This is a genomic window from Geobacter sp. SVR, assembly GCF_016865365.1.
GTDB lineage: Bacteria > Desulfobacterota > Desulfuromonadia > Geobacterales > Pseudopelobacteraceae > Pelotalea.
In genome coordinates, this window is the sequence record NZ_AP024469.1 from 1 (window position 1) to 115343 (window position 115343).

Below are 115343 nucleotides of genomic sequence, written 5' to 3' on the forward strand. Positions count from 1 at the left end.
TCTCCGGTCCCTGGGCCGGAAACTTCTTGTTCCATTGACTATTTTCCGACTCAAAACAATGTGGATAACCATATTGACCACTTTTAATTGATGTGATTTTATGCTCGAAGCATGGCAAAAGGCGTCTGAAAATCTGGAAAAGGTCCTGTCTGAACGCGATTACACCACGTGGATCAAACCGATCTGTTACAGCCATTGCGATGCCGATACCGTCTATCTTACCGTTCCTACCTCCTTTTTCAAGGAATGGCTGGAGGAACACTACCGTCAGGTTCTGACCGGTGCCCTATCGGTTACTGCCGGTAAAAATTATGCCATCGAGCTGCTGATCGGTGAAACGGCAACCGAAACCCTGCAGCCGGAAGATCTTATCATCAAGGCTCACCAGGAACCGGAACAGGTTCGAGCTGCCTCGCCCGAATCAACCTTCACCCCACTTAATTCCAAATATACGTTCGATCTGTTCGTGAGCGGCACCGGCAACCAGTTTGCCCATGCCGCAGCCATGGCGGTGGCACACAATCCGGCTGATACCTATAATCCGCTGTTCATCTATGGCGGCGTGGGGCTGGGAAAAAGCCATCTGCTGAATGCCATCGGCCACACCATTCGCAACAATTCTCCGGAACTTAACGTCTGCTACTGCTCCGCTGAAAAGTTCATGTACGAGATGGTCAATGCGCTGCGACAGAAACGGATGGAGCAGTTCAGGTCGCGGTTCAGAAACCTTGACGTGCTGCTGGTCGACGATATCCAGTTCATCTCCGGCAAGGTAGGGACCCAGGAGGAGTTTTTCCACACCTTCAATGCCCTGTACGACCTGCATAAGCAGATAGTGATCACTTCCGACAAGTTTCCGAGGGAGATATCGGACCTGGAGGAACGTCTTCGCTCCCGGTTCGAATGGGGTCTTATCGCGGACATCCAGCCCCCGGATCTGGAAACCAAGATCGCAATTTTGAAGAAAAAATCGGAAGTAACCGGCATCAAGCTCCCGGAGGATGTGATTTATTTCCTGGCTTCCAGCGATACCCGCAATATCAGGGAACTGGAGGGCATGCTGATCAGGTTGGGTGCCTACAGCAGCCTGCAAAGCATTCCCATTACTCTGGATATGGCCAAGGAGAGCCTGAAGGATATTCTCGGCGACCGCCGGAAAGAAGTCACGGTAGAACTGATTCAGAAGGTGGTGGCAGAACAGTTGGGCCTCAAGGTGGGAGACATGAAATCCAACAAGAGGCTCAAAAACCTTGTAGAGGCGCGTCAGATCGCCATCTGGTTATGCCGGGACATGACCAAGGCTTCCTATCCCGATATCGGTGCAAAATTCGGAGGCAAAGATCATTCGACCGTCATATATGCCGCCAAAAAGATCGACCAGGCCCTGAAGGAAGATTCACGGCTGTTTAAAACCATTAATGATATAAAGCAGCAGTTGCTCAAATAGAGGAGTTATAAACACGCTGTAGACTGCGTAACAACCGGCTTTCCGGCATGTATCGGTTCGTCTTGATGAGAAAGCCTGTGAATAGAGTTGTGAATAACTGTGCATAATACAGGTGGTGTGGATAACCGTCATTCCACGGATCATTCCATCAACATGCCTGTCAAAGAAAATCGTTTTTGCTTTCGATAATTTGGAACGTTATCACCAAATACACAGCCCCTACAACAACAACCAAGATTTTTAAATTCAATATATGAAATAATAGGTGAGGAGGAAAATATGGAATTCAGAATCGACAAGGAAGTATTCCTCAAGTCATTGCAGAAGATTCAGGGCATCGTTGAAAAACGCACCTCTATGCCTATCCTTTCCAATGCACTGCTGGAAGCGACGGAATCCACCCTGCTCGTTACGGCGACCGACCTGGAAGTAGGAATGAAGAGCAGTTACCCGGCAGACATCGTGTCGCCCGGCAAAATCACCGTCGGTGCCAAAAAACTTTACGAAATCGTCAAGGAACTCCCCAACCAGCTCATTACCTTCGCCACAAAGGACAACGACTGGGTGGAGATTAAATGCGGCAAAGTCCATTTCAACATCGTGGGACTGTCACCGGAAGAATTTCCGTATTTTCCGGCTGTAAAGGAAGAAAACCTTTTCGAGATCGAGAACACTCTCCTGAAGGATATGATTGAAAAGACCTCCTACGCCATCTGCAACGACGATACAAAATACAATCTGAACGGCCTGTTCACCAAGGTGGAACCGGCAGCAGACGGCTCCCAGACCCTGAAGATGGTGGCAACCGACGGACATCGCCTCTCCATAGCCAACGGCGCGCTGAAGGGAACAGCCGGCCCGGAACTCCTCAAAGGGGTAATCCTTCCGAAAAAAGGCATTTACGAACTCAAGAAAATCACCGAAGAAGACAGCGGCAATCTGCTGTTCGGCTTCATGGAAAACAGCGCCGTCATCAAGCGGGGCGATTCCTACATGGTGATGCGCCTGGTGGACGGTGAATTTCCCGATTACAACCGTGTCATACCGACTGCCAACGACCGGGTGGTCACGGTCAACAAAGAGGCTTTCACTCATTCCATCCGCAGGATGGCCATTCTCTCCAGTGAAAAGTTCAAAGGCATCATGCTGGAGATTTCGGCATCCAGCATCAAGATCTCGTCCAGCAATCCGGAACTGGGTGATGCCATGGAAGAGATAGATGTGGTCTATGGCGGAGAACCGCTGGCAGTGCGGTTCAATGCTCGTTATCTGCTGGATGTTCTGGCAGTGGCCGAAACAGAGGCCATAGAAATGAAATTCCGGGACGAGTTGTCACCTTCCATCATCGTACCGGAAAAATCCGACAGCTTCCTGGCAGTGATCATGCCCATGAGGCTATAGCCGGGAAACATGCGCCTCAAACGTCTTGCCATTTCCGATTTTCGCAACATAGCGACGGCACGCATACAACCGGGTGAATCTTTCAACCTGTTGTACGGCCTTAACGGTCAGGGCAAGACCAATCTGTTGGAGGCGATCTACCTGCTGAGCAGCTCCCGCTCCTTTCGAAATGCCCGCCTGCCCGAGTTCATCCGGCATGATCAGAGCATCGCACATATCCAGGGAGATATAGAATCGGGAGGCAGCCGGAGCACGATCAGGCTGAGGCTGGAATCTGCCGGACGGCGGGTGGAGATAGACGGCAAGGGGGTCCAGCGGGCATCGGACCTGCACGGACGACTGAATGCAGTGGTATTTTCCCCGGACGATACCGGCATGGTCAGACTTGGTCCCGATCACCGCCGGCGCTACCTCGACCGGGCAGTTTACATGGGTGATATCGGGTATCTGCATTGCTGGCACGGGTACCACAGGATTCTCAAGCAGCGTAACCATCTGCTGAAAAGCGCCGACAGAAGCGGGCTGGAAACCTGGACCGAAAAACTGGCCGAAGCGGGAGCCGAAGTGATAGAGAGGCGCCTGCGCTTTACGGCACAACTCGACCGGATGCTGCAGTGTCACTATGCCACTATTTCCGGTTCTGCCGAGACAGCCGGCATCAGTTACCAGCCGGAAGGGGTCCAGGCCACCGGGCGGGAAGCCATTCGTAACGAACTGCTGGAGCTGTTCGAACGGCATGCACGCAGCGATGAGCGCTATGCCACCACAACAGCGGGACCGCACCGGGACGACCTGAAACTATCCTTGAACGGCCGGCCGCTCAAGGCATTCGGATCACAGGGGCAACAGAAGAGTTTCGTGCTGGCCCTGAAGATGGCGGAGATGGATAACCTGCAGAGCATTTTCGGTGAACCGCCGCTGCTGCTGTTGGATGACATGAGCTCTGAGCTTGATTCCGAGAGAAATCGCAACCTGATGGAATTCCTGACTTCCCGGGAGATTCAAGTGTTTATTACCACCACCGAACGATCACCTGCACTGATCGGCACTAAAGCACGCTGCGCCGTCTTCCGCATGGAAGGGGGCAATCTGACGCATGAAGGAAACGAACCGCATGAGTGAACAGGCAAATATGACACACACCGCTTCGGAAGAATATGGCGCCGACAGCATCAAGGTTCTGGAAGGGCTGGCAGCGGTACGCAAACGCCCGGCCATGTACATCGGCTCCACCTCCAGCGCCGGGCTTCATCACCTGGTGTATGAGATCGTGGACAACGCGATCGACGAGGCCCTGGCCGGTTACTGTGACAATGTCGACGTGACCATCAACACCGACGGGTCGGTGACGGTCGTGGACAACGGCCGCGGCATTCCTACGGATATGATGGCCAGCGAGGGAAAATCGGCCGCCGAGGTTGTCCTGACCGTGCTGCACGCCGGCGGCAAGTTCGACAACGAATCCTACAAGGTTTCCGGCGGTCTGCACGGGGTGGGGGTCTCGGTGGTCAACGCCCTTTCCAAATGGCTTGAACTGGAGATCCGCCGCGACGGCAAGGTCTGGCGTCAATCCTATCGCCGCGGTGACCCCCTGGCGCCGCTGGAAGTGACCGGCGAGACCAAGAAGCGCGGCACCAAGATCACCTTCATGCCGGACGAGGAGATCTTCGAAACCACGGAATACTCCTTTGACATCCTGTCCCAGCGGCTGCGCGAACTGGCCTTCCTCAATGCCGGCGTGCGCATCCGGATCACCGACGAACGAGTGGAAAACAAATCTCACGAGTTCTACTACGAGGGGGGCATCAACTCCTTCGTCGAATACTTGAACCGCAACAAGACCGCCCTGCATCCCAAGCCGATCTATATCAAGGGTGAAAAAGGGGGAGTGGAGACGGAAGTCTCCATGCAGTACAACGATTCCTACGACGAGAAGGTGTTCACCTTTGCCAACAATATCAACACCCATGAGGGGGGTACCCACCTGGCAGGGTTCAAGGCGGCCCTGACCCGCACCATGAACAGCTATGCGGCGGCCAACAACCTGCTCAAAAACGCCAAGGTATCCATCTCGGGCGATGACCTGCGCGAGGGGATGACCTGCGTCATCTCGGTCAAGATCCCCCAGCCGCAGTTCGAGGGGCAGACCAAGACCAAGCTCGGCAACTCCGAGGTCAAGGGCTATGTCGAAACACTGATGAACGAAAAGCTGGCCCAGTTCCTGGAAGAGAATCCCCAGGTTGCCAAGCGGATCCTGGAGAAATCGATTGAGGCGGCCCGGGCTCGTGAAGCGGCCCGTAAGGCCCGCGACCTGACCCGCCGCAAGGGAGCCCTGGATATGGGGGGGCTGCCGGGCAAACTGGCCGACTGCCAGGAGAAGGACCCGGCTTTGTGCGAACTGTACCTGGTGGAGGGCGATTCGGCCGGCGGCTCGGCCAAGCAGGGGCGCGACCGCAAGTTCCAGGCGATCCTGCCGCTCAAGGGTAAGATCCTTAATGTCGAAAAGGCGCGCTTCGACAAGATGATCTCCTCGCAGGAGATCCGCACCCTGATCACCGCTCTTGGAACCGGCATTGGCAAGGATGATTTCGATATTGCCAAGCTGCGCTACCACCGCATCATCGTCATGACCGACGCCGACGTGGACGGCTCCCATATCCTGACGCTGCTGTTGACCTTCTTCTACCGCAACATGCACGAGCTGATCCAGCGCGGGCATCTCTACATCGCCCAGCCGCCGTTGTACAAGGTCAAGCGCGGCAAAAAGGAGATGTACCTGAGGAATGAGCACGCCCTGCAGAACTTCCTGCTGGAAGAGGGGGCCGAGGAACTGACCCTGAAACTGGAGAAGGGAGAGCGGGTCTACATCGGCAAGCAGATCATCCCGGTCATCAAGCAGTTCATCGAGAACCGGGCGATCTTCGACAAGGTGGTCAAAAAAGGGATCGCCGCGGACCTGCTCTCGATCATGGTGCGGGCCAACGTGCCGGCCGGGGTGGAGGAACTCTCCGGGCTGACAGCCTACCTGGAGGCGATGAAGGTGCTCTCCCCCGGCTCCGATTATCAGATCGAGGAGGAGCGCATCGCCTTCCGCATCGGCAACATCCGCGCCATCATCGATCAGCAGGCCCTGGCCGTACTGTCGACCCACGAGTACGAGCTCCTGGTGGAGAACCACCGCCGCGTGGTGGAGACCATGGCCGACGGCCGTGCCTTCCTTTCGCTGCAGGATGGCGGTAAGCTGCTTCTGGAAACGGCCAATCACGAGGAGCTTTTGGCGTTCTTCCTGGAGCAGGCCAAAAAGGGCTTGGCCATCCAGCGCTACAAAGGTCTCGGCGAGATGAACCCCGAGCAGCTCTGGGAAACCACCATGAATCCGGAAAACCGCGTGCTCCTGCAGGTCAAGATCGAAGATGCGGTCGAATCGGACGAGATTTTTACGATCCTGATGGGGGACCAGGTCGAGCCGCGCCGCGATTTCATCGAGCAGAACGCCTTGAACGTGGTCAATCTGGATATTTAAAGTCAACACCATTGTTAATTTACATTTATTCTTTTCACCGGATATAACGAGGAAGCGATGCTCAACAACACATCCAACAGCAAGGTAGCCGTCAATATCGAAGACGAGATGAAACGTTCTTACATGGATTACGCCATGTCGGTCATCATCGGCCGTGCCCTACCCGACGTGCGCGACGGTCTCAAGCCGGTGCACCGGCGCTGCCTGTATGCCATGTATGACATGGGCAACGACTACAACAAGCCCTACAAGAAGTCGGCCCGTGTTGTCGGTGATGTCATCGGTAAGTATCACCCCCACGGCGACACTGCTGCCTACGACACCATCGTCCGCATGGCGCAGGACTTTTCGCTGCGCTACATGCTGGTGGACGGCCAGGGCAACTTCGGCTCGGTGGACGGCGACTCGCCGGCTGCCATGCGTTATACCGAGATCCGTCTGCGTCAGCTTTCCCACGAGCTCCTGACCGACCTGGACAAAGAAACCGTCAACATGGTCCCCAACTACAACGACGAGTTGTTGGAACCGACCGTGCTCCCTTCCAAGTTCCCCAACCTGTTGGTCAACGGCTCAACCGGCATCGCCGTCGGCATGGCCACCAACATCCCGCCGCACAACCTGGCGGAGGTTATCAACGGGATCATAGCGACCATTCACAATCCGGAACTTTCCTTCGAGGAGTTGCTGGCGCTGGTGCCGGGGCCTGATTTCCCGACCGGTGCCACAATCTACGGCCGCCAGGGGATTCGCGATGCCTATGCCACCGGCCGCGGCATCATCCAGATCCGCGCCAAGGCGCATATCGAGGCGGCCAAGAAGTCCGAGCGCCAGTCGATCGTCATTACCGAGCTCCCCTACCAGGTCAACAAGGCCCGCCTGATCGAGAAAATCGCCGAGCTGGTCAAGGAGAAGAAGGTCGAGGGGATCACCGAAATCCGCGACGAGTCCGACCGCGAGGGTATGCGGGTCGTTATCGAGGTCAAGCGTGACGAGAATGCCGAGGTGCTGCTCAACCAGCTTTACAAGCAGACCCAGCTGCAGACCTCCTTCGGTATCATCATGCTGGCCATCGTGCATAACCGTCCGCGCGTCTTGACCTTGCGGGAGATGATGGACTGCTTCGTCGACCACCGTCGCGAGGTGGTTACCCGCCGCACCAATTTTGAATTGAAAAAGGCTTTGGCCAGAGCCCATATCCTGGAAGGTCTCAAGATCGCCCTGGACTGGCTGGATGCGGTCATTGAGCTGATCCGCGCCTCCAAGACCCCGCCTGAAGCCAAGCAGGGACTCATGGAGGGGATCTTTGCCGATCCCGCCTACCTGGCAAAACTGAACCTGCCCCGTCCCGCCGGATACGAAGAGGAGGTCAGGCTCTCCGAGATCCAGGCCCAGGCCATCCTGGAGATGCGCCTGCAGCGCCTGACCGGTCTGGAGCGGGACAAGATTCTGGCTGAATACGACGAGATCCTCAAGTTGATTGCCCGTCTGCGCGAGATTCTCTCTTCGGATACCGAAATCCTCAAGATCATCGTCGGCGAGTTGACCGACATCCGGGACAAGTTCGGCGACAAGCGCCGCTCCGAGATCGTCGACAAGAGCGCCGACATCTCCCTGGAGGATACCATCGAGGATGAGGAGATGGTGGTGACCATCTCCCACACCGGGTACATCAAGCGCAGCGCCGTCGATCTCTACCGCTCCCAGCGCCGGGGGGGCAAGGGCAAGACCGGCATGAAGACCAAGGAAGAGGATTTTGTCGAGCAGCTCTTCATCGCCTCCACCAAGGATTATCTGCTCTGTTTCACCGATGCCGGGCGCATGTACTGGCTCAAGGTCTACGAGATACCGGAGGGGAGCCGCACCACCAAGGGCAAGGCAGTGGTCAACCTGGTCAATGTCGGCATGGAGGAGAAGATCACCACGATTCTGCCGGTCAAGGAATTCGCCGAGAACGCCTACCTGTTCATGGCCACCAAAAACGGGGTCGTCAAGAAGACGCCGTTGGTGGAATATTCCAACGTGCGCAGTGGTGGCATCATTGCGGTGAAGCTCGATGATGGCGACAAGCTGATTTCCGTGGCCCTGACCGATGGCACCAAGGATGTGTTCCTGGCCACCCGGAACGGCAAGGCCATCCGCTTCAACGAGGAAGATGCCCGCCCCATGGGCCGTGTCACCCGCGGGGTGCGCGGCATGACCCTCAGCGATGATGACAAGGTCATCGGCATGGAGATCGTCGACAACGCCGCCGTGGGCTCGACCATCTTTACCGTCTGCGAGAACGGCTACGGCAAGCGCACCGACCTGGATGAGTACCGCGACCAATCGCGCGGCGGCAAGGGCATCATCACCATCAAGACCACCGACCGCAACGGCAGCGTGGTCAATGTCATGCAGGTGGCCGACGACAACGACCTGATGGTGATCACCGACCAGGGCAAGATCCTGCGAGTGCCGGTATCTGGTTTCTCCGTAATCGGCCGCAATACCCAAGGGGTACGCCTGATCACGACCGAGGAGAAGGAAAAGGTGGTGGCAGTGGCGCGGCTGGCCGAGAAGGAAGAGGATGAAGAGGAGGAAATTTCAGGTTAAGGTTAAGGTTGAGAAAAAACTTAACCTTAACCTCAAGCTGTCTTTCAGATGACCAGACCCTTCAAGATCGATAAAAGTCTCCGGGAACGGCGCCGTATCATACGGCTGCTGGACTTCCTCAAACGGGACGACCTGACCACGGAGCAGATGGAGCGCATCGGCAAACGCCTGCAGAAGTCGGGGCGACGCGCGCTGCGGCCGCTGGTACGCAAGTTGTGGCAGGAGAAGAGCGGCACAGCCATCTACCGCTATACCTGCATGCTCGATTTCTTCGACGACGCCGGTTGGCTCGACCAGCTCGTGCAGATCACCCTCAAGCGCACCGACCTGGAGGAGGCGGGGCGGCTGGCCCTGCTGGACGCCCTGCAGGACTACGGCATCGATGTCACCGCACCCCCCTTTGCCGCCATGACCGGTTACGGCGCCCCCACCATAGAGGGTTTCGTGCAGGATTGCCTGCATGACGGCGAGCGGGGACTGGTGCGTTTCATGGACCTGTTCCTGGATGCCGCCGATGAAATCCGTGAGCGGATGATCCGCTGCCTGTCCGAGGCGGGCACACCCGACGCGGTGGCGCTCCTGGAGATCCTGATCTCCTTCGAGCGGCCCGAGGTGGTCCGCGAAGCGATCGTTACGCTGGGAAGGATCAAAAGCGGCTTCTCCCTCGGCGTTCTCAACAAGGCCGAACGCCGGCACGAAGGGGAGATGGCCGAACTGATCCGGCGCACCATTCGCCGGCTTTCGTTCCTGGGCATCAGGGAGCCCCGGGAACTGCCCCAGTCATACCCGGTGCCGCTTCCCTTCCATCAAGTGCAGATCGGCCCGATCGATGTCTACGGCTCCCGGTCGGTGCTGTTTTCCTGGCAGTTGGAGGACGGCAGCTTTGCCGCACTGCTGCTTCTGGCCGGAGAGTCGGAGGGGCTGATCAATGCCTTGAGCTATCGCATGCAGAACGAGCGGGAGTACCAGACGGTACTGCGAGAGGTGACGGCCGGAGAGTCGCTGTCGGAGGTCGATTCCGGTTACGCTCTGGCAGTGTTGCGGGATGCGCTGCACCACAGCCGCGAGCAGGGCTACTACCTGCCCCCCGACTTCTATGTCGACATGCGCCTGTTCAGCCCCGATGCCCTGCGGCCCGAAGCCTACGTACCCCGTTTCAGCATGGCCCACCTGGAAGGGATAGCGGAACGGATCCCGCGCTACGTTGCCCGCAGCAACGAGCTTCTCGATTGCGCCGGTCTGGAGGGATGGCTCCTGTCCGAGCCGGCGGTCTACGACGCGGCCGAGCGGCTGGATGAGCTGGGAAAGAATACGCCAGACGGCGTGCTCTCCGAGGCTGAGCTGGAATCCGAACTGGCCGACTTCTGCGCCACGTTGATCAAGCCTCGCCGGGCGGAGATCATCAAGCGCCTGCTGCTGACGGCAGATTACATGCAGCAGACCGGCAGCGAAGAAACACAGGTGCAGCACGTCCTGGCCACGGCCCTGAGCCTGGTGGGGGGCTTTCTGCCCGAGGTGCGCCATCCCTTTATCCGGCGGTTGATCCTGGACAGCATCGAGGCGGCGCGGCAGGCAATCAGCGACGGCTATGATCTGAGACAGGAGGAAGGCTATGACGATGAGGACTAGCCGGGAACGGGTTGCCGTGATCGGCGGCGGCAGCTGGGGTACGGCCCTGGCCCATGTACTGGCGGGGAACGGGCATGACACGGTACTGTGGGTCTACGAACAGGATCTGGCGGCCGAGATGAGTTCCACCCGTGTCAACTCGCTCTACCTGCCCGGCTTCACGCTTGATCCCGCCCTGGCCGTCACCGGTAGTCTGCCGGAGGCGCTGGCGGACCGCACGATGATCATCCTGGTGACGCCGGTACAGGTCATGCGCAGCGTGTTGTCACAGGCCGCAGCGCTGGTCGGTCCCGGAACCATACTGGTGAATGCCTCCAAAGGCATCGAGCTGGGCACCCTGAACACCGTCTCCCAGATCTGCAGCGAGCTGTTGGGTGAGGCCGCGCTGGAAGGCTATGTTGCTCTTTCGGGTCCCACATTCGCCCGTGAAGTGGCAGCCGGACTACCGTCGCTGATCGTGGCCGCCTCCCGCAGCGAGCAGTGCGCCCGCCGGGTGCAGGCGGCATTCAGCAATCCCGTCTTCCGGGCCTACACCAACAGCGACGTGATCGGCGTCGAACTGGGAGGGGCAGTCAAAAACGTGATCGCCATTGCCGCCGGCATCTGCGATGGTCTCGGATTCGGCCACAACGCCCGGGCAGCCCTGATTACCCGCGGATTGTCGGAGATGAACCGGCTGGGACTGGCCATGGGAGCCCAACACGCCACCTTTGCCGGACTGGCAGGCATGGGGGACCTGGTGCTGACCTGCACCGGCGACCTCTCCCGCAACCGCACGGTGGGATACAAGCTGGGACAGGGCATGCGGCTGGCCGATATCCTGGCTGAAATGCGCATGGTGGCCGAGGGAATCAAAACGTCGGAATCGGTCTATCAATTGGCCTGCCGGTTGGGGGTAGAGATGCCGATTGTGGAGAAGGTCTTCCAGATCCTCCACGAGGACAAGCCTGCCAAACAGGCGGTCAGCGAGCTGATGGCGCGGGATCTGAAGGCGGAGATGTAATGGGGGAACGATGCGCATAGGACACGGATACGACGTCCACCGGCTTGTGGAGGAGAGGAAGCTGATCATCGGCGGGGTGGAGATCCCCTGGGAGAAGGGGTTGTTGGGGCATTCCGATGCCGATGTCCTCCTGCACGCCATCAGCGATGCCATACTGGGGGCCATCGGTGAAGGGGACATCGGCAAGCATTTTCCCGATACCGATCCGGCCTTCAAGGGGGCCGACAGCCTGAAGCTGCTGGAGCATGTCGGTCGATTGGCCGCCGAGCGCGGCTATCGTCTCGGCAACCTAGATGCCACCATCATTGCCCAGCGACCCAAGATGGCCCCGCACATTCCGCAGATGCGGGCCAATATCGCCCGGGTGCTCGGTGCAGAGGCCGGGCAGGTCAACGTCAAGGCCACCACCGAGGAGGGGCTCGGCTTTTCAGGCCGCGGCGAAGGAATCTCATCCCACGCGGTAGTGATCATGATGCCTGTGTAGCGCGTCAGCTGTGCAGTACGGAAAAACAAAAAGACCAGCGATGGATTCATTCCGCGCTGGTCTTTTTGGTTCGTAAAGCGCTGCTGCCTCGGCCGAATCACAGCCCCTTTTTGTTCAGTTCTTCCACCAGGCGTTTTTGCTCGGCGTTCAGGTTCTCCGGTATGCGCACGGTAACCTTCACGAACAGATCCCCCTTGGTGTTCGAACCGACCGGTTTGACGCCGAAACCCTTCAGACGGATCTTGGTCCCCGGCTGGATGCCGGCCGGCACCTTGATGCGCTTGTCCCCTTCCAGAGTAGGCACATCCAGGGATGTGCCCAGACAGGCGGCACTGAAAGGAATGGGGCGTTCCACGAAGAGATCGCCGCCATCCCGGGTAAAGACCGGGTCGGGCAGCACCCGGATGATCAGGTACAGGTCGCCGGCCGGACCGCCACCCTCACCCTGACCCCCCTTGCCGGCAATGCGGATCTTGCTGCCGTTGTCCACCCCTGCCGGGATCTTGACCTTGATCTCCTCGCGGCTGCCGTTGCGTCGGAAGGCGACGACTTTCTCCGCGCCGCTCACCGCGTCACGGAAGCTGACATCGGTCTCCATTTCCAGGTCGCCCCCCTTCTGAGGGCCTGCACGGAAGCCTCCCCGGCCCCCCCGACCGAAGGCGCCGCCGAACAGGCGTGAGAAGATGTCTTCTCCTCCCCCCATGCCCATGTCCCTGAAGGTGCCGCCGAAGTCGAAATTGCGGAAGATGTCTTCCTGGCTGTACTGCTTGTGGAAACCGCTGGAACCGAAGGTGTCGTACTGTTCCTTCTTCTGCGTGTCCGAAAGCACGGCATAGGCCTCGTTGATCTCCTTGAACTTATCCTCGGCCGCCTTATCCCCCGGATTGCGGTCAGGGTGATATTTGACGGCCAACTTACGGAATGCCTTCTTTATCTCATCGGGGGTCGCCTTTTTATCCACCCCGAGAGTCTTGTAATAATCGGTCTGAGCCATGCCGGCAGTGTCCTTTCCTTCTGAAATCTAAACAAAATGTAAGCCCTGTTGCGGCCGGTGTCAACGGAGTATCGACCCATTCATGCCCTGAAACGCAGGGGTGTTGACTTTGCCATAGAAAGATCGTATTGAAATAAAAGCAATTTTGGTATTCGTCACCTGCCGGCGGATGGTTGCTCGGACGCCATCTGACGGCTGCCGCATTCTGAATCCCCGCCCGGCATAAACCACGGACAAAGGCTTTTCAGGCCCGCAGACAGGGATGCCATGGATTCGGTCCCACCAGAAACGGAGTTCCCCTCGTGGAAATAGCAGTCTTTGCAGCAGGTCTGGCAGCAGGTCTCGCAGTTGCCGGTGTATTTCTGAAAAAGCGCCTGAGCGATGCCGTGAGGCTGGCCCGTGGCGAAGGGCAGGTCGAGCTTGCCTTGCTGAATGAGCGTCTCCATGGTGCCACCGAAGAGGCGGACCGCCTGCGCACCTCCCTGTCCGATTCGGAACAGCAACGGGAGCTTCTGCGGCAGTCGCTGGAGAGGTCGCGCAGCGAGTGCGCCCAGCTGTCGGAACGTGCGGGGCGTTTAACTGTCCTGGAAAACGAGCTGAAAAGCGTTGCCGCACATGCAGAGGCACAGAGCCAGCAGGTTTCCTCCTTGCGCCAGCACCTGAGCGCTGCCCAGTCGACCCTGACAAGCAGGCTCGAAGAGATTGCCCGCCTTACCGATGAAGCCAGGGAACTCACGCTCCGGCGCGACTCCCTGCTCGTGGATCTGCAGACCCTGAATGCACGCTTTACGGAAGTATCCACCACCCTGGATGCGGAGCGCCGGCAGAACGAAGAAAAGCTGGTGTTGCTCAACGATGCCCGCGAGCAGCTTTCCAACCAGTTCAAGGCGCTGGCCAGCGAGATCCTGGAGGAGAAGGCCAAGCGTTTTACCGAGCAGAACCAGTCCAACATCGGACAGCTGCTGGAACCGCTCAAGGTCAAGCTGTCCGAGTTCCAGGGCAAGGTGGAGGAGGTCTACGTGCAGGAGGGCAAAGAGCGCAGTGCCCTGGCGGCCCAGGTCAAGCACCTGATGGACCTCAATCGGCAGCTCTCCGACGACGCCAACAACCTCACCCGTGCCCTGAAGGGCTCCAGCAAGACCCAGGGCAACTGGGGCGAAATGATCCTGGAGAAGATCCTGGAGTCATCCGGGTTGCGCAAGGGGCACGAATACGACGTGCAGGAGAGCCACACCCGCGAGGATGGCAGCCGTCTCCAGCCCGATGTGGTCATCCATCTGCCCGAGGGGCGGCACATCATTGCTGATGCAAAGGTATCGCTGATCGCCTACGAAGAGTACGTCAACGCGGACGACGACAATGGCCGGAATGCAGCCTGCAAGCGGCACATCGATTCGGTGCGGGGGCATATCAAAGGGCTGTCGGAGAAGAATTATCACGGCATCCACGGGGTGAAGTCCCTCGACTTCGTGCTGATGTTCATCCCGGTGGAACCGGCCTTCATGCTGGCCATCTCCCAGGACACCGAGCTGTGGCAGGATGCCTGGAAACGGAACGTGCTGCTGGTCAGCCCCAGCACGCTGCTGTTCGTGGTGCGCACCGTGGCCCATCTGTGGCGCCAGGAGCAGCAGAACCGCAACGCACAGGAAATCGCCCGGCGGGGAGCGGAACTGTATGATAAACTGGTGGGATTCGTGGATGATCTGAAGGGGGTCGGCTCCCGGCTGAAACAGGCCCAGGGAGAATATGACAAGGCCTATGGCAAATTCGTAGAAGGGCGCGGCAACGTCATTCGCCAGGCCGAGATGTTGAAGGCCCTGGGAGTGAAGCCGAACAAGGCCATGCCGGCCGACATGCTGGAAGCTGCCATGGAGGAGCCGGCACTGCTGCCGGGCATGCCCGCTCCAGCTGATGCCCTTTCCGGCATGCAGCACGCGGATACGGATCGTTTACAGCCTCAATAACTCCTGGTTTCGGGAAAGGATGCGGAGATGAAAAAAGTGATCGTGATCGGCGGCGGCATCTCGGGTCTCTCCACTGCCTGGCTGCTGCGGGACAAGGCCCGCAGGGCCGGCATCGAGCTGGACCTGACGTTGCTGGAAAAAGAGGCCACGCCGGGGGGCAAGATCCGCAGCATCCGGGAGGAGGGCTATTTGTGCGAGTGGGGCCCCAACGGTTTTCTGGACAGCAAGCCCCAGACCCTGGATCTGTGCGGCGCGATCGGCGTCGGCGGCAGCCTCCATCGCAGCAACGACAATGCCCGCAAACGCTTCATTTACACGGGGGGTGAACTGCACCGCCTGCCGGAAAATGGCCCTTCCTTTCTGAAGAGCGGGCTGATCTCCTGGCCGGGCAAGCTACGCCTGGCCTTGGAGCCGACCCCGTTCATCGCCAGAGCCCCCGGGGGGGACGAAAGCCTGGCCGCCTTCGGTCGCCGCCGCCTGGGTCAGGAGGCGTTGGACAAACTGATCGCGCCCATGGTATCCGGCATCTTTGCCGGCGACCCGGAAACCATGTCGCTCAACTCCTGTTTCCCCCGCATCGCCGAGCTGGAGCGTGAGTACGGCGGGTTGATCCGCGCCATGGTCATGCTGGCCAGGAAGAAGAAAAAAGAGGTGGCCGAGGGGAAGGTGGTTTCCAGCGCCGCCGGACCGGGGGGCGTTTTGACCTCCTTCCGCGAGGGGATCCAATTCCTGACCGACGCCCTGAACGCCTCGCTGGGGGATATCGTCCAAACGGGAATTCAGGTGACGGCGGTGGAGCAGGGGCAATCGGCTCCGTACCGTTTGCAATGCAGCGACGGCCGCGAGTACGAGGCCGATGTCGTCATCGTTGCCTCGCCCGCGTTTGCTGCGGCTGAGATGCTGTCCGGCTGCGACGATACGCTGGCGACCATTCTGCGCCAGATCCCCTATGCCAGTATGACGGTGGTCTGCTTCGGCTACGAGCGTGACCGCATCGGCCATCCCCTGGACGGCTTCGGCTACCTGATCCCCAAAAAGGAGGGGTGCAGCATTCTCGGCACCCTGTGGGACTCCAGCATGTTCGAGAACCGGGCGCCGCAGGGGAAGGTGCTCCTGCGCAGCATGATGGGTGGGGCCTGTTTTCCGCAGTACGTCACACTGAGCGACGACGAGGTGCGGACAAGGGTGATGAAGGACCTGAAGGATGTGATGGGGATTACGGCAGATCCCTCCTTTGTGCGCATCTTCCGGCACGAGCAGGCTATCCCCCAGTATACCGTTGGGCACGGCCAGCGCCTGGCAGGGCTGGAGGAACGGCTGAAAGGCCATGCGGGCCTGATTCTGACCGGCAACTCCTACCGCGGCATCGGGCTGAACGACTGTGTGGCCGCTGCCCAGCGCGCTTCGGACGAGGTACTTACACTCCTCGGACAATAATGAGTTATGCAGAAAAACAGGCGTTGAAACTTAAACTACCTTAGTCGGGTAGGGAAAAGCATGGAAACATCGACGGTGAGCTGAACGCGGAGAAGCATACGAAAATTTTCGACTCGGTCAGATCCGGAAAAGCTCCAGGCGATGCAGGAAGCGGTGCGGGTGGCTTCAATTTATTCTTTTCGGAGGATATGTGCAGACCTGCATAGCATTGTTCAGGGGGATCAACGTCGGAGGGAACAATACCCTTTCCATGAAGGACTTGGTTGCACTTCTCGAATCGCTTGGGCTCGATCGAGTCAGAACCTGCCTCCAGAGCGGCAACGCCGTATTTCGGACCGCAGAGGACGACAGGAGGCATCTTGCCTCTGCCATTAGGTCGGCGATCGGAAAACAGTACAGTTTCGAGCCCGCGGTCCTGCTGCTGACCGTGGCGGAGATGGAGCAGGCGGTTGCGGCGATCCCCTTCCTCGACGCCGTGAACGAGCCGGCCACGCTGCACCTGGGGTTCCTGGACGCCGTACCGGAACACCCTGACAGGGAGGGGCTGGAGAAGCTGAGGAACGGGAGCGAACGGTATGAGCTGAAAGGGAATGTCTTCTATTTGCATGCCCCTGACGGCACCGGCAGATCCAAACTGGCAGCAGGCGCCGAGAGGTTGCTCGGCGTACCCATGACCGGTCGAAACTGGCGGACCGTGGGCAAGATCCTGGTCCTGGCGAAAAAGGAGCCGTGAGACGGGAAATCATGACGGTACCGGCGGCGGAAACCGGGACGCGGAAGCCTGGAACTGCATTATTCGGCTGGCAGAGATGGCACTGCTTGGCAGCACGGAGAATTATGCTGCGTAGTGACACCATGAAATGGGCATTCAATCGATGAACACCTTCAAATTCATTACTTCCCGGGGCAGCCGTACGGCGGCCATGCCGTTCATCATGCTGACGGTGCTGATCGACATGGTATCCATCGGCCTGATCATCCCGGTATTGCCGACGCTGGTGGGAGGGTTTGCCGGCTCGCAGGCGGATCAGGCGTTCTGGTACGGGGTGGTGGTGTTTTCGTTCGGGATCGCCAACTTCTTCGGTTCGCCGATCCTCGGGGCGCTGTCCGATGCCCATGGCCGCCGCCCGCTGCTTCTGCTCGGCTTCTGCGGACTCGGCCTCAACTTTATCGCCACCGGACTTGCCACGGCCCTGTGGATGCTGGTCGTGGTGCGATTGATCGGAGGCGCGCTGCAGGCCAACCTGGCCGTGGCCAATGCCTACGTGGCGGACATCACCCCTCCCGAAGAGCGGGCCAGGCGTTTCGGCATGCTGGGCGCCATGTTCGGCGTCGGTTTCATCATCGGCCCGGTCCTGGGGGGCGTGCTGGGGTCGATTGCCATACAGCTCCCCTTCTTCGTGGCCGGCGGCTGTGCCATGCTCAACTGGCTCTACGGTTATTTCGTGCTGCCCGAGTCGCTGCCCGCCGAACGCAGGCGCCCGTTCCACTGGAGCAGGGCCAATCCGCTCACGTCGCTGCGCGAGTTGGGCAGGCTGCACGGTGTCGGCCGCCTGGCGGCCGTGGTCGCCCTGAGCGGGCTTGCCCAGTACGTGCTGTTCACCAGTTGGGTGCTGTACACCACCTTCAAGTTCGGCTGGGGGCCACGGGAGAACGGCTGGTCACTGGCCGTGGTCGGCCTCATGTCGCTGATCGTGCAGGGTTTCCTGCTCGGCCGCATGCTGAAACACGTCACTCCCCGGCGCCTGGTGGTTGCCGGGCTGGTGTCGTCGGCCCTGGCCCACCTGGCGTGGGGTGCCGCCACCCAGGGGTGGATGATGTACGCGGTGATCGTGCTGAACGTGCTCGGCTACACGGTTACTGCGTCGCTGCAAAGCATCATTTCGAGCGCTGCCGATCCCCACAGCCAGGGACAGACCCTGGGGGCGGTGAACTCCCTGAACAGCCTGATGGCAGTGCTGGCCCCCCTGTGCGGCGCACCGCTCCTCTCGGCGGTATCGCATCTGCCGCGCGGCGATTGGCGCATCGGCGCGCCGTTCTATTTCTGCGCCATTCTGCAGACCGCATCCCTGATCCTGGCATGCGTTCACTTCCGCCGCCACCGTAGCGACCCTGCACCATCGGCATGAGGATGGACTCCCTGTCGCTCAGGGGTGTGATGACCGGGAAGCCCTGACCGCGATCTGTCGCTGTCGCTCGGGCAAGTCACCGAATGCTCTTCATGAAGAAAATCGCCGTGATGATCACGTTGAAGATGGTGATTCCCATCCGCAGGCGGGCGGGATTGATGCGGCGGGCACAGTGGGCGCCGCTGTACCCGCCGATGACTGCTCCCGCCATCATGGCGGCCGCCTGGGGCCACCAGACCAGACCGGTGGCGGCAAAGCAGAGCACGGCAGCGGCATTCGTCACCCCCACCAGCAGCGTCTTTGCTCCGTTCATGGCCCTGATGTCCGTGATGCCGAACAGGTTCCAGACAGCCATCATCATGATACCGACCGCGCCGCCGAAGTAGCCGCCGTAGACCCCCAGCACCGCCTGGGCGGCCAGAAGCGGAACCGGGCGCATGCCGGCCTTCCACCCCATGAGCGTCCCCAGCCGTGGACCGGCGGCGAATGCCGCAGTACCCACCAGCAGCAGCCAGGGGATAGCCCGGTCGAAGATGGCCGTGGGGGTGATGCGGAGCAGCAGCGCCCCGCACAGCCCTCCGACGAGGCTCACCGCCAGCATCGGTTTCAGCGGCGCTCCGCTGAAGCGCGCGCACTCGCTGCGGTATGCCCAGGCTCCGGCTATGCTACCGGGAAACAGGGCGACCGTGCTGGATGCATTCGCCGAAACCGAAGGGATACCGGTGAATATCAGCACCGGCAGTGTGATGAACGATCCTCCGCCAGCCACGGAATTCATGAATCCGGCTGCTAATCCCGATAGAAATATGAGCACGTGAGAGTTCATGGCGCTACTATCTCTCCTGTTGCCGATCCGGTCAATGTGGGATACGCTGAGCTCGGCTTCGTAAAAAACGAAGCCTACCGATGCGACACCAGGGGGCTCCCATGCGTTTCGACCTGACTGACCTGCGGCTATTCCTTCATGTGGTGGAGGCCGGCAGCATCACCGCCGGCGCCGACCGGGCTCACTTGGCCCTGGCTTCGGCCAGCGCCCGCATCCGCGGCATGGAAGATGAGCTGGGAGCGCCGCTGTTCGAGCGGGTGCGCCACGGCATCGAGCCCACCCCCCTTGGTGAAGCCCTGGTCCACCACGCCCGGACGATCCTGGGCCACGTGGCCGACATGCGGGGTGCCCTTGGCCAATGTGCGCGAGGTTTGCAGGTGAAGGTACGGCTTTTGTGCAATACGGCGGCCTTGACGGAATTCCTGCCGGATCTGCTCGGGCCGTTCCTGGCCCGGCATCCCCATGTCGACGTGGAGCTCCAGGAATCCTCCAGTGCCGAGATCGTCCGCCGGGTGGCGGCAGGTACGGCGGACATCGGGGTGGCAGCAGATTCCGTCGATAATGGCTGTCTCGAAACCAGGCCGTTCCGCATCGATCAACTGGTGACTGTCGTCCCCGACCGCCATCCTCTAGCCGGCGGGGAATCCGTCGGTTTCAGCGATCTGCTCCGCTATCCGTTTGTGGGGCTCACCAAGGGAAGTGCCCTGCAGGACCACCTGGACAGTCATGCGGAGCGTCTGGGCACCCGTATCGGCTACAGGGTCCGGGTGCATGACTTTACGGCGGTCTGCCGTCTGGTGGAGGAGGAGGCCGGTATTGCCATAGTCCCGGAGACCTCTGCACTGCGCTGCGGCCGCAGCATGGCGATACGCCATATTCCCCTTGCCGATGTCTGGGCACGGCGGCAGTTGACGCTCTGCGCACGGGATTTTGCGGCGCTTCCGCTCCATACCCGACACCTGCTCGACGCCTTGTCGGACTGAGGGGCAAAGGTTACGCAAGCCTGTTGCGGCACATACGGTACGTTGACAGGCGAGTGTGTGGTGGTCTATTGTTCGGGGCGTTGCGTCGTAATTCGGGCAACCGATCAGAAATCGACTGCCGGAGCAAAGACGGTCGGGGTAAGGATGCATCTGTGACAGTCATGGCAAACCACCCGGGAGGGGGCTATGAGTACAACATTCACCGGTTTTTCACCCCACTCACTGGCGTTCTTCGAGGAACTGGCCGCCAATAACGCCAAGCCGTGGTTCGAGGCCCATCGGGATGAGTACGAGGAATTCCTGCTGGAGCCGCTCAAGGCCCTGGTCAACGACCTGGCCGGGCCAATGCTGGCCATCGACCCCGGACTGATCACCATCCCGGCGGTGGACCGGACCATCTCCCGCATCTACCGCGACACCCGCTTTTCCCGCAACAAATCACCCTACAAAACCTGCCTCTGGATAACCTTCAAGCGTCCCAGTCCGGACTGGAAAACAGCACCCTGCTTTTTCTTCGAGATCAGGGCCGAGGGCTATCGCTACGGCATGGGGTTCTACAGTGCCACGCGGGAAACCATGGACACTCTGCGGCATTTCATCGAAACCGAGCCGGACCGATTCCGGGAGGAGGTGGGGTGGCTGGGCGGACAGGAATTATTCACGGTTGCGGGGGAGTGCTACAAGCGCCCCCTGAACGCCACTCTGCCCGACGATCTGCAGGAGTGGCACCGTCGCAAGAACCTGTTTCTGGTCTGCAACCGCCAGCCTGATGGCCGGCTCTTTACGCGGGGGATTGTGGAGGACCTGCAGACGGGATTCGAGCGGCTGGCGCCACTGTACCACCTGCTGTGGCGGCTGCGGGGATAAACTTGAGGACAGAGGGGACCGGCGACCACCGCTTCACTCCCCTCATCGCGATATCATGTTTGAGGTAAAACCGGGGAACCAAGCCCCAATCGGTCGAACTCCCGCAGGGCATCCCTGCCGATCCAGCGGGCAGAGGGGCTGTCCATTCCGGCCAATTCCCGCGCCGTTGCCAGTGCAGCCTGTATATCCTTGCGTTTGCCGATCTCCCGCAAGGCCCAGTTGATCCCCTTTTTGACGAAATTCCTTCCATCGGCGGCCTCGTGCCGGATCAGCGCGAGAAAGGGGTGGAACCGCTCCGCAGGGGCTTTCTTCTCTTGCACCGCCAGACGGGCCATTAGCACGAACCCGGCCCGCTTGACGAACTCCCCGCTCCTGCCACTCCATTGTTCGGCCTTGTCCCAGGCAAAGGGGGTGCGGCCGAACAGATTGCCGCAGCACTGGTCGCACACGTCCCATGAATCCAGATCCTCCACCCACTCCTCCATCTGCTCCACGGTTACCTGTCTCGGATCATCCACCAGCGAAGCCAGGATACGGGCTTCGTGAATGCCGCTGCGCCACAGCTCACGGGCGAGACGGTGGTCGCGGCGATGGGTCTTGGCAATCCCGCGCAGCACGGGGATGTTGATCCCCAGAGTGGCGTGGGTGGCGATGCCGTAGCGGGCCATGCCGGTCACGTTGGCCGGGTTTGCCAGGCTGTGGAGACGGGTGATGATTTCAGTGCTGGTCATGGCTGCGTTCAAATTCTGCAAGGCATACCGTCAAAGTGCGGCTGTGGGATGGTGGCGGGCAACACCGCCGGCCAAATGGAAAGGGGACGTTATGGCTGTGTCGAACCGGCCTGCGTCCGTGCGAACTGCTCCCGGTAGGCGGCAATGATGGCGCCTACCATGTCGCCGAAGCGCTCCTTGAGCTCCTGGCAGCGAGTCGTGTTGTGCATCTCGACCCCCTTGCGTTCGCTGCGGATCAGCCCGGCCTCACGCAGGATCCTGAAATGCTGAGAGAGGGTCGATTTCGGCAGGGTGCGGTTATCGAGCTGGAGAAAGTTCGAGCAGGTCTTCGGGCATTCGGAACGGGCTATTTCCACATAAATCTGGACCCGTACCGGATCGGAGAGGGCATGCAGCAGGCCCTCGACCGTAACGTCGTTAATTGATGGATGATACAGCGGTTTCATAGTTTTTTTGTAACACACATCTTGACAGACTGTCCAATAGATCATATATTCCGAACTAAAGAACTTATGGATTGCGGGAGATTTACAGGCAGCTGTTTCTCCCCACTGCTGCCGGGAAGGAGGTGCTTGCCATGTTGCGGAAACGCTATCAGCTGCGGGCCATCGCCCATTGCAAGGAAGGCTGCTTACTCTGGTCCCGGGCATGACCGTAAACTGCCCAGCCAGCACAACTGATTCTGCGGCTGCCGTAGTGCACCTGGCAATGCCGGTCCGCTGCGGCAGTTCTGTACTATCCCCCCGCCTGCCCCGATACTTGATTCTTCGTTGAGATGCATTATAGAGAATTACGAGCCGATAGTTATCCGGCAGATCATCATAGACTCACACTTTGAAGAGGTCGCACGAAAAGGAGAACGTCATGGAATATCGCTTTTTGGGAGGTTCGGGCCTGAAGGTGTCCGCCCTCAGCCTGGGTACGGGAACGTTCGGCGGCAGCAACGAGTTTTTCAAGGCATGGGGAGGCAGCGATGTAAAAGAAGCGACCCGCATGGTGGATATGGCCCATGAAGCGGGGATCAATCTTTTGGATACGGCCGACATCTATTCGGACGGCCTGTCCGAGGAGATTGTCGGCGAAACCGTGCGCGGCCGCCGGGGCAAATTCCTGATCTCCACCAAGGCCACCTTCCGGCTGGGAAGCGGGCCCAATGACGTGGGATCATCGCGCTATCACCTGCTGGCATCCTGCGAAGCCAGCCTCAGACGCCTGAAAACCGACTACATCGATATCTACCACCTGCATGGCTTCGATGCCCAGACACCGCTGGAAGAGACCCTGAGCACCCTCGATACCCTGGTCACATCCGGCAAGGTCCGCTATATCGCCTGCTCCAACTTCTCCGGCTGGCACCTGATGAAGTCGCTCGCCCTGGCGGAACGCTACGGCTGGACGCGCTACGTGGCCCACCAGGTCTACTACTCGCTGGTGGGCCGGGAATATGAGTGGGAGTTGATGCCCCTGGGGCTCGATCAGAAGGTCGGCGCCCTGGTCTGGAGCCCCCTGGGATGGGGCCGTTTGACCGGCAAGATCCGCAGAGGCCAGCCGCTGCCCGAGCAAAGCCGTTTGCCCGTGACCAGTGCCCTGGGTCCCCCCGTGGTCGACGAGTATCTGTACACGGTAGTCGATGCCCTGGACGAGGTGGCGGCGGAGACGGGCAGGACCATTCCCCAGGTTGCCCTGAACTGGCTCCTGCAGAGGCCGACCGTTTCCAGCATCATCATCGGCGCCCGAAACGAGGAACAACTGCGCCAGAATCTGGGTGCCACGGGGTGGAACCTGACGGCGGAGCAGGTGGCGCGCCTGGACGAGGCCAGCCGCACAACCCTGACATATCCCTACTGGCATCAGCGGCAGTTCGAGAGGAACCCATTTCCGGTCAGCCAAGCCTGACCGAAAGAACAGGCACGTAGTGCTGCAATGAACAAGGAGATCATGATGGCCCTGGTAACCATTGACCACGCCGCCTGCCGCCGCGACGGCATGTGCGCCGCCGTATGCCCTATGGGGTTGTTCGACACGGATGGCGCAGGTTTTCCCGTTTTCCGTACCGGTGCGGACCAGCACTGCATCGCTTGTGGCCATTGCATCGCAGTCTGCCCCGCGAGCGCGGCCCGGCACAAGGCCCTGCCACTGGAGGATGCACCGCTCATGGGCGAGTTCCCCGTGATTTCCGTGCCGGCCCTGCACCATCTGGTGAGGGGGCGCCGCTCGGTCCGTGAATTCCGGGACGAGCCGGTGCCCGAGGAATTGGTCCGCGAAGTTGTCGAGACGGCCCGCTGGGCGCCGTCAGCCGTGAACCGTCAGCCGGTGCACTGGCTGGTGATCCGGACCCCCTCCGAGGTCAGGCGTCTGGCCGGTCTGGCGGTTGACTACCTGCGTCAGATCAGCAGGCAGGAACCGCGCTATGCGCCGCTCGTCGACCGATGGGAACAGGGCAAGGACCCCATCCTGCGCAACGCCCCTCACCTGGTGGTGGTCCACGCCCCGGACGAGTGGAGCTGGAGTACGGTGGATGCCACCATCGCCTTGACCCAGTTCGAACTGGCGGCCGTTGCTGGCGGCATCGGCACCTGCTGGGCCGGTCTTCTGATGCGGGCCGCCAACGGTCATGTCCCGCTGCGGGAGGCCCTCGGTATCCCCGCGGATCACAGTGTGTACGGCGCTCTGATGTTCGGCCTGCCCCGCTACCGTTACCACCGCATTCCCCCGCGCCAGGCGGCACGGGTCACCTGGAGATAGGTGGACGCTTAGGCAGAGCGATTAACCCGGCCAGATGGCGGTTGCGTTTCTCTACGCACCCTCCCTGGCCGGTAGCTCTGGAAATAACGTGAAAAGCTCAAGAAAGGCCCGTGCCGCTTGGGACAGATACCGGTCCTTGCGATATACCAGGAACAGCTCCCGTTCCAATCCTTCGCCCGCCAGCGGGATTTCCCTCAACATGCCGCCGGAGAACTCCGCCCCCAGTACATGCCGTGACACTATCGAAATGCCCAGATCTGCCGCCACTCCCTGTTTTACCCCCTCGGTCGTGCCCAGCTCCATGATGTGCTTCAACACAATTCCCGCGTTTTCAAAATGTTTCGACACGAGTCGCCAGGTACCGGAGCCCTGTTTCGACAGCAGAAACGTCTGACCGGCGAGCTCCGTCAACCGTACCGGTGATTTGCGCTGTGCCCAGGGATGTCGCGGCGACACGACCAGCACCATGGGATCCTTCATAAAGGACCGGATCTCCAGTCTGGGGTCAGAAGTATAATGGCCGACGAAACCCATCTCGAGGGTGTTGTCCAGCACCCTTTCCGCTATATGGCGACTGAAGGCGGTTTCAACGGTTATCTCGACGGCAGGTGCTTTCTTTCTAAATGTAGTCAGCATACCCGGGATGATGTAGGCCGCAATGGTGACGCTGGCCCCGATGTCCAGTTTTCCGCCTGTGAGACCTTTCAAGTCATCGATGCGCGACCGGGATTGCTCCAATTGAGCGAAGATCGAGGTCGTTGCCGTGTGCAGGATATCTCCTGCCTGGGTAAGCATGACTCTCCTGCCCAACCGGTCGAACAGCCGCACCCCGTAATGCTCCTCCAGTGTGGCAATGTGCTTGCTGATGCCCGGCTGGGTCAGGTGCAGTTCCTCGGCGGCACGGGTAAAGTTCAGCCGCTCGGCCACGGTGTGAAATATCTTCAAGAGGTTCAGGTTCATGGAATTTACCATAACATATAGTTATTGATTTTATAATAACTATTCATTTGAGTCATTGATGGGAGTCAGATTATGATGCCGTCAGGTCGCGGTATCGTCCAGGGAGCCGCGCGAAAGGGGGGCACATGAAGCTTTATCCGGTCTATTTTGCTCTGGCGGCGTTCACGGTGTTCAGCCCCGGTCCCGGCGTCCTCATGACGCTCACGAACTCGTTGTGCTACGGTCTTAAGGGGGCATTCGGTGGGATTTTGGGGATATCCTGCGGGGCATTGGCGGTTGCCGGCATCTCCGCCACGGGCCTTGGTGTCGTGCTGGCCGGCTCCGACCTGGCCTTCACGATAACGAAATACATCGGGGCAGCCTATCTGGTCTATCTCGGCATCAGGCTCTGGCGGTCTCCTGCGTTCATATTCAGGGAGCAGGCAGTGCACGAGGCCGGTTTCAGACGGAATTTTATCAAAGGGATGCTGCTGCAGTTTACCAACCCAAAGGCGATCTTCTTTTTCCTCTCGGTACTTCCCCAGTTTATCGACCGCGACATGAACTTTACCCTCCAATTCACGCTCATGGCCGCGACATACGGTGTGCTGATCATCGTCATCCACAGCCTGTACGCCCTGGGTGCTCAGCAAACGCGGGTGTGGCTCACTTCGGAGGCTGGTGGGCGCGCCATCAACAGGCTGGGGGGCGCATTGTTCCTGTGTTTCGGCCTGCTCCTTGCCGTGGCCGGCAGATAGTGGCGCTGAACCAATGCTGAGACGGATGTACCGCTTGGCAGCTACAGCAGACCCCGCTCCACAAAGCTGACATATTCCCCGTCGCCGACGATGATGTGATCCAGGACGCGGATGCCCATGATCTCACCCGCCTCCTTCAGGCGCCTGGTTATGGCGATATCCTCCTGGCTGGGTGCCGGATCTCCGGTGGGGTGGTTGTGCACCAGGATCACGGCGGCGGCCGACTCCCTGACCGCCGGGTGGAAAACCTCGCGGGGATGGACGATGCTCTGGTTGAGGGAGCCTTCCGAGATCTGCACGCGCCGGATGATGCGGTTCTTTCCGTCCAGGAGCAGCGCCAGGAAGTATTCTTTGCGGCTGTCCCTGAACTCGTGATGGAAATACTCGAAGACCTGCCGGGGTGAGGTAAAGCGGTCGAGGTGTTCCAGTTTTCGGGCCTGGAAACGCGCCGCCAAAGCGAAGGCCGCCTTGACACCGGCTGCTTTGGCGACCCCCATGCCCTTGATGGCGCACAATTCCGAAAGATTGGCGCTGCCGAGCTGCCGCAGATTGTTGTCGAAGTGCAGGATCAGCTGCCGTCCCAGGTCGATGGCGCTCTGCCTGCTGGAGGGGTCGCCGCTCCGGACGATCAGGGCCAGCAATTCGGCATCGCTCAAGCTGGCTGCGCCGTTAATACGCATTTTCTCCCGTGGCCGTTCGTCCTGCGGCCATTTTTTGATCCCGCCGGTCATACACCCTCCGGTTGACACCCCACAACATTTCTTCGGGATTCATCCCTCGTTTATGTGAAGGCATGGGTGAATTCTAATGACAGCAGAATACTGCAAGCAGCCGGCAAAGGCAATAGATACAGGTTTGTTACAAGTCTGTGACATTTCAATGGGCAGCACCCAAAAAATATGTTAGTAATGACAGGTTTAATTGGTGCTCAAACAACGAAGGTTACGGAACGCATGGAGGCGGCAATGTTCGGATTGATTCCCAAAGAAGAGAAGTTTTTTCTGCTGTTCAAGGAGATGACTACCAATATCATCGAAGGTGCGAAGCTGCTCAAGGATATGCTGGACGATTTCGAAAACCCGGCCGAGAGCCAGCGCAAGATCAAGGATGTCGAGCACAAGGGGGATTCGATCACTCACGAAATCATCCAGAAGCTCAACAAGACCTTTATCACCCCGCTCGATCGCGAAGATATCTATGCCCTGGCAGCGAAGCTGGACGACATCATCGATCTGATCGACGCTTCGGCGGCGCGGATCATCATGTACAACATCGAAAGCATTCCCGCATATGCCAAATCGCTCGGTTTCATCATTCTGCAGTCCTGCCAGGCGGTCGACAAGGCTGTTGCCATGCTGGGAAAAAAGACCAACGACGAGATTTTCGCAACCTGCGTCGAGATCAATGCCCTGGAAAACGAGGCCGACCGGGTTTCCCGCGAAGCGATCAGCCGGCTGTTCGACGATGAGAAGGATCCGATCCAGCTGATCAAGTGGAAGGAGATTTACGAGACCCTGGAGCGCGCCACCGACAAGTGCGAGGATGCTGCCAATATTCTCGAAAGCGTGGTGGTGAAGAATGCTTGATCCGGCATTTGTGCTGCTGTGTCTGGTGATCGCGGCTGCGCTGCTCTTCGATTACATCAACGGCTTCCACGACACCGCCAACGCCATTGCAACCTGTGTCTCGACCCGCGCCCTTTCGGTCAAGGCTGCCATCATTATGGCGGCATCGCTCAATTTCATCGGTGCCATGGCCTTCACCAAGGTGGCCAAGACGATCGGCACCGGCATCGTCAACGCCAGCCAGCTGACCCAGATGGTAGTTCTAGCGGGCGTGATCGGTGCCATCATCTGGAACATCATCACCTGGTACTACGGTCTGCCCTCCTCGTCTTCCCACGCCATCATCGGCGGCCTGATGGGCGCGGTCATCGCCCATGTCGGCACCTCCGCACTGCTCTGGGGAGGAATAAAAAAGATAGTGCTGGCACTGATCCTTTCACCCATTTTGGGCACTGTGGCCGGATACTTTTTTGTCGTGATGTTCACGTGGCTTCTGCAGAAACGGTCGCCGACAGGCATCAACCGCGGTTTCCGCAAGATGCAGATTTTTTCGGCCGGCTTCATGGCGTTTTCCCATGGCACTGCCGATGCACAGAAGTCGATGGGCGTGATCACGATGGCCCTGTTGAGTTACGGCATGATCCCCGCTTTCGAGGTCCCGCTCTGGGTCAAACTCACCTGCGCGCTTGCCATGGCATTGGGCACCGCCGCAGGGGGATGGCGGATCATCAAGACCGTGGGGCGTGATTTTGTCAAGCTTCAGCCCATGACCGGCTTTTCCGTGGACTCAGCCTCAACGACCGTCATCCTCGGGGCGGCCATGCTCGGTCTGCCGACCAGCACCACCCATGTTGTCACCTCGTCGATCCTCGGGGTAGGGCTTTCCAAGAGTCTCACAGCGGTCAACTGGAAGGTGGCCCAGCGGATCGTGGTGGCCTGGGTCCTGACGATACCGGCGGCAGCACTGGTGGCTTACCTGACCTACCAGGTGCTGAGCCCGCTGCTGGGCAAGTAGAAAAACAGGTTGAGATTGAGGGTAAGGTTGAAGGCTCGAGGCTATTGATCACCTGCCGTCTGCCCCAACAAAGAAACGCCTTCACAGGATGACCTGGAAGGCGTTTCTTTTATCGTAGATCTCAACCTTAACCTCAGCCTGTCTCTTTACTCCAGCTCTTCGCCCACCTCTTCCATCTCGCGCGTCATCTCGGCCATGGCCGCATCCTTCCGTCTGAACGTAACCACCAGCCAATAGCAGATGAAATAGGCCGCCAATGCTGCGACGAAGCCGATGATCGAGCTGCCCAGCAGGATCGATTTGGCATACGGCTGAATATGGTGCCAGCTCAGTTCCCGCAAGACCAGGTCCCTGGCGGGTTTTCCGCGCAGAAAACGGCCCAGGTTGTAGCTCGCCACCAGGGCCGGGACCACCGTGAGAGGAGTATTTATCCAGGCACCGGTGATGCAGGTCAGTTTGTTGAGGCGGAAGATAAAGGCAACGGCAATGGCCAAAGGAGTATGCAGGCCGAAGAAGGGGGTGAAGCTGATGAAGACCCCGGCGGCAAAGCCGGCGGCGATGTGCCCCGGATGGCTGTCCAGCGACAGGATCGCCCTGAATCGCCGTCTGATGTCGCTTTTATTGATCATAAGGTCTTTTGAGTCTACGGTGTCGGCCGGCAATTTGTCAATGGATTAGGCTTCACCCCTGCCTCCCCTTCTGCTAGTATGAATGCCTATGGATTATATCGCCGATTTGCACATTCATTCCCCCTATTCCCGCGCCACCAGCCGGGAGAGCACCCTGACCGGGCTGGCCTCCTGGGCACGGATCAAAGGTATCAACGTTATCGGCACCGGGGATTTCACCCATCCCGGCTGGTTCAGAAACCTCTCGGAGGAGCTGACGCCGGCTGAACCGGGCCTGTTTCGCCTGAAAAACGAGGCTGCTGCGACCTCCCCCTTGGATGGCTGCATGGGGGACAGCACCCCGGTCCGCTTTCTGCTGTCGGCCGAGATCAGCAGTATCTACAAACGCCACGGCATAGTCAGAAAGGTTCACAACCTGCTGTACGTGCCCGATTTCGAATCAGCAGGCCGTATCAATTCCCGCCTTGCCCGGATCGGCAACATCGTCTCCGATGGCCGTCCAATCCTGGGACTGGACAGCCGTGACCTGCTGGAGATCCTGCTGGAGGAGGCGCCGGAGGGCTTTCTGGTGCCGGCCCATATCTGGACCCCCTGGTTCTCCCTGTTCGGCTCCCGTTCCGGATTCGATTCAATCGAGGAGTGCTTCGGCGACCTGAGCGACCGGATCTTTGCACTGGAAACGGGCCTTTCCTCCGATCCGGCCATGAACCGGCTGATTTCGGGTCTGGACCGTTTCGCATTGATCTCCAATTCCGATTGTCACTCGCCATCCAACCTGGGGCGCGAGGTCAATCTGTTTTCCACCGGCCTGGACTTTTTCTCCCTGCGGGATGCGATCCGCGGCAACCGTCGTGATACCTTCCGCGGCACGGTCGAATTTTTCCCCGAAGAGGGCAAGTACCACTTCGATGGACACCGTGCCTGCGGGGTCTGTCTGGACCCAGACGAAACGCGCCGGCTGGAGCTCTGTTGCCCGGTCTGCCGCAAGCCGGTTACCGTGGGGGTGCATCACCGGGTAATGGAGCTGGCCGACCGCGAGCAGCCGCTTTTCGGCGATGCTGCGCCGCAGGTCTTCAGTTTGATTCCCCTGCCGGAAGTCCTTGCGGATATCACCGGCATGGGGCCCGCATCCAAGCGGGTCATGCGCTGCTATGCCGAAGCGATCAGGCGTTTCGGTTCGGAATTTGCCGTTCTGATGCACGCCCCTCTGGAGGAGATTGCCAGCCACTCGGCAGTGCTGGCCGAGGCAGTGGGGCGCATGCGAAGCGGCCGGGTCATTCGGCGACCGGGCTTTGACGGCAAGTACGGCGAGATACGGGTATTTGCCGATGGGGAGCTGGATCGGTTGGGCCTGTCCGGCAGCGTGTTCGGCGAAAAGCATGCGAATCTGCGATTGAAAAGGACTTGAAGGCCCACATATGTTGTGGTATTTTTTCTATTTTAAAGTTGCCAGACAAAGGAGATGCCGTGAAAGCCACAACCACTGCAAAATGTTTTGCCGTCGCCCTGAGCGCAGTCGCCCTGTTCGGTTGTCAGGGGGGCTCGACAGGCTCCAGCTCGGAAGCAAAGAAGGAAGGCAAGGTGCTGGCCGAGGTCAATGGCGCCACCATAACGACCGGGGACTTCTCTCGTGAGCTGAAGAACCTGCCCGAGTACCTGAAGGCCATGGCCGACACCCCCCAGGGCAGAAAAGAGATGCTGGACACGATGGTGATCCGCGAACTCATCCTGCAGCAGGCCACCAAGGACGGCGTCGACAAGAGCCCCGAGATCGAAGAAAAGCTGCAGGACCTGAAAAAACGGCTGATCGTGGAGGCATTCCTCAAGAAGAAAGTGGAAAGCGAGTCCCAGATTTCGGATGCCGATCTGAAGAAGTTCTATGACCAGAATCTCGACAAATTCAAGACCGGCGAGCAGGTCAGGGCCAGCCACATCCTGGTGAAGACCGAGAAGGAAGCCAAGGACATTCTGGCTCAGATCAAGGCTGGCGGAAACTTCGAAGAGCTGGCCAAGAAAAACTCGGTCGACTCCTCTTCCGCCAAAGGGGGCGATCTGGGCTGGTTCGGCAAAGGCACCATGGTGCCGGCTTTCGAGAAGACTGTCCTGGGATTGAAAGAGGGGCAGGTATCCGACGTCGTCAAAACCGATTTTGGTTATCACATCATCAAGCTGACCGGCAAGCGCCCGGCCGGTACCCGTCCTTTCGAAGAGGTCAAGGACCAGATCAAGGCCGCCATTCTGCCTTCCAAACAGCAGGAGATCTTCCAGAAGATCAAGGAAGATCTTAAAAAGAACGCCAAGATCACGGTCAAGGAAGATGTCTTGAATGCTCCGGAAGGAAAGAAGGAAGAAGGCAAGGCTGGTGACAAGGGGCAGGCCCCGCCCGCCGCACCCGAGAAGAAGTAGCGCCTTCCGGTCGGCATGACGACTGTCTGAGCAACCGGAAAGGTGGGCCATACGTCTGCCTTTCCGGTTTTTTCGTTGTCTTACATGTGTATCCCAAACAGGAAAGAATCGCCTATGAAACGATCACTTTTCAGTCTGCTGGTTGTTTGCTGCTGCCTGCCGCTTGTCGGCGGCTGCGCGACCCAAGATGAAAGCCTGAGTACGGAGCAATACTTGGCCCGCATGGATAAGGCCATTGCGAGTATGTCGTCCGGAAAATCGGCGGCTGCTGCCAAAACGGAGAAAAAACCATCTGCAACGCCGGCGCAGGTTGAGCAGACTCCGGTGGCCGCGGCCTCGAGCACTGCCCCCGCCAGTGTCACGGCGGCGGTGGAGAAACCTGCAGCAGCGCCGGCCAAGGCCGATCAGACTCCTTTAGTTGCGGCCCCGACTGTTGCCCCCGCCAAGGTTGCGGTAGCGGCGGAAAAACCGGTCTCAGCGTCAACCGAGGCTGTACCCGTACAGGTTCCGGCGACTCCTGCCGCCGCTCCCGCCAAGGCCGAGCAGGCTCTGGCAACGGTTGTGCCCCCTTCCGCACCGAAGAAGGAGCAGGCCGCACCTGCGGCGCCTGCTCAGGGCACGCTGGTCAACGCCATTGTCGCCGTGGTAAATGACGAGATCATCACCCGCAACGAAGTAATGCGCGAAGCCCAGCCGGCCATTCGCGAGGCAGAGAAGAAGTCTGCCCTGGATGATGCCGGCCGCAGCACGATTCGCCACAATGCGCTGAATGCGCTGATTGAAAAAAAATTGGTCGAGCAGAAGATCAAAGAACTGAATATCAAGGTCACCGATGAAGACATCCGCTTGTCGATCGATGATGTAAAAAAGCAGAACGGTCTGACCCAGGAAGCGCTGGTGACGGCCCTGGCCGGCCAGGGGCTCTCCTTTGAGCAGTATCGCAGCCAACTGCAGGAGCAGATCGAGAAACTGAAGCTGGTCAGCATGGAAGTGCGTTCAAAGATCCATGTCAGCGAAACGGAGATGCGCGAGTACTACGAGGCCAATCATGCCAAGTACAGCGAGGAGGAGACCTTCCGGGCGCGCCATATCTTTTTCCGTACCAGTGAAAAACTGCCGGCCGAGGATATCAAGAGCACCATGGCCACAGCCCTGATGGTACTGGCGGAAGCAAAGAGCGGCAAAGACTTTGCCGAGCTTGCCAAAACCTATTCCCAGGACCCTGCCGCCAAAAAGGATGGCGGCGACCTGGGGCGGTTCAAGAAGGGGGATATGCAGCCTGAACTGGAGCAGGCCATCATGGCTCTGAAGCCGGGGGGGGTGAGCGAACTGGTTCATACCTCTGCCGGGCTGCACATCATCAAGCTGGAGGAGCGTGACAACGGCAAACTGAAGCCGTTCGAGAGCGTGCGGGCCGACATTGAAGAGACGCTCTACCGCAACAAGTCGGAGGAGCGCTTCAGCCAGTGGGCCAAGGACCTTCGTGCCAAGGCCAGCGTGGAGATCAAGAACCTGGCAGGGGTGATGTAGTCCTCATCGGAAGTTCTCACCTGCAGAAGCTGAAGAACGGCCCAAAAAAAGAAAGCGGTTCATCCATTGTGACACGGATGAACCGCTTTCGTGTTTGAGCGCGGAGCCGGCGTTATTCCCGTCGTCGCAGGTAGCCCAGAAATTCCTCGCAGGTAAGTTCCTTTTTCCTGACCAGGTGCGCGATCTCCCTGCTGATAGCAGCCTTCTCCCCCTCCTTCATGTCCTCTTTGAGCAGCATGAACATCGGTGTGTTTTTGCTGTAGGGGTAATGCCGGAACTTTTCGAGCAGCTCAAAGGCCGACATGTCCGGGAGCATCAGGCTGCAAAAGGAAAAATACTTGGGGCTAATGGAGGTAAGAGCAAGGGCCTCTTTGCCGGTATAGGCACTGACCACGTCGAAACCGGCCGCAGCCACTGCCTTGGCCACCTGTTCCTCGCCGTTGGAGGAAACCAGCAGCACCTGCAGGTCCCAGGTCTCGGCCTCTTCGGTCAAACCGTAGATCGACAGGCGCTCCAGCAGGTAGCGGTTATCTACGGGAAGGGTGAAAAAACCGCCTACGGGAAAGACCCCGCCGACCGTACCGGTTTCGCTCAGGAAGACCGGCAGTATCGGAATATTGCGGATGGCGGGATCGCTTTTGATCTGCAGCAGCAGCCCCCAGCCGTCTTCCGAGAAGGGAGATATGTCCAGCACGATACCGAGGGGGCGGCCGGTCGAGAGCCGATCGATCTGTTCCAGCCGGCAACGATATCCACCTGCTTCCAGATAGGAGCAGATCTGCGTCTCCCGTCCGGTGCCGGCTTTCAGACCCAGAACCCACAATTCCCGAGCGTTGGTCTCCAGTGCCATAGGTCTGCTCCTGTCCGTTGGTTTTAGTACTCAGCTCATACCAGATTTACCGTCTAAAAACCATCACAAATAGAACCGTGATTCATCGTGTAACGCAGAGGCAGCCTGAAATGCGGCACACTTCATCTTGATTATGCGTACCGCTCCAGTATCCGCTCGATGATGCCGGTGGTGGATTTGCCGTCCACGAAGGTGACCAGTTCGACGTGGCCTCCGCAGGCTTCGACCACCTCCCGTCCCACTACCCCTTCCGGCGTATAGTCGCCCCCTTTGACAAGGATCTGCGGCTGGAGGGCGGTGATCAGCTCCAGCGGAGTGTCCTCGTCGAACAATACGACATAGTCGATGCAGTCCAGCGCCGCCAGGATGTGGGCGCGTTCCTCTTCACCGATCAAGGGGCGCTTCTCCCCCTTCAGGCGTCGCACTGACGCGTCACTGTTGAGCCCCAGCACCAGCAGGTCTCCCAGGCTGCGCGCCTTCTGCAGGTATTTGACATGTCCGGCATGCAGCAGATCGAAGCAGCCGTTGGTGAAAACGACCTTTTTCCCGCGTGCCCTTTCGGCCGCTATCAGGGCGGCCAGTACGTCGCGATTCTTGATCTTCGAATCGCTGTCGCTGTGGGTCAGCGCCACCGCGTTGATGATCTCGGCCGGAGTGACTGTTGATGTTCCCAGTTTACCAACTGCTATGCCGCCGGCAATATTGGCCAGGACGGCAGCCTCAGAAAGTTGCAGGCCTGCCGCCATGCCGATGGCCAGCGAGGCGAGCACCGTATCCCCCGCACCGGAGACGTCAAAGACTTCGCGGGCCACCGTGGGGATATGCACCGGGTCGGCCGTGCGCGAGAACAGCGACATGCCCTCCTCGCTGCGGGTGATCAGGAGGTGTTCCAGGCCGGCGTTGGTCATGATGGTATCAGCAGCCCGGGCAAGCGAGTCCAGGTCGTTGATGGCGACTCCCGAGGCGGTTTCGGCCTCCTTGCGGTTGGGGGTCAGGATGGTGACGCCGCAATAACGGCGGTAGTCGTTGCCCTTGGGATCGACCAGCACCGGTATGCCGGCCGGGCGTGCAGCCGCAACAACCGCTTCGATCACCTGCGGGGTCAGCACCCCCTTGAGGTAGTCCGAGAGCAGGATCACCCCGAATCCGCCGGCATTGGCCGCAATCCAGTCGCACACCTGCCGCTCGATTGCACAGGAGAGCGGTTCGCGCGATTCCCGGTCGATCCTGACGATCTGCTGATGGGCGGCCACCACACGCGTCTTGCGGCTGGTGCGCCGGGCGGGGTCGCGGAAAATGGCGCCGGTGGCGAATCCCTGCCGCGTGAATGCTTCAAGCAGCGCACCGCCGTTGTCGTCCTCCCCCACTACCGAGCAGACCGTTACCCCGGCTCCCAGGCAGACCAGATTGTTGACGACATTCCCGGCCCCTCCGAGGCGCAGTTCCTCCCGCAGTATGTCCACCACCTGCACCGGAGCCTCGGGGGAGATGCGTTCCGCCCTGCCCCACAGGTACTCGTCCAGCATCAGGTCTCCGATAACCAGGCAGCGGATCTCCCCCACCCGGTTGAAAAGCGACTCGATTGTCTTTCTGTCCATTGAATTACCCCAGTCGGCCGAGGTTGCTATTGAGGCGAACACTTCCTGACCTCATCATCTACCTCAACCGATCCAAAATTGCCGCTGCCAGAAGCGGGATCATGATTTCGTGGTGGCCGGTAATCGTCAGACCGCGACTGTCTCCGGCGGTCGGGCGTTTGACGACGTTCTGCAAGGGACGGTAATGCTGGGTCATATCGAAGTTGGCGGTGGTAAAATGATCGACATGGTGTCCCATGTTCTGGGCGATCGAGAGGGCCTTGAGAAAGACCTCCGGCATGATGACGGCACTGCCGATGTTGAGGAACACGCCGCCATTGCCGAGGGTGGCCACCACGGCGGTGAACAGCCTGAAGTCGGTGAAAGTCGCTTCGCCCAGTACGGCGCCGTCACAGTCGGGGTGCTGATGGATGATATCCGTGCCCACAGCTGCATGCACCGTGGCCGGTATGCCCTTTTCGTGGCAGCAGGCCAACAGGCTGAATTCCCGGTGGGGATTGTCGTTGTCGACGATGAAGCGTCCCAGTGCCCGACCATACCCGAGACCCTCGGGCAAGCCGGCCTTAAGAGCCCGGTTGATGTCGCGCCCGGTCTCCTCGGCCATGCCGAACGTTCCGCAATGCAGTACCGCACCGACATCCTCGCTGGTTTCCCCGATCAGCGATATCTCGTAATCATGGATGGAGGCCGAACCGTTCATGGCAACGGCGGTGATGACATCCGCCTCGATCAGCCGTTTCAGAACCGGCTGCAGGCCGCATTTTACCACATGCCCGCCGATGGCGATCACCACCGGCCTGCCCTTTTCGCGGGCGGAAACCACCGTCTCGACGACTGCTTTGAAGCTTTCGCCTCCCAACTGATGCGGCAGGGCCGCTACCAGGGAGGCAACGCTCATCCCGGCCGTGATGTCCCCGGCAAAATCACGTGCAATGGATACCTTGTTCCTGCGTTCGGCAATGGGATAGGTTTTGACCCCGGAAAGATCGATGGGCTGGATTTTCATGTAATGAATACCTTTCGTAAAAACCCGGCAATCTGGTTCGAATTACTGCGCGAACAGCGCCTTCTCAACCAGATCGCAGACGATGTGGATGACGGTGATGTGTCCCTCTTGAATGCGGGGCGTATCCTGGGCGGGAATGATCAGTGCCAGGTCGCACAGTTCCCTGATGCTGCCGCCGTCCTTGCCCAACAACCCCACGGTGCGGCAGCCGCGGCTGCGGGCCAGCTCCAGCGCCCGGGAGACATTGGGAGAGTTGCCGCTGGTGGAGAGGCCGATCACCACGTCGCCGGCCGCGGCCAATGCCTCGATCTGGCGGCTGAATACGCTGTCAAACCCGTAGTCGTTGCCGAGGGCGGTCAGGATGGAGGTGTCGGTGGAAAGCGCCACAGCCGGAAGCGCCCTGCGCTCCATTTTGAAGCGCCCCACTATCTCGGCGGCAAAGTGCTGCGAGTCTGCCGCAGAGCCCCCATTGCCCATCACCAGCAGTTTATTCCCGTTCATAAAGGCCCGCGTCAGCAGTTCGGCCAGTTCTGAAATCTGCGGCGACAGATCGCGCTCAATCAGCGCAAATACCGCCTGGTGGGCCTGCAATTGTTCTCTTACCTGCTGTAGCATGCCTTCCTCCTTAGAAGCCGTTTCTGCCGTCGCCGGCATCAGCCTGGTCCGATATTTCCCCGCCGCATCGAGCCATTCCGGCCACGGCTGCAGCCATTTCGTCAAATGTTATCGCAGGGGCTGAATCCGGAAAAGAGTCCCGGTCCATTGCCCGCACCGCTATGATCCCCTGGTCCAGGTCCAGCAATTCGGCCATCCGCTTGTGCAGCGCGCGCTGCGGTGAGAACAGCGGCAGGGGCTGCAGCTCGACGGCGGTGTGCAGGTGACTCCAGCCCTTGCGCCGGAATTCCGCATATTGACGGCGATGCAGGAAAAGCGTGAAGCGATGACCCTGGCGGGCTCCCTCCAGAATGGTCTCGATCATTCCGGCCAGGCTGTCGGCACCTGGCGCCTGTCCGAAATAGATCGCATAGTGGCAGGCAGTGCCCCAGCGCTGTCGGTAGCAGTCACTGCTGCTGCGGGTCCGTTCCAGCAGGCGTTCTCTTGAACCGTAGACGGTTTCCACCGCGTAGTCAAGGGTGGTGCCGGAGTAGAGGGAGGTGCGGTATCCCTTGCTCCAGGCGCGGCGGACATAATCCCGCAGGCACCATTCGCCGCCGTCCAATTGCTCGTCGAATCCCCCCAGCAGCCGGTGCATGTCTCCCTTGAGCACCAGGGCAGAAAAGGAGATGCCGAAGGTCTCGATTACCGAAGAGCCGCGACGAACCGGTGGGCTCTGGGGGGCGCCCGTGCCCCTGAAACGGGGAGAGGCGATTCCCCCCTGGGCTGCTTCCAGGAGTCCGGTCAGCCAGCCGGCATGCACTCGTACCTGCGGACGCAGGATCACGGCATAGTCGCTGTCCGATCGGGATAACCCCAGATTGATGGCCGGTACGAGTCCGAGATTGCGTTGCGAAGTGATGAACAGGGCCCGCTCGCCGAGCGGCTCTGAAAACTCCTCCAGCATCAGCTCAGTCTCGCGGCTGCTGGCGTTGTCAACGACGATCAGGCGTGCTCCGGGGGAGTGGGTCAGAACGGAGGAAAGACAGGCCCTCGTCTCGAACGGGTGATTCCAGACCGTGACGATTATATCGATGGTGGGAGAAGGCATAGAATTAAAGAAAGATATGCAATGGGGATTGGATGCTTCTTGTCCTGCGGGGCAGAGCATGCGCCCGGCCCCGCAGGGTGAAATTGATGGTATGCAGCCCGACTTGAAAAGAGCGGCACTAGGAGGTGATGGAGACGCGGCGCAGCAGGTCGAGCTCGTCCAGCACCTTTCCGGAACCCAGGACGACGCAGTCCAGCGGATTCTCGGCAATCAATACCGGCACCTTGGTTACCTCGCGCAGCAGCATGTCCAGATTGCGCAGCAGGGCGCCACCGCCGGCCAGGAAAATGCCCTTGTCGACGATGTCGGCCGCCAGTTCGGGAGGGGTTTTCTCAAGGCAGATACGCACCGTGTCGACGATGGAATTGACCGCTTCTTTCAGGGCTTCGCGGATTTCGTCCGAATTTACCTCGATCGTCTTGGGAATGCCCGATACCAGGTCGCGCCCCTTGACCTGCTTGGTCAGGACCTCGGGACCGGGATAGGCCTCGCCGATATCGATCTTGATCGACTCGGCCATGCGCTCACCGATCTGCAGGTTGTATTTTTTGCGGATGTACTGGACGATCGCTTCGTCCATCTTGTCCCCCCCCATGCGGGTGGACTGGGCATAGACTATACCGGCCAGGGAGATGACCGCCACTTCGGTGGTGCCGCCCCCGATATCGACGATCATGTTGCCCGAAGCTTCGATGATCGGCAGGCCCGCTCCGATGGCTGCAGCCATCGGCTCCTCGATCAGATACACTTCACGGGCGCCGGCCGATTCCGCAGATTCCTTGACGGCGCGTTTCTCCACCTGGGTGATGCCGGACGGAACGCAGATTACGATGCGGGGGCGCACCAGGGTCTTGCGGTTGTGCACCTTGTGGATGAAATAGCGCAGCATCTCCTCGGTGATGTCGAAGTCGGCAATGACGCCGTCCTTCATGGGGCGGATGGCGGTAATCGATCCCGGTGTACGGCCCAGCATCAGTTTGGCCTCCATGCCGACCTTGAGCACCATCTGGCGGCCGTTGGGCATCTTCTGGACGGCCACGACCGACGGTTCGCGCACCACGATCCCCTTGCCCCTCAGGTAGACCAGGGTATTGGCGGTTCCCAGGTCGATGGCCAGATCGTTGGAAAAAAAGCCGAACAGGTAATCGAATATCTTGAGCATTTTTCTGCGGTCCTTTCGAGTAAAGCTGGTGAAAATGAAAAGGAAAGGTTACCAGAGTGAATCTGCAATTGCAAGGAGGAAAGGAGCCCATTTCATCTGCGAAAGTCGCAGAAAGAACAGCGCGTGGATGGGCGCCGCTCAGCACGGTTGTGCAGGGTGCTTCCAATCGAGCAGGAAGTCCGCTGTGCTACAGCTCGATAACGAATTCTGCCCCATCCCCGACGTTGCGGGCGGTAAGGGCTCCCCCCATATGTTTCTCGATGATCACTCTGGACATGTACAGACCGATACCGGTGCCCCTGCCCGGCGTCTTGGTCGTGAAATATTGGTCAAAGATCCTCGGCAGCACCTCTGACGGTATGCCGCCGGCATTATCCCGTATGATGACCACTGCCCTGCCCTGCAGGGAGCGGATCGAAACCGTGATCAGCGGCTGCCTGACGTTCCGCTCCAGGATGATGTCCCTGGCATTGTTCAGAATGTTCAGCATCACCTGGGCAAATTCGTTGGGGTAGCCCTCGGCGGTCACCTCCCCTTCCGCCTCCAGCTTCCACTCGATATTGCTGTTCTTCAGCACGGCCGCCACGAAATCCAGCGATTTCCGGACCAGGCTGTTGACCGGCATCCGGACACTGTTCTTGTCATGACGGAAGAAATTACTGAAATCGTCGATGGTGCGGGACATGAAGAGAATGGTATCCATTGCCTCGCGAACCATGGTGCGGATCGTATCGGCAGACAGTTCGCCGGCCTGTGCCATCAGATGCATGTTCTGTACCAGCAAGCCCAGGTTGTTGAGTGGCTGGCGCCACTGATGGGCGATGCTGTTTATCATTTCACCCATGATGGCCAGGCGCCCCTGCTGAATCAGCAGCTCGTCCTTCCGGCGCAGTTCCTCTTCCACCTGATACACGCGCTGTTCCAGGGAGAGGTTGATTTCTTCCAGGTGCTGCTTCGAGGGGGATTTGTCACGTTCGTCCTTTTCCGGTACGGATCTGCTCTCTGCCAGTCTGCAGGATAGCAGTCTCAGTAGAAGCATTCCCAGCACCCAGAGCGCACAATGGATCGCGCCTTCCTGCAGCACCTGTGCGTAGATGACCTGCTTCAGGACGGAAAAGGACATGAGTATCTGGTGCAGGTGATAGTGCCAGCAGAACGAAGCGGTGATCGAAACCGTCCAGATGGCGGCCAAGGTCCAGATGATGGCCGGCATGTGGCGATCGTGGCTGTTCTGCAATGTCAGGAGGTGTGGCATGCCATGCTCCGTTCGAGTCTGCTTCGGGCGGGAAAGTACCATATTTTTTTGTAACTTAAAATTACATCATTCTAATTTTTTCCTTGAGCAGGTCTGAGGTCGCCTGAAACAGGTGGCATCCTTGACATTTCGCGTCTGTCTCTGTAATTTAATTCAGTTTTGCAGCCATGCCGGCCGAGGAGAAGTTCGATGGAATACAAAGACACACTCAATCTGCCCCAGACTGATTTCCCGATGAAGGCCAACCTGCCCCAGCGGGAGCCGCAGATGCTCGCGCAGTGGGAGGAGGGCGGCCTTTATGCAAAAATGGAGGCGGCAGGACAGAGCAGGCCGCTGTATGTGCTGCACGACGGCCCCCCCTATGCCAACGGCCATATCCATATCGGCCATGCCCTGAACAAGACCCTCAAGGATTTCGTACTCAAGGTCAAACGTATGGAAGGCTTCCACGCCCCCTACGTGCCGGGCTGGGACTGCCACGGACTGCCGATCGAGCTGCAGGTGGAGAAGAATCTCGGCTCCAAGAAACACCAGGTCAGCAAGCTGGAGATGCGCAAGCTGTGCCGGGAGTATGCCGCCAAGTTTGTGGATATCCAGCGCGAGGAATTCAAGCGCCTGGGTGTGCTGGGGGACTGGGAGCAGCCTTACCTGACGATGAATTACGAGTACGAGGGGCTGACGGCCGCAGAACTGGCCAAATTCGCTCACAATGGCGGGCTGTACCGCGGCCGCAAACCGGTGCACTGGTGTTCCTCCTGCGTGACCGCCCTGGCCGAGGCCGAAGTGGAGTACGCCGACCATACCTCCCCCTCCATTTATGTACGTTTCCGGATCCAGGACGATCTCTCGGCAGCGATTCCCGCACTGGCCGGCAAAGAGGTGTATGTCGTCATCTGGACCACCACCCCCTGGACCATCCCGGCCAACCTGGCCGTGGCACTGCACCCGGAATATGAGTACGTGGCCCTGGAAACCGAAAAGGGTGTCCTGATCGTGGCCGAGGGGCTGAAAGACGCTTTCCTGGCGGCCACCGGGCTCACCGGCCGGGTGATCGCCGCCTTTTCCGCCACACTGCTGGAGCGCAAGCGCGCCAAACACCCCTTCTACGACCGCGATTCGATCATCCTGCTGGGCGAGCATGTCACCCTGGAGGCCGGCACCGGCTGCGTGCATACCGCCCCCGGTCATGGACAGGAGGACTACGAACTGGCCCTAAAAGAGGGGTTGGAGATCTACAATCCGGTCGACAACCACGGCAAGTACCTGCCGACGGTGGAGTTCTTCGGCGGCCAGTCCGTTTTTGCTGCCAACCAGAACGTGATCGACAAGCTGACCGAAGTGGGTGCCCTGTTGCATACCGCTGCCATCAGTCACTCCTATCCCCATTGCTGGCGCTGCAAAAAACCGATCATCTTCCGTGCCACGGAGCAGTGGTTCATCAGCATGCAGCAGAATGATCTGCGCCAAAAAGCCCTGCAGGAGATCGACCGGGTGCAGTGGATTCCCAAATGGGGGCGCGACAGGATCTACGGCATGATCGAAAACCGCCCCGACTGGTGTGTCTCACGCCAGCGCTCCTGGGGGGTACCGATCACCGCCTTCTCCTGCACCACCTGCGGGGAATACATCGCCGACGGCGCCCTGATGGACCATGTTGCGGCCATCTTCAAGGAGCACAGCTCCGACGTCTGGTTCGACTGGTCCGCGGAGCGGCTTCTGCCGGCCGGCACGGTCTGTCCGAAGTGCGGTGCCGCCACCTTTGAAAAGGAAAACGACATCCTGGATGTCTGGTTCGACTCGGGGGTTTCGCACGCTGCCGTACTGGAGCCGAACCCCAAGCTCGCCTCGCCGGCTGACCTGTACCTGGAGGGCAGCGACCAGCACCGCGGCTGGTTCCACTCGTCGCTGCTGGAGTCGGTTGGCTCGCGGGGTCGTGCCCCCTACCGGGGCGTATTGACCCACGGTTTCGCGCTGGATGGCCAGGGGCGCAAGATGAGCAAGTCCACCGGCAATGTGGTGGCTCCCGAGGATGTCATCAAGAAGTTCGGGGCCGATATCCTGCGCCTGTGGTGCGCGGCCCAGGACTACCGCGATGATATCCGCATCTCTGAGGTAATCCTGACCCGCGTTTCCGAGGCCTACCGCCGGATCCGCAACACCTGCCGCTACATCCTCGGCAACATCCATGATTTCGATCCCTCCACGCACATGGTCGCCTTTGAGGATATGCCGGAAATCGACCGCTGGGCCCTGCACCAGTTGGAACTGCTCAAGGAACGGGTACTGGGGGCCTACAAACGCTTCGAGTTCCATGTGATCTACCAGGATGTCAACGGCTTCTGCACCGTGGAAATGAGCGCCTTTTACCTGGATATCCTCAAGGACCGCATGTACACCGCACGGGCCGATTCGGCCGAGCGCCGCTCGGGGCAGACCGTGATGTACCTGATCCTCGACAGCCTGGTGCGGCTGATGGCACCGGTGCTCTCCTTCACAGCCGACGAGGTCTGGCGTTACATGCCGGGACGCGAGGTGGAGAGTGCCCACTTGGCCCTGTTCCCGGCCATGAACCCGGAATGGAAGAACGACGCCCTGGTGGCGCGCTGGGAGCGGATCATCAAGGTGCGGGCCGATGTCTCCAAGGCGCTGGAGCTGGCTCGGACGGCCAAGACCATCGGCCTCTCTCTGGATGCGGCCGTTACCATTGCCGCTCCAGCCGAACTGCTCGGCTTCCTGCAGGAGTATCAGGCCGATCTGCCGGGTATCTTCATTGTCTCCAAGGTGGATCTGGCAGAAGCGATCGATGGCGAGTGCTGGTCGTCGGAGAGCATCGAAGGTCTGAAGGTGCAGGTTGGTGCAGCGCCCGGCGGCAAGTGCGAGCGCTGCTGGTGCTATAGTGAACAGCTGGGCACGGATGCGGCCCATGCCGGCATCTGTCCGAAGTGCACTGCGGCGGTGGCGTAGCGATGCGGCGCTGGCAACTGTTCACGGTAATCGCCTCCGTCGGTTTGGTGCTCGACCAAGCCAGCAAACTGTACATCGACCGGGTCATGTCGTTGTACCAGTCGATCCCGGTGATCGACGGACTTTTCAACATCTTCTATATCCGCAACAAGGGGGCGGCTTTCAGTTTTCTTTCCCATGCCTCTTGGCGTGTGCCGTTTTTTATCGCGGTCTCGCTGGTGGCGTCATTGGTAATCGTGGTCGCCTTCGGAAGACTGCGCGACGATCAGCGTCTGGCCCAGGTTTCCCTGGCCATGATTTTTTCCGGTGCCGTCGGAAATTTGATCGACCGCATCCGGTTGGGTGAAGTCATCGATTTTCTGGATGTGTACTGGAAAACGCACCATTGGCCGGCATTCAACGTGGCCGATTCGTGTATTTGTGTCGGTGTGGCCCTGCTGGCGCTGGATATGATGCGGGAGGAGAGGCGGAAGAAGGCTTAGTAGGTTGTTGAAAAACAGCCGTCTCGCCGCCGTCCTCGAAAGCCCTCTTGTGCGGCGTAGCGCTGCTACGCCTCCGCAGGGCTTTCTGCGGGTGCGACGATCTGACTATTTTTGAACAACCTGAGTTTTTCAACAGTCTGCTGGACATGCGGGAAGATTGTTTCGAAGAGACGCCGGGAAAAGGCGTCTCTTTTTTTGTGCGACACTGTCAGATTGTCTCCAGCAGGCGTTCCATGCTCCGTGCCAGACCGGCTGCTGCCAGTCGGCTGTTGCGGGCCAGGCGCAGCAGCTGGGGAACGATGCCGGGGCGTCTGATGATGGTGGCAATGACCTTGATGATCCGGATGCGCTTGGTTTCATCGCAGAAGTCGTCGATGGAGAAGGCCAGTTCTTCATCCCACGGGTCGCTGATCGATCGGAGCCCGAGAAAGGGAATGCCCTGGGCGGCGGCCACCCGTGCCACGGCGGCGGTTTCCATCTCCACCACCGGATAGTTTGCGCCGGACGGCAGCAGGGGGAGCAGCGATGTTTTGTCGAGTATCGCGTCGCAGCTAATGAAGGTGCCGCACGGCAAGGAAAGCACCTCGGCCATGCTGTTGAGTCCGTAGAGCCCGACCGGCACCGCTTCGAATCCGTCTCCCACCCAGTGCAGCACCTGTCCGGCCATCACCACGTCCCCTACCGCCAGGCCGGGCAGGATGCCCCCTCCGAATCCGGTCGAGATCATCAGGTCAGGCCGCTGACCGGCTAGAGCCAATGCGCCCCAGCCTGCGTTGAGCATCCCCATGCCGGTTTCGATCAGCTCGATGTCATGTCCGGAGATTTGGCAGCGATACCGGTTTCGGCCGCTGACCCGTGATTTTTCACGGTGATGGGCCATTTTCAGCACAGCCGCGGTTTCTTCGGGCATGGCGGTGATAATTCCGATATTCATTGACAGGCTCCGGAGCGCTCAGCATCGAGGGGGACACTGACGGGATGTCGGTAACAGAGGCTGCAGATTACTATGATTTACCGGGTCCGTCCACGCACAATTACCTAATGTCTTCATGGTTGTGGCAAAAGTGTGACGTGGTGCAAACGGCCTGGCAGCGGCATTTCTTGTTCGTAGCGGGCAGGGGCGCCGCAGATGCGAGGGGGCAGCGTCCACTCCGGTTTCACACCAGCGCGGAAAATGAAACACTGGACAAACGCTCTCGCATATACTATATTTTCCATTCCCCTCGCGGAGAGATGTCCGAGCGGTTGAAGGAGCACGCCTGGAAAGCGTGTGTACGTTAATAGCGTACCGAGGGTTCGAATCCCTCTCTCTCCGCCATTTTCAAGATGCGATGCGCAGCTGCCGGCACCGGCAGGCTGTGATACCTGCGAAGCTGAAGCCTGCGCCGTCTTTGCAGACGGATATGATAGCCGGGTCCCGCGCAACTGCAGGCCGTGAACCCCGCCAGGTCCGGAAGGAAGCAACGGCAGCGGCCCCCGCTGTGTGCCGCGGGTAAACCCGGCTATCATATGCGCCTGCAAATGACGGCGCGTCTTTCTTATCCCGATGTCCGCACGACTCACCCTCTTCTTTCCCGTTCGGGACGTCGGGGCGACAGATGGCCTGTGAGGTTCCCTCTTGTCCAACGGCACGCATTATGAAGTCCTTGCCCGGAAGTACCGTCCCCAAACCTTTTCAGAACTGATCGGGCAGGAGCATGTCAGCCGCACCCTGCAGAACGCCATTGATTCGGGCCGCGTGGCGCATGCCTTCCTGTTTACCGGTGCCCGCGGAGTAGGCAAGACCAGTACCGCACGCATCCTGGCCAAAACCCTCAACTGCGAAAAGGGTCTCACCCACGAGCCCTGCAATGTCTGCCCGCTCTGCATCGAGATCACCAAAGGCACCTCCACCGACGTGTTCGAGATCGATGGCGCCTCCAATACCGGAGTCGACGACATCCGCGAACTGCGCGACAACATCAAGTACCTCCCCTCCCACAGCCGCTACAAGATCTTCATCATCGACGAAGTCCACATGCTTTCGAACAACGCCTTCAATGCCCTGCTGAAGACGCTGGAAGAGCCGCCGGAACACGTCAAGTTCATCTTTGCCACCACCGAACCGCACAAGCTGCCCATCACGATCCTGTCGCGCTGTCAGCGCTTCGATTTCAAACGGGTGAGCCTGACCAGGATTGTCGCCCGCTTGCGGCAGATCGCCGATGCGGAAGGCATCAGCGTCAGCGATACCGCCCTGACCCTGGTGGCGCGTAAGGGTGACGGCAGCATGCGCGATGCACAGACCGCCTTTGATCAGGTGCTGGCCTGCTGCGGCAGCAGCGTTGCCGACGAGGATGTGGTCACCCTGATCGGTGCGGTGGACCGGCGGCTTCTGGCCGATATGGCGCAGGCGCTCTTCCGGGGTGACACGCAAGGGGTGCTGGCCGGAGTGAAGACCGTCGACGGTGTCGGCTACAACATGCGCCAGTTCTGTCAGGAGCTGATCGAATATTTCCGGCACCTGCTGGTGATCTGCTCGGTCAAGCAACCCGAGGAGATCCTCGATCTGTCAGCTGCCGAACTGGATGAGTTCCGACGGCAGGCCGAAGGTTTTTCGGCCCTGGACATCCAGCGCCGCTTGACGCTGCTGATCAGGGCTGAAAGCGAAATGGCCCATGCCAGTTTCCCCCGGCTGATCCTGGAGATAGCGCTGCTGAAGGCTGCCACCCTGGAACCGGTGATTCCGATTCAGGAGCTCCTGGAGAAGGTCCGGTCGCTGGGTGCGACCGCTGTCCATGCTCCCCAGCTCCCCTGGGAAACCGAGCGTGGAGGAGGCGCATCCGTTGCCGAACAGCGCAGGCAGGAGCCCCGGCCGACCGAGCCCCCGCCCCGGCCATCGTCGGCACCGCCACCGCCGCCATCGTCGCCATCCTCGCCAGCATCCCCGGCATCCCCGGCATCCCCGGCACCAGCCCATACGGCGGCGTCTCCCGCGGGTGCTCTTTCGGGCTGGGAGGGATTCGTAGCGTTCGTGACCGAAAAGAATCCCCCTCTGGGATCGGTGCTGGAGCATGGCAGCCCGCTGAAGCGGGAGCCGGGACTGATGGAGATTGGGTTCCCGGCTGGCAGCTATTATCTGGCGAGCATTCAGGATGCCGCTTCGATCGCGGAATTGCGGGCATTGTCAAAGGCCTTTTCGGGCCAGGATGCAACGATCCGGATCAGTGCCATAAACATGGAAACGGGTGATGCGCCGCTGTCACTGATTGAAAAAAAAAAGTCTGAACACGAGCGGCGGCAGGAAGAGCTGAAGCAGGAAGTGGAACAGCATCCGGTGATCAACGAAGCGTTACGGATCTTCGGCGGGACCATTACGGATATCCGCGAAGCATGATACGGTACCGGGGGTAGTCGGCCGGTCCGTGTGGAAGCGATACAAGGTTTTTATTTCACTATCGGGAGGAAGCAATGTCAAAAGGTTTGGCAAGTATCATGAAGCAGGCCCAGATGATTCAGCAGAAGATGGCCAGATTGCAGGAGGAGGCATCCCTCAAAACAGCCGAGGCAACATCCGGCGGTGGCGCCGTGGCTGTGGTGGTTAACGGTAAGAATGAAATTCTTTCACTCTCAATAAAAAAGGAAGCGGTGGATCCGAACGACGTGGAGATGCTCCAGGACCTGATTATCGCTGCTGTCAACGAGGCTCTCAAGAAGGTTCATGCCGAGCTTTCCGAGGAGATGGGCAAAATCACCGGCGGTATGAACATTCCCGGCCTCTTCTGATCTGTTTTGCTGCAATGACAGGATATTAAGCCCTCTCGTCAATAATTTGTCCCCGCTCCCGTGTTATTTAGTTTGACTAAATGTTTTAGTTCGGCTAATAGGTGGTGCATTCGGGAGCGCGATAACAGCGGTATTGCGGCGGACAACAAAACGAGTTCCAAGGCACCTTCCACGGTTATCCGGTCATTGCAGCCCCTCCTGAAACGAGTCTCCATGCTTTTTAACCTCGCTATAATACATAAAAAATTGTTTTATTTGTCCCGGAAAGTATGTTAACTAAAGCCTCCTCGCTGTCACGTCTGGTAGGAGAACTGAAAAAATTGCCCGGAGTGGGTGAGCGTACGGCGCTGCGCCTGGCATTCCATCTGCTCAAAACTCCGCAGAACCTGACCTTGTTGGCGGAATCGCTGCTGGAGGTCCGCGCCAGGGTCCATGCCTGTTCCGTCTGTTTCGCCATTACCGAGGACGATCCCTGTGCAATCTGTTCCGGTAGCCGCGATACCGGCACCATCTGCGTGGTGGAGAATTCCCAGGATCTGATGGCCCTGGAACGGAGCAATGCCTACCAGGGGGTATACCATGTGCTGGAAGGCTGCATTTCGCCTCTGGCCGGCATCGGGCCGGCTGATCTGCGAATTGCCGAGCTCCTGGAACGTGTTGGGCGCGGCGGGGTCAGTGAAGTGGTGATCGCCACCAATTTCACGGTGGAGGGGGAAGCAACGGCCCTCTACCTGACCAAGGCGTTGAAGCCCCTCAACCTGAAAGTGTCCCGCCTGGCTCACGGAATTCCGCTGGGCAGCGATATAGAGTTTGTCGACGCAGCCACAGTGCAATGGGCCCTGCAGGGGCGCAACGAACTGTAACAACTTTCCTTGCGTAAAAGCGATCGGTTCAGGATTAACTCACACAGGAGGAGAGCATGAGCAGAAAAATGGTAACCATCGACGGCAATACCGCCGCCGCCCACGTGGCCCACGCCACCAACGAGGTCATTGCCATCTACCCCATTACTCCGTCGTCGGTCATGGGTGAGATCTCCGATGCCAAGAGTGCGGCCGGCGAGAAGAACATCTGGGGAACGATTCCGCTGGTATCGGAGCTGCAGTCCGAAGGGGGAGCTGCCGGCACCGTCCATGGCGCCCTGCAGGCCGGAGCCCTGACCACTACCTTCACCGCCAGTCAAGGTCTGCTGCTGATGATCCCCAATATGTACAAAATAGCCGGCGAGCTGACCTCAACGGTCTTTCATGTCTCTGCCCGTGCAATCTCCGCAGCCGCCCTGAATATCTTCGGCGATCATTCCGACGTCATGTCCTGCCGTTCTACCGGCTGGGCCATGTTCTGCTCCAACAACGTCCAGGAAGTCATGGACTTCGCCCTGATCGCCCAGGCAGCTACCCTGCGGTCGCGGGTGCCCTTCCTGCACTTCTTCGACGGCTTCCGCACCTCCCACGAGGTTCAGAAGGTCGAGGAACTGTCCTTTGACGACATGCGCGCCATGATCAGCGACGAGCTGGTCAACGCCCACCGCCTGCGCAGCCTCTCCCCCGATCGTCCCGTCATGCGCGGCACCGCCCAGAACCCGGACGTTTATTTCCAGGGCCGCGAAACCGTCAACCAGTTCTACGAACCCTGCATCAAGATCGTCCAGGAAGAAATGGACAAATTCGGTAAACTCACCGGCCGCAAATACAAACTGGTCGACTATGCCGGCGCCAAAGACGCCGAACGGGTTGTCGTGGTCATGGGTTCCGCCGCCGACACTGTCCAGGAAACGGTCAACAGCCTGGTTAAAAAGGGCGAAAAGGTCGGCGTCGTCAAGGTCCACCTGTACCGTCCGTTCCCGCTGGACGCCTTCATCAAGGCCCTGCCGAAAACCGTCAAGAGCATCGCCGTTCTCGACCGCACCAAGGAGCCCGGCTCACTGGGCGAGCCGCTCTATCTTGACGTCCGCACGGCCATCGGCGAAGCCATGGCTAACGGCAAGTGCAGTTTCAAAGGGTACCCGACCATCGTCGGTGGCCGCTACGGCCTGGGTTCCAAGGAATTCACCCCGGCTATGGCCAAATCGGTATTGGACAACCTGAAAAAAGCCAAACCGAAAAACCACTTCGTTATCGGCATCAAAGAAGATGTCACCAACTGCAGCCTGGACTATGCCCCGTCTTTCCGCAACGCCATGGACGGCACCTACGAAGCCATGTTCTACGGTCTCGGTTCCGATGGCACCGTCGGCGCCAACAAGAATACGATCAAGATTATCGGTGAAACCACCAAGAACTTTGCCCAGGCCTATTTCGTCTACGACTCCAAGAAAGCCGGCACCATCACGATATCGCACCTGCGTTTCGGGAAAAAGGCCATCAACGCCCCCTACCTGATCGATCACGCCGACTTCATCGCCTGTCACAACTTCTCCTTCCTGGAAAAGTACGACATGGTCAGCAAAGCCAAGCCGGGCGGCACCTTTCTGCTCTGTTCCCCCTTCGAGCACAATGAGGTCTGGGACAAGATGCCCAAGGAAGTCCAGCAGCAGATCATCGACAAGAAACTCAAATTTTATGTGATCAACGCGATCAAGCTGGGTGAAGAGCTTGGGCTGGGCGCCCGCATCAACGTCATCATGCAGACAGCCTTCTTCAAGATCTCCAACATCATCCCGCTGGCCACCGCACTGAAAGAGATCAAAGGTGCCATCAAGAAGAGCTACGGCAAATCGGGTGACAAGGTTGTCGCCATGAACAACGCCGCCGTCGACGAAGCCCTTAAGAACATTCACGAAGTTAAAGTCCCGGCCAAAGCCACCAGCAAGCTCAAGATGCCGCCGGCCGTCGCCAAGACCGCGCCCAAATTCGTGCAGAATGTTACTGGCCGCATCATCGCCGGCTTCGGCGACGAACTGCCCGTATCCCTGATGCCGGCCGATGGTACCTTCCCGACCGCCACCTCCCAGTACGAGAAGCGCAACATCGCCGTTGACATTCCGGTCTGGGACGAACAGCTCTGCATCCAGTGCGGCATCTGCTCCTTCGTCTGTCCGCACGCCACCATTCGCATGAAGGCCTATGACGGCAAATTGCTGAAAGGCGCACCCAAGACCTTCAAATCCACCGACTGCAAACTGCCCGAATTCAAGGGGATGAAATACACCCTCCAGGTTGCACCCGAGGATTGCACTGGCTGTGGCGCCTGTGTTCACAACTGCCCGGCCAAGAGCAAGGAAGACCCCAATCACAAAGCCATCAACATGCAGTTCCAGCCGCCGCTCAGGGCTGCGGAAGCAGCCAACTACGACTTCTTCCTGGCACTGCCCGACATGGACCCGGCTAAGCTCAAACTGGACACCCTGCGCGGCAGCCAGTTGGTCCGTCCGACCTTCGAATACTCCGGCGCCTGTGCCGGTTGTGGCGAGACACCGTACCTGAAGCTGCTCTCCCAGTTGTTCGGCGATCGGGCCATGATCGCCAACGCCACCGGCTGCACCTCGATCTATGGCGGCAACCTGCCCACAACCCCGTGGGCCAAGCGGGCCGACGGCCGTGGACCGGCCTGGTCCAACTCCCTGTTCGAAGACAACGCCGAATTCGGTTTCGGTATGCGTCTGGCCGTGGACAAGTTCACCGAATCGGCCCGTGAACTGGCAGCAGAACTTGCCGGCGGCAAAGGGGCCAAAGCCCTCCAGTCACTCTTGAAAGAAATCCTGGTCGCTGATCAGTCCGACCAAGCCGGTATCGAAAAACAGCGCGAACGGATTGCAGACCTCAAGAAAACCCTCAAGACAAGCAAAGACAAGACCGCCATACAGCTGCTGCCACTGGCCGACTACCTGGTCAAGAAATCGGTCTGGTGCGTGGGGGGCGACGGCTGGGCCTATGACATCGGCTATGGCGGTCTGGATCACGTGATCGCCTCCGGCAAAAACGTCAACCTGCTGGTTCTCGACACGGAGGTTTACTCCAACACCGGCGGCCAGGCCTCTAAAGCCACACCGACCGGTGCCGTGGCACAGTTCGCCGCGGGGGGCAAGGCCATGGCCAAGAAGGATCTGGGCATGATGGCCATGGCGTATGGCAATGTCTATGTGGCCAACGTGTCTCTGGCCAACCCGGGACAGGTTGTCAAGGCCTTCATCGAGGCCGAAGCCTATGACGGACCATCCATCATCATCGCATACTCGCATTGTATCGCCCACGGCATCAACATGACCAAGGGTGTGGACGAAAACAAGAAGGCGGTTGCTTCCGGTTACTGGCCGCTGTACCGCTATAATCCGGCCCTGGCTGCCGAAGGCAAAAACCCGCTGCAGATGGACAGCAAGGCCCCGAGCTGTTCGTTCGAGGAGTACGCTTACGGAGAGAACCGCTACAGGGTGCTGCAGAAGGCCAACCCCGAGGCAGCGGCCGTACTGATGAAAAAGGCAACCGCCTGGACTGCAAGCCGTTTCGAGTATTACGAAAAACTGGCGGCGCTCACGTTCGAGAAGAAGTAGATAGTAGATCCATAGGTATAATCAGGGCTTCGCGGCAATGCCGCGAAGCCCTTTTTTACATTTTCTCTGGACCACGGTAAAATGGGATTTCGCTGGATTGATTCATAGAAATCAGGAGGAGAGAATGAAGCGAGTGTTCATAGCCGGCTGCGGCTACATCGGCGTTCGTGTTGCCCGACTGGCTCGTCAGGCCGGTGCGGAGGTATCCTGCATGGTCAGGTCAGACGAGCGTGGTGCCCAGCTTGAAGCAGAGCGCTACAGCACTGTTGTCTGCACACTAGACGACCCGGAACGGATTCCGGAACCGCGTGTGGCAGAGAGTGTACTCTTCTACTTTATCCCTCCTCCGGGGGGCGGTGCCACCGACCCGCGTGCGCGCAACTTCTGTGCCGCGCTGAGCAGATCAGCGCCGCCGTCCCAGATCATTTACATGAGTGCAACCTCGGTCTATGCCGCCACGGATGGATCAGTGGTAACCGAGCAATCGCCGGCCATCCCGGCCACGGCCATGGGCAAGCGCCGCCTGGATGCGGAAAATGCCTTCCGTGAATACGGAGCATCGGCCGGTGTGCCGGTGGTTGTCCTGCGGGTCAGCGGCATCTATGGGCCGGGAAGGCTGCCGCTGATGCAGATCCGCCAGGGGCACCCCCTACTGAAAGAAGAGGAATCCGGTCCCAGTAACCGCATCCATGCCGATGACTTGGCCCGGGTCTGTCTGGCAGCGGCCGAGAAGGGGTGTGACGGCGAGACTTTTAATGTCAGCGATGGGCATCCCAGCAGCATGACGAGCTATTTCAACGCCGTGGCGACTGCGTTGGGGGAACCGCTCCAACCCCAGGTGACCATGGAGGAGGCCCGGAGGGTGATGTCTCCATTGATGCTGTCGTATGTGAGTGAAACGCGGGTGGTGGACAATACCCGCATGCTGGAGCGGCTGGGGGTTACTCTGCAGTACCCTACGCTGGCAGAGGGGCTGCGAACGATCCATGAATGACTTGGCCGATGATGCATTGCTCGATATTTTTGATCTGCTGGCCCGATACTACGGGCCGCTGGGTTGGTGGCCGGCTGAAACCCCTTTCGAAGTGTGCGTCGGTGCCATTCTGACGCAGAATACCGCCTGGACCAACGTGGAAAAGGCCATTGCCGCACTCAAGGGAGCGGATGCGTTGAGTGCGGCGGGGCTGCGCGAGATCGCTCCGGACGAGCTGGCGCTGCTGATCCGTCCGGCCGGGTTTTTCAACGTCAAGAGCCGGCGTGTGAAGAGTTTCGTCGATTGGCTCTTTGGCAGGTACGGAGGTTCGCTGGAGCGGATGTTCTGTAGCGACTGGCGCCTGCTGCGGGAGGAGCTGCTGGCCGTGGCCGGCATCGGCCCGGAGACCTGCGACGCAATCCTGCTGTATGCCGGCGGCAAGCCGACCTTTGTGGTGGATGCCTACACGCAGCGACTGTTCCATCGTCTGGGAATGCTTCAGCTGGGAAGCGACTATGATGCAACCCGCCGGTTGTTCATGGACAACCTCCCCGCCGAGCCTGTCCTGTTCAACGAGTATCACGCCCTGATCGTCGAACAGTGCAAACGGTTCTGCCGGAAAAAGCCGCGCTGCGCCGGTTGCCCGCTTGCGGGACGGTGCTGCTGTCGAATAAGTTGACTTGCTGGATAAAGATTTGTAATTTTTTCGACATATAATTAAATAGTTATAAAATAGTTGACTTGCCAGAATGACAACTGTTTGGTATAGTAAAGCCAGAAAAGGATTGCGGGGGTCATCACGATGACCCTCATCTGCCCTGGTAACTTTCCCTCCTAGTTGCCAGGGTGTTTTTTATTGTGCAGTGCGGTTGACGCCACCCTGCCGGTTGTGCTTTAATCTCACAGTGGAAACTGAAGCCTACATCGGCATCGGCTCGAACCTTGGGGACAGGGAGCTGAATCTGCTGCGGGGAGTGGCCGAGATCGGCAAGCTTCCTCTCAGCAGGGTAACCGGATTATCCCCCTTTTACGAGACCTCGCCAGTGGGCGTTACCGATCAACCCGCCTTCTACAATGCAGTCCTGTCCCTTGCCACCGCACTTACTCCACCTGAACTGCTGAGCGGACTACAACGGATCGAGAACGAGGTTTTCAACCGCACGCGGGAACACCGCTGGGGACCGCGGAATATCGATCTGGACCTGCTGCTGTACGGCAGCGAGGTGATTGACAGCGAGGAACTGACCATCCCCCATCCGCGCATGGCGGAGCGGCGTTTCGTGCTTCAGCCCCTGTGCGTGCTGGCGCCCGGCCTGATACATCCGGTGCTGGGGCGAAGTATGGTCGAACTGCTCGCCATGCTCAGCTCTGTGGAAACTGTGGTGGAAATCTGAAGACGAGGATGGTTCATGATCAGACTGCTCTTTTGGTGCCTGCTCATCTATATCGGTTACCGGATCATTGTCTCGCTGGCCAAGGGAAAGGAACTCCGGTCCGGCAGGTCTCGTGAGAGGGAGCAGGCCACCGTTACCCATCGCGATCCGGTCTGCGGAGTTTATATATCCGAGGAGGATGCGGTCATCGGCAGGCTCGGCGACGAGCGCCACTATTTCTGCTCCCGCACCTGTCTCGAAAAGTTCCAGGAACAGCTCGGCCACCCATCGGCATAAACACAACCAACGGAGGAATACATGAAGTTTTTCATCGACACAGCGGATGTTAACGAGATTCGCCAGGCACACGAACTGGGACTGGTGGACGGCGTTACCACCAATCCTTCCCTGATCGCAAAATCGGGCCGTAAATTCGAGGATGTCATCAAGGAGATCGTTTCGATCGTGGATGGGCCGATATCGGCAGAAGTGGTTGCCCTGGATGCCCCGGGCATGCTGCAGGAAGCCAAGGAGCTGGTCAAGATCCACGAGAATATCGTGGTCAAGGTGCCCATGACCCCCGAGGGGCTCAAGGCCACCCGCGCCCTGACCGACCTGGGCATCAAGACCAACGTGACCCTGATCTTCACGCCGATGCAGGCCCTGCTGGCCGCCAAGGCGGGTGCCACATACGTTTCTCCCTTTGTGGGCCGGCTGGATGACATTTCGCAGGACGGCATGGGCATCATCGAGGAGATCCGCACCATTTTCGACAACTACGGCTATACCAGCGAGATCATCGTGGCCAGTGTGCGCAACCCCGTACATGTGCTAAACTCCGCTCTGATCGGCGCCGACGTGGCCACCATCCCATACTCGGTCATGCTTCAGCTGTCAAAACACCCCTTGACCGATGCCGGCATCAAGAAATTTCTGGATGACTGGCAGAGCGTGCCGAAGTAATAGTAATCCTGGACTGAAACCACAAGCCGTCAACTTTTCGCGAGTTGGCGGCTTTTTTTGTAAGGTGCCTCTATAAACGGCCGGCGAAACGGACCGTACCCACGCCGGCATAGGCAAAAACAGCGACTATATTTTCCTACTATTGACCAGCAGCCCGATCATCGCATATTCTCGTGTGGCACCTTTACCATCCAATTCCATGCGGCGGTGCATTTTTCCGCATGCTCGTCGGCCTGCCGGCATGCCTCGACCCCCGATGTGCACTGGAGGTATCACATGTTAGAACATCAGGAATTTGCGGAAGTCAGTAGATTTGTTCTGGAACTCACCGCCATGGACGATTCCGACAATGATCTAGACAGCCTGCTGGCGCGCCTGCTGGAGGTGCTGCAAAAGCAGCCGGCACTATGCATCCAGCCAAAAGGGGTTGTCCGACTGTACAATCCCCGCGGCGCAATGATTTCCGTTGCACAGCACGGCCTTCACCCGATCTGGCTCGATCCCGCGGCTGATGCCCGGCTGGCCAGAGTCCCCCAGACCTTGAGCACCTCGGTTTTTACCGCACCGCTTGAAGCGCGGGACAGGGTAATCGTGCTGCCGCTCGTCAACGAGGAGCACCAGCTCGGTCAGGCAGTAATTTTTATCGAGCCGGAGTGGGAACCCTCAGAAACGGAAATCGCCTTTATGGCCAAGCTGGCCCGGGCGCTTTCGACACTGGTGGGCCGCTGCGTGGTTAACGAGACTCTGAAAGTACGCGAGTTCGAGCTTGAAGAGATGCGGGCTCAGACCATCCGGAGTCTGGGAGAGGCTGCCGAATGCCGCGATCACGAAGTCGGAATGCATGTCATGCGCATGTCGAATTTCTCCGTTGTGATTGCCAAGGCATACGGGCTGTCCGATGAACAACGCGAGCTGCTGTACATCACGGCACCGCTGCACGATGTCGGCAAGATCGGCATTGCCGACGGCATTCTCCTGAAACCGGACAGGCTGACCGAGCACGAATTCGATATCATGAAGACCCATACCGAAATCGGAGAACGGTTGCTGCGCGGCTCGGATACTCTCATCATAGCAGCACGGGAGATCGCTTCCTCCCACCACGAAAACTGGGACGGTAGCGGCTATCCGCGGGGGCTGCGGGGTGACGAAATTCCTGTTCTGGCCCGCATATGCGCCGTTGCCGATGTTTTTGACGCACTGATCTCGGCCAGGCCTTACAAGGAGGCGTGGTCGCTTGAGGACGCCACGGCCTGGATCATCGGTCAGGCGGGCAGGAAATTCGACCCGGCCGTGGTCAGGGCCTTTGAAGCCGCATTGCCGGAAATCGTGCGCATCCGTGAACTCTATCGGGAAGATATCATCAACCCGAACCAGATTGTGAACCTGACGGGACTGGTCCATCGGGACACCAGGTGGATCAGCTGGGATGAATCGCTGAGCGTCGGCATCGATGTGATCGACGAGCATCATCGCTACCTGTTCGACCTGGCCAATGATCTGATTGACATCGTAGCCAGAAAACGGGGGGCACGGGAAGTGGGTCGGGTGCTCAAGGCTCTCGGACAGTATGCCCAGGTGCATTTCCATGCCGAGGAGCGGATGATGGAACATTACGGTTGCCAGTGGCTGAACCGGCAAAGGGGTCAGCATCGGCAGTTTACCGAAAAGCTGCAGGAGTTTTCCGACGAGCTCCACGATAATCCGTTGGTTGCCCAGTTCGAGGTGATGGCCTACCTGCGGGGCTGGCTGGCCGGGCATATCAGGCACGAGGATGCCCATTTCAAGGAGCTGGTGACCCACTACGGCTGCAGGGAAAATGAAATGGCCGCCACGGCCGGTCCGGCTGCCGGCGATAATCGGTAAACGCCCCTGCAGGGCCATCAGCCATAAAAGAAAGAACCACTCTCCCAGGACTTCGACAGCATCCCCACCCGGGCCGATCTCCACGGCAGCGCCGGAGCAGGTCCCCAATCCGCACTCATCACACGGGACGCCGCACCCGAGCCGTGTTCTCCTGCCCATCCGTTGCAGCCGCCCGTTGTTCATTCATGGTCAGCGTGGCCGGTGTTTTAGCGTTGGATTTTCACATCAGCTTGTTATAATTTATCATTTGTCTCTCAGAACGGATGTCATCCCTGCCGGCCGGTGATCCTGCGGCCGTTGGAGCATATATGAAGAAGTCTCACGAATCTCTCTCCATCCTGTTTACCGCTGCCGAGGCCGCCCCCTTTGCCAAGGAGGGGGGGCTGGGGGACGTGGTAGGTGCCCTGCCCAAATACCTGGCTGCCATGGGGCATGATGTGCGGGTGGTGATACCGCGCTACTACGGCATTGACCGCGACAAGTTCCAGCTGCGTCTGCTGCCCGGCGTGCTGGTGGTGCCGATGGGCATCATCGGATACCAGTACTGCGGTGTCTATGAGGGGCGTCTGCCCGGCAGCGACGTTCCGATCTACTTCCTGGAGCACGAAGGCTACTATGGCCGGGCCGGCCTGTACCAGCAGGACGGCCGCGGCTATATGGACAATGACAACCGTTTCGTGTTTCTTTCCAAAGCGTCACTGGAGCTGTGCAAGATGCTCCGCTTCACGCCGGACGTGGTGCATGCGCACGACTGGCACACCGCTGCCGCTGCATTCCTGCTCAACACATCCTACCGGCACGACCGCTTCGTGGGCGAGGCGGGTTCGCTTCTGAGCCTGCACAACATGCAGCACCAGGGTAATTTCTATCCGGGGCTGATGGAGGTACTGGGTATCGGCTGGAAGCACTTCAACTATCTGGAGCTGGAAAAGGACGACCAGGTCAACCTGCTCAAGGGGGGCATATACCACGCCACCTTGCTGAATACGGTCAGCCAGGGCTATGCCGCCGAAATTCAGACGCCGGAGCATGGCTGGGGGCTGGAAGGGGTATTGGCGGAGCGCAGGGCCGACCTGTTCGGGATTCTGAACGGCGTCGACTATCAGGAGTGGAATCCGGAAAGCGATCCCTTCATTGCCGCCACCTACTCGGCGCGTACCGTAAAAGCGGGCAAAGCCGCCTGCAAGCGCGACCTGCAGGCAATCATGGGATTGCCCCAGCGGGCAGACGTGCCGCTTCTGGGAGTGGTGTCCCGCATGGTCAGGCAGAAGGGGACCGATATCCTGGCCGAGGCGATCCACCGTATCCTGGAGATGGACGTACAGTTCGTGGTGGTGGGTAATGGCGAGCCTTGGGCCCACTTCTATTTCGGCGATATCGCCGCCATGTACCCCGAAAAATTCGCCTGTTTCATCGGATACGACGAATCCCTGGCTCACAAGGTCGAAGCCGGGGCCGATTTTTTCGTGATGCCTTCCGCCTTCGAGCCGTGCGGCCTGAACCAGATGTACAGCCTGGCCTACGGCACCCCTCCCATCGTGCGTGCGACCGGCGGACTGGAGGACAGCGTGCAGAACTTCGACGAAACGCGCCTAGCCGGCACCGGCTTCAAGTTCCGGCACCACAGCGCCGCCGCACTCTTCGATACGGTCGGCTGGGCGGTCTACACCTACTACAACAATCCCAAAGGGTTGGCTGCCCTGATAAAGAACGGCATGGCGCAACGCTTCACCTGGGAGGATGCCGCCTCCCGGTACGAAGAGCTCTACCGGTTGGCCATACGCCGCCGGAGAGGTGAAGAGTATTACCGCAACCGCTTCGGCGGCTAGCTGGGCGAATCACCCCGGGACTGGGCCACGCAGTTTCCGGTTATCCTAACGCTGTCTGAAAACGAGATCAGATGAGAATCATTGATACGATCGTACCGAACCGCCCGTTTTTTTCGCTGGAATTTTTTCCCCCCAAGGAGAAGGCCGAGTGGCCGGCATTTTTTCAAGCCGTGGAGCGCCTGGCGGGCCTTGGGCCGCTGTTCGCCTCCGTGACCTACGGCGCCGGAGGAAGCACCCGGGACGATACCCTGGAGATCGTAACGCGGCTGCAGCGCGATCATGGTCTGGAGACCATGGCCCATCTCACCTGTATCGGTGCTTACCGGGGGGCACTGCTGAAGTTCCTGGATGCCCTGGCCGCGGCCGGCGTTACCAATATCCTGGCCCTGCGGGGCGATCCTCCCAAGGAAGTCCCCCCGCTGTTTTCGGCCTGCGGCACGCTGCGATATGCCTCGGACCTGGTGGCCTTTATCAGTAAAGCACATCCCGGCCTGGGGCTGGCGGTGGCCGGATACCCCGAACCACATCCCGAGGCGGAAAGCGCCGAATCCGATCTGTCCCATCTCAAACTGAAACTGGACAACGGCGGAGATTTCGCCATCACCCAGCTCTTTTTCGACAATCGGCTCTACTTCGATTTCGTCGCCCGGGCCCGGGCCCGGGGTATTACCAAGCCGATCGTCCCCGGCATCCTGCCGGTGGTCAGCCTCAAGGTAATCAAGCGGATCGTTTCCCTGTGCGGCGCCTATATCCCCCCCGCATTCCTGGCCGAACTGGAGGAGGCCGATGCACGGGGCGGTGCGGCTGCGGTGCAGCAGGCGGGTATCGCCCACGCACGGCGCCAGGTACGGGAGCTGCTGGCCGACGGCGTGCCGGGCGTCCATCTTTACACGCTGAATCGGGCCGAAGCGGTCCTGGAATTGACGGAGGGGCTGTTATGAACAACGACATTCTGAACGCGCTGTCCCGGCGCATTCTGGTCATCGACGGTGCCATGGGCACCCAGCTCCAGGCGCGGGAGCTGACGGCCGCAGACTTTGGTGGCCCCGACTACGAGGGATGCAATGAACACCTGGTGCTGACCCGCCCCGATGTGATCGAGGAGGTGCATCGGGACTATCTGGCCGCCGGGGCCGATATCATCGAAACCGACTCCTTTGGCGCCACCTCCATCGTGCTGGCCGAGTACGGCCTGGAGGCCAAGGTCCACGAGATCAACCGCCGGGCCGCGGAAATCGCCCGCACCGCCTGCGACTCTTTTGCCACGCCGGAGCGGCCCCGCTGGGTGGCTGGCTCCATGGGCCCCACTACGCGCACCATCTCGGTTACCGGCGGCGTCACGTTCGACCAGTTGGCGCAGGCTTTCCGGGAACAGGCCCTGGGGCTTCTGGCAGGCGGCGTGGACCTGCTGCTTCTGGAAACGGCCCAGGACACCCTGAATCTCAAGGCAGCAGCCGAGGGAATCCGCCTGGCCTTTGACGAGGCCGGACAACGGGTGCCGCTGATGATATCCGGCACCATCGAAGCCACCGGCACCATGCTGGCCGGACAGGGGGTGGAGGCGCTTTACGCCAGCGTCGCCCATCTGGAGGACAGCCTGGGGCTGATCAGCATCGGCCTGAACTGCGCCACCGGACCGGAGTTCATGACCGACCACCTGCGGACCCTGTCGGCCGCGGCCGCCTGTTGCGTCTCGGTCTATCCCAATGCCGGGTTGCCGGACGAGAATGGCTGCTATGCCGAATCGCCCGAATCCCTGGCCGCTAAACTGGCCCGCTTCGTGGAGCAGGGATGGATCAACATAGTTGGTGGCTGCTGCGGCACCACCCCGGCCCATATTGCCGCCATTGCCGCTCTGGTGGCGGGCAGGCCGCCCCGCCGCCGGCCCGGATCGCATCGCCGGGTAGTGAGCGGCATCGAGCCGCTGTTCGTGGAGGATGAGAACCGCCCGATCCTGGTGGGGGAACGGACCAACGTGATCGGCTCGCGCAAATTCAAAAACCTGATCATCGACGGGAAGTTCGAGGAGGCGGGCGAGATCGCCCGTGCCCAGGTGCGGAGCGGAGCCCAGGTGATCGACGTGTGCGTGGCCAACCCGGACCGGGACGAGGCGGCCGACATGGAGCAGCTGCTGGAGTTCCTGCCCCGCAAGGTGCGGGTGCCGTTCATGATCGACAGCACCGATGCAGCGGTGATGGAGCTGGCGCTTACGCGGCTCCAGGGCAAGTGTCTGCTTAACTCGGTCAACCTGGAGGACGGGGAGGAGCGCTTCGCCCGCGTGGCGCCGCTGGTGCGCCGCTTCGGCGGGGCTCTGGTGGTGGGGTGCATCGATGAGGACCGGCAGCAGGGCATGGCAGTGACCAGGAGCCGCAAACTGGAGATCGCCCGGCGCTCCTTTGACCTGCTGACCGGAAGATACGGCCTGCGGCCCGAAGATTTGGTCTTTGATCCGCTGGTCTTTCCGGTGGGGAGCGGTGATGAGAATTACATCGGCTCGGCCGTGGAAACCATCGAGGGGGTACGGCTCATCGCCGAAGCGTTCCCCCGCAGCGCCACCATTCTGGGGATTTCCAACGTCTCCTTCGGCCTGCCCGCTGCCGGGCGTGAGGTGTTAAATGCGGTCTTTCTCCATCATTGCGTCAAGGCTGGCCTGAGTTATGCCATCGTCAACGCCGAAAAGCTGGAACGCTACGCCTCGCTGGCCGAGGAGGAACGGCACCTGGCCGAGGACCTGATCTTCTGGCGGGGAAGCGACCCGGTGGCCGCCTTTGCCGCCGCCTTCCGGGACAAGAAGCCCGTTTCCCACGCTCCAGCGGCCGAGCTCCCCTTGGATGAGCGCCTGCCGCTGTACATCATCGAGGGGAGCAAGGAGGGATTGACCGCCGACCTGGATGCGGCCCTGGCCCGAGGTGATCGGCCCCTGGATATCATCAACGGCCAGCTCATGGCCGGCATGGCGGAAGTGGGAAGGCTGTTCAACGACAATCAGTTGATCGTGGCGGAAGTACTCCAGTCTGCCGAGGCCATGAAGGCGGCCGTGGCGCACCTGGAGCCGCATTTGGAAAAAAGTGAGACCGCCACCAAGGGCACGCTGCTGCTGGCCACGGTCAAGGGGGATGTGCACGATATCGGCAAGAACCTGGTGGAGATCATCCTGTCCAACAACGGTTTCAAGGTGGTCAACCTGGGCATCAAGGTGCCGCCGGAGGAGCTGATCGCAGCAGCCCGCCGCGAACATCCCGATTTTATCGGCCTCTCCGGCCTGCTGGTGAAGAGCGCCCAGCAGATGACAGTAACGGCCGCTGATCTGCGCGCCGCCGGCGTCGACGCGCCGCTCCTGGTCGGGGGAGCGGCCCTGTCTCGGGCCTTCAGCGATACGCGCATTGCCCCTGAATACGGCGGTCCGGTGCTGTATGCCAAGGATGCCATGGATGGCCTGGCCATTGCCAACCAACTGGCCGATCCGGCGCAACGGACCGGTTTGCTGCACGACCTGGCCGAGCGTCAGGAAAAGGCCCGCGGCGCAGCTTCGACCCGGGCGGCGAACCGGCAACCGGCCGATAGCAGCGGGGGGCGCTCCGCTGTCCGCCCTGATGCACCGATCCCGGCTGCGCCGGATTACGAACCGCACCTGCTGCGGGATATCCCCCTGGCAGAGGTGGTCCCGTACCTGAACCGGCAAATGCTGTATACCAAACATCTGGGACTGTCCGGAGTGGTGGAGCGGCTGCTGACCGAGGGGGACGACAAGGCGCTCAAGCTGCACCGGGCCGTGGAGGATCTGCTGGCCCGCGCCGAGGGTGAAGGGTGGATCAGACCCCAGGCCCTGTACCGTTATTTCCCGGCCAACGGAGCCGGCAGCGAACTGATCCTGTTCGCCCCCGATGGCTCGGATCAGGAGGCGTTGCGTTTCGATTTTCCCCGCCAGGCAGCGGGGGAAAGGCTCTGCCTGGCTGATTTCGCTCGCCCCTTCGAGGGGGGAGAGCGAGACAATGTGGCCCTGTTCGTGGTCACCTGCGGACTGGGGGTGCGGGAGAGGGCCGAAACCTTGAAGCACCAGGGTGAGTTCCTGCAATCCCACCTGCTGCAGGCCCTGGCCCTGGAACTGGCCGAGGCCACGGCCGAATACCTGCACCGGCGCATCCGTACCGGCTGGGGCATCGTGGACGACCCCTCGCTGACCATGAAACAGATCTTCAATGCCGAGTACCGGGGAATCCGGGTCTCCTTCGGCTACCCGGCCTGCCCCGAATTGGCCGACCAGGAAAAACTTTTTGGCCTGCTCAAGCCGGAACGGATCGGGGTCCAGCTCACCGAGGGGGACATGATGGACCCGGAGGCCAGCGTTTCGGCCCTGGTATTCCACCATCCCGAGGGCAGATACTTCAGCGTTGCCGGGTGATGGCCCGCGCCTCCGGACAAGGGATTTCCCAGCCACCCCTGGACGATCTGCGCAACTTCGTCGGCCTGCTGGAATCCCGCAACGAGCTTGTCCGCATCCGGGTCGAGACCGATCCGCTGCTGGAAATCGCCGCCATCACCGACCGGATGTGCAAGCAACCCGGCGGCCACGCACTGCTGTTCGAACGCCCTTCCGGCTCCCTCTTCCCGGTGGCCACCAACCTGTTCGGTTCACGGCAGCGGGTGGAACTCGCTCTGGGGGGGGGCAGCCTGGAGCGGCTGACGGATCGGATGTCCAACCTGCTTTCCCAGATCCCGCAGCTGCACCTCCCCCATCTTGACGGCCAGATCTCGGTGCTGCCCGATTTTGCCCGTTACGCTCCGGTTGCCGGCGCTGCGGCGGATCTTGTTGCAATGGGTGAGCCCGATCTGGCGCGGTTTCCTTTTCTGCAGGTATGGCCGAATGATGGAGCCGCCAGTGGACATCCCCGCTACCTTACCCTGCCGCTGGTATTCAGTACCGACCCTGAGCACGGTACCCCGAATTGCGGCATGTACCGCTGCCAGGTGCGGGGGCACTCGGAACTGGCGATTCGCTGGAGCTCCGGCAGCGGTGCTGCCCGGCACCTGGAGGCCTTCCGGCGGCGGGGAAAGCGGATGCCGGTGGCCATATGCGTGGGGGGGCCGCCAGCCGTCATCTTCAGTGCCCTGATGCCTCTGCCGGGCCACCTGGACGAGATGACCTTTGCCGGCTTCCTGGCGGCAGAAGCCGTCAGCCTGAGTCCCTGCCGCACCGTTCCGCTCCGGGTGCCCGCGTCAGCCGAGCTCGTGATCGAAGGATTCATCGATCCGGAAGAGACGGTGACGGAAGGTCCCTATGGCAACCACACCGGCTGCTACTCCCCGGCCGGCCCGGCCCCACTCCTGCGCATCACCGCCATCAGCCACCGGCCCGGAGCCGTCATTCCGGCTACCGTGGTGGGTCCCCCCCCTATGGAGGACTGCTGGATGGCCAAGGCCTGGGAACGGGTGCTTGCAGCGTTTCTGCGGCGCCTTATTCCGGCTGTGTCCGACATCCATTTCCCGCTGGAATGGATCTTCCACCAGAGCGCCATCATTTCCCTTGTAAACCCGTTGCCCGGCATGGTAAGGGAGACAGCGGAGCAGCTGTGGGCCCTGCCCTGGTTCAACGCGGCGCGGATGCTGATCTTTACGGATGCTGAGGCAGGCCGCGAGGATTTCAGCGGTGCGGCTTGGCATAGCATCAACTTGGCCGAGTACAGCCGGGACCTGCTCCACGACGCCGACGGACGACGCTGGGCCCTGGACGCCACCGGTTGCAGGGAGGGCCGGTCACGGGTCGTGCCGGATGCCGTTGTCGCGGATCAGGTGACGCGGCGTTGGCGGGAGTATGGGTTTTAGAATTGTATCTGCCACGGAGCAACCGGAGCACAGAGAAATTCAAAAACATAGAACGCGGAAAAGGCGGTACAAACGGATCAAGACGGATTTTTTAGTTACATCCTGACGTTTCCGCCGTTGCCGCTTTTTCCGTGTGCCATGCCTTTCTCGCTGTTCCTCCGTGTCTCTGTGTCTCTGTGTCCGTGGTAGATGTCTCAATAGGAAAGGTTTTTTCCGGAATGACCGACACAACAATGGAACCGACTATGCTTCGCAAAATCACCATATTCCTGGAGATGATCAAGTTCTCCCACACTGTTTTCGCGTTGCCGTTCGCCCTGGCCGGAGGTCTGCTGGCGGCCGGCGGGCTGCCCACCGCGGGGAAGCTGCTATGGATCGTGCTGGCCATGGTCGGCGCCCGTACCGCTGCCATGGGCCTCAACCGTCTGATCGATGCCGAGATCGATGCCCGCAATCCCCGCACCGCAGGCCGCGCCATCCCGGCCGGCCTGATCGGCAAAGGCACGACCCTGCTTTTCATTGTCCTGTCACTGGCGCTCTTGCTGGTGTCGTCCGCCCGGCTTAATCCCCTCTGTCTGAAGCTCTCGCCGCTGGCAGTCTTCTTCCTGGTGCTGTACTCATACTGCAAGCGCTTCACCTCCCTGGCCCATGTGGTGCTGGGCATCTGTCTGGCTGCCGCGCCGATCGGCGCCTGGGTGGCCATCCGCGGCCGGATCGATGCCCCGGCCCTGATTCTGGGCGGTGCGGTGCTGTTCTGGGTAGCCGGTTTCGACATCCTGTACGCTCTGCAGGACTTGGAATTCGACCGCAATGCAGGACTGCATTCAATTCCGGTGGCGCTCGGTGTGGAAGGCTCCCTGTGGATGGCGCGCATCTTTCACCTGGTGATGCTGGCTCTGCTGTTGGGACTTTTCACGACACTGCGGCTGGGCGGTTTTTTCATGGCCGGTATCGTGGTGACGGCGGGCATGCTGCTGTACGAACACTGGCTGCTGAGGGACGGCAACCTGGACAGGCTGGATGCCGCCTTTTTCAACATGAACGGCTACATTAGCCTCGTGATGCTGGCAAGTACCGCGGCTGATGTCCTGGCGAGATAACCATGAAGCCGGAACGGATCTTTCTGGCCTTGACAGGCGCCTCCGGCACGGTGTACGGACTGCGCCTGGCCGAGGAACTGTGCCGCTGCGGATGCCGTCTGACAGTGACCGTCAGCGCCAGCGGCCTCTTGGTCTGCCGGGAGGAGACCGGACTGGATCTGTCCGGCGATCCGGTCAGTGCGGCAGAACGGCTCCAGGCCCACTTCGGCGTCGCGCAGCACGGGCTCCGGCTGGTGGCTTCCGACGATTTCTTCGTCGATGCAGCCAGCGGCTCGGCGGCACCCGATGCAATGATCGTCGCCCCATGCAGCATGGGCACCCTGGCCCGCATCGCCGGCGGCATCTCCGGAAACCTGATCGAGCGGGCCGCGGACGTGATGCTCAAGGAACGCCGCCCGCTGCTGCTGGTACCCCGGGAAACCCCGCTCAGTGAAATCCATCTTGAAAACATGCTCAAACTAGCCCGTGCCGGGGCTCGCATTATCCCGGCCATGCCGGCCTTCTACCATCAGCCGGAAACAGTCGATGACATGGTGAACTTCGTGGTGGGGAAGGTGTTGGAGCAACTCGGCCTGCAGCATGCGCTGTACAGGAGCTGGGAACGTTGACAGCGCGAATTGTCTGTGTTGTGCCGGGGCTCGGATCCGTCCCCCCTTCCGCTTCTCCCATAGCTTCTTCCCCGCTTCGACGCTGATTTCCTGACTGCCCGCTCAGTCGGACCCGACCGGCATCGTGGCGGTTGACACCTGCCCCATGCCGCGGTATACAAGGCCTCGCCCCATCACTTTATTGCGCGGAGGAATTTCAGCCAATGATCACCCACATCGTGTTTTTCAAACTGTCGAACCCTACCCCTGAAGGAATCGCAACGGTCCGTGAAAAGCTGCTCAGCATGCAGGGTAAAATCGCGGAACTGCGCCATTTGGAAGCGGGTATCGACGTAATCCGTTCCGAGCGTTCCTACGATGTTGCCCTTTACACGCGTTTCGATTCTCTCGACGATCTGCAGGCTTACCAGGTCCATCCCTACCATGCCGGCGAAGTTGTGCCGCTGATGAAGTCGCTCTGCTCCTCCATTGTTGCAGTGGATTACGAAGGCTGAATTCCGGCAGCGGGCAGGTCTCCGTTCGTATTCCCGGTTGCACCAGGCCTGAAAGTGTATACAATTTCCTTGACTTAGCGCAGTGCCTTGCGTAAAATTCAGTTTTACTTCTATCAGTCCGTCTGTAATCTGCTTTAAATTATCGAAATCATTTATTCTTTTTGAATTTTTCGGTGAAGGCGCGGATAACTGACCGAAACGGCCTATGCCCGTGGACACTATAAACAAACAGGAGGTAGAAAATGTCTGATTACGGAACACTGCAAGATCGCGTTCGCCACAAGTCACTTTTGAGCAAGGTCATGTCTCCCGAGGACACCATCCAGTTTTTCAAGCCGGGTATGAACCTTGGCTGGTCAGGCTTTACTCCTGCCGGCTACCCGAAAGTGGTGCCCATCGCCCTGGCCGATCACGTTGAGAAGAACAACCTCCAGGGCAAGTGGAAGTTCAACCTGTTCATCGGTGCTTCCGTAGGTGCGGAAACCGAAGACCGCTGGGCTTCGCTGGATATGATCGACCGCCGCTGGCCCTACCAGACCGGCAAGAACATAGCCGCCGGGATCAACGCCGGCCGCATCCGCATGGGCGACAAGCACCTCTCCCTGTTCGCCCAGGACCTGGGCTACGGCTACTACACCAAGGACACCGAGAGCGGCAAGCTCGATCTGGCCATCATCGAAGTTTCGGCCATCACCGAAGACGGCGCCCTGGTTCCGACCACCTCCTGCGGCGTCATTCCCGAAATCCTGATGATCTGCGACAAGATCATCGTCGAGGTCAACACCGGTCAGCCCTCTTTCGAAGGCATCCACGACCTGATCAGCCCGAAACATCCCCCCTTCCGTGAAGTATTCAACATCACCAGGGCTGACTCCCGTATCGGTTCTACCTCGATCCCCTGCGATCCGAGCAAGATCGTGGCCGTGGTCGAGTCCAAACTGCGCGACAAAGGACGTGCCTTTGCCGAGCAGGACGATACCTCCGAAGCGATCGCCAATCACATCCTCGACTTTTTCAAGTACGAAGTGAAGTCGGGCCGTATTCCCGACAACCTGCTGCCGCTGCAGTCGGGGGTCGGCTCCATCGCCAATGCCGTCGTGGGCGGTCTGGCCAAGGGTCCCTTCTACAACCTGACCGTTTTCACCGAGGTGCTTCAGGACACCATGCTGGACCTGTTCGACTCCGGCCGTCTTGATGCCGCTTCTTCCTGTTCGCTGTCGCTGTCCGAAAACCCGGGCTTCCCGCGCTTCTTCGAGAATTGGGAAAAGTATTTCAGCAAGATCACCCTGCGGCCGCTCTCGATCTCCAATGCTCCCGAACCGATCCGTCGCCTGGGGTGCATCGCCATGAACACCCCGGTCGAGATCGACATCTACGCCCACGCCAACTCGACCCTGGTCGGCGGTACCCGCATGATCAACGGTCTGGGCGGTTCCGGCGACTTCCTGCGCAACGGTAAGATCAAGCTTATGCACACTCCGTCGTCCCGTCCGAGCAAGACCGACCCCAACGGCATTTCCTGCGTTGTGCCGCACTGCTCGCACATCGACCACACCGAGCACGATCTGGATGTCGTGGTTACCGAGCAGGGTCTGGCCGACCTGCGCGGTTTGGCGCCGAAGGACCGCGCCAAGTTGATCATCGAGAAGTGTGCTCACCCGGACTACAAGCCGATCCTCCAGGAATACCTGGATATCGCTTCCAAGGACTGCCTGGCACGTAAGGTCGGCCACGAGCCGCAGATGTGGGACCGCGCCTTCAAGATGCACCTCAACCTGGAGAAGAACGGCACCATGAAGATCAAAAACTGGGACGTCAAGATCGACCTCTGCGAATAAGCGTTCCTTTTGTGCAGCAAGCAACCCCCGCCGGTTTCCGGCGGGGGTTTTTTTATGGAATCAGGCTGATAGGACGATGCGGATGTGGCAGGGATGGTGTTTGGGCAGGTGAGGGACTCGCTTATCCTTCGCTTTTCGTATGGGCTTTGGGATGAGCCTTGTCGTAGACCTCCATCAGGCGGTCGATGCCGACATGGGTATACTTCTGGGTGGTGGAGAGGGAGGCATGCCCCAAGAGCTCCTGAATGGCGCGCAGGTCCGCTCCTCCCTCCAGCATGTGGGTGGCAAAGGTATGCCGCAGGACATGGGGGGAGATGCGTTTGAAGGCAGCGATACGCAGTACATGCGCATCAACGATGCGCGCGACGCTCCGGCGGTTGATCCTGTTGCCGCGGGTGTTCAGAAACAGTGCACCCTCGGATGGCATGCCCCTGTCCGCCAGGTACGCCCGCAGGGCCGTTATTGCCTTGCTCCCCACCGGAACGATACGTTCCTTGCCCCCCTTGCCCAGAACCCGCAGCATGCCCCCGGGCAGATCGACATCAGCGATATCCAGTCCGGTCAGTTCCGAAACCCTCAATCCACAGGAGTATAGCGTTTCCAGGATGGCTCTGTCACGCAGCATCCAGTCCTGATCGTCGGCCGCCTCCATTAACGTGGTTGCCTGATCGATATTCAGATGAAACGGCAGACGGCTCTCTTTTTTGGGGGTGGCGATCAGTTCAGCCGGGTTCCTGGCAATGACGCCGCGCCGCACGAGAAATTTGAAAAAGCTGCGTATGGCAGCAAGCTTGCGGCCGACGGAGCTTTTTTTGACGTTTTTGGCAATCAGCGCCAGAAAACGCCGCAGCAGCAGGTGATCCACGTCCGCGGCGCCGGCCCGAGCCCCCTTTTCCCCGGTAACAAAAGCCTCAAGCTGGGCCAGGTCGCGCCGGTAAGCGGCCAGGGTGTGTCCGGACGCATTCCGTTCGGTTTCCAGGTAGACGCAGAAACAGCGGATCTGATCGGAGAGTCCTTCCATGACTGTTATTCGAACAGGGGCAGAACGCTTTTGAGTTTCCAGCTCTTGGCTTCATTCGTTCGGTGGTAGACCCACTCCTGCTGGTAGGTCAGTGTCCGGATGCGGTTGGAGGGGAGGATGTAGTAGTCGAATTCGGCGACAACATCACCGGTGCCCTTGTCAGGCAGACATTCCATGGTGAGGATGCGGTAATCCGTGATGGTGACCCCCTGCTTCCGGAACCTCTCGGCCGATTTCAGGAAGGCCTCACGCCCCTCGTCCACCATGAAGGCTCTGCCGGCATCGGGTACCTCATGCCAGCGTAGCATCTTGTTGTAATTGCGGGCGCTCTTGTCGAATTCCTCGCGCAGATTGGCGGAACTGCCTGCACAGGCCGCCACCAGCAGGCAGCAGAGCAGGAGGAGCATCTGCAGGGTTCTTGTCATATGCTTTTCCTTTCGCGTGTATGGATATATTCGACCAGCTCCAGCGCCAGTTCGACCTTGCCGAAGGGGGGTATCAGATAATAGCCCCCCACCGCCTCGAAGGTGGCGTCGATGAATTCCCGGGCAATAGCCAGTCCTTCCCGGACGCCGGCCTCTTTTTCCAGTCCTTTCATCCGGGCAAGAACCGGGTCGGGAATCGAGATGCCGGGAACTTCGTTATGCAGAAAAGCGGCGTTGCGTTCACTGACCAGGGGCATGATGCCGGGAAGAACCGGAATGTTGCAGGCGTGGGTCAGATGCAGGGCATCCAGAAATACCGCCGGGTCGTAGACCGGCTGGGTCTGGGCGAAAACCGCGCCGTTGGCGACCTTTTTTTGCAGCCGCTCGACCTGTACGAGTGTGTTCGAGGTGTTGGGATTGAAAGCGGCCCCGATCGTGAAGCCGGTGCCGCGGCCGATCGGGTTGCCGATGGCATTGACCCCACGGTTCAGGTCGGAGAGAAGCTTGATAAGCGTGAAGGAGTGCAGGTCAAAGACCGATTTGGCCCCGGCGTGATCGCCCATGGTGGCGGGGTCGCCGGTCACTGCCAGGATCGAGCGGATTCCCATCAGGCTGGCACCCATCAGGTCCGATTGCATGCCGATCAGATTGCGGTCGCGGCCGGTGATATGGACGATGACCTCGATGCCGACCTGCTGCTGGATCAGACTTCCCAGGGCGATGTTGCCCATGCGCGGCCGCGCCAGGGGATTCTCGGCAAGATTGATGGCATCCACACCCGCTTGCTTGAGCCTCCGGCTCCCCTCGATGATGCGGCTGCAATCCATTCCTTTGGGGGGATCGAGTTCAACGGTGATGATCTTGCGACGGCCCCATTCATCCAGAAAGGAGGCAGCCCCGGTCTGGATCGTTCTGCCGGTCTCCATGACGTCGGTGAGCTGCGGCTGCGGTCGCGGGACTGGCCTGTGGGTCTTCAGGGCTCTGCTGACCGCGGCGATATGCTCGGGGGTCGTGCCGCAGCATCCGCCGATCAGCGTGGCCCCTGCCTCGGCCATTTCAACCGCCATGGCGGCAAAATAGTCAGGGGTGGCCCGGTAGATGTACCGTCCTTCGCGATATTCCGGGAATCCGCTGTTGGCGTAGGCGGCGATCGGCCGGGTGCTCAGGGCGGCCAACCGGCGCACCACGTTGGCCAGCTCAAGCGGACCGGCACCGCAGTTGGCGCCGATTATGTCGGTCCCGGCGGTCTCCATGGATTGGCTGAACTGCTCCACGGTAGTGCCGTCACCGCTGCGTCCCCCCTCCAGAAAGGCCATCGAGGCGCAGACCGGCAGCCCGGTCTCTCCGGCAGCCTGAATAGCTGCCATGAGCTGCTTCAGCGAGGAAAAGGTCTCCAGCATGAACAGATCGATCCCCTCCGTTGCCAGCGCCTGACACTGGCAACGGAAGATCTCCCGCATTTCGTCGCTCTCCAGTTCCCGCTCATCCCCCTTACCGCGCGAGAGTGGTCCCACGGACCCTGCCACCAGGACATCGCGTCCCTGCCGGGCTGCCTGACGGGCGATGCGTACGCCGGCTGCGTTGATATCCGCCACCTTATGTCCCAATCCGATAGCCGAGAGTTTGGTCCAGTTGGCGCCAAAGGTATTGGTTTCAATCACCTGGGCGCCGACGGCCACGTACTCGTCTGCCAACTCTTGCACCAAAGCGGGGCGGACAAGGTTCAGGTGCTCGAAATTGCTGTCGAGGCTGACCCCTTTGGCGTAGAGCATGGTCCCCACGGCTCCGTCGCCGGTAAGGATTTCGGTTTTAAGCCTGTCGATGACATTCATGGATTATCCACTTCGGATGGCAGGAGTGACACGTTCGGGGACGGGCAATGGTGCATCTGCGGAAACTTCCTTGCAAAATCTGGTTCATCCCTCATGCTTGCCGCAGTGTGAACGGTACATCCGGCTTTCTGTTGCCGGAATTCCCGAGATGGGGTATAAGAATCAATCGTCCTGTTGGGCAGCAAGGGAGTCTTTTTCAATGCATGAAATCGTTCAATGGTTGCTGAATACAATCGGTGCTTTGGGCTACCCCGGCGTTTTCATGCTGATGGCCATGGAGAGCTCGGTCATCCCCATACCAAGCGAGTTGGTCATGCCGCCTGCCGGTTATCTGGCATTTCAGGGCAAAATGAACATGACTGCTGCCATCCTGTGCGGCACCTTCGGCAGCCTGGCGGGCGCTTATGCCAACTACTTCGCCTCGCACTATCTGGGGCGTCCGCTGATTATCAAATATGGCAGGTACGTCCTGATTCCGCCCGAAAAATTCGAGCGGGTGGAAAAATTTTTCCTGCAACACGGCGAGATTTCCACCTTTATTGGCCGTTTGTTGCCGGTGGTGCGTCATCTCATCTCGATTCCGGCCGGCCTGGCAGGCATGAACCATCTACGGTTCTCGCTCTACACCCTGCTGGGAGCCGGGATCTGGTGCAGCATCCTGACCGGTATCGGCTACGTTATCGGCGAAAATCAGCAGTTGATCATGCAGTACGCCCACAAGGCGCTGGTGTGGGTAGTTCTTTTCTGTGCCCTGCTGCTGGCGGCCTACATCTGGCGGCAGCGGCGGCGTATGGGTATTAAAGCGTAAAGCATCAGAGAAGGCAAAGGGTTTTTGGGAGGAAAAAAACATGCAGATGAAGCGCAACGGGCGCATCCACTATATCGCTCCGGAATTCGGAACTTCCCCCTGTTCCATACAGGGTTTCACCACGCGTCACGAGGGGGTCTCGCGGCCTCCGTACAATTCACTGAACCTGGGTACCAACACGCTCGATCCACCCCACAACGTGGAGGGCAACCGCAGCCTGTTGGCGCGCGCCTTTGACGTGGCCCAGGATCAACTGGTCACGGTACGCCAGTCTCACGGCAGCGATATACTGGTGATAGACGAGCCCAACCAGGATTATGCCCATTTTCTCAGTGTGGAGAGCGATGCGATCATGACCAACCAGCCGGGCGTCATGATCGGCGTGTGCGTGGCTGATTGCGCACCGGTGCTGCTGGTGGACCCCGAAAAACGGGTTGTTGCGGCCGTGCATGCCGGCTGGAAGGGTACTGCCGCCGGGCTGGTGTCCAAAACCGTGGCCGGGATGAAGGCCCTGTTCGATTGTAATGCCACGGACATCCGGGCAGCCATCGGTCCCTGCATTGGTACATGCTGCTACGAAGTTGACACTCCGGTCAAACAGGCGTTCCTTCAGGGGGGCATCCATTGGGAGGGCTGCGCGGAACCTTCCGGCGACGGCAAATGGCGATTGAGCCTGTCGGCTGCCAACCGGGAACTGCTGCGTGCGGCCGGGGTACCGGATGCCGCCGTTCAGGTTTCGGAGATGTGCGTCTGCTGCCAGCGCGAACTGTTCTTCTCGTATCGCCGTGATGGGGGTGAAACCGGGCGGCAGATGGGGTTCATCATGTTGCAGCCGTAGCGTCGGGGGACTCTTGAGTCCATCGAGCCAGACTCCCGGGACTCTCTAGACTACCTGACCATAGACTCTCAGACTGGGGGTTGACTATGCTCGCCAAGGTCCTCAGCAGCGCCCTGATCGGTATCGATGCCATTCTGGTTGATGTGGAGGTCGATCTGGCCCCCGGCCTGCCGGCATTTGCAACGGTGGGGCTGCCGGATGGCGCGGTCAAGGAGAGCAAGGACCGGGTCCGGGCAGCCCTCAAGAACTCCGGCTACGATTTTCCGACCCGCCGCATCACCGCCAATCTGGCGCCGGCCGATATCAGGAAAGATGTCGGCAACATTGCTATTTGCAAAACACTACAGTATTTGCAAAATAGATAGCGATAAATGCAAGCGCCGCCTTCAGATAAAAAGAGGTACTACTTCAAACACCTTGATTTTCCTGGAGTCTGGAAGATCATCTGGTTTGGCAGACTTTCAAGATTAGATGAAGGTTCCGATGCTGTTTCCATATACGTTTATGTCGGTAAACTCACTTCCCTCGCCCAAAACACCTACGCCCTGCCACTCGAATACAAACGCGTAAATCTCCCGATAGGCGATTTTCCAGTCCTTTATATCGGTGCCGTGCTTGAAAACGGTTTCCTTTTTTTCACCGAAGAACTCCCAAGCAAATTCTACAAAACTCATGATATTAAAATAGATCTTACGAAAGAGCATATCGGGGCCATCCCTCGTATGGCAAGAGACGATGCCGGCTATCTCGTCTCTACAACGCAGCAATGGGGTTTCTATCAAGAGCCACAGGCTGACTCATATCTCCTCGGCTTCAATTATAACAACAACCCTTACGGCATTATCATCCCTTGTGCGGAGATATTGAGGTTTTTCTATTGTTATGCCTCCAATATGGCGAAGGTTATGACCAGTGATCGTATATTGAACCCTGGCCGATGGCTTTATGATCTTAAAAAAACACGTTTTGATGCAAAGACTGGTACAGTATTCCTAAAACCTCGCTTGACAGTAAGTCGCAATTCCGCCCTTTACCTCGCCAACTTTATCTCCGGCTACTTCAAGATGGATCGTGCACAGCAAATCCCTACACAGGTGGCGGTCATCTCCCGAAGTGAGCCGGAAAGGCCTTTTGTGGTATTCCCCCCCTTGGATGGGCCATGCGTTATTAATGCATCATACCATACCCATGAAAATCACTTGGGAAAGCAAATAATTATCACCAGAGTTATCTGTGCGGACCTGCGGCCGAATTTCGATGCAATAGTAATGGGACGCAGCATAGGGATCCATGGTGAAGAAAAGGAGCGACGGGCCCCGGCAAAAATTACAAAAATCAGAATTAAAAATCGATCAGATCAGCCCGTGAGACTTAACCCAGGAGCTGTCAATCCTTCTCTCGGGAAGGAAGAAAACTTTGACGATGAGCTTGGGCAGCGTTTCCCTAATATGGCAGAAGTCGCTCAACGTCCCTTTTTTGAAGAAAAGAACCAAATGGACCCTGCTGCGCACCAAGTTAATGCGAAGCATCCCGAGGGATCGACGAATGATAAGGGCTCATCAGATTCAGATCTCCATCAAACTATAATTTTGCCAAACGAGAGCCCTCAGGACGATGATGAGATGGCTGCATTTGACCGTATCGTGAAAGCTCTAGTGGTGATTAAATCAACTTCCTTAGCCGAAGTGGAGTTTCTGGGGCTCACTGAGCTTATTGAAAAAGCCGATGATATCGATGCTGGTGTTATTTACAATTTTCCCAACCTGGAACATACAGAATCTTGGGTATATGTTGACCACATCAATGTTCGGCGTAGGAGAATCTTAATCGCATCGCTGATAAAGGGCTCGGCCAAACGATTTTTAATTGAATTCGAACAAAGGAGTTGGGGAGAATGTCCGACTATGGTCATTTGGGACTCCGATGGCGAAGTCTCTGACAAGGATGTATTATTCGCCGTCACTGAATGCATAAAAAACCAAGCTATTTACATAGAAAACCGTTCTTTCAAGCACTCTTGGTCAAAGCTCAGGCATTCGTGGAAGAAGAATGAGCACACAAAGCCGGATCATTTCCTGGATAGAATTTTTTCAGCCCAATTGTTACTGGAAGAGATCTAGCTACAAGTTGTGGTGGGGGATAAGCTGTCTACACCAGATGCCCCAAGCAAGAGAATACCGCATTCAAGATATCTTATTGTTGACATGTAATGAAATTTGGGTTATAGGGGGAATATATTGTGGTTAAATGCAGAATAACCTCAATATATAGTGATATTATTTTTTACGCTGATATAGCGTAAATGTTCTTGACATAGTTCGCCTTCGCAAGGTATATTCATTTTACGCTGGAATAGCGTAACTTTGCAATGCACCAATTTTCCACAATGAGGGGGGAAGGAAAGGAGGCGAGCGCAATGGCGACGAGTTTCGGACAGCTGCTGAAAGAAGCTCGCAAGAAGAAGGAAAAGACACTCAAGGAGGTCAGCCAGGTTGCAGGACTCTCACTGAGCTACATCAGCGACATGGAGCAGGAGCGAAAGAAGGCACCAGCGATTGATGTAGTAAGGAAAATCGAGGCATATCTAGAAATCACTGATGGATCCCTCGTAAGGGCGGCGAACGCCGAAGTGAACACTCGCAACGAGGTAAGAACTATTTTTCGGAAACGACCGGAACTGAATACTGCTCTGCTACGCGTGGCGGAAGATTGTACCGAAGAAGAAGTGAATGAGCTGATAAATGAAATGTTAAAACGGAAGGGCAAACTGAATGAGTAACTCACACTTTTCTTTCAGTCCCATGAGTGGCAGGCAGATAGATCAACTTGCCAATTCCTACCTCTCCTATTATCAGCCAGAGGCCCTGAGAAACCCTGCACCGTTTGATGTCCATCGGTTCGTTGACACGAAGCTGGAAGATCTGACCGGGGTGGTGCCTGTCTATTCACGAGACCTTCCGCCAGAAATATATGGTCTCACAGACAGCTCAGAAAATCGGCTAGAAATACAGGAGACGCTTGCCGAGGACCCATTCCAGGAAAAATTTTTTCGTTCAACTTTGGCACATGAGGCAGGGCACTGCATCATTCATGTTCCTCAGTTGCGGAAAATAAATAGAGGGCATGTGTTCAGGCAAGCGAAGGAAGATGGGGCTGAAGGAGGGGTTAAGCTCTATCGGAAGGATGATATCCCGCTGTACTGCAACCCGGAGTGGCAGGCTTTTCGTTTTGCAGGGGCGTTGTTAATACCGGAGGGACCACTACGAATGATGCTCGCTAGCAACGCGAGTACCAGCGAGATTGCTGATACGTTTAATATCCACCCAGCATTCTTGCGGTCAAGGATGAAGGCTTTAAAGCTTACATAATTAGAAAAGCTCCAACGTTTCCAGACGTTAGAGCTTTTCCCCGAAAGACAGGCTTCGGGGGGCTTGCGACCAGTAATTCCCTTAACGGAGTAAGTTACCAAATACTCTCCTGGTTTGCAAGGTCTAAATCGCCTGTCGGAAAGGATAGGTGCCCACTATGGAAACAGTGGAACGACCTGGTAAGCGGCTAATTTTCGTTGCGTACATCACCATCAACGGTGTCCGGCGTTACGCAAGTCAATACGGCCGTAAGGCGTGGCCCATCTGGGTAGACGCCTAAACCACAACCAGAGAGGGGGCTTGCCCCCTCCCGCAACCCGCAAACCACGGAGGTAACAAAATGGCAACAAATCCACCGACCGGCGACGGTCACAGAAACGGCATGGTGAGAGAAAGAAGTCAGGTCTACAACCCGAAGACTGATACTTGGACGAAGCGGGACACAAATACCGGTAAGTTCATGGATCAGAAGGCGGATGGTTCGCCCTTCAAAGGCGTCCGGAAGGAGAAATAGCTCATGTCCGATAACAAAAACCTGACAGGTTCACCAGATAACAAGCGAATCGATATCCACGACCCCAACGAAGTCCGTAACTGGACAAAGTCTTTTGGATGTACCGCGGAGGAACTGAAAAAAGCGGTAAACACGGTGGGGACCTCTGCAACAGCCGTAAAAAAACAACTGAGCAAGTAATATAGAAAGCATCCTGGCTTGCCCTCCTGTTTCGATGGGAGGGCTTTTTTATTGTCAGCATGAAACGAAATTTACACAGGTCAGGCCCGCCTCCACCTTCACAGAGGCAGTTCTTGCTTCGCATCAAGGGCGACCAACATGGGTTCTATTATTTATAAAGGAAAGTGACGGCGAGATCTCTATCATCGGCAAAGGTGGTGAGGATTTTTCCGCGGCGTGGAGTGATGAGATGGCATTGAAATAAGAATCACGAAAGAGAGGTTGTTGATGATTAAATTGATTGTTCCTTTGTTTGCCATTCTCTTTGCCTTCCCGGCCTTTGCCAAAGATCCAATCCGGACAATCGAGGGGATAGTTACCAAGGTATCTGATGGCGATACGTTGCAGGTGACGGATCCATTGGGTACAAAGGTAAAGGTTCGACTTTATGGAGTCGATGCGCCGGAAACTCAGAAAAGCAACAAGAAGACTGGGCGGATCAGTAAGCCAGGCCAACCATATGGCGAAGAGGCATTCCAGGCCCTACTGGGTAAAACATTCAGAATGAATGTAAGGCTCGATGTCATGGACATAGACCGATACAAGCGTACGGTCGGCATTGTCTGGGTCAACGGTCGGAACATCAACCGCGAAATGGTGTTAGAAGGTTTTGCTTGGGCCTACAGACAGTATCTCGATCGCCCCCATGCGAGCGAATACCTTGCGGCAGAAGAGCATGCGAGAAAAGCAAAGTTGGGCCTCTGGCAGCAAGACAATCCTCAACCACCATGGGAGTTCAGGAAGTCACTCAGGAAAGGGCATCATGGCAGAGAAACTTGGTAATGAAGAAATTATCACTACTGTCCGGTTAATTTCGAATGTACTGGCTTAACCACCTGATTATTAATGTTCTTTGACACGATTGTTCTTTTTTCGATTTGAATTCATCCCGGGGCTCCGGGGTGGTACCTTCCTGACAGCTCAGGAGGGTACCAATGAACTCTGGCCATACCGTCTTTCGGCAACTGCTTCAGTATCTTCCACGACATGAGTTCAATGTCTGCGTTCACCGATATCGCGGTGAGTACTGGGCCAAGAGTTTTTCCACATTCGACCAGTTTCTTTGTCTGGCGTATGCCCAGATGACCGGGCGTGAGAGTTTGCGGGACATTGAAACCTGTCTGAACTCTCATCAGGAGAAACTCTACCACATTGGATTTCGTGGTGATGTCTCCCGCACGACGCTTGCCGATGCGAACGAGCGCAGGGATTGGCGGATCTTTCAGGATTTTGGCCAGATCCTGATCGGTCTTGCCCAAGAGCTTTACAAGGGTGATCCGCTTGCCATCGAATTGAAGCAACCACTATTTGCTTTTGACTCTACGACTATTGATCTCTGCCTGACGTTGTTTCCGTGGGCCGAATTCCGGAAAACCAAGGCAGCGGTCAAGATGCACACGCTGATTGACCTGCGTGGAATAATCCCGACATTCGTAGCAATTACCACCGGCAAAGTGAATGATGTAAAGTTGCTGGACAGAATGCCGGTTCAAGAAGATGCCATCTATACCATGGATCGCGGCTATGTTGATTATGCACGCTTGTTCGCAATTCATAAGCAGGGCGCATTCTTCGTCATAAGGGCCAAAGACAACCTGAAATTCAAGCGCCTCTACTCTGCACCAAAAGATAAGGAAACAGGTATACGGGCCGACCAGGTTATCACCTTGGTAACGATAAAATCGAAGAAGGGATATCCAGAACGGCTACGCCGGGTCAGCTATGTTGACAAAGAGCGAAACAAACGTCTGGTATTTCTAACCAACAACTTTGACATCCCGGCAAAGACAGTTGCTGACGTCTACAAGCAGAGGTGGCAGGTGGAGCTGTTCTTCAAGTGGATCAAGCAGCACCTGCGATTCAAGAAGTTTTACGGAACATCCGAAAATGCTGTTAAAAGCCAGATATGGGTCGGGCTCTGCATGTACCTGCTCGTGGCTATCGCCAAAAAACGACTCGGTATTCCGTGCTCGCTATACACTTTTCTACAGATTCTTGAGGTCAACTTATTCGAGAAAAAGCCCATTTCATCACTGGTTACAGAGGGTCTCAAGCAGAAAGCTGGCACTCTCGACTATAACCAGTTGAACTTATTCAATTATTAACCGGACAGTAGTGAGAAATTATATCGATTTGAAGATATCTGTTGTCAGCCATGCTTATGAAATGCTTGGTCTGATAACGGAATTGGAGAAAAAAAGAGGTTCCAGAGATGCTGGTGGTCCATCGGAGGTTTCTCGTAGAGCATACCGATTAGGACGAACGTGGCCTGCATTCTCCCCGATAACCGCCCCGACAAAAGGACCAAACAGGATACCGGATTCCCAGGATGCCCTACGATACCAACTATAGCGGCACCTGCCATGGCACGTTTTGAACCACCATATCTCTTCACCCCCAGCACGGAGGCAGCGTACTCAACCACATAGGTAAGCACAGCCATGGCTGCTCGAACCAGGAGCGTCCAGAGTTCTTCCGCCCATGCCCCGAGCAGCAATCCCGGTGCTCCCGGCACTGCCGGCAGCAGGAGTCCGGACAATCCAGTGACTGTAAGAATAGCCCGATTAGCCAGAGTATCATTGACTGATCAGGCATGACTTGCACCATTCTAGTTGCCATCTGAACCTTCACCTGCAGCTACAGCCTTGAAGCTCGCAGCCGCACTTCCTGCAGGCGTTGTCCCAATCCGGGTGGCCGGCCAGTATTGCTCGCTGCTTGGCGTCAAGCCGTTTCACTTCAGCTCCCATTTCCTAGTTGTATTGCATTTCAAACATGGCAATACTCGTACTTAAGAAATTTCCGTCATTTTCTGTACGATCTTCTCGATGAGCAGATCCTCGACAGCAGCGGCGTATGTCTGGAAATGGGCTGATGCAAGATGTTGATCCAGGCAGAAGAGGTTTTTCCAGTTCTCATAGAACAGGAACATCTCAGGGGTTTCGTTGTACTGACTCACTCGCTTTCCAGCTCTTTGAATGCGTCTAGCACTTCGGTCTCAACCTGTTTGAGCTTCATATCGAGCTCCCTGATCAGCCGGGCTCCCTCCTTGACATCTTCTGCCAGCTTGTCGATGGGGGTTTCCGAATTATCGAGCCGGGTCAGGATCTCATCCAGTCTAGCTACTTTCTGCTCATACGTAAGCTCGTTCGCCTCACTCACGGTTAGCCTCCTTTGCGGTTACCTCGCTGAGGAGCGTGCCGTCAGCCAGGCGAGTGGTAATTGTCTGTCTCTCTGTAATATCACCAATTGATCTGATGAGTGTCCCATTCGCTCCATACACCAAGGCGAACCCACGCTGCAGAGCGTTTTGCGGGTCTATAGCCTTCAGGGTGCCCATCTTGTCGCTCAGGCTGGCGCGAGCTGTCGTGACCCGAAGAAGAATCCGCTCTTCTTTCAACCGACCCTTCAGACTGGCCAGTTCCATAGACTTGAATCTGAGAGCGGAAATGAACATGTGCCTCAGTTGGTGCCGTTTCCTTTCGTTACTGTCACTCTCGACTAGCAGACACCGCACGAACCGCTCTTTCTCAAAGCGTTGTTTCAAGCCGGACTGAGTGTCTCTGGACCGAGAAAGCCGATAATTCGCTTGAGATCTGAGTTTTTGTCGCTTGGCTACCAAGCGCTCCGAGAGGGTTTTGGTACGAGCCGGCGGTTGTGAGTGTAATTTCTCGGTTCTTCTTCCGAGAGAAATCTGCTCGGTTGCCAGCCGCTCCTGCACCTTCAGTCGCAATTCCTTGGCTTGCCCTCGTAGGGATGAAGCTGTTACATCCAAAAGTTTCCTCGGCCCTTGCTGGATACCGGTAAAAGCCCTTGCAATGTACTCGCGGTCGATTTTCAACCGGTAGGCCCAGACGGTTTTCAAGGTACTAGTTGCCTCGTCCAGTTGGCGGCGCATCTGGACAAAGCGGGCAACCAGTTCCTCTGCTGCAGCGGTCGGTGTTTTGAATGACCGGTTGGCAACATAGTCGAGCACGCTTGTGTCGATCTCATGCCCGATCCCAGTCCAGACAGGCTTGTCGTAGGATGCAATCCTTCGAGCGATTGCCTCGTTGTCCAGAAAGTAGAGGTCAGTTTTGCTCCCACCTCCCCGGACGATGAAAACAAGATCTACATCAAGCCTTGCAATCGTGTCCAATGCCCGCAGGACCGATTTTTCTGTCTGGTCACCCTGGACCATGGCATCAGCCAAGCAAATCTTGAAACCGTAGCCGGATGTCGTGAGGGTCTGGATAAAGTCGTTGTACGCCGCGCTGCCGGCGCTGGTGATCAGGCCAAGACGTAGCGGCAGAAACGGAACAAGGAGTTGCTTGTTCGTCTCGAACAAACCTTCTTTTTGGAGGCATTCGAGGATTTCGCGCTTCTTCAGTTCCATCTCACCCAGAGCGATCGAAGGATCAGCATCGATGACTCTGAGTGACAGGCCATACTGGGAGCTGAACTGGAGAGAACAGAGGAAGCCGACCACCGTACCATTGGTGAGCACCAGATCCATACTCCTGGCTTTGAAAGCCCTCCTGATCGTGGAGAGCTCGTTCTGCCAGATAGTGCAGGCGACTTTGGCGACAATCCTTCCACCTGCATCCGTCTCGACCAGATCACAGTAGAAGGCACCACCGCGCTCACGCCCCGTCGAGATTTCAGCTTTTACCCAGAACTGCTTGCTGATTGCAGGTTCAAGCAGTTCCGTGATCCGCTTGGTAATTGCAGAAAGGTGGAAGAATTTTCTTTCCATACAGCGGCTACCTACTCAGGATGATGTTGCTGATTTTTGAGATCATATCGAACCCGATTCTCGCCTGCCTGTGTAGTGATGGTATTTGTTTCAGCACGTGGACGACCTTGGTATCTAGGGGGTATTCTCGGTATCAGCCCACCCCCCGTGATGAATTTGGCAATCAGGTTACGGAGTGTTTCCGGATTGACCCTTCTGCTGTGGTAAGTTGAGCGATTCTATTCCACAAACGCGGACTCGCGGACGCCACAAGAGGATACCTGTTTGGCAGGAAAATTAACCCTTCCTCTCCTCATTCAAGATAATTCCCATTATTAGCGACCTCGCCATTGCATGACCGGGTGCATCAAATCCATTCTTAAGCTTTTGAATTATGCTGTCAACCGAAGGAGCAGCCACCTCGTTTCGGTCATCATTTAAAATATTCATACAATGAATAATAATTGAACCTGGTGGATCAACGGCACCCCCCTCGTATTTGGATACCTCACTCTGTGCTTTTCCCAGTAGATGTGCAAACTTAATCTGTGTTAGCCCGGACTTTTTGCGCGCTCTTTTGACAATGTCACTGGCGGGGATTACACTATTATTGATGTTGTTGTCCATAAAATGCATAAATTGATTATTATTCATGTGTTGAATATTTTGTCAAGAAATGATATTCCTTATAAGAATACAGAACACCGGGGAATATTCATGGCACAGGTCGCGTTGGGAATCGTCAATGGCGAAGTAAAGGAGTGTGCATTACCTGATCCGTGGGAGAAGGTAATGGATGGGGTCGTTTGGGGAGAATTCGACACATTCTTTACTCCTGCATTTTGGGTGGTGCAAGCTTGGCTGGATAAGGATCAAAAGAGATACGGTGCCTACAAGCTCGGTGCTTCTTTACAAGAGGAGGTGACAGCGTGCCTGTTGGGTGGACATGGGATACCATCCGAGGTGGGGCTGGCTGCCTATAGGGCCGTGAGAGACAGGGGATTACTAACAAAAGAAACACTGACTCAGGAGGAATTGACCGCAGTATTGAGAGAGCCTATGGACGTTGGCGGTAGACAAGTCCGCTATCGATTTTGGAAGCAAAAATCCAAGTATCTCTGGGAATCATTGCAGGCCATTTCTAAAGGTAATCCCCCAGAGGATCATAGAGCATTTCGCAACTGGCTTATTGAAAAATTGCCTGGAGTCGGACCCAAGACAGCGTCATGGATCACTCGCAATTGGCTTTCAAGCGACGAGGTTGCTATTATCGATATTCATATTCAACGTGCAGGCCTGCACGCTGGCTTCTTTGACAAAAACCTCACCATTGACAAAAACTACTCACAGATGGAGGCGCGCTTTCTTCAATTTGCCCATGCTATCGGTATCAGACCTGCCGTTCTGGATACACTTATATGGCGACAAATGAAAGATTTGACCTCCACCTCAATCAAGCCAAAAACGCCGCCTAAGAATATTCACCATCAACAATATTTTTTCCCCGAAATATTAGCTGGAGCCTGCTGAGCGGCCTTAATTCTGTTGTCGAATGCCTATCAATATTTAATATTTACTCTTCAATTAGTATGACATAATATATCCCCATCTTTATTCGGTTTAGAGGGGGAACGATGTCAGGAGGAGATTCGACAGGTGGTGGAGGTGGTTCGACAGGTGAAGTACTTGACTGCTCCAAGCTGTTTGAGAGGACGGTTTTAAACTCTCCCAAGGCGGAGATCTTAGCCAAACTTGAGGCAGGGCAAGTGCTAAAGCTGATATTGATGCAGAGCGACTCAAAAAAAAGTTTGGTTGCTGTCACCTCTGAAGGAGAGGTTGCCGGCTCAATCACGACAGCCTCTCTCAGTCAGATTAAAAAATGTATAGACCAAGGTTATGGGTACATTGCCCTGGTCGAAAGTGTCGCAGGCGGTAGATGCTCGGTGCTCTTGAGACCGGAGACATTTTTATGATCTCAATAGTCGGTGGAACCTATTACGAGTACTGTATCTCACCAGAGTGGAAATACCTCTATGGTTCGGGTTTGCGTGCTGCTGCTGCACTTTCGGATCTATGCAGTGACATCAAACTGCATACCTATGTTGGCGAATCTGCGTTTGAACAACTGGAGGCTGTCGCGGAGGTGTTTGGCGTAACTGCCAAGCCTCAAATCTCTCCAACTACCATACGATTTAATTACTTTCACGGCTTGTCTGTCCCGGTAATTTCTCCCCCTCGTTATGCAATCAAACAGCAAAGTCCTCTTCAAGTGGGAGACGATGTTGTACTGCAATTCGGCATGCTCGAAGGACACGCCGTCGTGCATGGGAAAAAAGTCGTTTATGATCCACAGTCCGCAGAAACGATAGTGCCTTTTCATAGTAATGGATCAACCGCTGAGCAATTGGCTTTCGTTGCAAACATGAGGGAATGCCGGATACTGACTGGTAAAGACGACATTGCAGAAATTATCGAGGCTTTGTTCAGTATTTATCATTGTGACGTGGCAGTCATAAAGCGCGGAAGTCAGGGAACTTGCGTCGTAACGAAAGACGACGCTGCCAAGATAGAAACAATCCAAGCTTATAAAACCGAGATGGTATGGCCAATCGGATCAGGCGACGTATTTTCTGCGGTTTTTGCGTATTATTGGGGAGTTAAAGGTGCCGACCCTTTTGCCGCAGCACAGAACGCCTCTCTGGCAACAGCAACTTTTTGCTCCACTCAGGTGCTTCCCATCCCCGCTGATTTTCAGAAAAACTCGGCAAATATTTCACCAATCACACTGAAGCCAAAAACTGAAAAAGATAAGAAGTCGATCTATCTGGCTGGCCCTTTTTTTAACTTGGGGCAGCGATGGGTTATCGAAGAGGCGCGTGTGGCGTTGATGCATCAAAATATGGAGGTGTTCTCGCCTCTTCACGACGTTGGAAGGGGAGCGGCTCTGGACGTGGCTTCGGCTGATTTAAAGGGGTTGGATGAATCTGCCGTTGTCCTGGCAATTGTTGACGGCTTGGATCCTGGAACAATTTTCGAGATTGGATATGCTAGGGCGAAAAATATCCCCGTAATCTGCCTTGTCCAAGCAGAAAGGGAGGAGGATCTGAAAATGATGGCCGGAAGTGATTGTCTGATGGTCAACGACTTCACCACCGCAATTTACCAGACAGCATGGACATACCTCGAACTATGAAAAGAGCGATATTAATATCAGGCGGGATAGACTCGCTAGCATTGTGTTACTGGCAGCGTCCCGATCTCGCATTGACCATAAACTATGGACAGTTCCCTGCTGTGGCAGAAATAGGAGCATCCGCAAAAGTTTGCCAGGAACTTCAAATACCGCATGATGTGGTGACCGTAGACTGTCGACACCTTGGTAGTGGTGATCTCGCAGGAACGGAATCATTAGGGCTTTCACCATCACAGGAATGGTGGCCTTATAGAAATCAACTGCTTGTGACCTTGGGCGCCATGAAAGGGATTCAATTGGGCGTTGTGGAGCTTTTGTTAGGATCAGTGAAGTCTGATAGTTTCCACGCCGATGGAACTGCAAATTTTTACGCCCACATGAACGCATTATTGAATTTGCAGGAAGGGGCCATGAAGGTTTCGGTCCCTGCCATTTCCATGACGTCTGTCGAGCTTGTAAAAGCTTCTAAAATACCAGCAGAACTCTTGAGCTGGGCTCATTCCTGTCATGTCAGCAATGTTGCATGCGGCGGTTGCCGGGGCTGCTTCAAGCATCAGACGGTTATGGCCGAGCTTGGGTATGGATTTTATTGAACTCGAAAGCCCCGATCGCCGGGGCAAATTATTACCCTTCCAGGAATACCGCTACAAAGTTTCTGAAGTAATCTACCTAGCGCCTCCATCCAGAATTGAACCAAAAGACATTTTCAGCGTAATAGAATCGCGGAAAACACGAAGAGAATTTGGCAGGATTAACCTTGACCAATTATCTGCACTTTTCTGGTATAGCGCGAAAACATACGCATCAAAGATTCTGGAACAGGACCACAAGTGGCACCACCGTCCAGCCCCTTCGGCCGGAGGCCGTCATCCCCTCGATCACATCATCTTTCGCCATGATGCAGGGACCTGGACTGTGTTCTTGTATGATCCCATCTCTCATGCTTTTGGGCGCTTAGTTATTGAGGATTCGGAAGCCCTGCGACAGTGGTTGGAGGGGCTATTCAAGACACTACAAATCGAGGCGGCAACCGTTGTATGGAATGTCGCCCAATTCCAGCGGACTAGCAGTGTATATACTAACTCAGCTTCGCTTATATACCGTGATGAAGGGGCCATACAGGCGACATTTGGTTTAGTGGCAGAGGCCTTGGGACTCAGCTTCTGCACGCTTGGTGTCTCAGGTGAACCTATCCTTTCTGGCCTATTTAAGGCAACGGACCGCTTGAGAGGAATTGGGGGATTCTGTGTAGGAGAGAGGGTGTGAAGGAGCACTACACCCTTACGCCCAATCGTAACGCTAGGAAGAAAGTAACAGAAAGGAGGCATCTATGGCCGCGCGGCCACGGTGCGGCTATTGAGGTAATGCAATTTTGCAGTTTAGGTCCCAAATCTCATTGGGAAGCTGTTGGTTTAATATATCTCCGTTTATCCACATAATACCTGCCGAGCCATCGCTGGATGTTGTTTTTGCTGACCAACAGGCCGCTGGCTTTTAAGAATGAACGGCAGGCCCTAATCTCATCTTCTGAAGGGTGATAATGGGACGCATCCAGGTACAATTCCATGGCTGATTGATACCAATAAGCCGGCTGCTTTTTATAGGAAATGAAATATGAGCTCGTCACTCCGTACTCGTTTGCGAGAGTTACTAGCCGCTCCGGCCACGATTCCAATAGCCATGCGGCCAGTTTCAATATCACCCGCCGTTCTTTCAGCCTGAAACCGTCGAAGGCCCCTGCCAACTCCGGCGCCTCATCCGCCAAATCCATCCCAAGTGCACGTGCGCATCCCTCGCGCAGCCGGCCTGTTCTGCTCTTTGAGCAGAGCGCCTTGACGAGGTCATGTAATCCGCTGAAATAGGCAATGCTCATAATATGGCTTGTTACAGGGGCACCAGGTTCAAGTGCCCAGCTAGTACGGAGCACGTCAGCAATGCTCCGTTGAAAGGCTGCTAATCGTGTTTCGCTATCCCCATAGTAGGTCATAGCAGGAGCCGCTCCACGATCCAACCCGCACTTTTTGCACTTTCTGATTACGTTCTCGAAAGGCAAAAGCTTCATCCCGTAATCGCCTTGGTGAAAAGTGACCGATGCCCCGCATTCCGGACAGCAATCGTGCAGATAGCAACCATGAACCGGACAGATGACCATACATGACAAACGCCACAACCGCCTGTAATAGGGTTTCTCGTCAGTGGCAAGGCATTGAGGACAAAACTGCATCCCGTAACCGAGACGATTACGCCCCCTTTTTACGATCGGCATTACCCACGGCAGTTCACCACTTCGCTTGAAACACTCGAAGAGGATACCTTCATACGCAGCCAGGGTAGTCATGTAGACTCTGCTATTGGGGGTGCTTGTGCATTCTGCCAGTGTGGTCAGGAGCCGTATGTCCGCGGAACGATCGACGTCTCTTTCCCAAAAGTGATGTCTCGCTCCCCATACCTGGCTACAGAATGCGTGTAGTTTTCTAAGGTTTGCATAAGCGCACCGCACGAGCCACGAGGACAACAATTCGTCGTCAAGGGGTTTTGGTCGGAAAAGCCAAAGTTGCCGTTGGCTTTCATCGAGCATATTTAGTTCGCTGAGATGGGGGCACCCAGCCGAGTCCCTTCAGGTATGCGTTGCTCAGCGTCTTTTCCGTGATAACTTCGCTTCCGGTCCTGATCGCATCTGCTGTTTGACAGACCAACAGATCGACCATATCGCCGAGGATCCCTCCCCCAAGCAAAAGAATACGTTGGGAGATCCCCTCTTCGGTGAGATCGTAATCCCCCCTCAGCCTCAACTTCACCTGGATCGTCGCGAGAAGGGACAAGAACTCGTCGCTCATTTTCCATCGTTCCAGATGGCGCGGTTGGAACCTGTTCGATATTTGCGGGTCGGACCGCAAGGAGTTGAGGACTTCGGGAGTCCCCCCGATAACTATGGGTATTTTGAGATCCGAGCCCAGGTTCTTCGTCGCATGCAGCAGTTCGCGGATTTTGTGTGGAGTTCCGCAGGTGGAGTGCTGGAACTCATCGACAACGAGCATTTTTGTTTCAAGGTGGAAAAAAAGCCGGTGGATACGATCCAGCTTGGAGTCCGTCGACTCCCGATCTGGACCGCTGGCGAAAAGGGACGACAGGATGGCGTTATACAGCCGAGCCTCGTCGGCCTTGGCCCGTAAACGTATGTACACGATCGGAAGCGTGGTCTTGTCCGCGTTGGGATCAAAGGGAGGGGAGTTCCTGTCGACGAATTTGCTCAAAAGGAACGACTTGCCGTTGTTCGTTTCCCCGATGACGGCGATATTGGGCATCCTGATTTTTTTCGGATACTTTAAGAGATCCTCCAGGTCCGCCATGATCTTCTTTGCCGTTGTGTAACCCACCCAGAAGTCTTTTCGGACTGCGGCAATTCTTGCCTCCTGTTCGATCCCTGCCAGATTCTCCATGGTTACTCCTCAAGTTCGAACAACTCTATTTTGCCTCTTTTGAAATCCGGCACAGGCGTAGGCGCCGTGTCTCTTTCGGGAGCGGGCGGCGGCGGTGCGGTGGCGCTCCGCTCTTTTTTTATTTTTGCCTGCTTCTTCAGAACCTTCGAATGCTCGACAACCTTCTTCATGTCCTCGAAAGCCCTGAATATTTCCTCCTCGTTGACTTTGTCCTTGCCGAGTTCTCTCAAATGCCGACGAACCGCCTTATACTCCCATAACGTCATTGCCGGATAGCGCGTGTCGCTGTACGGCACCTTGAAATGTGCCTCGGCATCCGGATCATAGAACAAGAGATAACTGATGTCCCGGGGATCGCGCCTAAATATGAACTTCCGCCCGCGGCTGCCGGACCCTTTTGCCCCAACCCATCGGTTCAGCACGTCCGCGCTGTAATTTATGCAATCGATCATCACTCCGCCAGGTTGGATGGTCCGGAGTTCCATAGGAAGAAAATCGATCCTGAGACGAAGCTCGTCCGCCGCCACCGGACGCTGCCCAACCCCTGGAGAGTCGTCAGTTCCCATGATTCCTTGGTCGTACCTTTCCAGCGGAGACGTGCCCAGTTCCGAATGGATTCTTTTATGGTATGCGCCGCAGATCAGGTTCAGCAACCACTTCTCAAGGTCGGCGAGGCTCATGGTCGCCTTGCCTACCGAATCGTACTCTCCGCGCTGCTCGGGATTAGAGAACGTCGTGCCGGGCAGTGCGTGTATTTCCTTCAGGAGGGTTCCAAGGAGCCGCTCGATATATCCGCCATAATTGGGCTTTTTGACTTTTCTGAATTTGATGTCGATTCCGTACTGGCCGCAGGTCTTTTTCAACACGTCCCCGCGAAATTCTTTCGCATTATCCAGATGAATTGCTGCGGGGATTCCGTAGCAGGGCCAAGTGTATTGCAGGTTGTAGTGACTGAGGAGCTCGTCCTTTTGCAGCAGCGTATTGGATATGCAGATTCCTGTTCCCAGAGTGCCCGGCGGATCGAAGGAGATAAAGAAGCCGACGACCATTCTGCTGAAGGTGTCGATGGCCAGCGTGATGTAGGGGCGGCCGATGGGGATGCGGTCATGTTCGTCAACCAGAATGATGTCGAGCTTGGTGTGATCTATCTGGATGACCGAGTATGGGTAGTTGGCCCCGGGGAAGTGCCCCTTGACGGGTTGGTATTTCAGCGCTTCGTTTTGGCCACGTCTTCTTTTGACAACAAGCTCGGTAGCCAACAATTTTATCCTCTTGATGAATGTATTGAAATGGGGGTATTCAAGCTTGGCGGCCCGGCAGGCAAGTTGAAGTTCCCGGTAGGCATGTGTGTAGCTCAATTGCTGATTGTTGAGATAGTGGCGGTTTATGATTCCCGTTATCATCTGCTCTACTTCCGGGGAAAGTTTCTGCGCGCCGCGGTCCGATCGCCTTTTCCGGAGCAGGCTGGTTATGGTTCGGGTTTCCTCGAAACGTTTTATCCAGCGGTAAACGGTCGTTAGATCGACTAAGAGCTTGTCGGCGACTTCTTGTACCTTTATGGTTGGCCGGGGGTGCATCTCCAGCAGCGGTTTGAACGCTCTATATTTATGGAGGGCCTCCTGCCACTCGTGCTCCGTTATTGCGGCGAGATCCGGAACTGCATGGCCGGCCGTCTTGCCATTGCTATGTATTATGACGGATATGGCCAGAGAGATTTTCTCGCCGCTGTCGATATCTTCGGCGACCACTTCATTCGCCGAGCTGTATCTCCTGACGCAGTACGTCCTGCCCGCGTGTTCCACGACCGATCCCGGGCCGACCATTATAACTTTGCCCATTACACCCCTCTCTCCCGCTGGGCGAGCCAGATCGTCGAAGTCATTGTGAGTGGCTTGTCCAAATCAGTGCCGATTTTCTCTTCCAGGATCAACCGCCAGATCCACGGAATAAGCTCGGCTTGGCGTGTCTTGACTTGAGACATATACAATAGTAATGTTTTAACGCTCGTTTCCCCTGTCTTTTTAAGGGAGTTCAGTACGTACCGCTCGTCACTCCCTTCGGTAGATGAGTAGGGAAACGTCGAGGAATGATACCTTAGAAGGAATTGGGCATTGTCGAGAAAGGGCGTGCGGATGCGTTTCTCCGTGATAATTTTGAAACGCACGCCATTTTCTCTCGCCCAAGACATCGCATGGCGAAATTTGGGTTCGAACTTGCGCCAATCCCGTTTGAGAACATCATGGGGTTTCACTTCATACAGGGTTGGTTTTAAGGAGGGATTTATGTCTCGTGCGTCGTCGGTGTATTTAACAAGGACGTCCGGTGTATAAATGAATTCGTTGCCGTTATCTACCCATCGTAGAGTAACGGGCTGCACCTCGTACCGCTCGACACGGTTGTCGAAATCGAGAAGAACCAGGAAGTCGTGTTCCAGGCTTGACTCGGTTTCGAGGCCCTTGCCGTTTTTGAGGGAAGAGCGGACACCGGTGTTGGCGCACTTGCTCGGACGAATCCTGCGGGCTGGAGGTTTGCCGAAAAGAGAGTCCACCTGGTACCCCTTATTCTCTTTGCGATTTTTATCTCTCATTTGCAATTATCGGTATTCTAACTGGCAAATTAAGATATTATTCACAAAAGAGGGTGCTGCCTATGACCTGCCGATCTCGATCGGCATCCTGGCAGCTACCAATATTGTCAAAACCTCGTTGTTGCAGCAGTATAGCCTGTTGGGAGAGCTCTCGCTGGATGGGAGCCTCAAGGCGATTCGAGGTGCTCTTTCCATGGCGGTGGCGGCCAAGCGGGCCGGTCTGACCGGCATCATCCTGCCGGCTGAGAACGCTCCCGAGGCGGCAGTGGTGGCGGGCCTGGAGGTCATCGGAGCAACAACACTGCCGCAGGTGGTAGAGTTTCTTTCCGGCCGGGAGCTGATCGAACCGTACTGCGTCGATCTGGAGGAGCTCTTTACGAACGGCTGCGAGTACGGCGAGGACTTCAGCGAGGTCAAGGGCCAGGAGCACGCCAAGCGCGCCATGGAAGTGGCTGCCAGCGGCGGACACAATATCATCATGATCGGCCCTCCCGGTTCCGGCAAGACCATGCTGGCCCGCCGCATCCCGACCATCCTGCCGCGCATGTCCTTTGAGGAGGCCATCGAAACGACCAAGATCTTCAGCGTCAGCGGAATGCTTGACAGGGAGCGCGCCCTGCTGGCCGCCCGACCTTTCAGAGCTCCACATAATACCATCTCGGATGTAGGATTGATCGGCGGTGGTACCACCCCCAAGCCGGGTGAGGTGTCGTTGGCCCACAATGGCGTGCTGTTCCTGGACGAACTGCCGGAATTTAAAAAAAATGTCCTGGAGGTGCTGCGACAACCGCTCGAGGATGGCCGCGTCTCCATTTCCCGCTCACTGGTCTCTCTGACCTATCCGTCCAGAGTTATGCTGGTGGCGGCCATGAATCCCTGGAGATGTGTGAACCTTTCTCTACTGGCGCGAACGAAGGGATATAATAGAAGACAAAATGAAGGGAATCCTCGCCGACATCAATCCTCTCGACAAGTTCTTTCACGACTTGCTGCCTAGCCTCATAACTCAACGATGGCCACAGTGACGCCAGCGTAGTTGCTCTCTCGATTACATACGACTTGCCAATCTCATTTGTTTTGATGAAATCAATCTCTGCCTGCAGGCGGGGGATCTCCAGGGTAATGTTGTCAAGCCTGGTCTTGATCGGATCATATCTTTCTTTGAACCCGTTTTGATCAAGAACCTGCTTACCATACAAGTCGATTAAAACATCAACTTTACCGTTCACTTCCTTCTGCTCTTTCTTCAGCAGTTCAAGCCTCTCCTGCTTTTCCACCAATTCTTTTTTCAGATCTTCGTTGGCACCAAGCTGTTCAGGTGCAACAACCACCTCCTTCAAGGCATTCTGGAAGTTCTCCTCAATGATGTCCTCGTTGATTCTCATTCCACATTTCTTGCAGGCATAGCGGGGAATCTTCATCGAAGGATACGGTGCGACGTAGAGCTTCTCGCCACATTGACACTTCAGTATCCCGGAAAACAAGAACCTTCCTACCTTCGGGACCGCCTTGAATGACGTGTATCTCCTAGCTGTCTCCTCGAAGATTTTATTCGCTGCGTCCCAGTCCTCTTCCGACACCAGCGGTTGCACGTTGGTATAAACCCAATCTGACTCCGGTTTCAGCACCCAATTCTTCTTGTTACCAAGACTCTTTGCGTAGTTGGCTCTGCGTATGCCCTTGTAGATTGTATCCGAGAGAAGCCGCTTGAGAGATGTCGGCCTGTAAACCTTCTTGCTCCTTGAATAGAGCCCTTCATCTTTGAGTTGATTACAGGTAGTGAGCAGCTTGCCGGTTTCAAGGAATATTTGGTATGCCCTTTTGACGACTGGAGCCTCATCCGGATTGGGAACGATCTTTCCATCAACCCAGTGATAACCGAAGGCCCCCTTTCCACCAGTATTCTTTCCCAACTTTGCCCTGATAGGAATTGATGCTGCGACACGGGCAGAGATCTCCTCACGCTCCCACTGAGCCAATGCGCCGATAACGGTATAGAGGAGTCTGCCGGCAGGGGAGGACGTGTCAATACTCTCTTCAAGGCTTACGAGTGCGGCATCGTGCTTTTGGAAGTAGTCGGAGATTTCGAGGAGTTGTTTGGTGTTGCGGGCAAGGCGAGCAAGTTTTGAGAAGATAAGAGCCTGTATTCGACCAGCGGCTACGTCATCAAGCATTCTCTTGGCTTCAGGATTGTCAAGGACATCCTTGCCTGAAACGCCTGACAGGTCATACAGGTCTACTATGTTCCATCTCTTGAGTTCTGCATACATCCGAGCACGGGCTTCATGATTCTTTGGCGATTCTCCCCGCGCCTGATCTTCTGTTGATACCCTTATCCATATTCCAACGTTCATCCCGTCATTCCTGTCTAAATCACCCCGCCGGCCCAAACCACCCTGCCAACGATCTTAAGATTAATCGCCTCTTCCCCATGCAGAATTTCAGGCTCGTATAGGGTGTTATCGCTTCGGATCACAACAGAGCCGTCATACTTTTTCTGCAGACGCTTCACAAGCAAAGCGTCCTCGTATTGCACAACGTAGATAGCCCCGTCTTCGACGCGTGAAGTTCTGGTATCAATCAGAATCAGATCGCCATTGCTTAAGGTCGGTTCCATGCTGTCACCTTGTACCGATATAAGCGCCAAAAAGTCCCTTGGAATCCCCAGTACGTTCTTTACCCACTCTGTCCTGAAATACAGATGATCAACAATTTGCTCACTATGAATAATTGCACCCCCTCCAGCACTGGCCTTGACCTCAAACCTTGGCACCTTGACGTAGCCATCCGCCTCGGAAACAAGTCCGTTGTCTCGACATACTGTCGGAAGACAACCGCCATCTGAGAACATCCACTGCAAATTGATGTTCTTGCTGATACACAATTTGATGATTTTTTCGTAAGGGATAGTTCCCCGTTTTTTCCAGGTGCCAAGCAGCCTTGGATCGCTTTCGAGTGCTTTTGCGACATCAGTATCACTCTTCAGCTCAAGAGCTGTTTTCAGCTTTTCGATGATATTTTCAATCAGAATGTCGTCATTTTGCTGAATTTTGCTTGACATGGTTTTCATCCTTATGCAACAATAATCATCATGATGAGGAAATCGCTTAAAATAAAGGTCCTGATGATGCAGAAAGGAATATCAGGATCACATATCGCTGAAAAAGCAGGGGTACATCGTACTGCGGTCTATCACGTAATCAGCGGCAGAGCCAAATCACAACGCCTGCAAAGGATGATTGCCCAAGAACTTGGTTGGCCATTTGATGCCCTATGGGCCGACTGATGATATTTGCAAGCGGTTTATCGTCTATATGGAACAGTCAGTCGTCATTTACTCATCATTTATAGCATACGTATTTAATATTTTCATCAAAATGTTTACTTAATCTTCTTTACGTTGCGAGATTCCTGTGAAGGTCACTATCGAGTACAAAAAGTCTCCTGATCCTGAAGCCAGGCTTGATCGTCTGATGGATATTATCCGGCGGGACCTCGAACGCCAGGCCTTTGTACGTGAAACTGACAGGATCAGAGTTTCACCAGCACCACCTCCTCCGCGATCACGGGAGGTGGCCATTGCAACATAATAGACTTCAGCGCAACACAAACTGTATCGACGATAGAGGCGGGGTTGATTCGTTCGAACGTATTCTTGAAAGCCTCGCAGCGAGACCGAAGTATCTTCCAGAGTGGCCTGATACTCAAAGAGCAATGCCGAATGAAATCCTTCGTTCGGCACTTTTCAATTGCCGGAACCGTAATCAAGCTCGTCTCTTCATGAAGGACGCAGAAATAGCTGTGATCGGAGACGGCCAGGTAATTTATCGTGGTGAGGAACTGCGCCAGGATGATGAACTTGTCTGGTTGCACCTGATGCACCTGGCAAAAAAGACCCATCTTGGCGATTGCATCGACTTCACCCCCTATTCTTTCATCAAAATGCTTGGCTGGCCCATCAAGGGCCAAAGCTACGACCGACTCCGTGTCTGCTTGAGCAGGATGCAGGCTACAGCAATCCGCTTCCAATCAAAACGCCTTGATACCTTCATCAGTGTTTCTCTGATCCTTAAGTTCAGATCCAGAAACGATAACAATGAAAATCTGTCTCGATGGGAAGTCTGGGTTGGCGAGGAAATGCGCCTCCTATTTGACGAAGAGTTCCTGACGAGAGTGAACTGGGAAACGAGGCGAGCGCTTCCAGACGGCATCGCATCCAAGTTGTTTGGTTACTGGTCAAGTCATCGGAAACCTTTCCCGGTAAAGGCTGAGACTCTCATCAAGCTGTGCGGTTCCGAAATGGAGCTGAGGCATTTCCGTATCGAATTGAGAAAAGCGCTCGATGTTCTCGTGAAAGTGAGTTTCCTCGAATCCTGGGAGGTCAAGGATGACCTGGTTACCGTCGCACGGAGGCATTGACCTATGACTTACCAAGTATTGACTTATGACCGGCGAACTACTGACTTTTGACCGACAAAGTATAGACCTAAGCCCTACAGGTACTGACTTTTGACCGGCAAACCTATTGACTTTAGACCGGCAGAACTATTGACCTTTGGCCGACAAGCACATCGGAAATTCGTTTTGCAGCACGCGATGTTACAGAGTTTTCCACAACCCCCTAACCTTCTTTTAACCTTTTATAACCATTAGGGGCTGAAAAACATCAAGGAGGACCCCCATGAACTGCCCAGTTCCTGATGACGCTGTGACAATTGTCATCGCTTATTTACGTCAGCAAGGACTCACCATTACCCATACCGGAAATGCATACCGCCTGGATGAAGGCCTGCCGAACATCAATGTCGTCATCAAGGCATTCCGTGATCAAACCATCAGCATTGCTGAAGACGGTACCATTCATCTTTTTGGCATCTACCTCCCTTCAGGATGGGACACCGTGAGAATCAGGAGAAAGGTTGAAGATCATCTTCGGAAGATCTCCTCTACAGAGGAAATTATCCGTATCGCTTCATGCTTGGGAGTAAGACTTTCTGAAACCGTAAAGTGATCCGGGAACACCCGGTCTCCAGTAGTAGTACGACAACCTAATAGCACAGATTCAATCTGGCACGGCCGGGCACTTCAATGTGCTGGCAAAGCCGGTCTACGGAGAAAACTTCCGTGACCGGCTTTTTTTGTTTGAGCGGAGGTCACATGGATTTCTTCAAGGCAATGCAATGGGTGCAGGACAACGAACCCACGATCAAGAGCAAGATCAGGCAGTATCGGAAATTCACCCCCTATGAAATGTGCGACTTTCAGCAAGAGGCATACGAGGCTGCATTCGTCGCGGTTCTTCGCAGTCAGGAGAAGAATATCCCGTTCGAGGCTGCCTTCTGGACCACATTCCGGAACAAGATCAGCGTTCTGACTCCCGACCCTAACTTCACCCATGGGTCCAATTCGATTCCTTCGCATATCTGTTATGGCGACATTGAGGCAGTCGAACAGACGATTCACGGGAGTGATGATGGTGCTGACATCGAGGCGATATTCGAGGCTATTTCCCACCACTTGACGGAAAAGGAAAGGGAAACTCTATCTCTCTCCCTGGGGGTTGCGGATCAAGGGAAACTATCCACATACGAGATCGCTGATCTCTACGGCTGTTCTGACTTTAATGTCCGAGACACTCTGAAAAGGGCGTTCAGACGAATAAAGCAGCTCGCAGACAACGGAACCATAGTCGTTGACCGCATGAGGCTCGTGACCCAACAGCACCAGGAAATAATGTCTGGCTGTGTAGCCATTCAGAACTTCACGCCTTTGGGTTTTTCAGCAAGAAGCCCGCCTTCCTGATTTAGGATCTTCACGGCAACAGCAGTCGACTATTACAACCTGCAAAGGAGCCATAATGAAACGCAATGAAGCAATCAAGAAGTTCAAGCCTTTATCCCAGAAGGTGCTCAAGCGCCTTGCTGATGACAGCATCATCGAATTCCCGCTCACGGACAGCCATCAGTTGCTTATTTCTGCTCTCTGTCGAATCTGGACAGACGAATGGTACGTTGCCCAGATGAATAAAACTTTCAAACCAGATAAGAGGGCGGTCATGCTGGCTTTCCCCAATTTCGGTAAAATTGAAAGATACATCCTTAGCAGTTACCTCAATCTCAAACCTGGAGCAAAACTCCCGGCTAGAGAAATGGCTAGTCGCATCCAGCAACACTTCGAGGTCGAGTACCCGCAATTCAAAATCCACCGGGTTCGACAGGCGGCATACAATCTTCGCCGTCATTCTCGTTCCGGAAGCCGCAAACATACCTTGATCCAGTTGGCCATGTTGGAGGGTAACCACGATAATTTTTGGTCATAAACATCTGTCAGAGTCGACAACTAAACATATCTATAAGAACTTGTTCTTTTAGATATGTTGTACCTCATCAACGCTAGGAGAATCGGAATGAGAATAGAAAATCTGGAAGAAAAACTCAACTCGCGAATAGAGGAGGCATTTAACTCCGGTTTGAGCGTTATCGAAATAACCAGGACACTGAACAAGAGTAGCGCCGAACATATTCATGATCTGCTCAGGGGTGCCGGCCACATTGATACCCTCCCAAAAGAAGGTCTGCGTAGGTCATACGGAATCGATGCCAAATGGGAATCCGTTCTGCGGAAGAAAGGCTATTCCTTCCCGCGTTGGTGCATAGGATGGGGGTTTGATCCTGTAAAAGCAGCACGAGAACTGGCACTAGGTGTACAGGGCGACATTCATGAAGCATTGAAGAGAGACTTTCCTGCCGTTTATGCGCGGATGTTTGGCGAAGATCCGCCGCAGAGGGTCCCAACCACCAGAATACACGATCCACATCCATCAGTAACAATCGTCTGGCATCCCGACCGCAATGCCTATGTTGCCGAGATGATCGGCAATCCTGCGATAAATGCCGGCGGCATCGATCTGGAGCATGCACTGCAGCGTTTCCAGGTGGCGCTCCGTTATGATGAGCAAATCAAACGACTAGAACTCTTGATCGCTCAGAGACAAAACCAATAACGCAACATGGAGACAATAGCTCTCCATGTATTACAAACAGAGACAAGGAACCTTTTGGGGGAATAAATAGGTACCTAAACAGGGTCCATAATCGGAAGGAACCTAAATATTCCCCGAAATATTCCCCCAAAACGTCTCCTTCACCTTCCCCCCCGCAAGATTATAGGTGTAGGGGACGTTTTGTTCCCCAAAATATTCTCCAAGGAGGCAGTCATGAGTGTGCTGGTTTGTGATCTGGGTTTTTCGTCAGCAAAGTGGATGTATGAGGATCGTAAGGGGAGAATTATTTCCGCATTCAGATATGACGGAGATAATTTGATGGTGGGAGAAGAAGCACTTCTGTCATCGGGTTCGTCCTACCTGAAAACGATGGAAGAGCTTGTGAGGTTCTATCCAGAGTTTGTTGGCCACTGCTTCAAGGCAGCCAAGGCTGAAGGGACGGTCACACTCGCGGTTGGTCTGCCATTTTCCTATTGGCAGGATCAAAACAAACCTGGCGGAGCGGTTCCGGCCTTAGCAAAGGCATTGTCTGGAGCACTCGTCACTGATGTCGCCATATTCCCGCAAGGTCTCGGTGGACTCAGGGATTACTTGGACAATGTCGAGGAACGGCCAGATGGAAACGTCTTGGGAATAGACATCGGATTCAACACGATTATCTTTACGCTCTTTTCTCCTCAGAAAAGACAGATCATCTACGGCAAGACCCTCAACAAACGGGGTGTTCACCAAATGGCAACCAGCTATCTGCTGCCACGCATCAAGGACCTGGCACCTTCCGGCACTTTCACCCCGGTAGAAATAGCTTTCCTGATCGAGAAAGGCTATCTGCAATACGGTTTCGAGCGACACGACGTCAGGAAAGAAATCAATGATGCCGGCGTTGCCTACATCGAGCACATCCTCCGGGATGTCCAGGGAGAACTGCAGGCACACGTTGGAATGCATGCCGACTTCGACAGGGTATTGCTGTTTGGTGGTGGTGCCGCACTGCTCAAAGATGGCTTCCCAGCAAAGAATATCGAGGTAATCGTCATGCCGGTTCCGGAATTTGCGAATGCCCGCGGATTCCGATCGCTTGCAGGCGGAATGTGAGCGTGAGTCATGGCCCAGTTCACGCTCAAGATCAAAACCTATGATCCCGACATCGTCAATGCTTTCGCACGCCTCCGTAAAAGTCGGAAGCAGTCAGCATACACTCACGAAGCACTCAAATACTTTCTTGCATCAGAGCAAGGGATGCAGGTCATGGATCTCATGTCCCGCGAAACTCCGCCAACACGTACCAAACCCCAGATAGCCACGGAGCAGCCAAGAGAAATGCTGCCAAAACCGGCAGCGATAGTAGAAAGGCATATCATCCCATCAGGGGAAGTTACGGATGACTATTGTTCCTCGGTCCTTGGTAAAATACTGGAATGACTTCTGGCTTCATTTGGATAGATATTGAGTCATGGTGAGTCAACAGCTAAACAGAAATTCTATTGACGTCTTTTTATGTTTTGGCTATTATCGTAATCACGAAGTTATTACATGACTACGATAATACTCAATTGGTGATCTATGGCGTCTCCAGTAAACCGCACATATCTCCGCCAGACCCGGGATGCAGCAGAGCTGTTGGGCAAACTCATCCGGCTCGGCAGGAAAGAACGTAAGATGACCGAGGAAGACCTGTCTGGCCGGGCCGGGATTTCCAGAAGGACTTTGCAGAAGATCGAGCGTGGCGACCCGAAGTGTGAGATCGGCCTGGTGTTTGAGGTAGCCAACCTGGTTGGGGTAAACCTATTTGGGGATGAAGGGAACGCGAATATCTCCAGAAATATAAGCCGGGTTGACGATAAGCTGGCTCTTCTGCCCCAGCTGGTTCGCAGCTCTATGAAGGTAAACGATGAATTCTGATTACAAAGAAATATATGTCTGGATCTGGCTCCCTGGAGAGATAGATCCGGTGGTGGCCGGAATGCTTACGACCGTAGGGACGACATATGTCTTCAACTACGGTAAAAGCTATCTGCAGCGCGACAATGCTATTTCTATTTACGACGCTGAACTTCCCCTGCGTCAGGGGCTACTCCCTCTCCTATCTGGGCTTTCCATCCCGGGGTGTTTACGGGACGCTGCTCCTGATGCCTGGGGACGCAGGGTAATACTCAACAAGAAGTTCGGAAATAAAGCGTCTGGAATCGACCCGGCAGCACTCGATGAACTCAGTTACCTTATTGAGTCCGGGTCCGAGCGGATAGGCGCCCTTGATTTCCAGTTATCGCCTACGCAGTACGAGCCGCGATATGCCTCCGGAGCCCCCATTGAAGAACTGATTGAGGCGACCGAGCGTGTCGAGAAGGGAATTCCGCTAACTCCAGAGCTTGCACAGGCCCTTCAGCATGGAACCTCTATCGGTGGAGCACGACCCAAGGCCCTCATTGAAAGTGATTCCCGGAAATTCATAGCGAAATTTTCCACTTCCACCGACCTCTACTCCGTCGTCAAAGCAGAGTATGTCGCAATGAGACTAGCTGCCATGGCTGGCATTGATGTGGCGCCGGTCTCTCTGGAACGTGCCGCCGGCAAGGATGTGCTGCTTGTCGATCGTTTTGATCGGAAGGCAACGGCCAATGGGTGGCAGCGCAAGAGCCTTGTTTCGGCTCTGACGATGTTGACTCTGGATGAGATGATGGCCCGTTACGCAAGCTATGAAACGTTGGCTGAAATTATCCGGAGTAAATTCACAAATGCTCCCGGAACATTGCGCGAACTGTTTTCCCGTATCGTGTTCAATATTCTGGTTGGCAATACTGACGACCATGCCCGCAACCATGCAGCTTTCTGGGACGGACAGATGCTGACGTTAACCCCGGCATACGATATCTGCCCACAGGCTCGCCATGGGCAGATCGCCACTCAAGCAATGCTGGTTATGGGAGACGACCGTTCAAGTCGGATAACCACATGCATTGCTGCCGCTCCGCAATTTCTTCTCACCGAAGATGAGGCCGTCGACATTATCGCTAAACAGATAACGTGCATCGAGCAGAATTGGTCGACTGTCTGTGACGATGCATCGTTAAGCGAAGTTGATCGAAATTTGATGTGGGGAAATCAGATATTGAATCCATATGTTTTCGAGGGGTTGGAACCAGGGCCCCTAAAAGATCTCGCTAGACGGCACCAGCGAGGATGAGACTGAAAGCCGCGGACTTCTTCTGGAGTTTGCGGCTTTTTTTATAAATACCCCCTTCCTTCTGTAACCCAATCCTTTTCCAGAACTCCTCATATTTGAACAATTCACGCTACTCGTTTTCTCGCCACAGCAGGAAACTGCAAGTGTATGGTCGATGCCGCCAGTGCGTGGCCTATCTTAAGAATTTTCCTACCTCGTCAAAGAGGAATTCGCAAAGACCACCCTCGCACCTTCCCCCCCAGAAGATAATCAATATGAAGATCAAATTTCCGGAGGACACATGCTGGCAAAGTTCATGACCACTGCGTCGCTCGTTTTTCTCGTTCCACTGTCAAGCTTCGCTTCCGATATACGCCAACGACCGTTCGCGTATTCCTTTGATGCAGCATCAGCCCAGAGTGGAGACACTTTTGTTGTCTGTTCAAATTGCCCGGACAGCAAGCTGACCATCCTCCCTGCCATTACCAAGCTTGCAGTGAGAATAAGCGACTCCATGCCAATACAGCTGCCTACTACTCAATCTGAGGTTGTAGCCGTTGTACCCAGAAATGAGCAGCCTGAAATCAAGGGGTTACTCGGGACAGTTCACTTTCAGTTCGACAGTTCCAGGCTTTCCCAATTTGAACAGGGCAATCTGGAAAAGCTATCAAGGGATATTCCCGCAGGTAATGCCGTCAATGTAACCGGATACACCTGCACAATCGGTACGGATGATTACAACAAGAAACTGTCCTTCAGAAGAGCAGAGGCCGTCGCCACGGCACTGAAGGCCAAGGGGGTGAATATCAGCACTATCGAAGGCAGAGGCAAATGCTGCCCTGCCTCGCAGGACAAGCAACAGAACAGAAGAGTAGAAATCATCGGATTACAAAAGGAGGGAATGTGAAGATCGCAAATAACAAGAAACTTATGGTCGGCGGGCTGATGATGTTCATCGTGACTGCGGCGGGTTTCTCTATGGCTAACGACAATCTGAGAATGGAGAAAGAGACCCTGATGAAGACCTTTCCAAACATGAAATTGGATGGCTTCAGGGAATCGCCGCTCAAAGGCCTATATGAGATCACCGCAGGCGAACAGGTATTTTACTTCAGCCCCGAAGGATACCTCTTTTTTGGTGAAATCTGGACCAAAGACGGCAAGAACCTGACAGCCGAGATGCGGGAGAAGGTAGTTGCAGAACGAATCAACAGCCTCCCCCTGGATAAAGCCCTGAAAATCGGCAATGGCCCGAAAAAGGTTATCGAGTTCACCGACCCTGACTGCCCCTATTGCCGCAAAGTTGACAACTTCCTCTCGAAGCGAACTGACGTGACCCGTTACGTCTATTTCGTCCCACTACGTAGGATACATCCCGACGCAGAGAAAAAGGCTCGCTACATCCTGTCGCAATCTGACAGGGACAAGGCATTCCATGATGTATTCGAGGGAGTGCTGGACGGAAAGCCAATCTCCATAGCCGAGGGTGCACAGCAACAGCAACTGGAGGAGATGGAGAAAATTGCCGCTGGGCTTGGCGTACGTGGAACACCGGCACTCTGGATCGAAGGTGCTCACGTGAATGGTGCAGACATCCAACGGATTACCGGGTTGCTGGACAAGGGAAAGGAGGTGAGCAAGCCGCAATCACACTGAATCTATTTCGCAACATCGTCTGACCATCACACCAACAGCTCAAAGGAGAAATGAATGCACAAGCGGAAAATGCTTCTGATGACCCTCGTTGCGATGATCGTAACGCTGGCGGCATCCCAGGCCATGGCCCTCGTTGCCCCCGTAGCCGGTTCATTCGGTTTCGAGGCGTACGACTTCTTCATCAACAACATCCTCAAGGGACCTTTCGGCGCCATCGCCGGTGTCCTTTCCATCATCGCCGGCGTCGTTGTCATGATCCAGCAGAAGATGGTCCCAGCAGTCCTCTGCATCCTGGGAGGAGTACTCGTCATCAACTCGGACAAGATCGTCACCTCACTCGGGATGATCATCTAGCCACAACCGGGGGGGGCGAAAGCCCCCCCACCATCTTGTAGCCATGAACGGAGGCGTACTTGATCCGCAAGTTTCCCCAATATCTGACGCAGCCGTTCCAGGTCCTCTGGTTCGAACCCGATGACCTGGCCATCATGACGGCAAGTTTTATCTTCGCCCAACAGTTCGGGGGATATCTCTGGCTGACGATGATCATCGTTCCGTGGGCATACAGCCGCTTCAAGCGACAGTACCCACGTGGTTTCCTGCGCCACGTTCTCTATTTCATCGGTCTGGCACCGATGAAGGGGTACCCGCAGTTCTTCGAAAGAGATTTTCTGGAATGACCACAAACAGAGGGAGAAAGAAGTGAACCTCGACATATTTCTACAGAAAAGTTCCAACATTTTCGCCGAAAACCGGCTGCTCAAGTTCGTGGTCGTAGCACTTGGCATTGCCGTTGTCATCAACACAGCCGGACTATTCACTGCATTGAACAGTCAGCGGGTGATTCTCGTGCCGCCGACCATCAATTCAAAGATCTCTGTTTCCGGCGACAAAGCCTCGGATGAATACCTCAAGGAATTCACCCGCTACATCCTGAGTCTGGCGCTTACCTACAACCCGGTCAACGTCCGGTCGCAGTTCAGCGAACTGCTAGCCGTCTACGACCCCGCCGAATTCCAGGCATCACGGAAAGAGTTGTACGAACTGGCGGACAAAATCGAAAACACCAAGGCCTCCAGTGCCTTTTACATTCATTCAATCATCAATGACGCCGAGAAGCGGCGTCTCGTAGTGACCGGTACCAAGAAGACCTACATGGTGGATCAGAAGGCAGAGGACGTTCTGAAGGTCTACCTCATCGAATACCGCTTCGAGAACGGAAAATTCATCCTAGTGCGGCTCTATGAAAAGCCGGCGCTAGGCGAAAACAAGGGGGCGTGATGCGCAAAACGATAGCTTTACTAATCGCATTGCTGGTGCCGACATTGGCGCATGCATTGGAACAAGGTGCTATCCAGAAACAGAAGACTGCAATTGACCAGGCTATTGAAAAGCCGGTCGAGGGTGAGTTTCCGACCGTTGTCTTACCCGAATCGTCAACCGGTATTCGGCTGTCGAGTTCCGACATAAATCGGATCTCCTGCCCAGGTGACATTCGAGAAGTCCTGACCTCAACCGAGAAAGGGATAACGATCAAGATCACCGGCAAGGATGCCTTCGTGAAGTTCAAGGTGACCAAGAAGGGGGACAAGTTCTTCTACTCATCTACACCGACCGAGCTTTATGTCGTATGTGGCGAAAAAGTCTTCAGCTTGGTCGCATTTCCCCAAAGAGTGCCATCCCAAACAATTCGCCTCACTTCCGGCCAGGAGAAGAAGATCAAAGAGAACCTGTCTCTCTATGCCGGCTTACCATTCGAGAAGAAAGTACTCAAGGCGATCAGGGAAGTCTACACCGAGAACATTCCTGACTCATACACCATCAGCAAAAAGGAAAAACGATTCTTCACATTCCGGGAAATCCTTCTGACCCTCAAACGAACCGTGGACATCGAGGGTGAAGGTCTCCGGATCAAGGAGTACGAGGTATCGCTGAGGGGCGAAACTCCCGAGTTCAAGATGAACGAGAAGATGTTTCTGCGTACGGCGCTGGTGGACAACCCAATAGCTGTATCACTTGAACGTCATGTTCTGCGAACAGGTGACTCTTCCAGAGTGTTTGTGGTGGAGCAGCGTGCCGAGAAACAGGGGGGTCGTAGACTGACCGGTGACCTGCCGGTAATGGATCAGCCAAGGCAGAGTCTACCTGCAAACAAGTCGGGAAACCAAAAAGAGCCCACAGAAAACCGTACCGAGCCAGATGTCCAGGAGGCAGACGATGAAAAATAAGCTCCTGTCCTTCTGGAACGGACTCAGTGGCAGTCAGCGCCGGAATCTTGCCTGGTGTGCGGCAGGCTGCATTCTTGTGACCGTATTCGCGATTGGATATTACGCCATGAACAGAGGGAAAGATTCCGTTTCCATAAAAAGTGCGAAACAAGCGCCCTTGAGCATCGAGCCAAAACTCCTGGAAAAGTCACAGTTCCTCGAAAGTCAGAAGGAGATTGCCAAGCGTGACGACAAAGTTGCCGAACTCCAGAAAAAACTCGATGAGATTACCCGAGAGAAAAAGGGTGACCCGACTCCAGCACCGGTGCTTCAGGCCGGCACTACTCCCGCTGTACCTGGTGACAATCATCTTGCCATCACTGCTCAACAGCAGGGCCAGACGCAAAAGGCCGGTTCCGGCAGGACAGTGATATCAAAACAGCCGTTGCCGCCACTTCCACCGATGCCGCAAAGCAGCAGCTTCTCGCTTCCTCCCCCACCTGCCGCACCTCAAGGAATGGCTGCAGGCCAGTTGCAATCTCCACCAGAAACCGAAATCGGCGATATCGCCATTGTTTCGTCTCCTGGATCAGGCAAGCCCACCAAGGCTGATGCGGAAGATAAAAAAAAAGACGTCGGGACCGTCTCGGTCTATCTGCCACCTTCCTTTATGGAGGCGACTCTGTTGAGTGGCTTGGACGCTCCAACCACTTCGGAAGCCAAAGGAAATCCGGTACCGGTGCTGCTCAGGGTAAAGACTCCAGCGGTACTGCCCAATAGCGTCAAGGCAAACCTCAAAGGGTGCTTTGTTATCGCCGACGGCAAGGGGAACCTGGCCACCGAGCGTGCGGAACTGCTGCTCGTTTCCTTGTCATGCCTCGACCGTAAGGGGCAGGCAGTAGTCGACCAGAAGATCAAAGGGTTCGTCGTTGATGAAGACGGCAAAATTGGCCTGCGAGGCCGGGTCGTTGCCAAGATGGGCTCCATGATCGCCAGGAGCATGTTGGCCGGCTTCTTCGGCGGTGCCGGTGACGCGATTAAGTCTGCGGCCACGACCATGTCCGTAAGTCCTCTCGGTACAACACAAACCGTTGACCCCAAAGACATTGCCATGTCTGGGCTTGGGTCCGGCCTGTCGAGTGGCTTCAAAGAGATCCAGAAGTTCTACATGGAACTGGCCAGGCAAACCATGCCGGTCATAGAAGTCGGAGCCACAAAGCCAGTGACACTGGTCATCAGCGAAGGAATCAATCTGGACATCAAGAAAATTGCCAAGGGAGGCGGAAAGTGAAGAAAGCCCTTATTACTATAGGAATGCTGACAATGAGCGGCTGTGCCCTGCTCAACCCCTACGAAAGCAGCTTTAGCTGCCCTGAAACCAGCAACGGCAAGTGCGTTTCGGTGCAAACCGCCTACAAGGAATCGACAGCAAGCCCTGGCAAATCAAGCGAAGCACCTGCAGAACACAAGGAAGACGATTGTAATGCTGACAGTGCTGCAGCCGGTCTCTGCACCGAAGGCAAGAAGGATATCTCCCTGCATCCGTCGGCCAAAGAGAACGGTACCTACAACCGCTACCAATCGGCACTGTTCGACAAATTCAGCGGACTCCTGAAAGAACCGGTCACACCGGTTGTTGCTCCCCCGAAAACCATGCGGGTGCTCCTTCTGCCATACACCGGCCAGGACAATGAATTCTACATGCTGCGTTATGTCTACTTCTTCGTTGATGAACCGCGCTGGTTGATGGGTGACTCCGTTACATCTGGCGAGGAGGACTAGACATGGGCGTAGCGTCAGCGTTGTTTGGAAGTGGAGGGGGCTTCACCAAGAGCGAGTTACGCCGTCTCTCCGAACGGGACAATTTTTCCGAATATTTCCCGTGGATTGCCCATGACCCCAAGAATCAGATCTACCTGAACACCGATAACACCTTCGGGATGATGTGGGAGTGTGCGCCACTGGCTTTTGCCTGTGAGACAACCATCAGGACCCTGGAGGGGATATTCCGTGTAAACCTGCCTGACGGTTCGATCATGCAGTTCATTCTATTCGCCGACCCTTTTGTTAAGCATATTGTGGATACCTATACTTCCATGAAATTGCGCGACAGCAAACTGGTACGCGATGTTTCTGACAACGTGTCCCGCTTCTTTCAGGAAGGTGTGGAAGGTCTCGGCTGTCTGAGCGGTATTCCGATCCGGAACTTCAGGATGTTTTTTACGGTCAAGTTTCCGGTGAAGGACAGTGCCCATGTAAATCTTGAAGAAGTGTTCGGCACAATCCAGGAAGTGCTTCGTGGCGCCGGCCTTTCACCGGTTGTTGTCAATCCGGGTAACTTGCTGGATTGGCTACGGCGCATGCTGAATGAGGACCCGTCTGCGAATTCAACCCACTATGACGAACGCAATATCATCCGTAAGCAGGTACTGCTCGGGACCAAGGTAGAGAAAAGGTTCTCTTCTCTCAAGTTCGGTTCCCGGCACTTCCGCTGCGTCACCCCGAAGTCATTCCCTCTGAACGGCGATCCGATCCAGACCAACCAGCTCTTCGGCGGGATCATGGGGATGGCTACCGACTCTGATCAGATCCGGACGCCATTCTTCTTTACGCTGAATATCGTCCTACGGAACCAGAAGAACAAGCTTCACACCAAGTGCAACCTGGTCCTGCAGCAGCAGGGTGTCGGCAGTTTCGCCCCATCGCTGGCCAGAAAGAAAGACGAGTACCTCTGGGCGGTCGATGAACTGGAACGGGGCACGAAGTTCTACCGTGTCATTCCTATCATGTGGGTCTACGGCAGTGACGAATGGCTGGTAAACGAGTCCGTCACCAGGGCCAAGCGGGTCTGGGAGGGGCAAGGGTACGTCATGCAGGAGGATAAGGGGATTCTTCCCATCCTGTTCATCTCTTCCCTGCCATTCGGTCTCTACGACCACGGCAGCAACATCGACACTCTCGACCGCGACCATATTCTTCCGGTGGATAGTATTGCTGTCACCCTGCCGGTGCAGGGGGACTTCTCCGGACTAGGCAAGCCGGTGATGCTCTTCGCAGGCAGGAAAGGGAATCTGTTCGGCCTCGACATCTTCAACAAAGGGGTCAACAACCATAACGCCATGGTCTGTGCCTCCAGCGGCGCCGGCAAAAGCTTCTTCATCAACTATCTGGTCTACAACTACTTCGCAATGAAATCGAAGATCCGGATTATCGACATCGGCGGGTCCTACAAGAAGATGACCAAACTGTTCGGCGCACGCTACCTGGACTTCAGCGAGGACTCCCAGGTCTGTCTGAACCCCTTCACCAACATCATCGATCCCGAGTACGACATCCCGGTTATCGCTCCCATCGTTGCCCAGATGGTCTTTTCCACCGGCAAGACCATTCCCAGCGAGACAGAGATGACCCTGATCAAGGGAGCAGTTCGCTGGGCCTGGCAGCAGGAGGGCAATGATGCAGATATCGATACCGTCTACGAGTACCTGTTCAATTTCGACCAGTACTCCTCCGAGGGTGGCGAGATCAAGGAGGCTGCTTCCCGGCTTGCTTTTAACCTGGCCGACTTCAAGAGCGACGGAACCTTTGGCCGTTTCTTCAACGGCAAAAGCAGTCTCGACATCTCCAATGACGAGTTCGTGGTGTTGGAACTGGAGCACCTCAAGTCTCGCAAGGAACTGTTCCGGGTCGTCACCCTTCAGGTGATCAACGCCGTCACCCAGGATCTCTATCTCTCTGACAAGTCGGATCAGCGGCTGATCGTTTTTGACGAGGCATGGCAATTCCTTGGGGAGAGTTCAACCCTCAAGGAGGTCATCGAGGAAGGGTACCGTCGTGCCCGCAAATATCATGGCAGTTTCACCATAATTACTCAGTCTGTGCTCGACATGAAGCTCTTCGGCGGGGTTGGCGATGTCATTCGGAATAACTCGGCCTTCAAGTTCTATCTGGAATCGTCGGACTTCGAAAAGGCTCTGGACGAAAAGCTGATGGACTATGACGACTTTACCATGAGGATTCTCAAGTCAACGAAGAGCAACAAGCCGAAGTATTCGGAGATATTCATGGATACACCTTTTGGCGTCGGAATCGGCAGATTAGCCGTAGATCCTTTCTCCTACTACGTATTCACGTCTGATGCGAGCGAGATAACTGAAATAGAGGCAATGGTTGATGGCGGAGTGAGTTATGAGGATGCAATCCGTGAGATGGTCAAGAAATACCGCAGTTAGCCTGATGATGTCTGTGGCATTGAGCAGCACGTCTGCCTTCGCAGTTGATGGGAAGACCGCTGGCCAGAATGCCGGTCAGACAGCGCTCTCCAGGTTCGGCAGTAAGAATGGTGTTAACAGCAACATCTCGTTGCCGATGACTAACTCATCGAACCTCATGCAGACAGTGAATGGCGCTACAAGTTTTCCGGCAACTTTGAGTGCTCCTTCTTCGGCAAAATTCCTGGAGGTGATGATCCAGCCGTCAGGAACCGGTGACCTGCAGCAGGTCATTATCAGCCAGGATCTCAACACTGATGGCACCATCGACAATGTTCATGCTGTGCCGTCGCTTGTGTCAGGGGTCTGCGCCAACGGCTTCATCTCATGTAATGCCGGTAGCTGGACAAACTGCAAATACTACACATGGGCCGCCGATGCCGATGGCCGGGTCACTGAAGCACCGGCTTCCATTACCGATCTCGGTGGCTGCTATTGCATCAACAGCAGTTGCGGCAGCAACCTGGTCTGGGTCAACAGCGCCATAGTGCTGAAAGACATCGGCGGAGGCATCGTCAATGCTGTTCATACCAGCAACACCTCCTTCACCATCACAAACGTCAATACCGACATTACCACCATCACCTATTACGGTCAGGTTACCACCCAGACCAATAACGCTGCCTCCAGTGTTTCGGCCTTTTCCTCATCACCAACCGTATCCACCCTGTCGAACTACTACACCAACTGGCCGCAACTGACCGCAGCAAGGGATTCCGCTGCCATTTCCCAGTCATCCGATCCGAGCAGTTTCTACTACATGATCTCCAACTCAGGTGCGGCCCGAGAGGCCCAAGGCAAATCAAGCATCTGCACTGTCGACCGGGCTGGTCGTGTTGATACCACCACCAAGTCCTTCAACGATTCAGGGAACAGCGCACTCTGTACCGATCACCTGGTCTACATACGGGTTCACAAGGTTGATGAACTGACCTATCAACTGGAATACCTGGACACCGGCCCCGGGGGACCGGGAGCAGCACACAACAACTGCGGCGGAAGCCCTGGAGGCGATGGCTGGCATAACGTCAAAACCGTTACCGTGTCCACACCTGACCCGGCCAAGCTCGGTCAGCTCATGTCAGCGACCTTCAACATGAACAACATGAGCGGCGGCGGCTGCAATTCCGCTTCGGCATCCGTGGACGGAGTCATCAATGGCTTTGATACCTCCGTGCAGACCGGCATTGTATGCCCGGCCAAGGGTGCTCAAGGGGTATCGTTCGACTGGAGCTATTTCTTCGACTTCAAGGAGGATACCTACACGGAAGGGGTTGAGGATAAGTGCGCCACCCTGGCCAACGACCCGGACTGCCGCCTGAAGGAAGAGGATATCGATGGTGTCGTGACCTACCAGAATTTCAATCCGACCGGCTTTAACCCACTTCCTTCCTGTAAGAATTTTACCGGACAGGTGGGTACCAACAAGATCTGCCGCGACTGGTGGCACAAGAAGCGTACTTACGTCTGCGGCAGTCAGCAATACGACTTCTCTGATGTGGCAACCCGTTTCGGAAAGGTGGTCTCCTCTGCAAGCGACAACACAGCGAATCTGACCTTTCAGGACCCACGTCTCGGCCCCACGGGATGGAATATTGCCAATGGCAGCATCAACCTGCCGCAACGAGACCCGGCGTCCGAATGCGAAGTGGCCTGCAAAACCCGCATCGCCAAGACTGACACCCAAGTGACGACGACCGGAAATGTCACCGATATGCGTGTTCCCGCCCAGTCATACGACATTTTCTACAAGACCTGCATCAACAACAGCTGTCCTGCCGACCCGGGCGAAGAAATCGTCATTGATTGCCAGTGCATCAACGAGTTCGCCGAGGCTGCCACGGTCATCCAGACGCTCAGGCTGGCAGGCAAGGACAATATCTGTTCCAGCGGCCAGAAGCAGCCAATGCAGTCGAGGTAAAAACAGATGCTATCCCGTATCGCCTACTCAATTCTCTATGCCGTTCTTCTGCTCTCCCTCTCCGGGGTAACTACCACGGCTCAGGCTGTTGTCAGCTGCCAGGACACCATCTCGACCGGTACCACCTATCGCTACATTGATGCCCTGGCGTTCTTCACCGAATTCAACGGCAAGACCTACGCAATCGCCAAATCAGCCGTCAGTGGCAGTCAGTCGCTTCCCGACATCTATTTCGACTTTTCGGCGAATATCAGTCGGGAATATCTGATGACCGGCACCGACACGGCATCGCTCAAGAGGATGCTCTCTCTCGGACAGTTCGGGGCGGCCAAACCGGTCAGCGTGGACAGCCAGCAGACACTGGATTTCCTGATCAAGCGCTATGGTACCTATCTGGGGACAGCAACCTCGGATAAGAGCACCTACATCGACGCCTGGAAAGAGTTCGGGCCTGTCGGGTTCACCGCTGTTGACGGATCAGGTCTTCCATTCACAAAATGGCCGGCTGCTGGCGCCTATACCGGGCAGGACCCACAGGCAGTCGTCATGGGAAGTGACGGGATCTGGGCCAGCGGTCTCGATGGGACAAGAAGCTCACAGATCGTAGAGTTTCCAGGCAAGCTCGACTGTGCCCTGTCGTACATTGATCCGGGCACGATCACCCCTCCACCGCCGCCACCTCCTCCGCCACCACCTGATCCCAATGCCATCAATAACATCATGTGCGGTCAGGATCTGAATAACAACGGCTATGCCGGTGATCCGGGGGAAACAGCCAACTGCATTCAGACGACTCAAGGACAATTCTGCCCGGTCGGTTCCACGGAATGCGTCGAAACCTATACCGCACCGGTCTGTCCGGCTGGCTCTACTCTGGAGACAACCCGTGATATGTGCCAGGCCACCGCCCAGAACGTGTGTGGCAGCGGCTATACCTGGGACTCTGGTATCGACAAATGCATCGCGACTGTGGTCTGTCCGGAAAACGGTACCTTCAATCCGGTTGCCGACCGCTGTGAGAAACTGGTTCAAAACGATTGTCCCGTTGGCTATACCTATGACGCCAACCCGGCCAGCCAGACCTACGACCGTTGCGTGAAGTCGGCAACGTGCACTGACGGAGGAGCGTTCATCGCGGCCAAGGATCGGTGCGAAAAAGCCTGGATGCCGGTCTGCGACACTGCCAATGGCTATGCTTACAACGGCACGACCGGCAAGTGCGAACGGTCGCCGATCTGTACCTATGGCAGCTATAACGCCACCTACAATCTCTGCGTCCAGCCTTTCGTGCCATCATGTCCAAGCGGCTACAGCTATAACAGTTCCCGGGGGCGCTGCGAAAAAGCTCCCGAATGCCCGACAGGTACCACGTACAATGTGGTCACAAACAAGTGTGACGCCATCACCGGTGCCAGCTCACAACAGGTTTTATCCTGTAGTCCTCAATCATTTCTTTGCGCACCGTATGCAGACTCCTGCTGCAATGTAAGTATCTCCTGCCCAAATGGCCCCCAGGGACAGGTGAGTGTTGCTGCAAACTACTGTTGCCTCGGTTCTGACGCTATTACGATTCAGTCACCCCTCGACCTTCTGACCAGAACCGAGCTGACCAGTACGGGTTATGCCCTGTCAGCGTTGCAATGCGACAGCGTCGGCAACTGCAGTTACTACTTCATGGACCGTTATTGTGCCGATGGGTCACCGGCAAGTGCCTGGATGTTGTCCGGGTCATTCACGATGGCTTCGACACAGATGGTCTGTCCTGCCGGTCAGGCTCTCATCAACGGCAATCAGTGCCTTTCCGCCACCAACCCGACCTGTTCAGGCGGCAACTTCGATCCGAACATGGATGTCTGTTGGGCCACCTATACACCAACATGCACCCAAGGGACGTATGACAGCGCCAGCGGGCTGTGCATTCTTGCGCCTTCCTGCCCGAACGGCACCCTGAACACCACAACTGACCTCTGTGAGGCAACCATCACCAGGGACTGCGGCACCTACTCCTTTGATGCTGCCGCAAATCTCTGTTTCTCTTCACCGGTATGCGCCAATGGTGCTTACGATGCAGCATTCAACGTCTGCCAGGCAACGCTGACCCGTAATTGTGGCACCTACAGTTGGAGCCAGGCTGACTTTAAGTGCCTTCAACCCGTTGCATGTCCCAAAGACCCTGCCTTCTCCCAGGCCGTTACCACTTCGTTCTCAACCACGCTCGACAAGTGCGTATCAGAAGTCCAGCACGACTGTCCGGCGGGAACGACCTATACGCCACTTCCTATCGGCAAGTGCGAGGCGGTGCCGATCTGCAGTGGCGCCGGCATTTACAATCCGCAGAAGGACAGCTGCTTTGAGGGGTTCAATACCTGTCCGCTCGGGACTCAGTACGCTTGCATGGAATACCAGGGCAAGATGCAGTGCTCCCC

At 56.7% G+C, this 115343-nt stretch carries 106 protein-coding genes, 1 tRNA gene, 1 other RNA gene and 2 pseudogenes (1 of these 110 running past the window's edge); 81 read left to right on the plus strand and 29 right to left on the minus strand.

From position 1 onward, the window contains the following. Positions 1–100: 100 nt before the first annotated feature. The 8 genes from dnaA to ispF all read left to right on the plus strand — a co-directional run bounded on the left by dnaA (position 101) and on the right by ispF (position 12079). A complete protein-coding gene (dnaA, locus tag GSVR_RS00005) occupies positions 101–1447 on the plus strand; it encodes a chromosomal replication initiator protein DnaA (protein ID WP_173197931.1) in 1347 nt (448 codons plus the stop codon). A gap of 279 nt (positions 1448–1726) precedes the next feature. Then, entirely contained in the window at positions 1727–2848 is a 1122-nt protein-coding gene (gene dnaN, locus GSVR_RS00010; RefSeq protein WP_173197933.1) for a DNA polymerase III subunit beta, read from the plus strand. Positions 2849–2857: 9 nt separating this feature from the next. Beyond that, positions 2858–3970: a DNA replication/repair protein RecF gene (gene recF, locus GSVR_RS00015; RefSeq protein ID WP_173197935.1), complete on the plus strand. Its 1113-nt coding sequence runs from the start codon at positions 2858–2860 to the stop codon at positions 3968–3970. Continuing rightward, entirely contained in the window at positions 3963–6371 is a 2409-nt protein-coding gene (gene gyrB / locus GSVR_RS00020) for a DNA topoisomerase (ATP-hydrolyzing) subunit B (protein ID WP_173197937.1), read from the plus strand. Before recF ends, gyrB begins: the two co-directional genes overlap by 8 nt. A gap of 57 nt (positions 6372–6428) precedes the next feature. After that, the gene (gene gyrA, locus GSVR_RS00025; protein ID WP_173197939.1) at positions 6429–8963 is read left to right on the plus strand and encodes a DNA gyrase subunit A; all 2535 of its coding nucleotides are present in this window, start codon (positions 6429–6431) and stop codon (positions 8961–8963) included. 48 nt (positions 8964–9011) lie between these two features. Next, on the plus strand, positions 9012–10592 hold the full coding sequence (locus tag GSVR_RS00030; RefSeq protein WP_173197941.1) for a HEAT repeat domain-containing protein: 1581 nt from the start codon (positions 9012–9014) through the stop codon (positions 10590–10592). After that, a complete protein-coding gene (locus GSVR_RS00035) occupies positions 10582–11595 on the plus strand; it encodes an NAD(P)H-dependent glycerol-3-phosphate dehydrogenase (protein ID WP_239077567.1) in 1014 nt (337 codons plus the stop codon). The genes GSVR_RS00030 and GSVR_RS00035 overlap by 11 nt, the downstream gene beginning before the upstream one ends. 10 nt (positions 11596–11605) lie before the next feature. Then, positions 11606–12079: a 2-C-methyl-D-erythritol 2,4-cyclodiphosphate synthase gene (ispF, locus tag GSVR_RS00040; RefSeq protein ID WP_173197945.1), complete on the plus strand. Its 474-nt coding sequence runs from the start codon at positions 11606–11608 to the stop codon at positions 12077–12079. Positions 12080–12176: 97 nt separating this feature from the next. Here the strand turns inward: ispF and GSVR_RS00045 are convergent, their stop codons facing one another. Next, a complete protein-coding gene (locus tag GSVR_RS00045; protein ID WP_173197946.1) occupies positions 12177–13073 on the minus strand; it encodes a DnaJ C-terminal domain-containing protein in 897 nt (298 codons plus the stop codon). 302 nt (positions 13074–13375) lie between these two features. On the opposite strand from GSVR_RS00045, the gene rmuC reads away from it, so the two are divergent. The 4 genes from rmuC (at position 13376) to GSVR_RS00065 (ending at position 18603) form a co-directional block, all read left to right on the plus strand. After that, positions 13376–15037, plus strand: a complete 1662-nt coding sequence (rmuC, locus tag GSVR_RS00050; RefSeq protein ID WP_173197948.1) for a DNA recombination protein RmuC — start codon at positions 13376–13378, stop codon at positions 15035–15037. A 27-nt stretch (positions 15038–15064) separates the two neighbouring features. Beyond that, positions 15065–16474, plus strand: a complete 1410-nt coding sequence (gene hemG / locus GSVR_RS00055; RefSeq protein WP_173197950.1) for a protoporphyrinogen oxidase — start codon at positions 15065–15067, stop codon at positions 16472–16474. 190 nt (positions 16475–16664) lie between these two features. Next, positions 16665–17207, plus strand: a complete 543-nt coding sequence (locus GSVR_RS00060; protein WP_173197952.1) for a DUF1697 domain-containing protein — start codon at positions 16665–16667, stop codon at positions 17205–17207. Between the two features lie 142 nt (positions 17208–17349). After that, positions 17350–18603, plus strand: a complete 1254-nt coding sequence (locus GSVR_RS00065; protein WP_239077412.1) for a TCR/Tet family MFS transporter — start codon at positions 17350–17352, stop codon at positions 18601–18603. Positions 18604–18679: 76 nt separating this feature from the next. On the opposite strand, the gene GSVR_RS00070 is transcribed toward GSVR_RS00065, so the two are convergent. Then, positions 18680–19429, minus strand: coding sequence for a sulfite exporter TauE/SafE family protein (locus GSVR_RS00070; protein ID WP_173197954.1), 750 nt, complete (start codon positions 19427–19429; stop codon positions 18680–18682). A 101-nt stretch (positions 19430–19530) separates the two neighbouring features. Between GSVR_RS00070 and GSVR_RS00075 the strand changes: the two genes are divergently transcribed. Together GSVR_RS00075 and GSVR_RS00080 are read left to right on the plus strand one after the other, a co-directional pair. Beyond that, positions 19531–20412 (plus strand): LysR substrate-binding domain-containing protein, encoded by an 882-nt coding sequence (locus GSVR_RS00075; protein WP_173197956.1) that lies wholly within the window; start codon positions 19531–19533, stop codon positions 20410–20412. A 186-nt stretch (positions 20413–20598) separates the two neighbouring features. Then, positions 20599–21279, plus strand: coding sequence for a DUF2461 domain-containing protein (locus tag GSVR_RS00080; RefSeq protein WP_173197958.1), 681 nt, complete (start codon positions 20599–20601; stop codon positions 21277–21279). A gap of 53 nt (positions 21280–21332) precedes the next feature. Here GSVR_RS00080 and GSVR_RS00085 read toward each other — a convergent pair whose 3' ends face one another. Continuing rightward, on the minus strand, positions 21333–22010 hold the full coding sequence (locus GSVR_RS00085; RefSeq protein ID WP_173197960.1) for a DNA alkylation repair protein: 678 nt from the start codon (positions 22008–22010) through the stop codon (positions 21333–21335). 89 nt (positions 22011–22099) lie between these two features. After that, positions 22100–22456 (minus strand): helix-turn-helix transcriptional regulator, encoded by a 357-nt coding sequence (locus GSVR_RS00090; RefSeq protein ID WP_173197962.1) that lies wholly within the window; start codon positions 22454–22456, stop codon positions 22100–22102. Between the two features lie 418 nt (positions 22457–22874). Here GSVR_RS00090 and GSVR_RS00095 point away from each other — a divergent pair, with 418 nt between their 5' ends. Next, positions 22875–23906: an aldo/keto reductase gene (locus GSVR_RS00095; protein ID WP_173197964.1), complete on the plus strand. Its 1032-nt coding sequence runs from the start codon at positions 22875–22877 to the stop codon at positions 23904–23906. Between the two features lie 27 nt (positions 23907–23933). Next, positions 23934–24755 (plus strand): nitroreductase family protein, encoded by an 822-nt coding sequence (locus tag GSVR_RS00100; RefSeq protein ID WP_203978751.1) that lies wholly within the window; start codon positions 23934–23936, stop codon positions 24753–24755. A 51-nt stretch (positions 24756–24806) separates the two neighbouring features. Here the strand turns inward: GSVR_RS00100 and GSVR_RS00105 are convergent, their stop codons facing one another. Further along, positions 24807–25715: a LysR family transcriptional regulator gene (locus tag GSVR_RS00105; protein ID WP_173197966.1), complete on the minus strand. Its 909-nt coding sequence runs from the start codon at positions 25713–25715 to the stop codon at positions 24807–24809. 125 nt (positions 25716–25840) lie between these two features. Here GSVR_RS00105 and GSVR_RS00110 point away from each other — a divergent pair, with 125 nt between their 5' ends. Next, a complete protein-coding gene (locus GSVR_RS00110; protein WP_173197968.1) occupies positions 25841–26452 on the plus strand; it encodes a LysE family translocator in 612 nt (203 codons plus the stop codon). Between the two features lie 41 nt (positions 26453–26493). On the opposite strand, the gene radC is transcribed toward GSVR_RS00110, so the two are convergent. Further along, a complete protein-coding gene (radC, locus tag GSVR_RS00115) occupies positions 26494–27183 on the minus strand; it encodes a DNA repair protein RadC (RefSeq protein ID WP_173197970.1) in 690 nt (229 codons plus the stop codon). Positions 27184–27417: 234 nt separating this feature from the next. Between radC and GSVR_RS00120 the strand changes: the two genes are divergently transcribed. After that, on the plus strand, positions 27418–28038 hold the full coding sequence (locus GSVR_RS00120) for a DUF47 domain-containing protein (RefSeq protein ID WP_173197972.1): 621 nt from the start codon (positions 27418–27420) through the stop codon (positions 28036–28038). Then, positions 28031–29032: an inorganic phosphate transporter gene (locus tag GSVR_RS00125; RefSeq protein ID WP_173197974.1), complete on the plus strand. Its 1002-nt coding sequence runs from the start codon at positions 28031–28033 to the stop codon at positions 29030–29032. The genes GSVR_RS00120 and GSVR_RS00125 overlap by 8 nt, the downstream gene beginning before the upstream one ends. A 146-nt stretch (positions 29033–29178) precedes the next feature. Here the strand turns inward: GSVR_RS00125 and GSVR_RS00130 are convergent, their stop codons facing one another. Beyond that, a complete protein-coding gene (locus GSVR_RS00130) occupies positions 29179–29661 on the minus strand; it encodes a DUF2062 domain-containing protein (protein ID WP_173197976.1) in 483 nt (160 codons plus the stop codon). 88 nt (positions 29662–29749) lie between these two features. Between GSVR_RS00130 and GSVR_RS00135 the strand changes: the two genes are divergently transcribed. The 3 genes from GSVR_RS00135 (at position 29750) to GSVR_RS00145 (ending at position 33597) form a co-directional block, all read left to right on the plus strand. Continuing rightward, positions 29750–31069 carry an endonuclease Q family protein gene (locus GSVR_RS00135; RefSeq protein ID WP_239077413.1) on the plus strand — a complete coding sequence of 440 codons (1320 nt, stop codon included), beginning with the start codon at positions 29750–29752 and terminating at the stop codon, positions 31067–31069. A 59-nt stretch (positions 31070–31128) separates the two neighbouring features. Beyond that, positions 31129–32067, plus strand: a complete 939-nt coding sequence (locus tag GSVR_RS00140; RefSeq protein ID WP_173197978.1) for a peptidylprolyl isomerase — start codon at positions 31129–31131, stop codon at positions 32065–32067. Between the two features lie 114 nt (positions 32068–32181). Continuing rightward, positions 32182–33597, plus strand: a complete 1416-nt coding sequence (locus GSVR_RS00145; RefSeq protein ID WP_239077414.1) for a peptidylprolyl isomerase — start codon at positions 32182–32184, stop codon at positions 33595–33597. Positions 33598–33709: 112 nt separating this feature from the next. Here the strand turns inward: GSVR_RS00145 and GSVR_RS00150 are convergent, their stop codons facing one another. The 7 genes from GSVR_RS00150 to GSVR_RS00180 all read right to left on the minus strand — a co-directional run bounded on the left by GSVR_RS00150 (position 33710) and on the right by GSVR_RS00180 (position 41173). Further along, positions 33710–34447, minus strand: a complete 738-nt coding sequence (locus GSVR_RS00150; protein ID WP_173197980.1) for a response regulator — start codon at positions 34445–34447, stop codon at positions 33710–33712. A gap of 131 nt (positions 34448–34578) precedes the next feature. Beyond that, a complete protein-coding gene (gene rfaE1 / locus GSVR_RS00155) occupies positions 34579–36045 on the minus strand; it encodes a D-glycero-beta-D-manno-heptose-7-phosphate kinase (protein ID WP_173197982.1) in 1467 nt (488 codons plus the stop codon). A 58-nt stretch (positions 36046–36103) separates the two neighbouring features. Further along, positions 36104–37051: a hypothetical protein gene (locus GSVR_RS00160; RefSeq protein ID WP_173197984.1), complete on the minus strand. Its 948-nt coding sequence runs from the start codon at positions 37049–37051 to the stop codon at positions 36104–36106. A 42-nt stretch (positions 37052–37093) separates the two neighbouring features. Next, positions 37094–37666 carry a D-sedoheptulose 7-phosphate isomerase gene (gene gmhA, locus GSVR_RS00165; protein WP_173197986.1) on the minus strand — a complete coding sequence of 191 codons (573 nt, stop codon included), beginning with the start codon at positions 37664–37666 and terminating at the stop codon, positions 37094–37096. Between the two features lie 10 nt (positions 37667–37676). Beyond that, positions 37677–38816: a glycosyltransferase gene (locus GSVR_RS00170; RefSeq protein WP_173197988.1), complete on the minus strand. Its 1140-nt coding sequence runs from the start codon at positions 38814–38816 to the stop codon at positions 37677–37679. Between the two features lie 58 nt (positions 38817–38874). Next, positions 38875–39918 (minus strand): rod shape-determining protein, encoded by a 1044-nt coding sequence (locus tag GSVR_RS00175; protein WP_173197990.1) that lies wholly within the window; start codon positions 39916–39918, stop codon positions 38875–38877. 187 nt (positions 39919–40105) lie between these two features. Then, positions 40106–41173, minus strand: a complete 1068-nt coding sequence (locus tag GSVR_RS00180; protein ID WP_173197992.1) for a sensor histidine kinase — start codon at positions 41171–41173, stop codon at positions 40106–40108. Between the two features lie 189 nt (positions 41174–41362). Here GSVR_RS00180 and ileS point away from each other — a divergent pair, with 189 nt between their 5' ends. Both ileS and lspA read left to right on the plus strand, forming a co-directional pair. Then, positions 41363–44137, plus strand: coding sequence for an isoleucine--tRNA ligase (ileS, locus tag GSVR_RS00185; RefSeq protein WP_173197994.1), 2775 nt, complete (start codon positions 41363–41365; stop codon positions 44135–44137). Between the two features lie 2 nt (positions 44138–44139). After that, positions 44140–44619 (plus strand): signal peptidase II, encoded by a 480-nt coding sequence (gene lspA / locus GSVR_RS00190; RefSeq protein WP_173197996.1) that lies wholly within the window; start codon positions 44140–44142, stop codon positions 44617–44619. Positions 44620–44827: 208 nt separating this feature from the next. On the opposite strand, the gene GSVR_RS00195 is transcribed toward lspA, so the two are convergent. Continuing rightward, a complete protein-coding gene (locus GSVR_RS00195) occupies positions 44828–45553 on the minus strand; it encodes a hypothetical protein (RefSeq protein WP_173197998.1) in 726 nt (241 codons plus the stop codon). A gap of 293 nt (positions 45554–45846) precedes the next feature. On the opposite strand from GSVR_RS00195, the gene GSVR_RS00200 reads away from it, so the two are divergent. The 20 genes from GSVR_RS00200 to GSVR_RS00295 all read left to right on the plus strand — a co-directional run bounded on the left by GSVR_RS00200 (position 45847) and on the right by GSVR_RS00295 (position 69740). Next, positions 45847–45937 (plus strand) — tRNA-Ser (locus GSVR_RS00200). A gap of 90 nt (positions 45938–46027) precedes the next feature. Further along, an RNA gene (ffs, locus tag GSVR_RS00205) (signal recognition particle sRNA small type) lies at positions 46028–46126 on the plus strand. Positions 46127–46237: 111 nt separating this feature from the next. Further along, positions 46238–47995 (plus strand): DNA polymerase III subunit gamma/tau, encoded by a 1758-nt coding sequence (gene dnaX / locus GSVR_RS00210; protein WP_173198000.1) that lies wholly within the window; start codon positions 46238–46240, stop codon positions 47993–47995. 74 nt (positions 47996–48069) lie between these two features. Further along, on the plus strand, positions 48070–48384 hold the full coding sequence (locus GSVR_RS00215) for a YbaB/EbfC family nucleoid-associated protein (protein ID WP_173198002.1): 315 nt from the start codon (positions 48070–48072) through the stop codon (positions 48382–48384). A gap of 269 nt (positions 48385–48653) precedes the next feature. Continuing rightward, the gene (gene recR, locus GSVR_RS00220) at positions 48654–49247 is read left to right on the plus strand and encodes a recombination mediator RecR (protein WP_173198004.1); all 594 of its coding nucleotides are present in this window, start codon (positions 48654–48656) and stop codon (positions 49245–49247) included. Positions 49248–49303: 56 nt separating this feature from the next. Next, positions 49304–52873, plus strand: a complete 3570-nt coding sequence (nifJ, locus tag GSVR_RS00225) for a pyruvate:ferredoxin (flavodoxin) oxidoreductase (protein ID WP_173198006.1) — start codon at positions 49304–49306, stop codon at positions 52871–52873. A gap of 124 nt (positions 52874–52997) precedes the next feature. After that, positions 52998–53867 carry an SDR family oxidoreductase gene (locus GSVR_RS00230; RefSeq protein ID WP_173198008.1) on the plus strand — a complete coding sequence of 290 codons (870 nt, stop codon included), beginning with the start codon at positions 52998–53000 and terminating at the stop codon, positions 53865–53867. Continuing rightward, positions 53860–54525 (plus strand): endonuclease III domain-containing protein, encoded by a 666-nt coding sequence (locus tag GSVR_RS00235; protein WP_173198009.1) that lies wholly within the window; start codon positions 53860–53862, stop codon positions 54523–54525. Before GSVR_RS00230 ends, GSVR_RS00235 begins: the two co-directional genes overlap by 8 nt. A 226-nt stretch (positions 54526–54751) precedes the next feature. After that, positions 54752–55240, plus strand: coding sequence for a 2-amino-4-hydroxy-6-hydroxymethyldihydropteridine diphosphokinase (folK, locus tag GSVR_RS00240; protein WP_173198011.1), 489 nt, complete (start codon positions 54752–54754; stop codon positions 55238–55240). A gap of 15 nt (positions 55241–55255) precedes the next feature. Next, positions 55256–55516 (plus strand): transcriptional regulator, encoded by a 261-nt coding sequence (locus tag GSVR_RS00245; protein ID WP_239077415.1) that lies wholly within the window; start codon positions 55256–55258, stop codon positions 55514–55516. A 21-nt stretch (positions 55517–55537) separates the two neighbouring features. Then, positions 55538–56182: a fructose-6-phosphate aldolase gene (gene fsa / locus GSVR_RS00250; RefSeq protein ID WP_173198013.1), complete on the plus strand. Its 645-nt coding sequence runs from the start codon at positions 55538–55540 to the stop codon at positions 56180–56182. Positions 56183–56458: 276 nt separating this feature from the next. After that, positions 56459–58048 carry a bacteriohemerythrin gene (locus tag GSVR_RS00255; RefSeq protein ID WP_173198021.1) on the plus strand — a complete coding sequence of 530 codons (1590 nt, stop codon included), beginning with the start codon at positions 56459–56461 and terminating at the stop codon, positions 58046–58048. A 308-nt stretch (positions 58049–58356) separates the two neighbouring features. Further along, complete coding sequence (locus GSVR_RS00260; RefSeq protein ID WP_173198023.1) at positions 58357–59877, plus strand: glycogen synthase; 1521 nt, start codon at positions 58357–58359, stop codon at positions 59875–59877. Positions 59878–59948: 71 nt separating this feature from the next. Continuing rightward, positions 59949–60818: a methylenetetrahydrofolate reductase [NAD(P)H] gene (metF, locus tag GSVR_RS00265; protein ID WP_173198025.1), complete on the plus strand. Its 870-nt coding sequence runs from the start codon at positions 59949–59951 to the stop codon at positions 60816–60818. Beyond that, positions 60815–64279, plus strand: coding sequence for a methionine synthase (gene metH, locus GSVR_RS00270; RefSeq protein ID WP_173198027.1), 3465 nt, complete (start codon positions 60815–60817; stop codon positions 64277–64279). The genes metF and metH overlap by 4 nt, the downstream gene beginning before the upstream one ends. Further along, a complete protein-coding gene (locus GSVR_RS00275; RefSeq protein WP_173198028.1) occupies positions 64279–65700 on the plus strand; it encodes a UbiD family decarboxylase in 1422 nt (473 codons plus the stop codon). Before metH ends, GSVR_RS00275 begins: the two co-directional genes overlap by 1 nt. A gap of 245 nt (positions 65701–65945) precedes the next feature. Beyond that, positions 65946–66800, plus strand: coding sequence for a 4-hydroxybenzoate octaprenyltransferase (locus GSVR_RS00280; protein ID WP_239077416.1), 855 nt, complete (start codon positions 65946–65948; stop codon positions 66798–66800). 2 nt (positions 66801–66802) lie between these two features. After that, positions 66803–67408, plus strand: a complete 606-nt coding sequence (locus tag GSVR_RS00285) for a UbiX family flavin prenyltransferase (protein ID WP_173198030.1) — start codon at positions 66803–66805, stop codon at positions 67406–67408. 203 nt (positions 67409–67611) lie between these two features. Beyond that, a complete protein-coding gene (locus GSVR_RS00290; RefSeq protein WP_173198032.1) occupies positions 67612–67902 on the plus strand; it encodes a Dabb family protein in 291 nt (96 codons plus the stop codon). A 242-nt stretch (positions 67903–68144) separates the two neighbouring features. Continuing rightward, the gene (locus tag GSVR_RS00295) at positions 68145–69740 is read left to right on the plus strand and encodes an acetyl-CoA hydrolase/transferase C-terminal domain-containing protein (protein ID WP_173198034.1); all 1596 of its coding nucleotides are present in this window, start codon (positions 68145–68147) and stop codon (positions 69738–69740) included. Positions 69741–69861: 121 nt separating this feature from the next. Here GSVR_RS00295 and xerC read toward each other — a convergent pair whose 3' ends face one another. From xerC to GSVR_RS00310, 3 genes are read right to left on the minus strand one after another with little or no spacing between them, the layout of a single operon-like run. Next, positions 69862–70761, minus strand: coding sequence for a tyrosine recombinase XerC (gene xerC, locus GSVR_RS00300; protein ID WP_173198036.1), 900 nt, complete (start codon positions 70759–70761; stop codon positions 69862–69864). A gap of 5 nt (positions 70762–70766) precedes the next feature. Then, positions 70767–71186 (minus strand): hypothetical protein, encoded by a 420-nt coding sequence (locus GSVR_RS00305; RefSeq protein ID WP_173198038.1) that lies wholly within the window; start codon positions 71184–71186, stop codon positions 70767–70769. After that, positions 71183–73018, minus strand: coding sequence for a bifunctional homocysteine S-methyltransferase/methylenetetrahydrofolate reductase (locus GSVR_RS00310; RefSeq protein ID WP_173198040.1), 1836 nt, complete (start codon positions 73016–73018; stop codon positions 71183–71185). The genes GSVR_RS00305 and GSVR_RS00310 overlap by 4 nt, the downstream gene beginning before the upstream one ends. Before the next feature lie 199 nt (positions 73019–73217). On the opposite strand from GSVR_RS00310, the gene GSVR_RS00315 reads away from it, so the two are divergent. From GSVR_RS00315 to GSVR_RS00360, 10 genes and pseudogenes are all read left to right on the plus strand, one after another. Then, entirely contained in the window at positions 73218–73826 is a 609-nt protein-coding gene (locus GSVR_RS00315) for a DedA family protein (RefSeq protein WP_173198042.1), read from the plus strand. Between the two features lie 40 nt (positions 73827–73866). After that, positions 73867–74664 carry a peptidoglycan editing factor PgeF gene (pgeF, locus tag GSVR_RS00320; protein ID WP_173198044.1) on the plus strand — a complete coding sequence of 266 codons (798 nt, stop codon included), beginning with the start codon at positions 73867–73869 and terminating at the stop codon, positions 74662–74664. Positions 74665–74750: 86 nt separating this feature from the next. Then, positions 74751–74978, plus strand: a pseudogene (locus GSVR_RS00325) (magnesium chelatase domain-containing protein); the annotation flags it as partial. 57 nt (positions 74979–75035) lie between these two features. After that, positions 75036–76784, plus strand: coding sequence for a hypothetical protein (locus tag GSVR_RS00330; protein ID WP_173198046.1), 1749 nt, complete (start codon positions 75036–75038; stop codon positions 76782–76784). 296 nt (positions 76785–77080) lie between these two features. Then, positions 77081–77443 (plus strand): helix-turn-helix domain-containing protein, encoded by a 363-nt coding sequence (locus GSVR_RS00335; RefSeq protein ID WP_173198047.1) that lies wholly within the window; start codon positions 77081–77083, stop codon positions 77441–77443. Then, positions 77436–78032: an ImmA/IrrE family metallo-endopeptidase gene (locus GSVR_RS00340; protein ID WP_173198057.1), complete on the plus strand. Its 597-nt coding sequence runs from the start codon at positions 77436–77438 to the stop codon at positions 78030–78032. The genes GSVR_RS00335 and GSVR_RS00340 overlap by 8 nt, the downstream gene beginning before the upstream one ends. A gap of 340 nt (positions 78033–78372) precedes the next feature. Continuing rightward, positions 78373–78546 (plus strand): hypothetical protein, encoded by a 174-nt coding sequence (locus GSVR_RS00345; protein WP_173198059.1) that lies wholly within the window; start codon positions 78373–78375, stop codon positions 78544–78546. A gap of 3 nt (positions 78547–78549) precedes the next feature. Next, entirely contained in the window at positions 78550–78726 is a 177-nt protein-coding gene (locus GSVR_RS00350) for a DUF3606 domain-containing protein (protein ID WP_173198061.1), read from the plus strand. 267 nt (positions 78727–78993) lie between these two features. After that, positions 78994–79548 carry a thermonuclease family protein gene (locus GSVR_RS00355; protein ID WP_173198063.1) on the plus strand — a complete coding sequence of 185 codons (555 nt, stop codon included), beginning with the start codon at positions 78994–78996 and terminating at the stop codon, positions 79546–79548. A 152-nt stretch (positions 79549–79700) separates the two neighbouring features. Beyond that, positions 79701–80870: an IS4 family transposase gene (locus GSVR_RS00360; protein ID WP_173202480.1), complete on the plus strand. Its 1170-nt coding sequence runs from the start codon at positions 79701–79703 to the stop codon at positions 80868–80870. Positions 80871–80914: 44 nt separating this feature from the next. Here the strand turns inward: GSVR_RS00360 and GSVR_RS22275 are convergent, their stop codons facing one another. From GSVR_RS22275 to GSVR_RS00385, 5 genes are all read right to left on the minus strand, one after another. Then, positions 80915–81280, minus strand: coding sequence for a DUF456 family protein (locus tag GSVR_RS22275; protein ID WP_370552056.1), 366 nt, complete (start codon positions 81278–81280; stop codon positions 80915–80917). 273 nt (positions 81281–81553) lie between these two features. Continuing rightward, complete coding sequence (locus GSVR_RS00370; RefSeq protein ID WP_173201783.1) at positions 81554–81721, minus strand: putative quinol monooxygenase; 168 nt, start codon at positions 81719–81721, stop codon at positions 81554–81556. Beyond that, complete coding sequence (gene xseB / locus GSVR_RS00375) at positions 81718–81924, minus strand: exodeoxyribonuclease VII small subunit (protein ID WP_173201782.1); 207 nt, start codon at positions 81922–81924, stop codon at positions 81718–81720. The genes GSVR_RS00370 and xseB overlap by 4 nt, the downstream gene beginning before the upstream one ends. Beyond that, complete coding sequence (gene xseA, locus GSVR_RS00380; RefSeq protein WP_173201781.1) at positions 81917–83497, minus strand: exodeoxyribonuclease VII large subunit; 1581 nt, start codon at positions 83495–83497, stop codon at positions 81917–81919. The genes xseB and xseA overlap by 8 nt, the downstream gene beginning before the upstream one ends. Positions 83498–83773: 276 nt before the next feature. Then, positions 83774–84130, minus strand: coding sequence for a DNA-binding transcriptional regulator (locus GSVR_RS00385; RefSeq protein ID WP_173201780.1), 357 nt, complete (start codon positions 84128–84130; stop codon positions 83774–83776). A 63-nt stretch (positions 84131–84193) separates the two neighbouring features. Between GSVR_RS00385 and GSVR_RS00390 the strand changes: the two genes are divergently transcribed. The 5 genes from GSVR_RS00390 (at position 84194) to GSVR_RS00410 (ending at position 87935) form a co-directional block, all read left to right on the plus strand. Next, a complete protein-coding gene (locus GSVR_RS00390; protein ID WP_173201779.1) occupies positions 84194–85006 on the plus strand; it encodes an 8-oxoguanine DNA glycosylase in 813 nt (270 codons plus the stop codon). Positions 85007–85110: 104 nt separating this feature from the next. Further along, a complete protein-coding gene (locus tag GSVR_RS00395; protein ID WP_173201778.1) occupies positions 85111–85449 on the plus strand; it encodes a hypothetical protein in 339 nt (112 codons plus the stop codon). Beyond that, on the plus strand, positions 85446–86669 hold the full coding sequence (locus GSVR_RS00400; protein WP_173201777.1) for a PfkB family carbohydrate kinase: 1224 nt from the start codon (positions 85446–85448) through the stop codon (positions 86667–86669). Before GSVR_RS00395 ends, GSVR_RS00400 begins: the two co-directional genes overlap by 4 nt. Next, entirely contained in the window at positions 86666–87262 is a 597-nt protein-coding gene (locus GSVR_RS00405) for a 7-cyano-7-deazaguanine synthase (protein ID WP_173201776.1), read from the plus strand. Before GSVR_RS00400 ends, GSVR_RS00405 begins: the two co-directional genes overlap by 4 nt. Continuing rightward, entirely contained in the window at positions 87249–87935 is a 687-nt protein-coding gene (locus GSVR_RS00410) for a hypothetical protein (protein ID WP_173201775.1), read from the plus strand. Before GSVR_RS00405 ends, GSVR_RS00410 begins: the two co-directional genes overlap by 14 nt. A gap of 127 nt (positions 87936–88062) precedes the next feature. On the opposite strand, the gene GSVR_RS00415 is transcribed toward GSVR_RS00410, so the two are convergent. Genes GSVR_RS00415 through GSVR_RS00430 form a run of 4 tightly spaced genes read right to left on the minus strand, consistent with a single transcriptional unit; the run spans position 88063 to position 92657 of the window. Further along, positions 88063–89247 carry a TniQ family protein gene (locus GSVR_RS00415; protein WP_173201774.1) on the minus strand — a complete coding sequence of 395 codons (1185 nt, stop codon included), beginning with the start codon at positions 89245–89247 and terminating at the stop codon, positions 88063–88065. After that, positions 89237–90109, minus strand: a complete 873-nt coding sequence (locus GSVR_RS00420; RefSeq protein ID WP_173201773.1) for a TniB family NTP-binding protein — start codon at positions 90107–90109, stop codon at positions 89237–89239. Before GSVR_RS00420 ends, GSVR_RS00415 begins: the two co-directional genes overlap by 11 nt. A gap of 2 nt (positions 90110–90111) precedes the next feature. Then, on the minus strand, positions 90112–91947 hold the full coding sequence (locus GSVR_RS00425; RefSeq protein ID WP_173201772.1) for a helix-turn-helix domain-containing protein: 1836 nt from the start codon (positions 91945–91947) through the stop codon (positions 90112–90114). Then, positions 91947–92657: a TnsA endonuclease N-terminal domain-containing protein gene (locus GSVR_RS00430; protein ID WP_173201771.1), complete on the minus strand. Its 711-nt coding sequence runs from the start codon at positions 92655–92657 to the stop codon at positions 91947–91949. Before GSVR_RS00430 ends, GSVR_RS00425 begins: the two co-directional genes overlap by 1 nt. A gap of 85 nt (positions 92658–92742) precedes the next feature. Here GSVR_RS00430 and GSVR_RS00435 point away from each other — a divergent pair. After that, positions 92743–93582, plus strand: a pseudogene (locus tag GSVR_RS00435) (YifB family Mg chelatase-like AAA ATPase); the annotation flags it as partial. On the opposite strand, the gene GSVR_RS00440 reads toward GSVR_RS00435, so the two are convergent. Beyond that, positions 93548–95050, minus strand: a complete 1503-nt coding sequence (locus tag GSVR_RS00440) for a recombinase family protein (protein WP_173201770.1) — start codon at positions 95048–95050, stop codon at positions 93548–93550. The pseudogene GSVR_RS00435 and the gene GSVR_RS00440 overlap by 35 nt on opposite strands. A gap of 14 nt (positions 95051–95064) precedes the next feature. After that, the gene (locus GSVR_RS00445; protein ID WP_173201769.1) at positions 95065–95757 is read right to left on the minus strand and encodes a S24 family peptidase; all 693 of its coding nucleotides are present in this window, start codon (positions 95755–95757) and stop codon (positions 95065–95067) included. 33 nt (positions 95758–95790) lie between these two features. On the opposite strand from GSVR_RS00445, the gene GSVR_RS22280 reads away from it, so the two are divergent. The 21 genes from GSVR_RS22280 to traN form a co-directional block, all read left to right on the plus strand. Further along, positions 95791–95982: an HTH domain-containing protein gene (locus tag GSVR_RS22280; RefSeq protein ID WP_370552068.1), complete on the plus strand. Its 192-nt coding sequence runs from the start codon at positions 95791–95793 to the stop codon at positions 95980–95982. Positions 95983–96275: 293 nt separating this feature from the next. Beyond that, positions 96276–97115 (plus strand): plasmid replication initiator TrfA, encoded by an 840-nt coding sequence (gene trfA, locus GSVR_RS00450; RefSeq protein ID WP_173201768.1) that lies wholly within the window; start codon positions 96276–96278, stop codon positions 97113–97115. 262 nt (positions 97116–97377) lie between these two features. Beyond that, positions 97378–97707 (plus strand): hypothetical protein, encoded by a 330-nt coding sequence (locus tag GSVR_RS00455; RefSeq protein WP_173201767.1) that lies wholly within the window; start codon positions 97378–97380, stop codon positions 97705–97707. Positions 97708–97853: 146 nt separating this feature from the next. Further along, entirely contained in the window at positions 97854–98498 is a 645-nt protein-coding gene (locus GSVR_RS00460; protein WP_173201766.1) for a sigma-70 family RNA polymerase sigma factor, read from the plus strand. 55 nt (positions 98499–98553) lie between these two features. Next, positions 98554–99015: a hypothetical protein gene (locus tag GSVR_RS00465; RefSeq protein WP_173201765.1), complete on the plus strand. Its 462-nt coding sequence runs from the start codon at positions 98554–98556 to the stop codon at positions 99013–99015. A gap of 87 nt (positions 99016–99102) precedes the next feature. Then, a complete protein-coding gene (locus tag GSVR_RS00470) occupies positions 99103–99699 on the plus strand; it encodes a hypothetical protein (RefSeq protein ID WP_173201764.1) in 597 nt (198 codons plus the stop codon). A gap of 213 nt (positions 99700–99912) precedes the next feature. After that, positions 99913–100794 (plus strand): ParM/StbA family protein, encoded by an 882-nt coding sequence (locus GSVR_RS00475; RefSeq protein WP_173201763.1) that lies wholly within the window; start codon positions 99913–99915, stop codon positions 100792–100794. 9 nt (positions 100795–100803) lie between these two features. Then, positions 100804–101121, plus strand: coding sequence for a hypothetical protein (locus GSVR_RS00480; RefSeq protein ID WP_173201762.1), 318 nt, complete (start codon positions 100804–100806; stop codon positions 101119–101121). A gap of 141 nt (positions 101122–101262) precedes the next feature. Continuing rightward, entirely contained in the window at positions 101263–101601 is a 339-nt protein-coding gene (locus GSVR_RS00485) for a helix-turn-helix transcriptional regulator (protein ID WP_012468411.1), read from the plus strand. After that, positions 101591–102883, plus strand: a complete 1293-nt coding sequence (locus GSVR_RS00490) for a type II toxin-antitoxin system HipA family toxin (protein WP_173201761.1) — start codon at positions 101591–101593, stop codon at positions 102881–102883. Before GSVR_RS00485 ends, GSVR_RS00490 begins: the two co-directional genes overlap by 11 nt. 280 nt (positions 102884–103163) lie before the next feature. Then, complete coding sequence (locus GSVR_RS00495; protein WP_173201760.1) at positions 103164–103769, plus strand: OmpA family protein; 606 nt, start codon at positions 103164–103166, stop codon at positions 103767–103769. Next, positions 103766–104518, plus strand: a complete 753-nt coding sequence (locus tag GSVR_RS00500) for a DsbC family protein (protein ID WP_173201759.1) — start codon at positions 103766–103768, stop codon at positions 104516–104518. Before GSVR_RS00495 ends, GSVR_RS00500 begins: the two co-directional genes overlap by 4 nt. Positions 104519–104572: 54 nt before the next feature. Continuing rightward, complete coding sequence (locus GSVR_RS00505; RefSeq protein WP_078788887.1) at positions 104573–104872, plus strand: hypothetical protein; 300 nt, start codon at positions 104573–104575, stop codon at positions 104870–104872. A 59-nt stretch (positions 104873–104931) separates the two neighbouring features. Next, positions 104932–105198 (plus strand): type IV conjugative transfer system protein TraL, encoded by a 267-nt coding sequence (locus GSVR_RS00510; RefSeq protein ID WP_173201758.1) that lies wholly within the window; start codon positions 104932–104934, stop codon positions 105196–105198. Positions 105199–105220: 22 nt separating this feature from the next. Further along, entirely contained in the window at positions 105221–105799 is a 579-nt protein-coding gene (locus tag GSVR_RS00515) for a type IV conjugative transfer system protein TraE (RefSeq protein WP_078788889.1), read from the plus strand. Next, entirely contained in the window at positions 105799–106746 is a 948-nt protein-coding gene (locus tag GSVR_RS00520) for a type-F conjugative transfer system secretin TraK (protein ID WP_173201757.1), read from the plus strand. The genes GSVR_RS00515 and GSVR_RS00520 overlap by 1 nt, the downstream gene beginning before the upstream one ends. Further along, on the plus strand, positions 106736–108016 hold the full coding sequence (locus GSVR_RS00525) for a TraB/VirB10 family protein (RefSeq protein ID WP_173201756.1): 1281 nt from the start codon (positions 106736–106738) through the stop codon (positions 108014–108016). Before GSVR_RS00520 ends, GSVR_RS00525 begins: the two co-directional genes overlap by 11 nt. Next, the gene (locus GSVR_RS00530) at positions 108013–108507 is read left to right on the plus strand and encodes a TraV family lipoprotein (protein WP_173201755.1); all 495 of its coding nucleotides are present in this window, start codon (positions 108013–108015) and stop codon (positions 108505–108507) included. The genes GSVR_RS00525 and GSVR_RS00530 overlap by 4 nt, the downstream gene beginning before the upstream one ends. Positions 108508–108509: 2 nt before the next feature. Beyond that, the gene (locus GSVR_RS00535; RefSeq protein WP_173201754.1) at positions 108510–110957 is read left to right on the plus strand and encodes a TraC family protein; all 2448 of its coding nucleotides are present in this window, start codon (positions 108510–108512) and stop codon (positions 110955–110957) included. Between the two features lie 232 nt (positions 110958–111189). Further along, on the plus strand, positions 111190–112917 hold the full coding sequence (locus GSVR_RS00540; RefSeq protein ID WP_239077419.1) for a hypothetical protein: 1728 nt from the start codon (positions 111190–111192) through the stop codon (positions 112915–112917). Between the two features lie 6 nt (positions 112918–112923). After that, positions 112924–115343 carry the 5' portion of a conjugal transfer protein TraN gene (gene traN, locus GSVR_RS00545; protein WP_173201752.1) on the plus strand. The gene runs 955 nt beyond the window's last position, so the window shows 2420 of its 3375 coding nt (coding positions 1–2420); it begins with the start codon at positions 112924–112926; its stop codon lies beyond the right edge, outside the window.

What these genes read in the sequence shown, in the direction of transcription:
- dnaA (WP_173197931.1), top strand. Translation starts at nt 101, where the DNA reads ATGCTCGAAGCATGGCAAAAGGCGTCTGAAAATCTGGAAAAGGTCCTG.
- dnaN (WP_173197933.1), top strand. Translation starts at nt 1,727, where the DNA reads ATGGAATTCAGAATCGACAAGGAAGTATTCCTCAAGTCATTGCAGAAG.
- recF (WP_173197935.1), top strand. Translation starts at nt 2,858, where the DNA reads ATGCGCCTCAAACGTCTTGCCATTTCCGATTTTCGCAACATAGCGACG.
- gyrB (WP_173197937.1), top strand. Translation starts at nt 3,963, where the DNA reads ATGAGTGAACAGGCAAATATGACACACACCGCTTCGGAAGAATATGGC.
- gyrA (WP_173197939.1), top strand. Translation starts at nt 6,429, where the DNA reads ATGCTCAACAACACATCCAACAGCAAGGTAGCCGTCAATATCGAAGAC.
- GSVR_RS00030 (WP_173197941.1), top strand. Translation starts at nt 9,012, where the DNA reads ATGACCAGACCCTTCAAGATCGATAAAAGTCTCCGGGAACGGCGCCGT.
- GSVR_RS00035 (WP_239077567.1), top strand. Translation starts at nt 10,582, where the DNA reads ATGAGGACTAGCCGGGAACGGGTTGCCGTGATCGGCGGCGGCAGCTGG.
- ispF (WP_173197945.1), top strand. Translation starts at nt 11,606, where the DNA reads ATGCGCATAGGACACGGATACGACGTCCACCGGCTTGTGGAGGAGAGG.
- GSVR_RS00045 (WP_173197946.1), bottom strand. Translation starts at nt 13,073, where the DNA reads ATGGCTCAGACCGATTATTACAAGACTCTCGGGGTGGATAAAAAGGCG.
- hemG (WP_173197950.1), top strand. Translation starts at nt 15,065, where the DNA reads ATGAAAAAAGTGATCGTGATCGGCGGCGGCATCTCGGGTCTCTCCACT.
- GSVR_RS00065 (WP_239077412.1), top strand. Translation starts at nt 17,350, where the DNA reads ATGAACACCTTCAAATTCATTACTTCCCGGGGCAGCCGTACGGCGGCC.
- GSVR_RS00070 (WP_173197954.1), bottom strand. Translation starts at nt 19,429, where the DNA reads ATGAACTCTCACGTGCTCATATTTCTATCGGGATTAGCAGCCGGATTC.
- GSVR_RS00075 (WP_173197956.1), top strand. Translation starts at nt 19,531, where the DNA reads ATGCGTTTCGACCTGACTGACCTGCGGCTATTCCTTCATGTGGTGGAG.
- GSVR_RS00080 (WP_173197958.1), top strand. Translation starts at nt 20,599, where the DNA reads ATGAGTACAACATTCACCGGTTTTTCACCCCACTCACTGGCGTTCTTC.
- GSVR_RS00085 (WP_173197960.1), bottom strand. Translation starts at nt 22,010, where the DNA reads ATGACCAGCACTGAAATCATCACCCGTCTCCACAGCCTGGCAAACCCG.
- GSVR_RS00090 (WP_173197962.1), bottom strand. Translation starts at nt 22,456, where the DNA reads ATGAAACCGCTGTATCATCCATCAATTAACGACGTTACGGTCGAGGGC.
- GSVR_RS00095 (WP_173197964.1), top strand. Translation starts at nt 22,875, where the DNA reads ATGGAATATCGCTTTTTGGGAGGTTCGGGCCTGAAGGTGTCCGCCCTC.
- GSVR_RS00100 (WP_203978751.1), top strand. Translation starts at nt 23,934, where the DNA reads ATGAACAAGGAGATCATGATGGCCCTGGTAACCATTGACCACGCCGCC.
- GSVR_RS00105 (WP_173197966.1), bottom strand. Translation starts at nt 25,715, where the DNA reads ATGAACCTGAACCTCTTGAAGATATTTCACACCGTGGCCGAGCGGCTG.
- GSVR_RS00110 (WP_173197968.1), top strand. Translation starts at nt 25,841, where the DNA reads ATGAAGCTTTATCCGGTCTATTTTGCTCTGGCGGCGTTCACGGTGTTC.
- radC (WP_173197970.1), bottom strand. Translation starts at nt 27,183, where the DNA reads ATGACCGGCGGGATCAAAAAATGGCCGCAGGACGAACGGCCACGGGAG.
- GSVR_RS00120 (WP_173197972.1), top strand. Translation starts at nt 27,418, where the DNA reads ATGTTCGGATTGATTCCCAAAGAAGAGAAGTTTTTTCTGCTGTTCAAG.
- GSVR_RS00125 (WP_173197974.1), top strand. Translation starts at nt 28,031, where the DNA reads ATGCTTGATCCGGCATTTGTGCTGCTGTGTCTGGTGATCGCGGCTGCG.
- GSVR_RS00130 (WP_173197976.1), bottom strand. Translation starts at nt 29,661, where the DNA reads ATGATCAATAAAAGCGACATCAGACGGCGATTCAGGGCGATCCTGTCG.
- GSVR_RS00135 (WP_239077413.1), top strand. Translation starts at nt 29,750, where the DNA reads ATGGATTATATCGCCGATTTGCACATTCATTCCCCCTATTCCCGCGCC.
- GSVR_RS00145 (WP_239077414.1), top strand. Translation starts at nt 32,182, where the DNA reads ATGAAACGATCACTTTTCAGTCTGCTGGTTGTTTGCTGCTGCCTGCCG.
- GSVR_RS00150 (WP_173197980.1), bottom strand. Translation starts at nt 34,447, where the DNA reads ATGGCACTGGAGACCAACGCTCGGGAATTGTGGGTTCTGGGTCTGAAA.
- rfaE1 (WP_173197982.1), bottom strand. Translation starts at nt 36,045, where the DNA reads ATGGACAGAAAGACAATCGAGTCGCTTTTCAACCGGGTGGGGGAGATC.
- GSVR_RS00160 (WP_173197984.1), bottom strand. Translation starts at nt 37,051, where the DNA reads ATGAAAATCCAGCCCATCGATCTTTCCGGGGTCAAAACCTATCCCATT.
- gmhA (WP_173197986.1), bottom strand. Translation starts at nt 37,666, where the DNA reads ATGCTACAGCAGGTAAGAGAACAATTGCAGGCCCACCAGGCGGTATTT.
- GSVR_RS00170 (WP_173197988.1), bottom strand. Translation starts at nt 38,816, where the DNA reads ATGCTCTGCCCCGCAGGACAAGAAGCATCCAATCCCCATTGCATATCT.
- GSVR_RS00175 (WP_173197990.1), bottom strand. Translation starts at nt 39,918, where the DNA reads ATGCTCAAGATATTCGATTACCTGTTCGGCTTTTTTTCCAACGATCTG.
- GSVR_RS00180 (WP_173197992.1), bottom strand. Translation starts at nt 41,173, where the DNA reads ATGCCACACCTCCTGACATTGCAGAACAGCCACGATCGCCACATGCCG.
- ileS (WP_173197994.1), top strand. Translation starts at nt 41,363, where the DNA reads ATGGAATACAAAGACACACTCAATCTGCCCCAGACTGATTTCCCGATG.
- lspA (WP_173197996.1), top strand. Translation starts at nt 44,140, where the DNA reads ATGCGGCGCTGGCAACTGTTCACGGTAATCGCCTCCGTCGGTTTGGTG.
- GSVR_RS00195 (WP_173197998.1), bottom strand. Translation starts at nt 45,553, where the DNA reads ATGAATATCGGAATTATCACCGCCATGCCCGAAGAAACCGCGGCTGTG.
- GSVR_RS00215 (WP_173198002.1), top strand. Translation starts at nt 48,070, where the DNA reads ATGTCAAAAGGTTTGGCAAGTATCATGAAGCAGGCCCAGATGATTCAG.
- recR (WP_173198004.1), top strand. Translation starts at nt 48,654, where the DNA reads ATGTTAACTAAAGCCTCCTCGCTGTCACGTCTGGTAGGAGAACTGAAA.
- nifJ (WP_173198006.1), top strand. Translation starts at nt 49,304, where the DNA reads ATGAGCAGAAAAATGGTAACCATCGACGGCAATACCGCCGCCGCCCAC.
- GSVR_RS00230 (WP_173198008.1), top strand. Translation starts at nt 52,998, where the DNA reads ATGAAGCGAGTGTTCATAGCCGGCTGCGGCTACATCGGCGTTCGTGTT.
- GSVR_RS00235 (WP_173198009.1), top strand. Translation starts at nt 53,860, where the DNA reads ATGAATGACTTGGCCGATGATGCATTGCTCGATATTTTTGATCTGCTG.
- GSVR_RS00245 (WP_239077415.1), top strand. Translation starts at nt 55,256, where the DNA reads ATGATCAGACTGCTCTTTTGGTGCCTGCTCATCTATATCGGTTACCGG.
- fsa (WP_173198013.1), top strand. Translation starts at nt 55,538, where the DNA reads ATGAAGTTTTTCATCGACACAGCGGATGTTAACGAGATTCGCCAGGCA.
- GSVR_RS00255 (WP_173198021.1), top strand. Translation starts at nt 56,459, where the DNA reads ATGTTAGAACATCAGGAATTTGCGGAAGTCAGTAGATTTGTTCTGGAA.
- GSVR_RS00260 (WP_173198023.1), top strand. Translation starts at nt 58,357, where the DNA reads ATGAAGAAGTCTCACGAATCTCTCTCCATCCTGTTTACCGCTGCCGAG.
- metF (WP_173198025.1), top strand. Translation starts at nt 59,949, where the DNA reads ATGAGAATCATTGATACGATCGTACCGAACCGCCCGTTTTTTTCGCTG.
- metH (WP_173198027.1), top strand. Translation starts at nt 60,815, where the DNA reads ATGAACAACGACATTCTGAACGCGCTGTCCCGGCGCATTCTGGTCATC.
- GSVR_RS00275 (WP_173198028.1), top strand. Translation starts at nt 64,279, where the DNA reads ATGGCCCGCGCCTCCGGACAAGGGATTTCCCAGCCACCCCTGGACGAT.
- GSVR_RS00280 (WP_239077416.1), top strand. Translation starts at nt 65,946, where the DNA reads ATGCTTCGCAAAATCACCATATTCCTGGAGATGATCAAGTTCTCCCAC.
- GSVR_RS00285 (WP_173198030.1), top strand. Translation starts at nt 66,803, where the DNA reads ATGAAGCCGGAACGGATCTTTCTGGCCTTGACAGGCGCCTCCGGCACG.
- GSVR_RS00290 (WP_173198032.1), top strand. Translation starts at nt 67,612, where the DNA reads ATGATCACCCACATCGTGTTTTTCAAACTGTCGAACCCTACCCCTGAA.
- GSVR_RS00295 (WP_173198034.1), top strand. Translation starts at nt 68,145, where the DNA reads ATGTCTGATTACGGAACACTGCAAGATCGCGTTCGCCACAAGTCACTT.
- xerC (WP_173198036.1), bottom strand. Translation starts at nt 70,761, where the DNA reads ATGGAAGGACTCTCCGATCAGATCCGCTGTTTCTGCGTCTACCTGGAA.
- GSVR_RS00305 (WP_173198038.1), bottom strand. Translation starts at nt 71,186, where the DNA reads ATGACAAGAACCCTGCAGATGCTCCTCCTGCTCTGCTGCCTGCTGGTG.
- GSVR_RS00310 (WP_173198040.1), bottom strand. Translation starts at nt 73,018, where the DNA reads ATGAATGTCATCGACAGGCTTAAAACCGAAATCCTTACCGGCGACGGA.
- GSVR_RS00315 (WP_173198042.1), top strand. Translation starts at nt 73,218, where the DNA reads ATGCATGAAATCGTTCAATGGTTGCTGAATACAATCGGTGCTTTGGGC.
- pgeF (WP_173198044.1), top strand. Translation starts at nt 73,867, where the DNA reads ATGCAGATGAAGCGCAACGGGCGCATCCACTATATCGCTCCGGAATTC.
- GSVR_RS00330 (WP_173198046.1), top strand. Translation starts at nt 75,036, where the DNA reads ATGCAAGCGCCGCCTTCAGATAAAAAGAGGTACTACTTCAAACACCTT.
- GSVR_RS00335 (WP_173198047.1), top strand. Translation starts at nt 77,081, where the DNA reads ATGGCGACGAGTTTCGGACAGCTGCTGAAAGAAGCTCGCAAGAAGAAG.
- GSVR_RS00340 (WP_173198057.1), top strand. Translation starts at nt 77,436, where the DNA reads ATGAGTAACTCACACTTTTCTTTCAGTCCCATGAGTGGCAGGCAGATA.
- GSVR_RS00345 (WP_173198059.1), top strand. Translation starts at nt 78,373, where the DNA reads ATGGCAACAAATCCACCGACCGGCGACGGTCACAGAAACGGCATGGTG.
- GSVR_RS00350 (WP_173198061.1), top strand. Translation starts at nt 78,550, where the DNA reads ATGTCCGATAACAAAAACCTGACAGGTTCACCAGATAACAAGCGAATC.
- GSVR_RS00355 (WP_173198063.1), top strand. Translation starts at nt 78,994, where the DNA reads ATGATTAAATTGATTGTTCCTTTGTTTGCCATTCTCTTTGCCTTCCCG.
- GSVR_RS00360 (WP_173202480.1), top strand. Translation starts at nt 79,701, where the DNA reads ATGAACTCTGGCCATACCGTCTTTCGGCAACTGCTTCAGTATCTTCCA.
- xseA (WP_173201781.1), bottom strand. Translation starts at nt 83,497, where the DNA reads ATGGAAAGAAAATTCTTCCACCTTTCTGCAATTACCAAGCGGATCACG.
- GSVR_RS00385 (WP_173201780.1), bottom strand. Translation starts at nt 84,130, where the DNA reads ATGAATAATAATCAATTTATGCATTTTATGGACAACAACATCAATAAT.
- GSVR_RS00390 (WP_173201779.1), top strand. Translation starts at nt 84,194, where the DNA reads ATGGCACAGGTCGCGTTGGGAATCGTCAATGGCGAAGTAAAGGAGTGT.
- GSVR_RS00395 (WP_173201778.1), top strand. Translation starts at nt 85,111, where the DNA reads ATGTCAGGAGGAGATTCGACAGGTGGTGGAGGTGGTTCGACAGGTGAA.
- GSVR_RS00400 (WP_173201777.1), top strand. Translation starts at nt 85,446, where the DNA reads ATGATCTCAATAGTCGGTGGAACCTATTACGAGTACTGTATCTCACCA.
- GSVR_RS00405 (WP_173201776.1), top strand. Translation starts at nt 86,666, where the DNA reads ATGAAAAGAGCGATATTAATATCAGGCGGGATAGACTCGCTAGCATTG.
- GSVR_RS00410 (WP_173201775.1), top strand. Translation starts at nt 87,249, where the DNA reads ATGGATTTTATTGAACTCGAAAGCCCCGATCGCCGGGGCAAATTATTA.
- GSVR_RS00415 (WP_173201774.1), bottom strand. Translation starts at nt 89,247, where the DNA reads ATGCTCGATGAAAGCCAACGGCAACTTTGGCTTTTCCGACCAAAACCC.
- GSVR_RS00420 (WP_173201773.1), bottom strand. Translation starts at nt 90,109, where the DNA reads ATGGAGAATCTGGCAGGGATCGAACAGGAGGCAAGAATTGCCGCAGTC.
- GSVR_RS00425 (WP_173201772.1), bottom strand. Translation starts at nt 91,947, where the DNA reads ATGGGCAAAGTTATAATGGTCGGCCCGGGATCGGTCGTGGAACACGCG.
- GSVR_RS00440 (WP_173201770.1), bottom strand. Translation starts at nt 95,050, where the DNA reads ATGAACGTTGGAATATGGATAAGGGTATCAACAGAAGATCAGGCGCGG.
- GSVR_RS00445 (WP_173201769.1), bottom strand. Translation starts at nt 95,757, where the DNA reads ATGTCAAGCAAAATTCAGCAAAATGACGACATTCTGATTGAAAATATC.
- GSVR_RS22280 (WP_370552068.1), top strand. Translation starts at nt 95,791, where the DNA reads ATGAGGAAATCGCTTAAAATAAAGGTCCTGATGATGCAGAAAGGAATA.
- GSVR_RS00455 (WP_173201767.1), top strand. Translation starts at nt 97,378, where the DNA reads ATGAACTGCCCAGTTCCTGATGACGCTGTGACAATTGTCATCGCTTAT.
- GSVR_RS00460 (WP_173201766.1), top strand. Translation starts at nt 97,854, where the DNA reads ATGGATTTCTTCAAGGCAATGCAATGGGTGCAGGACAACGAACCCACG.
- GSVR_RS00465 (WP_173201765.1), top strand. Translation starts at nt 98,554, where the DNA reads ATGAAACGCAATGAAGCAATCAAGAAGTTCAAGCCTTTATCCCAGAAG.
- GSVR_RS00470 (WP_173201764.1), top strand. Translation starts at nt 99,103, where the DNA reads ATGAGAATAGAAAATCTGGAAGAAAAACTCAACTCGCGAATAGAGGAG.
- GSVR_RS00475 (WP_173201763.1), top strand. Translation starts at nt 99,913, where the DNA reads ATGAGTGTGCTGGTTTGTGATCTGGGTTTTTCGTCAGCAAAGTGGATG.
- GSVR_RS00480 (WP_173201762.1), top strand. Translation starts at nt 100,804, where the DNA reads ATGGCCCAGTTCACGCTCAAGATCAAAACCTATGATCCCGACATCGTC.
- GSVR_RS00485 (WP_012468411.1), top strand. Translation starts at nt 101,263, where the DNA reads ATGGCGTCTCCAGTAAACCGCACATATCTCCGCCAGACCCGGGATGCA.
- GSVR_RS00490 (WP_173201761.1), top strand. Translation starts at nt 101,591, where the DNA reads ATGAATTCTGATTACAAAGAAATATATGTCTGGATCTGGCTCCCTGGA.
- GSVR_RS00495 (WP_173201760.1), top strand. Translation starts at nt 103,164, where the DNA reads ATGCTGGCAAAGTTCATGACCACTGCGTCGCTCGTTTTTCTCGTTCCA.
- GSVR_RS00505 (WP_078788887.1), top strand. Translation starts at nt 104,573, where the DNA reads ATGCACAAGCGGAAAATGCTTCTGATGACCCTCGTTGCGATGATCGTA.
- GSVR_RS00520 (WP_173201757.1), top strand. Translation starts at nt 105,799, where the DNA reads ATGCGCAAAACGATAGCTTTACTAATCGCATTGCTGGTGCCGACATTG.
- GSVR_RS00525 (WP_173201756.1), top strand. Translation starts at nt 106,736, where the DNA reads ATGAAAAATAAGCTCCTGTCCTTCTGGAACGGACTCAGTGGCAGTCAG.
- GSVR_RS00535 (WP_173201754.1), top strand. Translation starts at nt 108,510, where the DNA reads ATGGGCGTAGCGTCAGCGTTGTTTGGAAGTGGAGGGGGCTTCACCAAG.
- GSVR_RS00540 (WP_239077419.1), top strand. Translation starts at nt 111,190, where the DNA reads ATGATCCAGCCGTCAGGAACCGGTGACCTGCAGCAGGTCATTATCAGC.